Origin of the sequence: Collinsella aerofaciens, assembly GCF_039062315.1 — a bacterium.
GTDB lineage: Bacteria > Actinomycetota > Coriobacteriia > Coriobacteriales > Coriobacteriaceae > Collinsella > Collinsella aerofaciens_BG.
The window spans coordinates 114,991-230,333 of sequence record NZ_JBCJBG010000001.1; the positions used below are offsets into that span (position 1 = coordinate 114,991).

105 protein-coding genes and 1 riboswitch (2 of these 106 only partly in view) are annotated in these 115,343 nt (G+C 58.7%); of the genes, 31 read left to right on the forward strand and 74 right to left on the reverse strand.

Features of this window, described 5'->3' with window-relative positions; genetic code table 11:
• The 20 genes from murB to arcA (ABCP74_RS00620) form a co-directional block, all read right to left on the reverse strand.
• Positions 1-16, reverse strand: the 5' portion of a protein-coding gene (murB, locus tag ABCP74_RS00525) for a UDP-N-acetylmuramate dehydrogenase (protein ID WP_343000990.1). 896 nt of this gene lie to the left of the window's left edge; the window shows 16 of its 912 coding nt (coding positions 1-16); the start codon lies at positions 14-16; the stop codon falls past the left edge of the window.
• 5 nt (positions 17-21) lie between these two features.
• Entirely contained in the window at positions 22-1,440 is a 1,419-nt protein-coding gene (murC, locus tag ABCP74_RS00530) for a UDP-N-acetylmuramate--L-alanine ligase (RefSeq protein WP_118080345.1), read from the reverse strand.
• Positions 1,441-1,537: 97 nt separating this feature from the next.
• On the reverse strand, positions 1,538-2,653 hold the full coding sequence (murG, locus tag ABCP74_RS00535) for an undecaprenyldiphospho-muramoylpentapeptide beta-N-acetylglucosaminyltransferase (RefSeq protein WP_343000991.1): 1,116 nt from the start codon (positions 2,651-2,653) through the stop codon (positions 1,538-1,540).
• Positions 2,643-4,157, reverse strand: a complete 1,515-nt coding sequence (ftsW, locus tag ABCP74_RS00540; RefSeq protein WP_343000992.1) for a putative lipid II flippase FtsW — start codon at positions 4,155-4,157, stop codon at positions 2,643-2,645. Before ftsW ends, murG begins: the two co-directional genes overlap by 11 nt.
• Positions 4,158-4,166: 9 nt before the next feature.
• Entirely contained in the window at positions 4,167-5,573 is a 1,407-nt protein-coding gene (gene murD / locus ABCP74_RS00545; RefSeq protein WP_343000993.1) for a UDP-N-acetylmuramoyl-L-alanine--D-glutamate ligase, read from the reverse strand.
• A 9-nt stretch (positions 5,574-5,582) separates the two neighbouring features.
• The gene (gene mraY, locus ABCP74_RS00550) at positions 5,583-6,602 is read right to left on the reverse strand and encodes a phospho-N-acetylmuramoyl-pentapeptide-transferase (protein WP_118080337.1); all 1,020 of its coding nucleotides are present in this window, start codon (positions 6,600-6,602) and stop codon (positions 5,583-5,585) included.
• 3 nt (positions 6,603-6,605) lie between these two features.
• Positions 6,606-8,030: a UDP-N-acetylmuramoyl-tripeptide--D-alanyl-D-alanine ligase gene (locus tag ABCP74_RS00555; RefSeq protein WP_343000994.1), complete on the reverse strand. Its 1,425-nt coding sequence runs from the start codon at positions 8,028-8,030 to the stop codon at positions 6,606-6,608.
• A gap of 123 nt (positions 8,031-8,153) precedes the next feature.
• On the reverse strand, positions 8,154-9,776 hold the full coding sequence (locus ABCP74_RS00560) for a peptidoglycan D,D-transpeptidase FtsI family protein (protein ID WP_343000995.1): 1,623 nt from the start codon (positions 9,774-9,776) through the stop codon (positions 8,154-8,156).
• 260 nt (positions 9,777-10,036) lie between these two features.
• Complete coding sequence (locus ABCP74_RS00565) at positions 10,037-10,507, reverse strand: hypothetical protein (protein WP_343000996.1); 471 nt, start codon at positions 10,505-10,507, stop codon at positions 10,037-10,039.
• Between the two features lie 90 nt (positions 10,508-10,597).
• On the reverse strand, positions 10,598-11,563 hold the full coding sequence (gene rsmH, locus ABCP74_RS00570; RefSeq protein WP_343000997.1) for a 16S rRNA (cytosine(1402)-N(4))-methyltransferase RsmH: 966 nt from the start codon (positions 11,561-11,563) through the stop codon (positions 10,598-10,600).
• A 20-nt stretch (positions 11,564-11,583) separates the two neighbouring features.
• Entirely contained in the window at positions 11,584-12,018 is a 435-nt protein-coding gene (locus ABCP74_RS00575; protein ID WP_035137949.1) for a division/cell wall cluster transcriptional repressor MraZ, read from the reverse strand.
• A 463-nt stretch (positions 12,019-12,481) separates the two neighbouring features.
• A complete protein-coding gene (gene xerD / locus ABCP74_RS00580) occupies positions 12,482-13,423 on the reverse strand; it encodes a site-specific tyrosine recombinase XerD (RefSeq protein ID WP_343000998.1) in 942 nt (313 codons plus the stop codon).
• Between the two features lie 2 nt (positions 13,424-13,425).
• Positions 13,426-15,087: a CTP synthase gene (locus tag ABCP74_RS00585; RefSeq protein ID WP_343000999.1), complete on the reverse strand. Its 1,662-nt coding sequence runs from the start codon at positions 15,085-15,087 to the stop codon at positions 13,426-13,428.
• 176 nt (positions 15,088-15,263) lie between these two features.
• Positions 15,264-15,599, reverse strand: coding sequence for a helix-turn-helix domain-containing protein (locus ABCP74_RS00590; protein WP_118080324.1), 336 nt, complete (start codon positions 15,597-15,599; stop codon positions 15,264-15,266).
• Positions 15,600-15,855: 256 nt separating this feature from the next.
• The gene (locus ABCP74_RS00595; protein ID WP_022094206.1) at positions 15,856-17,337 is read right to left on the reverse strand and encodes a DUF1846 domain-containing protein; all 1,482 of its coding nucleotides are present in this window, start codon (positions 17,335-17,337) and stop codon (positions 15,856-15,858) included.
• 554 nt (positions 17,338-17,891) lie between these two features.
• Positions 17,892-19,379 carry a YfcC family protein gene (locus ABCP74_RS00600; RefSeq protein WP_425458512.1) on the reverse strand — a complete coding sequence of 496 codons (1,488 nt, stop codon included), beginning with the start codon at positions 19,377-19,379 and terminating at the stop codon, positions 17,892-17,894.
• Between the two features lie 138 nt (positions 19,380-19,517).
• Complete coding sequence (gene argF / locus ABCP74_RS00605) at positions 19,518-20,513, reverse strand: ornithine carbamoyltransferase (RefSeq protein ID WP_006234279.1); 996 nt, start codon at positions 20,511-20,513, stop codon at positions 19,518-19,520.
• Positions 20,514-20,619: 106 nt separating this feature from the next.
• Positions 20,620-21,861: an arginine deiminase gene (arcA, locus tag ABCP74_RS00610; protein ID WP_099431519.1), complete on the reverse strand. Its 1,242-nt coding sequence runs from the start codon at positions 21,859-21,861 to the stop codon at positions 20,620-20,622.
• Between the two features lie 573 nt (positions 21,862-22,434).
• Positions 22,435-23,559 (reverse strand): aminotransferase, encoded by a 1,125-nt coding sequence (locus tag ABCP74_RS00615; RefSeq protein WP_343102187.1) that lies wholly within the window; start codon positions 23,557-23,559, stop codon positions 22,435-22,437.
• Positions 23,560-23,817: 258 nt separating this feature from the next.
• Entirely contained in the window at positions 23,818-25,059 is a 1,242-nt protein-coding gene (arcA, locus tag ABCP74_RS00620; protein ID WP_099431519.1) for an arginine deiminase, read from the reverse strand.
• A gap of 555 nt (positions 25,060-25,614) precedes the next feature.
• Here arcA (ABCP74_RS00620) and ppk1 point away from each other — a divergent pair.
• The 5 genes from ppk1 (at position 25,615) to ABCP74_RS00645 (ending at position 31,829) form a co-directional block, all read left to right on the forward strand.
• Entirely contained in the window at positions 25,615-28,011 is a 2,397-nt protein-coding gene (ppk1, locus tag ABCP74_RS00625; protein ID WP_343001002.1) for a polyphosphate kinase 1, read from the forward strand.
• 86 nt (positions 28,012-28,097) lie between these two features.
• Complete coding sequence (gene rlmD, locus ABCP74_RS00630) at positions 28,098-29,426, forward strand: 23S rRNA (uracil(1939)-C(5))-methyltransferase RlmD (RefSeq protein ID WP_343001003.1); 1,329 nt, start codon at positions 28,098-28,100, stop codon at positions 29,424-29,426.
• Between the two features lie 179 nt (positions 29,427-29,605).
• On the forward strand, positions 29,606-30,148 hold the full coding sequence (locus ABCP74_RS00635; RefSeq protein ID WP_343001004.1) for a DJ-1 family glyoxalase III: 543 nt from the start codon (positions 29,606-29,608) through the stop codon (positions 30,146-30,148).
• Positions 30,145-30,726: a Maf family protein gene (locus tag ABCP74_RS00640; protein ID WP_343001005.1), complete on the forward strand. Its 582-nt coding sequence runs from the start codon at positions 30,145-30,147 to the stop codon at positions 30,724-30,726. Before ABCP74_RS00635 ends, ABCP74_RS00640 begins: the two co-directional genes overlap by 4 nt.
• 101 nt (positions 30,727-30,827) lie before the next feature.
• Positions 30,828-31,829 carry a P1 family peptidase gene (locus ABCP74_RS00645; RefSeq protein ID WP_343001006.1) on the forward strand — a complete coding sequence of 334 codons (1,002 nt, stop codon included), beginning with the start codon at positions 30,828-30,830 and terminating at the stop codon, positions 31,827-31,829.
• 360 nt (positions 31,830-32,189) lie between these two features.
• Here ABCP74_RS00645 and ABCP74_RS00650 read toward each other — a convergent pair whose 3' ends face one another.
• Both ABCP74_RS00650 and glf read right to left on the reverse strand, forming a co-directional pair.
• Positions 32,190-33,221: a glycosyltransferase family 2 protein gene (locus ABCP74_RS00650; protein ID WP_195361191.1), complete on the reverse strand. Its 1,032-nt coding sequence runs from the start codon at positions 33,219-33,221 to the stop codon at positions 32,190-32,192.
• Positions 33,214-34,416: a UDP-galactopyranose mutase gene (gene glf / locus ABCP74_RS00655; RefSeq protein WP_195444448.1), complete on the reverse strand. Its 1,203-nt coding sequence runs from the start codon at positions 34,414-34,416 to the stop codon at positions 33,214-33,216. Before glf ends, ABCP74_RS00650 begins: the two co-directional genes overlap by 8 nt.
• Before the next feature lie 231 nt (positions 34,417-34,647).
• On the opposite strand from glf, the gene pta reads away from it, so the two are divergent.
• Positions 34,648-35,628: a phosphate acetyltransferase gene (pta, locus tag ABCP74_RS00660; RefSeq protein WP_055309798.1), complete on the forward strand. Its 981-nt coding sequence runs from the start codon at positions 34,648-34,650 to the stop codon at positions 35,626-35,628.
• 348 nt (positions 35,629-35,976) lie between these two features.
• Here the strand turns inward: pta and ABCP74_RS00665 are convergent, their stop codons facing one another.
• The 9 genes from ABCP74_RS00665 to rnd all read right to left on the reverse strand — a co-directional run bounded on the left by ABCP74_RS00665 (position 35,977) and on the right by rnd (position 44,995).
• The gene (locus ABCP74_RS00665; RefSeq protein WP_343001007.1) at positions 35,977-37,155 is read right to left on the reverse strand and encodes an acetate/propionate family kinase; all 1,179 of its coding nucleotides are present in this window, start codon (positions 37,153-37,155) and stop codon (positions 35,977-35,979) included.
• 164 nt (positions 37,156-37,319) lie between these two features.
• Positions 37,320-38,498, reverse strand: a complete 1,179-nt coding sequence (locus tag ABCP74_RS00670) for an acetate/propionate family kinase (RefSeq protein WP_343001008.1) — start codon at positions 38,496-38,498, stop codon at positions 37,320-37,322.
• A 121-nt stretch (positions 38,499-38,619) separates the two neighbouring features.
• Positions 38,620-39,780, reverse strand: a complete 1,161-nt coding sequence (locus tag ABCP74_RS00675; RefSeq protein WP_343001009.1) for an MFS transporter — start codon at positions 39,778-39,780, stop codon at positions 38,620-38,622.
• A gap of 119 nt (positions 39,781-39,899) precedes the next feature.
• The gene (locus ABCP74_RS00680; RefSeq protein WP_195444453.1) at positions 39,900-40,790 is read right to left on the reverse strand and encodes a LysR family transcriptional regulator; all 891 of its coding nucleotides are present in this window, start codon (positions 40,788-40,790) and stop codon (positions 39,900-39,902) included.
• 41 nt (positions 40,791-40,831) lie between these two features.
• Positions 40,832-41,167, reverse strand: coding sequence for a histidine triad nucleotide-binding protein (locus ABCP74_RS00685; protein WP_035137921.1), 336 nt, complete (start codon positions 41,165-41,167; stop codon positions 40,832-40,834).
• A 49-nt stretch (positions 41,168-41,216) separates the two neighbouring features.
• Positions 41,217-41,483, reverse strand: a complete 267-nt coding sequence (gene xseB / locus ABCP74_RS00690) for an exodeoxyribonuclease VII small subunit (RefSeq protein WP_006234311.1) — start codon at positions 41,481-41,483, stop codon at positions 41,217-41,219.
• Between the two features lie 42 nt (positions 41,484-41,525).
• A complete protein-coding gene (gene xseA / locus ABCP74_RS00695) occupies positions 41,526-42,977 on the reverse strand; it encodes an exodeoxyribonuclease VII large subunit (protein ID WP_022094104.1) in 1,452 nt (483 codons plus the stop codon).
• Positions 42,978-43,092: 115 nt separating this feature from the next.
• A complete protein-coding gene (locus ABCP74_RS00700; protein WP_161159686.1) occupies positions 43,093-43,797 on the reverse strand; it encodes a zinc metallopeptidase in 705 nt (234 codons plus the stop codon).
• 64 nt (positions 43,798-43,861) lie between these two features.
• Positions 43,862-44,995: a ribonuclease D gene (gene rnd, locus ABCP74_RS00705; RefSeq protein WP_006234315.1), complete on the reverse strand. Its 1,134-nt coding sequence runs from the start codon at positions 44,993-44,995 to the stop codon at positions 43,862-43,864.
• A 98-nt stretch (positions 44,996-45,093) separates the two neighbouring features.
• Here rnd and ABCP74_RS00710 point away from each other — a divergent pair, with 98 nt between their 5' ends.
• The 5 genes from ABCP74_RS00710 (at position 45,094) to ABCP74_RS00730 (ending at position 51,908) form a co-directional block, all read left to right on the forward strand.
• Positions 45,094-46,011 carry a diacylglycerol/lipid kinase family protein gene (locus ABCP74_RS00710; RefSeq protein ID WP_343011751.1) on the forward strand — a complete coding sequence of 306 codons (918 nt, stop codon included), beginning with the start codon at positions 45,094-45,096 and terminating at the stop codon, positions 46,009-46,011.
• Between the two features lie 410 nt (positions 46,012-46,421).
• A complete protein-coding gene (locus tag ABCP74_RS00715; RefSeq protein ID WP_343001011.1) occupies positions 46,422-48,224 on the forward strand; it encodes a C69 family dipeptidase in 1,803 nt (600 codons plus the stop codon).
• A 407-nt stretch (positions 48,225-48,631) separates the two neighbouring features.
• Positions 48,632-49,204 carry a hypothetical protein gene (locus ABCP74_RS00720; protein WP_118260341.1) on the forward strand — a complete coding sequence of 191 codons (573 nt, stop codon included), beginning with the start codon at positions 48,632-48,634 and terminating at the stop codon, positions 49,202-49,204.
• A gap of 213 nt (positions 49,205-49,417) precedes the next feature.
• Entirely contained in the window at positions 49,418-51,169 is a 1,752-nt protein-coding gene (locus tag ABCP74_RS00725; protein WP_343001012.1) for an ABC transporter ATP-binding protein, read from the forward strand.
• Entirely contained in the window at positions 51,162-51,908 is a 747-nt protein-coding gene (locus ABCP74_RS00730) for an energy-coupling factor transporter transmembrane component T family protein (RefSeq protein ID WP_343001013.1), read from the forward strand. Before ABCP74_RS00725 ends, ABCP74_RS00730 begins: the two co-directional genes overlap by 8 nt.
• A gap of 125 nt (positions 51,909-52,033) precedes the next feature.
• Here the strand turns inward: ABCP74_RS00730 and ABCP74_RS00735 are convergent, their stop codons facing one another.
• Both ABCP74_RS00735 and ABCP74_RS00740 read right to left on the reverse strand, forming a co-directional pair.
• Positions 52,034-52,780 carry an aspartate/glutamate racemase family protein gene (locus tag ABCP74_RS00735; RefSeq protein ID WP_040358337.1) on the reverse strand — a complete coding sequence of 249 codons (747 nt, stop codon included), beginning with the start codon at positions 52,778-52,780 and terminating at the stop codon, positions 52,034-52,036.
• A gap of 84 nt (positions 52,781-52,864) precedes the next feature.
• A complete protein-coding gene (locus tag ABCP74_RS00740) occupies positions 52,865-54,121 on the reverse strand; it encodes a carboxylate--amine ligase (RefSeq protein WP_343001014.1) in 1,257 nt (418 codons plus the stop codon).
• A gap of 233 nt (positions 54,122-54,354) precedes the next feature.
• Here ABCP74_RS00740 and ABCP74_RS00745 point away from each other — a divergent pair, with 233 nt between their 5' ends.
• Complete coding sequence (locus ABCP74_RS00745) at positions 54,355-54,987, forward strand: MOSC domain-containing protein (RefSeq protein ID WP_343001015.1); 633 nt, start codon at positions 54,355-54,357, stop codon at positions 54,985-54,987.
• A gap of 234 nt (positions 54,988-55,221) precedes the next feature.
• Positions 55,222-56,355: a coiled-coil domain-containing protein gene (locus tag ABCP74_RS00750; RefSeq protein ID WP_343001016.1), complete on the forward strand. Its 1,134-nt coding sequence runs from the start codon at positions 55,222-55,224 to the stop codon at positions 56,353-56,355.
• Between the two features lie 37 nt (positions 56,356-56,392).
• On the opposite strand, the gene ABCP74_RS00755 is transcribed toward ABCP74_RS00750, so the two are convergent.
• The 8 genes from ABCP74_RS00755 to ABCP74_RS00790 form a co-directional block, all read right to left on the reverse strand.
• Entirely contained in the window at positions 56,393-57,772 is a 1,380-nt protein-coding gene (locus ABCP74_RS00755; protein WP_343001017.1) for a serine/threonine protein kinase, read from the reverse strand.
• Positions 57,773-57,870: 98 nt separating this feature from the next.
• Positions 57,871-58,293, reverse strand: coding sequence for an XRE family transcriptional regulator (locus ABCP74_RS00760; RefSeq protein ID WP_343001018.1), 423 nt, complete (start codon positions 58,291-58,293; stop codon positions 57,871-57,873).
• Positions 58,294-58,332: 39 nt separating this feature from the next.
• Positions 58,333-58,875 carry a DUF4352 domain-containing protein gene (locus ABCP74_RS00765; RefSeq protein WP_343001019.1) on the reverse strand — a complete coding sequence of 181 codons (543 nt, stop codon included), beginning with the start codon at positions 58,873-58,875 and terminating at the stop codon, positions 58,333-58,335.
• A gap of 186 nt (positions 58,876-59,061) precedes the next feature.
• A complete protein-coding gene (locus tag ABCP74_RS00770) occupies positions 59,062-59,529 on the reverse strand; it encodes a hypothetical protein (RefSeq protein ID WP_343001020.1) in 468 nt (155 codons plus the stop codon).
• A gap of 450 nt (positions 59,530-59,979) precedes the next feature.
• Positions 59,980-60,249: a hypothetical protein gene (locus ABCP74_RS00775; RefSeq protein ID WP_343001021.1), complete on the reverse strand. Its 270-nt coding sequence runs from the start codon at positions 60,247-60,249 to the stop codon at positions 59,980-59,982.
• A gap of 83 nt (positions 60,250-60,332) precedes the next feature.
• Positions 60,333-60,674, reverse strand: a complete 342-nt coding sequence (locus tag ABCP74_RS00780; RefSeq protein ID WP_343001022.1) for a HigA family addiction module antitoxin — start codon at positions 60,672-60,674, stop codon at positions 60,333-60,335.
• Positions 60,646-60,927: a type II toxin-antitoxin system RelE/ParE family toxin gene (locus ABCP74_RS00785; RefSeq protein ID WP_343001023.1), complete on the reverse strand. Its 282-nt coding sequence runs from the start codon at positions 60,925-60,927 to the stop codon at positions 60,646-60,648. The genes ABCP74_RS00780 and ABCP74_RS00785 overlap by 29 nt, the downstream gene beginning before the upstream one ends.
• Positions 60,928-61,029: 102 nt before the next feature.
• A complete protein-coding gene (locus tag ABCP74_RS00790; protein ID WP_343001024.1) occupies positions 61,030-62,217 on the reverse strand; it encodes an N-acetyldiaminopimelate deacetylase in 1,188 nt (395 codons plus the stop codon).
• A 144-nt stretch (positions 62,218-62,361) separates the two neighbouring features.
• Positions 62,362-62,530, forward strand: a riboswitch (Lysine riboswitch).
• A gap of 65 nt (positions 62,531-62,595) precedes the next feature.
• Between ABCP74_RS00790 and dapA the strand changes: the two genes are divergently transcribed.
• Genes dapA through dapD form a run of 3 tightly spaced genes read left to right on the forward strand, consistent with a single transcriptional unit; the run spans position 62,596 to position 66,397 of the window.
• Positions 62,596-64,905: a 4-hydroxy-tetrahydrodipicolinate synthase gene (gene dapA, locus ABCP74_RS00795; protein WP_343001025.1), complete on the forward strand. Its 2,310-nt coding sequence runs from the start codon at positions 62,596-62,598 to the stop codon at positions 64,903-64,905.
• On the forward strand, positions 64,898-65,638 hold the full coding sequence (gene dapB / locus ABCP74_RS00800; protein ID WP_172544914.1) for a 4-hydroxy-tetrahydrodipicolinate reductase: 741 nt from the start codon (positions 64,898-64,900) through the stop codon (positions 65,636-65,638). Before dapA ends, dapB begins: the two co-directional genes overlap by 8 nt.
• Before the next feature lie 39 nt (positions 65,639-65,677).
• On the forward strand, positions 65,678-66,397 hold the full coding sequence (gene dapD, locus ABCP74_RS00805) for a 2,3,4,5-tetrahydropyridine-2,6-dicarboxylate N-acetyltransferase (protein WP_217107736.1): 720 nt from the start codon (positions 65,678-65,680) through the stop codon (positions 66,395-66,397).
• 97 nt (positions 66,398-66,494) lie between these two features.
• Here dapD and ABCP74_RS00810 read toward each other — a convergent pair whose 3' ends face one another.
• The 7 genes from ABCP74_RS00810 to ABCP74_RS00840 all read right to left on the reverse strand — a co-directional run bounded on the left by ABCP74_RS00810 (position 66,495) and on the right by ABCP74_RS00840 (position 74,917).
• On the reverse strand, positions 66,495-67,499 hold the full coding sequence (locus tag ABCP74_RS00810) for a nucleoid-associated protein (RefSeq protein ID WP_022094136.1): 1,005 nt from the start codon (positions 67,497-67,499) through the stop codon (positions 66,495-66,497).
• A 111-nt stretch (positions 67,500-67,610) separates the two neighbouring features.
• On the reverse strand, positions 67,611-68,771 hold the full coding sequence (locus tag ABCP74_RS00815) for a DUF2974 domain-containing protein (protein WP_006234342.1): 1,161 nt from the start codon (positions 68,769-68,771) through the stop codon (positions 67,611-67,613).
• Between the two features lie 114 nt (positions 68,772-68,885).
• Positions 68,886-69,836, reverse strand: coding sequence for an L-lactate dehydrogenase (locus ABCP74_RS00820; RefSeq protein ID WP_117564413.1), 951 nt, complete (start codon positions 69,834-69,836; stop codon positions 68,886-68,888).
• A gap of 201 nt (positions 69,837-70,037) precedes the next feature.
• On the reverse strand, positions 70,038-71,201 hold the full coding sequence (locus tag ABCP74_RS00825) for a pyridoxal phosphate-dependent aminotransferase (RefSeq protein ID WP_343001026.1): 1,164 nt from the start codon (positions 71,199-71,201) through the stop codon (positions 70,038-70,040).
• A 118-nt stretch (positions 71,202-71,319) separates the two neighbouring features.
• Positions 71,320-73,320 carry an NAD(+) synthase gene (locus tag ABCP74_RS00830; RefSeq protein WP_343001027.1) on the reverse strand — a complete coding sequence of 667 codons (2,001 nt, stop codon included), beginning with the start codon at positions 73,318-73,320 and terminating at the stop codon, positions 71,320-71,322.
• Between the two features lie 153 nt (positions 73,321-73,473).
• On the reverse strand, positions 73,474-74,658 hold the full coding sequence (locus ABCP74_RS00835) for an MFS transporter (protein WP_343001028.1): 1,185 nt from the start codon (positions 74,656-74,658) through the stop codon (positions 73,474-73,476).
• Positions 74,636-74,917 (reverse strand): DUF2087 domain-containing protein, encoded by a 282-nt coding sequence (locus ABCP74_RS00840; protein ID WP_343001029.1) that lies wholly within the window; start codon positions 74,915-74,917, stop codon positions 74,636-74,638. The genes ABCP74_RS00835 and ABCP74_RS00840 overlap by 23 nt, the downstream gene beginning before the upstream one ends.
• 494 nt (positions 74,918-75,411) lie before the next feature.
• On the opposite strand from ABCP74_RS00840, the gene ABCP74_RS00845 reads away from it, so the two are divergent.
• Together ABCP74_RS00845 and ABCP74_RS00850 are read left to right on the forward strand one after the other, a co-directional pair.
• On the forward strand, positions 75,412-76,362 hold the full coding sequence (locus ABCP74_RS00845; protein ID WP_343001030.1) for a hypothetical protein: 951 nt from the start codon (positions 75,412-75,414) through the stop codon (positions 76,360-76,362).
• 136 nt (positions 76,363-76,498) lie between these two features.
• Complete coding sequence (locus ABCP74_RS00850; RefSeq protein WP_343001031.1) at positions 76,499-77,785, forward strand: hypothetical protein; 1,287 nt, start codon at positions 76,499-76,501, stop codon at positions 77,783-77,785.
• Positions 77,786-77,839: 54 nt separating this feature from the next.
• Here the strand turns inward: ABCP74_RS00850 and ABCP74_RS00855 are convergent, their stop codons facing one another.
• The 5 genes from ABCP74_RS00855 to ABCP74_RS00875 form a co-directional block, all read right to left on the reverse strand.
• On the reverse strand, positions 77,840-78,178 hold the full coding sequence (locus ABCP74_RS00855; RefSeq protein ID WP_196022586.1) for a hypothetical protein: 339 nt from the start codon (positions 78,176-78,178) through the stop codon (positions 77,840-77,842).
• Positions 78,179-78,209: 31 nt separating this feature from the next.
• Complete coding sequence (locus ABCP74_RS00860; RefSeq protein WP_148345610.1) at positions 78,210-79,337, reverse strand: hypothetical protein; 1,128 nt, start codon at positions 79,335-79,337, stop codon at positions 78,210-78,212.
• Between the two features lie 280 nt (positions 79,338-79,617).
• Positions 79,618-81,297 carry an energy-dependent translational throttle protein EttA gene (ettA, locus tag ABCP74_RS00865; protein ID WP_055251458.1) on the reverse strand — a complete coding sequence of 560 codons (1,680 nt, stop codon included), beginning with the start codon at positions 81,295-81,297 and terminating at the stop codon, positions 79,618-79,620.
• A gap of 184 nt (positions 81,298-81,481) precedes the next feature.
• The gene (locus ABCP74_RS00870) at positions 81,482-82,186 is read right to left on the reverse strand and encodes an SdpI family protein (RefSeq protein WP_343001032.1); all 705 of its coding nucleotides are present in this window, start codon (positions 82,184-82,186) and stop codon (positions 81,482-81,484) included.
• A complete protein-coding gene (locus tag ABCP74_RS00875; RefSeq protein ID WP_117794490.1) occupies positions 82,179-82,457 on the reverse strand; it encodes an autorepressor SdpR family transcription factor in 279 nt (92 codons plus the stop codon). Before ABCP74_RS00875 ends, ABCP74_RS00870 begins: the two co-directional genes overlap by 8 nt.
• Positions 82,458-82,636: 179 nt before the next feature.
• On the opposite strand from ABCP74_RS00875, the gene ABCP74_RS00880 reads away from it, so the two are divergent.
• Positions 82,637-83,434 carry a tRNA threonylcarbamoyladenosine dehydratase gene (locus tag ABCP74_RS00880; protein WP_343001033.1) on the forward strand — a complete coding sequence of 266 codons (798 nt, stop codon included), beginning with the start codon at positions 82,637-82,639 and terminating at the stop codon, positions 83,432-83,434.
• A gap of 14 nt (positions 83,435-83,448) precedes the next feature.
• Positions 83,449-84,231: a TatD family hydrolase gene (locus ABCP74_RS00885; protein WP_343001034.1), complete on the forward strand. Its 783-nt coding sequence runs from the start codon at positions 83,449-83,451 to the stop codon at positions 84,229-84,231.
• Between the two features lie 279 nt (positions 84,232-84,510).
• On the opposite strand, the gene ABCP74_RS00890 is transcribed toward ABCP74_RS00885, so the two are convergent.
• The 9 genes from ABCP74_RS00890 to deoC form a co-directional block, all read right to left on the reverse strand.
• Complete coding sequence (locus ABCP74_RS00890) at positions 84,511-85,374, reverse strand: PfkB family carbohydrate kinase (RefSeq protein ID WP_148332760.1); 864 nt, start codon at positions 85,372-85,374, stop codon at positions 84,511-84,513.
• A gap of 14 nt (positions 85,375-85,388) precedes the next feature.
• Complete coding sequence (locus ABCP74_RS00895) at positions 85,389-86,357, reverse strand: SIS domain-containing protein (RefSeq protein ID WP_022094440.1); 969 nt, start codon at positions 86,355-86,357, stop codon at positions 85,389-85,391.
• 62 nt (positions 86,358-86,419) lie between these two features.
• Positions 86,420-87,271 (reverse strand): sugar phosphate isomerase/epimerase family protein, encoded by an 852-nt coding sequence (locus ABCP74_RS00900; protein WP_343001035.1) that lies wholly within the window; start codon positions 87,269-87,271, stop codon positions 86,420-86,422.
• 1 nt (position 87,272) lies between these two features.
• Positions 87,273-88,856, reverse strand: coding sequence for an amidohydrolase (locus ABCP74_RS00905; protein WP_196032665.1), 1,584 nt, complete (start codon positions 88,854-88,856; stop codon positions 87,273-87,275).
• A 9-nt stretch (positions 88,857-88,865) separates the two neighbouring features.
• Positions 88,866-90,329: a YfcC family protein gene (locus ABCP74_RS00910; RefSeq protein ID WP_196032662.1), complete on the reverse strand. Its 1,464-nt coding sequence runs from the start codon at positions 90,327-90,329 to the stop codon at positions 88,866-88,868.
• Positions 90,330-90,547: 218 nt separating this feature from the next.
• Positions 90,548-91,291: a GntR family transcriptional regulator gene (locus ABCP74_RS00915; protein ID WP_271739977.1), complete on the reverse strand. Its 744-nt coding sequence runs from the start codon at positions 91,289-91,291 to the stop codon at positions 90,548-90,550.
• Positions 91,292-91,441: 150 nt separating this feature from the next.
• Positions 91,442-92,101, reverse strand: coding sequence for an HAD family hydrolase (locus ABCP74_RS00920; protein ID WP_343001036.1), 660 nt, complete (start codon positions 92,099-92,101; stop codon positions 91,442-91,444).
• 64 nt (positions 92,102-92,165) lie between these two features.
• Positions 92,166-93,008, reverse strand: coding sequence for a Cof-type HAD-IIB family hydrolase (locus ABCP74_RS00925; RefSeq protein WP_343001037.1), 843 nt, complete (start codon positions 93,006-93,008; stop codon positions 92,166-92,168).
• 149 nt (positions 93,009-93,157) lie between these two features.
• A complete protein-coding gene (deoC, locus tag ABCP74_RS00930) occupies positions 93,158-93,832 on the reverse strand; it encodes a deoxyribose-phosphate aldolase (protein ID WP_022094433.1) in 675 nt (224 codons plus the stop codon).
• A gap of 755 nt (positions 93,833-94,587) precedes the next feature.
• Here deoC and ABCP74_RS00935 point away from each other — a divergent pair.
• From ABCP74_RS00935 to ABCP74_RS00950, 4 genes are all read left to right on the forward strand, one after another.
• A complete protein-coding gene (locus tag ABCP74_RS00935) occupies positions 94,588-95,478 on the forward strand; it encodes a hypothetical protein (RefSeq protein ID WP_343001038.1) in 891 nt (296 codons plus the stop codon).
• Positions 95,479-95,544: 66 nt separating this feature from the next.
• On the forward strand, positions 95,545-96,162 hold the full coding sequence (locus ABCP74_RS00940; protein WP_195521236.1) for an ATP-dependent Clp protease proteolytic subunit: 618 nt from the start codon (positions 95,545-95,547) through the stop codon (positions 96,160-96,162).
• Complete coding sequence (locus ABCP74_RS00945) at positions 96,155-96,949, forward strand: type IV secretory system conjugative DNA transfer family protein (RefSeq protein WP_343001039.1); 795 nt, start codon at positions 96,155-96,157, stop codon at positions 96,947-96,949. The genes ABCP74_RS00940 and ABCP74_RS00945 overlap by 8 nt, the downstream gene beginning before the upstream one ends.
• The gene (locus ABCP74_RS00950; RefSeq protein ID WP_343001040.1) at positions 96,919-97,458 is read left to right on the forward strand and encodes a type IV secretory system conjugative DNA transfer family protein; all 540 of its coding nucleotides are present in this window, start codon (positions 96,919-96,921) and stop codon (positions 97,456-97,458) included. The genes ABCP74_RS00945 and ABCP74_RS00950 overlap by 31 nt, the downstream gene beginning before the upstream one ends.
• A 140-nt stretch (positions 97,459-97,598) precedes the next feature.
• Here ABCP74_RS00950 and pgi read toward each other — a convergent pair whose 3' ends face one another.
• Both pgi and ABCP74_RS00960 read right to left on the reverse strand, forming a co-directional pair.
• On the reverse strand, positions 97,599-99,293 hold the full coding sequence (pgi, locus tag ABCP74_RS00955; protein WP_343001041.1) for a glucose-6-phosphate isomerase: 1,695 nt from the start codon (positions 99,291-99,293) through the stop codon (positions 97,599-97,601).
• A 199-nt stretch (positions 99,294-99,492) separates the two neighbouring features.
• A complete protein-coding gene (locus ABCP74_RS00960; RefSeq protein WP_217107727.1) occupies positions 99,493-99,996 on the reverse strand; it encodes an iron-containing alcohol dehydrogenase in 504 nt (167 codons plus the stop codon).
• Between the two features lie 190 nt (positions 99,997-100,186).
• Between ABCP74_RS00960 and ABCP74_RS00965 the strand changes: the two genes are divergently transcribed.
• Both ABCP74_RS00965 and ABCP74_RS00970 read left to right on the forward strand, forming a co-directional pair.
• Positions 100,187-101,758 (forward strand): Y-family DNA polymerase, encoded by a 1,572-nt coding sequence (locus ABCP74_RS00965; RefSeq protein ID WP_217107726.1) that lies wholly within the window; start codon positions 100,187-100,189, stop codon positions 101,756-101,758.
• Positions 101,751-102,176 (forward strand): hypothetical protein, encoded by a 426-nt coding sequence (locus tag ABCP74_RS00970; protein WP_343001042.1) that lies wholly within the window; start codon positions 101,751-101,753, stop codon positions 102,174-102,176. Before ABCP74_RS00965 ends, ABCP74_RS00970 begins: the two co-directional genes overlap by 8 nt.
• 26 nt (positions 102,177-102,202) lie before the next feature.
• On the opposite strand, the gene ABCP74_RS00975 is transcribed toward ABCP74_RS00970, so the two are convergent.
• Positions 102,203-102,586, reverse strand: a complete 384-nt coding sequence (locus tag ABCP74_RS00975) for a heavy-metal-associated domain-containing protein (RefSeq protein ID WP_138112100.1) — start codon at positions 102,584-102,586, stop codon at positions 102,203-102,205.
• Between the two features lie 174 nt (positions 102,587-102,760).
• On the opposite strand from ABCP74_RS00975, the gene ABCP74_RS00980 reads away from it, so the two are divergent.
• Both ABCP74_RS00980 and ABCP74_RS00985 read left to right on the forward strand, forming a co-directional pair.
• Entirely contained in the window at positions 102,761-103,465 is a 705-nt protein-coding gene (locus ABCP74_RS00980; protein WP_343001043.1) for a DUF3793 family protein, read from the forward strand.
• A 46-nt stretch (positions 103,466-103,511) separates the two neighbouring features.
• Complete coding sequence (locus ABCP74_RS00985) at positions 103,512-103,931, forward strand: flavodoxin (protein WP_117840045.1); 420 nt, start codon at positions 103,512-103,514, stop codon at positions 103,929-103,931.
• Between the two features lie 117 nt (positions 103,932-104,048).
• On the opposite strand, the gene ABCP74_RS00990 is transcribed toward ABCP74_RS00985, so the two are convergent.
• From ABCP74_RS00990 to ABCP74_RS01015, 6 genes are all read right to left on the reverse strand, one after another.
• Entirely contained in the window at positions 104,049-104,801 is a 753-nt protein-coding gene (locus ABCP74_RS00990) for an amino acid ABC transporter ATP-binding protein (RefSeq protein ID WP_006234381.1), read from the reverse strand.
• A gap of 12 nt (positions 104,802-104,813) precedes the next feature.
• Positions 104,814-106,175 carry an ABC transporter permease subunit gene (locus ABCP74_RS00995; RefSeq protein WP_343001044.1) on the reverse strand — a complete coding sequence of 454 codons (1,362 nt, stop codon included), beginning with the start codon at positions 106,173-106,175 and terminating at the stop codon, positions 104,814-104,816.
• 118 nt (positions 106,176-106,293) lie between these two features.
• Positions 106,294-107,154 (reverse strand): ABC transporter substrate-binding protein, encoded by an 861-nt coding sequence (locus tag ABCP74_RS01000; protein WP_343001045.1) that lies wholly within the window; start codon positions 107,152-107,154, stop codon positions 106,294-106,296.
• A 147-nt stretch (positions 107,155-107,301) separates the two neighbouring features.
• Positions 107,302-108,168, reverse strand: coding sequence for a deoxyribonuclease IV (locus ABCP74_RS01005; protein ID WP_343001046.1), 867 nt, complete (start codon positions 108,166-108,168; stop codon positions 107,302-107,304).
• 172 nt (positions 108,169-108,340) lie between these two features.
• Positions 108,341-109,360: a Gfo/Idh/MocA family protein gene (locus ABCP74_RS01010; RefSeq protein WP_343001047.1), complete on the reverse strand. Its 1,020-nt coding sequence runs from the start codon at positions 109,358-109,360 to the stop codon at positions 108,341-108,343.
• Positions 109,361-109,453: 93 nt separating this feature from the next.
• Complete coding sequence (locus ABCP74_RS01015) at positions 109,454-110,641, reverse strand: aldo/keto reductase (RefSeq protein ID WP_343001048.1); 1,188 nt, start codon at positions 110,639-110,641, stop codon at positions 109,454-109,456.
• A 162-nt stretch (positions 110,642-110,803) separates the two neighbouring features.
• Between ABCP74_RS01015 and ABCP74_RS01020 the strand changes: the two genes are divergently transcribed.
• Both ABCP74_RS01020 and ABCP74_RS01025 read left to right on the forward strand, forming a co-directional pair.
• A complete protein-coding gene (locus tag ABCP74_RS01020; protein WP_343001049.1) occupies positions 110,804-110,998 on the forward strand; it encodes a cyclase family protein in 195 nt (64 codons plus the stop codon).
• 117 nt (positions 110,999-111,115) lie between these two features.
• Entirely contained in the window at positions 111,116-112,030 is a 915-nt protein-coding gene (locus ABCP74_RS01025; RefSeq protein ID WP_343001050.1) for a ketopantoate reductase family protein, read from the forward strand.
• A 90-nt stretch (positions 112,031-112,120) separates the two neighbouring features.
• Here ABCP74_RS01025 and ABCP74_RS01030 read toward each other — a convergent pair whose 3' ends face one another.
• The 3 genes from ABCP74_RS01030 to ABCP74_RS01040 all read right to left on the reverse strand — a co-directional run bounded on the left by ABCP74_RS01030 (position 112,121) and on the right by ABCP74_RS01040 (position 114,925).
• A complete protein-coding gene (locus ABCP74_RS01030; RefSeq protein ID WP_343001051.1) occupies positions 112,121-112,339 on the reverse strand; it encodes a hypothetical protein in 219 nt (72 codons plus the stop codon).
• A gap of 185 nt (positions 112,340-112,524) precedes the next feature.
• Positions 112,525-113,301: a hypothetical protein gene (locus tag ABCP74_RS01035; protein WP_343001052.1), complete on the reverse strand. Its 777-nt coding sequence runs from the start codon at positions 113,299-113,301 to the stop codon at positions 112,525-112,527.
• 313 nt (positions 113,302-113,614) lie between these two features.
• Complete coding sequence (locus tag ABCP74_RS01040) at positions 113,615-114,925, reverse strand: O-acetylhomoserine aminocarboxypropyltransferase/cysteine synthase family protein (protein WP_343001053.1); 1,311 nt, start codon at positions 114,923-114,925, stop codon at positions 113,615-113,617.
• Positions 114,926-115,198: 273 nt separating this feature from the next.
• Here ABCP74_RS01040 and ABCP74_RS01045 point away from each other — a divergent pair, with 273 nt between their 5' ends.
• A protein-coding gene (locus ABCP74_RS01045; protein ID WP_117640815.1) for a LysR family transcriptional regulator crosses the window boundary here: on the forward strand, positions 115,199-115,343 show its start. Its footprint extends 758 nt past the window's final position; 145 of the gene's 903 nt are visible here — the first part of the coding sequence; the start codon lies at positions 115,199-115,201; its stop codon lies beyond the right edge, outside the window.

Genomic DNA, 115,343 nt, shown 5'->3' on the forward strand with positions numbered 1-115,343 from the left:
CGTTAAACAGACCCATGGGGTTTAAGCGTCTTTCTTGGCAGTCAGATACTCGATGAACTCGGGGCCGACCGTCGTGACGTCGCCGGCGCCCATGGTAAGCAGCAAATCGCCCTCGCCCACCATCTTCTCGAGCTCCTCATTGAGCTCAAGACGGCTCGAGCAGTACACGACCTCCTTGCCGGGATGCTTGGCGCGCACGGTATCGGCAAGCATCTTGGACGTGACGCCCGGGATGGGCATCTCGCCGGCAGAGAACACGTCAATCAACAGCAGCTTGTCAGCATTGGCGAATGCGTCGGCAAAGTCGTCGCACAGAGCCTGCAGGCGCGAATAGCGGTGCGGCTGGAACACGACGTCGACATGTTTGTAGCCCAGCGAAGAGGCAGCAGCGAGCGTCGCCTTGATCTCGGTGGGATGATGGCCGTAATCGTCAACCACCGTGATGCCGTCGATATCGCCCACGTGGGTAAAGCGACGGCGGACGCCTTCAAAACTCGAAAGTGCCTTAGCGGCGGCGTCGATATCGAGGCCTAGGACATGGGCGACGGTCAAGACGGCCGTGGCGTTGAGCATGTTGTGACGACCGGGGTTGCTCTTAATCTCGACAGCGTGCTCGGTGCCGTCCTCAAAGCGAACGATAAAGTCGCTCTGGATCCCCTTGACATCCGGATGCACGCAGACGATGTCGTTGGTCTCGGCAAAGCCATAGGAAAGCACATGACGGCCCGTCGACTTGGCAAGCTCGACCAGATGCGGGTCCTCGCCACAGACGATGACCGTGCCGTCCTCGCCCACCAGACTCATAAACTTGGCGAAGGTGGCCTCGATCTCCTCGATACCCGAGTAATGATCGAGATGGTCGGCCTCGACGTTGGTCACGATGACCACATTGGGGTTAAGGAACAGGAAGGAGCTGTCGGACTCATCCGCCTCGGCGACAAAATAGTCGCCCGAGCCGTTTTTGCCGTTGGTATCGTAGCCCTCGACAATGCCACCGATCAGGAAGCTGGGGTCCAGACCCATGCGGTCGAGCATGGTGGCACACATCGAAGAGGTCGTGGTCTTGCCGTGAGTACCGGCGACGGCGACGGTGGTGTAGCCGTGGCCCAGAGCCGAGAGCATCTTGGCGCGAGGCCACACGGGAATACCCAGCTCGCGCGCACGGACGAGCTCGGGGTTGGACTCGGGAATAGCGGTAGAGACCACGACGACGTCGGGCTTGACCTCGTCGATGGTGGCGGCCTCATGGCCCACATGCACCTTCACGCCGGCGCGGGTAAGCTGGCGAATATAGCGCGACGTCTTAAGGTCGGAGCCAGTAACGACATAGCCGCGCTCGTGAAGGACGAGGGCGATGCCGCTCATGCCGGCGCCACCGATACCGATAAAATGGGCGCTCTTGAAATCGGGCGCGGAGGTTGCAGTCTGGGAATCAGCCATGTGCTCGTGTACTCCTTGCGTAAACACTGCCTGTAACCCGTCTACTGTACCGCACCTACCGCATCCGCGCGAGGGCGACCCGCGATATCCCGTCTAACTAACGCAATCCTTCTACCGCGTCTGCCAAAAGGACGGCAGCGCGGTCCTGGGCCAAACCGCGAGCCGCCTGACGCATGGCATCGCGCGCCTGCGCATCATCGATAAGATGCAGCAGCTCATCGGCAAACGCCTGGGTATCGATATCGGCATCGGCGCAGAGCACGCCAGCACCGGCATCGACCAGATAGCGGGCATTGGTGGTCTGATGATCGGCCGTCGCATGCGGATACGGCACCAGTACCGAAGGTGTGGCAAGGGCCGCGATTTCGGCAACGCTCGAAGCGCCCGAGCGCGAGAGGACCAAATCGGCCGCGGCCAGCATATCGCCCATATTGTCGATGTAGGGCTGGACGCGATACCGCTTCGCCTCCTCGGGCATCAGGGCAAGAGCACGCTCGGTGTCCTCGAAGCCATCGGCGCCCGTCGAATGCAAAACATAGAGATTATCGCGCGAGAGCAACTCGTTTTTAAGCGAAGCCACGCGCTCATTAAGATGTTGAGCACCAAGTGAGCCGCCAAAAACCAGCAGGAGTGTGGCGTCCTCAGGCACGTCGAGAGCCCTGCGACCGCGAACCCGATCCCCCTCGATCACAGAACGGCGCACGGGGTTGCCGGTCATGAGCACATGGTCAGGATCGCCCTCGCGCTCAAACGCGGAACGTGCTGCCGGCACCGAGATGCAAACGCGGGCGGCATGCGAACTCATCATCTTGTTAGCAAGGCCCGGAACGGAGTTCTGTTCATGCAGCAGATACGGAATGCCCACGTCTTTGCACCAGCCCAGAAGCGGGACCTCGACATAGGCGCCAAAACCTATAGCGACATCGGGCTTGCAGGCTTTAGAAAAATGGCTGCCGAGCGCGCGCTTCGCCTTATAGACACGCCACAGCGAGCTCAATGCCGTCCAAGGGCGAGAGCGGTCGAAGCCCGTAACCGTAATCGGCACAAAATCGAACCCTGCCTCGGGAACCAGACGACCCTCGAGCTTATGCGACTGACCCACAAACACAACGTGGTGGCCACGGTCACGTAGCTCCTCGGCCAAGGCGAGTGCGGGGTTGATATGTCCCGCCGTGCCGCCGGCTGCGATAGCAACGGTCATCTTATCGGTCATGGTAGTCCCTTCGTACGCGCGGCCCCTGGCCGTCGGTGCGCAAGCGCGCCGACGGGTCCGAATTCAAGTCGATCCGATTATATCCGCCACCCGTATTGCGCGGCGTCGGTCGTTGCGGGCGACTCTGCGGCACCGAGCGCGGACGGGCATCCGACTCCGAAGCAAAACCGTTCAAGACGGTAAAACCGCCACGCGACGAGCGCTCCCCACGCGTATGGGGAACACCGGCAGTGCTCTCGTCCATAACGGCAAAGCAATCGCGACGACGATCGTATTCATCGCGTCGAGCGCTCTCGTGCGAGACGCGTAAAATAAGCCCAGCGAGCATGAGCGACACGATAATCGACGAGCCGCCATAGCTGATAAACGGCAGCGGCTTACCCGTCATAGGAAACACGTTGAGAATACCCAGCGCGTTGATCAAAAACTGCACCGCGAGGATAACCGCAGAGCCCGAAGCCATGAGCGCCCCGCGACGATCGGCGGCCTGCTCGGCAATTCGAAACGCCGAGTAGATCAGCATCGCAAACACCAAGAAAAACAGCAGCGTCCCCAAAAAGCCAACCTCCTCGCCAATGATGGCCAGGATGTAGTCGTTGTGTGCCTCGGGCAAATACGAGTACTTCATGGTTGAGTTACCGATACCGCGGCCGAACAGTCCGCCCGAAGCAAACGCCATAATGGCGAGCGTTGCCTGATACCCGTCTCCATATTCATCTGCCCAAGGGTTCAAGAGAACCTGAATGCGCACCATACGGTACGGCTCGACGACAAGAGCGATCACGATAATGACGGCGCCAGCAAGAATCGCACCGATAATGAATTTTGGGTCAAGACCGGCAAAGAGCGCCATGCACATGATCGTCAACAGAATAATCAGGATGGTGCCGAAGTCGGGCTGAATAAAAATCAAGACGAGCGATATGCCCAAATATAAGCCCATGCCCTTAAGGAACTCATTGATGTTACCGCCGGGCGAAAACACGCGATCGAGCATGATAGCAGAATAGGCAATGGCAAACGGCTTGAGAAACTCCGATGGCTGAAACTGAATGCCGGCAATGCTCAGCCAACGCGTAGCGCCACGGCTGCCGCTACCAAAGAGGAACACCGCAAGCAGCAAGATCATCATAGCGATAAGGGCAAGTTTAAGCGCCCCTTCGCCAAACCAGCTATCGGGTGCAACGCGCGCGATGAACTCGAGGGCAGCAACACCGACGACAGTGAACATAAACTGCCGGAACAAAAAGTAGGTCGCGGAGTCGTTCTCGTGAAGCGCCTCGACTGAAGATGCCGAGTACACCATAAGCAGGCCAAAACAGACCAGCGAGAACAGGCAGGTCAAAAAGACCAGGCGGGGTCGCATGATACGTGCGGGGACGCCGGCGATATAACGTTCGCCGATGCCCTGCGTGCGACGACCGGCGCGCGGCGTGCTGCGCTGCGAGGAAGCACGGTCCGAGTCGGGCCTCCTCATATTCTGTCGGGGGCTCTCCTCTCTCACCGGCAACCCCTATTCCATTTGCGTATTGGACGCAGCTGCAAGCTGAGCCACATAGTCCTTAAACACGCGACCGCGCTCCTCGTAGCCCGAGAACTCATCGAACGAAGAGCAGGCGGGCGACAGTAAGATCACATCGCCGCGGCTCGAGAGCGAACGGGCAACGTCCACGGCATCGCGCAGGTCGTCGGCCTGGGCGATATCGACATCACCGTCGACATCCGCTTCGTCCATAGCGGCGGTAAAGCGCTCGCGCGCGTCGCCAAAGCAGACCACCGAGCGAACGTTATCCATCACAACGCGGGCAAAGGAATCGAGCGGCGTGCCCTTATCGTGACCGCCGAGCAGCAAGATCACATCGTCATCGGGAAACGCCGTCAGGGCCTTTTCGACCGCATCGGTGTTCGTTGCCTTGGAATCGTTGACATAGCGCACGCCATCGATCTCGCCACAGGGCTCAACGCGGTGCTCCAGCGGCTGGAACGAGACCAGGCCGCGACACACACCGTCAACATCGGCGCCGACCGTCAGGGCCGCCGTGGCAGCACACAGGGCATTGATTACATTGTGATGGCCCGAAATCTTAAGCTCGGACGTATCGACGAGCGGGGTCTCGACGCCCTTCAGGCGAACGACCATCTTGCCATCGCGCAAAAATGCGGCGTCCTCGCCCGTAGGCTCGTCAAAAGCAACCTTGCAGATGCGACGGCCCGGAACATGGATGTACTCATCGAACTCGTGGATACCGGCATCCTCGACGTCAACAATCACCAGGTCATCGTCGACCATATTCTCGAAGAGCTTAATCTTGGCGAGCGCATAGTTCTTATGGCTCTTATGCCAGCCCAGATGGTCGGGGGTAATGTTGAGCAGCACCGCCACACGGGGGTGAAGCTCCTGGGTCGTTGCGATCTGATAGCTCGAAAGCTCCGCCACAAACCACTCGTTATGCGCACGGCCATCGATCTCGTTCACCGGAGGCTCGCCAATGTTGCCGACAGCAACGCTCGCCTCGCCCGCTGCCTTAAGCAGGTAATCGGTCAGTGACGTGGTTGTCGTCTTGCCGTTGGTGCCCGTAATGGCAATCCAATTTTGGGGAGACAGACGGTAGGCAAACTCGGGCTCACCCATAATCTGGGCAGCGTGATCACGGCCAGCCTTAAAGAATGCCGAGAACTCCGAGATGCCCGGACACGTCACGCATACATCAAACGCACCCTCGACCTGCTCGGTTCCGTAGACAAACGATGCCCCGTGCGCCTCGAGCGAGCGCGTGGCATCGTTGGGCTCGGATGTGCCGCCACCGTAAACGGTAACGGCACTCACACGCTCGGGATGTGCAAGCGCCCAGCGAGCGACATCAAGACCGGACTTACCCTGGCCCAAAACGAGCAGGCTAAAGACATCAGCAAGAGGCATGAAAGACCACTATCCCAACTGGAAGAACAACGCGAGGCCCAGGGCTCCGAAGGCCGCGGCGACAATCCAAAAACGGATGACGACCTTGGTCTCGGCCCAGCCCTTCTTTTCGAAATGATGATGAATGGGCGCCATAAGGAAGACGCGCTTGTGCGTAAAGTGGAAATAGACAACCTGGATCATGACCGACAGGGTCTCGACGATAAACAGACCGCCGATGATGAGGGAAACGACTTCGGTGTTGGTCATGATGGAGGTGCAGGCAAAAGCGGCACCCAGGGCAAGCGAGCCGGTATCGCCCATAAAGATGCTCGCCGGATAGCAGTTGAACCACAAAAAGCCCAGGCAGGCGCCGGCGCACGCCGTGCAGAAGATGGACAGGTTCACATCGCCGTGCAAAAACGCCATGGCAGCCATGGCCAGCATGGCGATCATGGAGGTGCCGCCGGCAAGACCGTCCAAGCCGTCGGTGAGGTTTACGGCGTTGGAAAGGCCCGCGATCATCAGCCAGCAAAAGACAAGGTAGAGCCACGGAAAAGAGAGGCCGCAAATGGTGGTCGAGAGCACACCAAGGTCGATCGTCAGGCCACCGGGGAAACGAATCTCGGGGGCGACGCCGCACCAGTTGACAGCAAGCACGGTAAAGGTAACGCAGATGAGGGTAAGGCCAATCATCTTGGCGTGAGGCGTCAGGCCGAGCGAGCGGCCGTGCGTGACAGAAGTCAGGTCGTCGATGAGGCCAAGAACGCCGGTTGCCAGCGTGGCGAGCAGCACAAGCACGAGCTCGGTGGTGAGCTTTCCCATCAAAAGGCAGGTCAGCGAAACGGCAACCAGGATGATGACGCCACCCATGGTGGGCGTGCCCTGCTTAATCAGGTGACGCTTGGGGCCATCGGCGCGAACCTGCTGGCCGATGCCCTCGACCTTCAGGAGCTTAATCCACCACGGCATAAGCAGCATCGCGATGACGGCGGCGATGCCCAATCCCAAAAATGCCTGGTACGTAGGATACGAAGGATTGCCGAACATGGACTAGCACACACCTTCCACAAAGCGATCGAGCTCAACGAAGCGTGAGCCCTTGACCAGCACGACATCATGCTGCTCAAGAGCGCCGCCCATACGGTCGAGCACCTGCTGATAGTCGGAGAACACCTGAATGCGGTCCTCATCCATACCCATCATGCGCGCGGCCTCGGCCATACGCTGGGCAAGCTCACCGCCGACACATGCGAGCATATCGAGCTTCTTGGCCGCCGCATAGGCGCCCACCAGCTCATGCATGCGAGGAGCCTCGTCGCCCATCTCGCCCATCTCGCCCAGAACCGCCATGCGCGAACCCGTGCACGAAAGCGAACACAGCAGGTCGAGGCCGGCTGCCATCGATTCGGCACTGGCGTTATATGAGTCGTCGATGACGCGAGCGCCGCTCTTGGCGCGCTTGATTTCCTGGCGATGCCCGGTAATCGTAAGACCCCTAAAGGCGGCATCGATCTGCTCGGGCGTCACGCCAAGACGATAGGCAACCGCCGCGGCCTTGACGGCATTGGGAACGGACTGCGCGCCGGGAATGGCAAGCAGTGTGTCGATAGTCTCGCCCAAGCCAAAATCGAGCGTAAAGACCGGGCGTCCCTCGTCATCAATGCGAATGTCGCACGCACGGACCTCATCGTCGTCCGAGACGCCCGCAAGCATCACGTCGACGCCCGCAGGCGCGGCAAAGGCGTCGCGGATGAACGGAGTAAAGTCGTCCTCACCACCCAAAACCAGCAACGGGAGAAGGTCTCCGGCGGCGCACATGCCGCCAACAATCTCGGATTTGGCACGAGCGATATTCTCGCGACTGCCCAGAATACCGATATGGGAGGTGCCGATCTTGGTCACAATGGCAAGGTTGGGATTGGCGGACTGAGACATGCGCTCAATCTCGTGAAAATGGTTCATGCCCATCTCGAGCACCAGAACCTCGGTGTCGGCAGGGGCCGCCAGCACCGTGAGCGGCATACCGATCAGGTTGTTGTAGTTACCCTTGGTTGCCCAAACGCGATAGCGCTTGGCGAGCACCGCGGCGAGCACGTCCTTGGTCGTCGTCTTGCCGATAGAGCCGGTAATGCCAATTACCAGGCAGCCAAGCTCCAAACGATAAGCGTGAGCCAGGCGCAGCAAAAACTCCTCGGGGTCATCGGTATGCAGGATGGCGCAGCCCTTCTCATGGGCCAGCGAAAGCAGCTCGGCATCGGGCTCGCGCGTCATCACTACGGCGCCGGCACCCGACTCGATGGCACGGGAAGCAAAGTCGTTGCCGTCGACCTTTTCACCCGGGAAGGCGACGAATATCGTGCCCTCCTCAACCTGGCGCGAGTCGATAACGCAACCGCGGCATACCCGATCGGCTTCTCCCGTCACGGTTCGGGCCCCTGTTGCGGCCGCGAGATTGTTGACGGCGATCTCTATCATTGCAGCTCCCCTGTAAACCTAATAATGCTATCGGCGTATTGTATCCCAGCGCCGCCTACGCGTGGTGCAGGGCGTGTGAACAACCCGGATTAACCGACTGGCCATTTCATAGATAGTAACCCCCTACTTGGTGCGCGGGACACCCAACACGTCAAGCGCACTGGCCATAATGGACTGGAACGGCACTGCGGCGGCATCGGAGCCTGACGGGGTTCCGTCAAGGGTGATATAGCACAGGACCTTGGGCGACTGCGCCGGGGCAAACCCCATAAAAGACGACATGTAGTTCTCTTTGAGGTAGCCGCCGTTCTCATCGGCGCGCTCGGCCGTACCGGTCTTGCCCGCCACGTCGTAGCCGTCCACCGCGCCGCCAACGCCCGTTCCCTCGGCAACGACCGTCTGCATACACGATGTCACCTGCGAGGCGGCCTCCTCGGAAATCGCGCGATCCCCCTCGCCCCAATCCTTTTCATCGCCCTTGCTCGACTTATAGAAGTGCGGAGTCATCATCACGCCGCCGTTCGCGATGCCGCCCACGGCACGTGCGACCTCAATCGGCGAGACGGACAGCGCCTGGCCAAAGCTCATAGCACCCAAGGTGGCACCATCGTACTGGTCGCGCTCCTTGACGATGCCCAGACTCTCACCCGGAAAATCGACACCGGAGCTATGACCGATACCCCACTTGTCCACATAGGTGGCAAAATCATCGGCACCGATCTTGCGCCCCACCAGGACAAAACCGACATTGGACGAACGGCGCATCATCTCGCGTACGTCCATTGTCATGGTGTAGTCACGCTTGTCGGCATCGGTAACGGTATCGTCGCCCACCTTGATACTCGCGGGAACCTCAAACGATGTGCTCGGGCGCACAACGCCCAAATCAAATCCGGCGCCCGCAACCAGCGTCTTAAAGACCGAGCCGGGCTCGTAGGCATCCGTCACCAGACGAAGGTTCATGTCCTCGGTCTTGGCGTTTTCCAAATTGGTCTGGTCGTAGGTCGGATACGAGCAGGCGGCCAGGATCTCTCCAGTCGTCGGGTCGGTCACCAGGGCCGACCCGTTTTTGGCCTTCGTCTTCTCGACCGCCTCGGCCAAGGCATCTTCCGCGGCGCGCTGAATGTTGACGTCGATCGTCGTCACGATATCCACGCCATCGATCGCGGCAACCTTTTTATAGGCACCGCCCGCGATGTAGCCGCCATCTCTTGCGCGCTCGCGCACAAGAGAGCCATTCGTTCCGGTCAGAAGCTCATCGTATTGTTTTTCGAGTCCCGTCAGGCCAGCGTTGTCCACGTTCACGACGCCCAGCAGCTGAGAAGCCAGGTTTCCATACGGGTAAACCCGCTTCATCGCCTGCTCAAAGAGCACGCCGGGTAGATTCTTCTTTTCCAGGGCGGCAGCGTCATCCTCGTCGACCTGGCGCTTGATATACACCCAGGAACCATCAGACAGCACCAGCTTGCGGCAGGTCTTTTTATCAATACCGGTAGCCTTGACCAGCGCCGAGACCGTCTTGTCGACGTCCTCGACAAGCTGAGGGTTCACGGCGACATTGCGGCATTCGACCGACGATGTCAGCACGTTGCCGTTGCGGTCGTAGATAGTGCCACGTTTGGCATAGAGCGTCTGTGAAAGCAGACGACGCGCGTCCGCACGCTCGCGCAGCTTGTCAGCATTCACGATCTGGTATTCGGCAAGACGGAAGACGCCCGCGGCAAGGCCAACCCCGATACAGCCCATAACGACATCGCGGCGAGGCAGCGGCGCTCCCGTAACCCATTCAGACGACGACCCCTTGCGCGCGCCCGTATTGCGTACCCGAGGTCCGCCCGAGCCACGGAGACGCGACGCAGGGTCGTTGCCATAGGACGGCCTCGCGTTGTAAGATGGCCGACCCGTTCCTTGATAACCAGAACGTCCCCGCGATGAGGGACGTCCAGAACCGCGACCCCCGTCGGAGCCGCGGCGATAGTCATTTGTCATACTCAGCTACCGTCTTTTTACTGAGCGGTCGCGGTCGAGCTAGCGCCCGCGGCTGCATCCTGCGAAAAATCAAGTGTAACGCTCTCGCTGGGCTCCACCATGCCATAAGCGCCCGCAAGGTCGCGAATGCGCGTGTCGGCACCATAGACCGAATGCATGACCTCCAGGTCGGAGCTCTCGTCGGTCGCCTTCTCGAGCGTGTTGGTAAGCGCGGCGTTGCTGTTGAGCACCTGGGCCGTAACGCCGGCGAGCGCCACGCGGGCGACACCGATCGTCATGAAGATGGCCGCAATGATGCAAAACGTTTTAAGAACGCTCATGAAAACCGGGCTTACCGCCTGGTTTGCCTGACGGCCCGCGCCCGTGTAGACATCAAAGCGCGGTGTGCGCTGCTCGCGGGGAGCAGCGGGGGCCTGCGGTGCCTCACGATAGGCGGGCATGGCGTTCATATCATAGGCGAGTGCTGCGTTTGAGTTGTTGTAGCCCATGATATGCCGCCTCCCATCCCGAGTACGTTGGTAGTGTGTTTAAGCTTCGTTTGTGGTACGAGCGGGAGGTCCAATATCGCGCGGTCGCGTCTACAGACGCTGCGCCACGCGGATCTTGGCTGATCTCGCCCGAGGGTTGCGCGCAACCTCATCGGGTTGGGCAACCAGGGGTTTGCGGGTGATGACCTTGAGTATCGGCACGTTGCCGCACACGCACACCGGAATCTCCGGCGGACACGTGCACCCCTGGCTCATCTCCTTAAAGTGGTTCTTTACGATACGGTCCTCGAGCGAGTGATACGAGATGACGCAGATGCGTCCGCCCGGGTTGAGCCACCTTGTGGCGGCGTCAAGCCCTCGCTCGAGCACATCGAGTTCGTGATTGACCTCAATGCGAATGGCCTGGAAGCTCTTCTTGGCTGGGTGTCCGCCATGCCGACGAGCGGCAGCGGGGATACCAGCCTTGATGATCTCGACAAACTGACCGGTGGTTTCGATCGGCTCATGCTCGCGGCGGCGCACGATCTCACGCGCGATCTGCGAGGCGAACTTCTCTTCGCCGTAGACGCGTAGAATCCGGGCGAGGTCGTGTTCGTTATAGGTGTTGATGACCTCAGCTGCGTTTAAGGTGTTGTTACCCGGATCCATCCGCATGTCCAATGGGGCGTCCTCGTTGTACGAAAAGCCCCTGCCAGGGATATCGAGTTGCGGCGACGAAACGCCCAAGTCGAACAGGAAGCCGTCGACCCCGGGCACCTCGGCCGAGCAAAGCAGCTCGTCCAAGTCGCCGAAGTTGCCCTTCAGCAGCCGGTGCGGCACGCCGGGAACCTCGCGGTCCAGACGGGCGCCAGCGGCCTCGAGGGCCATGTCGTCCTGATCGACGCCGAACAAAAGGCCGGTCTCCCCCACCTGCGCGGCCATCTTTACCGAATGGCCGGCACCGCCAAGGGTGCAGTCGCAGACGACGGAGCCGCTCTTTAGCTGCAGCGACTCAAGCACTTCGCCGAGCATGACAGGTTCATGCCGATATTCTTGTGTCAAGATCCCACGCTCCATCCGTTACTCGTGCCTTGCCCTTACGAGAAGAAGAGGTCCAGCAGGGCCTCGTCATCATCGTCCTCATCGGCCGTAGCGCGGTCCCAAACCTCAAGGTGGTCGTAGTTGCCCACAACCGTGACCTCGCGGTCGAGGTTCGCCTGCTTGCGGAGAGACTCAGAAAGACCGATACGACCCGCGCTGTCCACATCCATCGACGTGGTGCGCTTGTTGATCGCCCTCATGAGCTTCTGGTCGTTGATGTCACGCGGGTTAAAACCCTCGTGGCCCTCACGACCCGCGAAGAGTCCTTCGACCCACTTATCGAAGGCCTCGGCAGAGAACACGTACAGAGCATCGACATCCAGGGCTTTGAACACGCGAACGTGCTCTCCAAGCTCCTCGCGAAGGGGTGCAGGCAGGGATAGACGACCTTTTGCATCGAGATTGCGCTCGTATGCACCCGTCATTCCCATGTGCGCCCTCCCCTCGGTTACTCAGATGGCACGTACGCGGGGAACCACCCCGCCTGTCGACGTCATCAATAATATGGGGAACCGCCCCATTTTTCAACACCTTTCCCCACTCCTTCCCCCACCCCACCCCACCACTCCACCCCCAATATGTTGTAAAACACCCCCGAGCATATGTTCGAAAACACAATATGTTGTGTTTGCAGCAAAGGCGGGATGCCACCTGTAGAACCACGCCCGCGAACCTCAACCTTCAAGTTGACCTTGAGGCGATTTTTTACGTCCCTTTACACACCGTTCACATCGCCCCCAAACTCCCCCACCCACGGCACACACGGCCCACCACCGCGTCGGTGTCTAGCGAAAAATGGGACGGGCCCCAGATTGCCCATGTGCGCAAAAGTGCGTCTCGGCAATCTGGGGCCCGTCCCCTTTAATATTTATAAATATGCAGGTCAGCGAGGTGCTAGCGATGTGCCAGCGGATGCGCCGCCAGATAGACCTCGGTCAGTTGCGTGCGGTCGACATGCGTGTAGACCTGCGTGGTCGAAATATCGGCATGGCCCAAAATCTCCTGCAGCACACGCAGGTCGGCACCGCCCGCGAGCATGTGGGTGGCAAAGGAGTGGCGCAGGGTGTGGGGATGGAGCCCAACCAGCCCCACCTGGCGCCCATACCGCTCGCATATCGCATGCACGGCCTGGCGCGACAGGCGACGTCCGTTCTTATTTAAAAAGACCGCCGAGGTCTCCGTCCCGTGAGCATGCGCGGCCAGGAGAGTGCGCCCGTCACCTATATAGTGTGTCAAGGCGCGAGCCGCGCTTCCCACCAACGGGGCCAGACGCTCCTTGGAGCCCTTACCGCGCACCAGGACAAACCCGTCATCAATATGGATATCGCCCACATCGAGCCCAACCAGCTCACTCACACGCAAACCGCATCCGTAGAGCACTTCCAAGATGGCATGATCGCGCAGCCCCATCTCGCCCTCGGGAAAGTCTTGATCGAGCAGTGCCGAGACATCCTCCACCGAAAGGTATTCCGGCAGGCGATCTGCCTTTTTGGGCAGGCGCAACGCCGCCGTCGGGTTTTGGGCCACGGCCCCATCGCGCACCAAAAAGGCATGCAGGCCCTTCACGGCAGCAAGCGCGCGCTCCACCGAGGCGTCGGAATAGCCTCCGTCGCGGCGATCGGCAACAAAGTCCTCCACGACCTGACGGGTCACCTCTTCAAAAGACACAATGCCCGCCCGCTCCAGATAGGCGCAGTACGTCGTCAGGTCACGACGATAGGCCGCAATCGTGTTGCGCGCCAAGCCCCGCTCGACCGCGAGGTAATCGAGATACTCCCCCGCCACCACAGCGAGCGACGAGGGAGTAGCTTCGGTATGTTCTTGGTTCTCCGGCACCCTTAGTCCGTAGCGAGGTTCTTGGGCGTCACCTGCAGACGGTCGACACCCTCGTGCTGGCCGATCGAGGCGCGCACGAACTCGCGGAACAGCGGCTGCGGGTTGGTCGGACGGCTCTTGAACTCGGGATGAGCCTGGGTGGCCACATACCACGGATGTACGTCGCGCGGCAGCTCGACCATCTCGACCAGGCGCTCGTCGGGCGAAAGACCCGAGATTACCAGACCGGCGTCCTCGAGCTGGTCGCGGAAGGCGTTGTTGAACTCAAAGCGGTGACGGTGACGCTCGTAGACGAGCTCCTCGCCATATGCCTCGCGCGCGAGGGTATCGGCGGCGAGCTTGCACGGATAGGCGCCCAGGCGCATGGTGCCGCCCTTCTCGGTCACGTCCTCCTGCGAGCTCATCAGGTCGATGACACTATACGGGCCGTCCGGATCGAACTCGGAAGAGCTGGCGCCGGCAAGGCCGACCACGTTGCGGGCGAACTCGCACACGGCAACCTGCATACCCAGGCAAATGCCCAGATACGGAATCTTGTGCTCGCGGGCGAACTCGGCCGCGAGAATCTTGCCCTCCAGGGCGCGCTTGCCAAAGCCGCCAGGGACCAAGATGCCCGAGGCGTCACCCAGGACCTCGGAGACGTTCTGCTCATCGAGACTCTCGCCGTCGACCAGTTGGACGTCCACATGGCGATCGTAGAAGACGCCCGCATGGTGCAGGGCCTCGATAACCGACAGGTACGCATCGGGCAGCTGCGTGTACTTGCCCACGACGGCGATCTTCACCTTGTCGGCGTGATGGTTGGCGTGATTCTGCTTGCGCAAGAACTCGTTCCACTCGCTCATGTCGCGCTCACGCGGGTCCAGACCCAGGCGCTCGCAAATGCGCAGGTCAAAGTCCTGCTCGGCGAGCAGCTGCGGAACATCGTAGATGCTCGCGCAGTCCTCGTTGGTAAAGACACAGTCGGTGTCGACGTCGCAGAAGCTTGCGATCTTGCCGCGGATGGCATCGTCGATATGGTGGTCGGAGCGCAGAACGATAATATCGGGCTGGATACCAAAGCTGCGAAGCTCCTTGACGGAGTGCTGTGTCGGCTTGGTCTTGACTTCGTGGGCGGCGGCGATATAGGGAACGAGCGACACGTGGATGTAGCAGACGTTCTCGGGGCCGGCCTCCTTGCGATACTGGCGAATGGCCTCGACAAACGGCTGCGACTCGATGTCGCCGATCGTGCCACCCAGCTCGGTAATGACAACGTCAGAGCCAGTCTGCTCCTCAATGCGGCGGAACTTATCTTTAATGGCATTGGTGACGTGCGGAATCACCTGGACAGTGCCGCCCAAAAAGTCACCGCGGCGCTCGCGGGCAATCAGGCTCTTGTAAATGGCGCCCGTCGTAAAGTTAGAATCGCGGGTCAGGTTCTCGTCAATAAAGCGCTCGTAGTGGCCCAGGTCCAGATCGGACTCGTAGCCGTCCTCGGTCACAAAGACCTCACCGTGCTGGAACGGGCTCATGGTACCGGGGTCGACGTTCAGATACGGGTCGGCCTTCTGCATCGTTACCTTGTAGCCGCGTGACTTGAGCAGACGGCCCAATGAGGCCGCGGTAATACCCTTGCCTAGGGACGAAACCACGCCACCGGTTACGAACACATGCTTGGTCATATTGAGTTACCTGCGCTTCCCGTAGAAGTTGTCATACACATCTTACGGGTCTTCATTGTAATACTCGAGAAAGAAGCAGTTCGCCATTTTTCACCAAAGTGCTTGCATTTCTCCATCTCGAAACAAAACGCCGCCCGGGACCCGAGCGGCGTAACAACATCTTAGGCGGCAGATCGTTACCGATCGGCAAGCTCGTCCCTGAGCATATCCCGAACGAGCATACCCGCGCGGATGCCTTTCAGATACCACCCGCCACGCTCGGTAAGGCAAATACCATTTGCAAGCTGGCCGCCATCCTCGCTATAACGCGAAACGACCTCGATCAAACCGTCAGAATCCAAGCGCTCAATTGCGGCGCGGGCTCGATACGGAGACACCCCAACGTGCTCCGCAAGCGTTTTGCGCGAGAAGCCATATGTCCCGCCACTTTCGGATTGCTGGGCAATCTCCATCAACACCAGCACTTCGACACGCTTCATATCGTTGACACTCGCACGACCCTTGCCCGCCATGGCAGCCTCCTCTAACCGAGCACGAGCATCCAGCGCGCCGTGCACGACCGACACACCTCACGATGGCAGGTAATATCCATCATGCGGCATCCCGCTAAGGATGAAACAGTTACGATTATTGTATACCGCCCAAATTGTTTTTAGGCAGGTAAACGGCTATTTTTCGCCGAAATAGACGCTTTATTGATCAAAAAGCCGTACCGGGCGCTAACCCGATACGGCCAAAATGCGATGCAATTACCGCGGTACTTCAAACTTAGCGATGGAAGAAACCACGACGCTCAAACTTGGGCTCGCAGCACACGTTGATGCCCAGTTTACGCAACACCGTCTCGTCCGTCGGCGAGATAATCACGCTAAAGAAGGCATCGCAACCGCGCAGCTGCTCCAGGCCCGAAAGGACACGAGCGGCCGTCTCGCTCGTAGCCGAGGTGATCGACAGCGCCATAAGCGTCTCGTCGGTGTGAAGGCGCGGGTTTTTGCTGCCCAGGAAGTGCGTCTTGAGCTTGCTGATGGGCTCGATCGCCTCGTCGCTGATGACTTCAAGCTCAAGGTCGACGCCCGAAACATGCTTGAGAGCGTTCATAATGAGCGAACTTGCGGCGCCCAGGCGCGTGGAGGTCTTACCGGTCACCACGGAACCGTCCGGCATGACCATGGCGCCCACGGGACCACCCGTCAGTTGCTCCCTGGTTAAGGCCGCCGAGCGCGCCGGTGAGTAGTTCTTATCGATGCCGGCCTTCTTCATAATAATCTTGAGACGGTCGACTTGCTCATCGCCCACGCCGGTACGGCGCACATTTTCGACCGCGGTAAAGTAGCGGCGGACGATCTCCATCTTGGAAGCGTCGCGGCAGGCATCGTCATCGGTGATGGCAAAGCCGACCATATTGACGCCCATGTCCGTGGGACTCTGGTAGGGGCTCTTGCCTAGGATCTTTTCCATCAGGGCACGGACCACCGGGAAGGCCTCGACGTCGCGGTTGTAGTTGACCGTGGTCTTGTTGTAGGCCTCAAGGTGAAAGGAATCGATGATGTTGGCATCGTCGAGGTCCGCCGTGGCGGCCTCGTAGGCAATATTGACCGGATGCGTCAGGGGAAGATTCCAGACCGGGAAGGTCTCAAACTTGGCATAACCGGCGGCGGTGCCGTGCTTATGCTCGTGATACAGCTGTGAGAGGCAGGTGGCGAGCTTGCCCGAGCCAGGGCCGGGCGCCGTCACGACAACGAGCGGACGCGTGGTCTCGACGAACTCGTTCTTGCCGTAGCCTTCGTCAGAAACGATCAGATCGACGTCGTGCGGATAGCCCTCAATGGGATAGTGCAGCTTGGCGGGAATGCCGAGTGCATTCAGACGATTGCGGAAGACGTCGGCAGCGGGCTGACCGGCATACTGCGTGATAACCACGGCCGCGACAGCAAAACCGTTGCCGCGGAACAGGTCGACCAGGCGCAAGACGTCCTCGTCATAGGTAATGCCCAGGTCGCCACGGGCCTTGTTCTTCTCGATATGGTTTGCATTGATTGCGATGATGACCTCGACGTCGTCGGCAATGCTCTTGAGCATGCGGAACTTGCTGTCCGGCTCAAACCCCGGCAGCACGCGACTCGCATGATAGTCGTCAAACAGCTTGCCGCCAAACTCCAAATAGAGCTTGCCACCAAACTGCGAGATACGCTCCTTAATATGAGCAGCCTGCAGCTCGATGTACTTCGCGTTGTCGAAACCCTGGCGCATGTGTGGCTCCCGTCCCGTTTCCATTTAATGTCCTAGGCGATTATAACGGAGCCCGCCCTCCCCGATACCCAGACCATCAACAGGCACCAACCAAACACGCTCACCACAACCACCGGGGACCCGGGATAGCCAATTTGGGACGGGAAACAAGTCACTCAGCACCAACAATGAAAACATCGCAGGCAGAGCTGAAGCCAGCGAACGGGCACCAGAGCGAGCAAGCTTCCCCCTGCGCCAACAAGGGGAACGTCGCAGGTGGAGCATAAGTCAGCGAAAGCCCGTCAGAGTGAGCAAGGTGACGTGAAAGAGGAGGGCATAGGCCTTGTGGCCATGCCCGACGATTGAACGTCAGATTGCCGCTCTGGCGGGTTTGCAGCGTCGACCGGTTCCGCGGTTTGGTAAAACCGCGGAACAAAAAAGCGCCCCCTCCCGCGCACGGAACGGGAGGGGGCTAAAGGTAGGAGTCTACCGGTGGGTTGACCCCACCGGACAGACGATGACCAGGTGATCCTTTACAGGATCGTCAAGGTTTCCGTGGGGTACCCGTTGGGTACTTAGAGCATCACGCAAGCGACGGTCAGGATGATGGCGCAGACGACGGAGAGAGCGACGATGAGCTTAAGGGCAAACTTGAGCCAGGTCGTCCACTCGATCTTGGCCAGGGCGAGACCGCCCATGATGGCGCCGGAGGTCGGGGTGAACAGGTTCACAACGCCGATGGCAGAGGAGAAGATCATGACCATGACCTCGGGCGAGAAGCCGAGCTTAACAGCCAGCGGTCCCATGATAGGCATGGAGACGGTAGCCATACCAGAGGTCGAGGGGATCAGGAAGGACAGGCCGAAGTAGACCAGGAAGCTCATGGGAGCGAAGATCACGCCGGACAGGCCAGCCAGAGCATTGGCGGCAGCGTCGAGGACGTAGACGTCGAGGCCGGTGTTAGCCATGAGGACGGAGATACCACGGGCGAGGGCGATGACGAGAACAACGGACATCATGTCGGCAGCGCCGGTGATGAAGGTGTTAACGATCTGCTTCTCGGACAGGCCACCGATGATACCGATCAGGACGGCCATGAGGAAGAACCAGGTGGAAGCCTCGTCGAAGTACCACTGACCAATGGGCAGGCCGGTGATCAGGGCAGACCAGCCCTGGACGACGGCGTTACCGTCGGCGTCGTAGACAGCGCCAGCGTCGAAGAAGTTGGCGACGCCCTCGTTGAGGTCGGCCAGCGGAATGAAGCCGACGATCATGACGACGAAGGTGAAGGCAAAGGCGATCAGAACACCCTTCTGACGACCGGTGAGCTTGACCTCATTGTGAACCTCGGAAGCAGCCTTGCCGTGAGCCTCTTCGGCGTCCTTGAGCTCCTGCATCGACAGGATGGTGGAACCCTTGTCAGCCTTGACCTTCTTGGCATAGCTCATGACGAAGAAGATGGACATGGCAGTGGTAACAATCCACAGGACGGCACCGAGGCCGATGATGATGGACTGGTTGACCTCAATGCCAACGCCGGTCAGAGCGTCGACGGCAGCGCCGACGGCGAACGGGTTAACCGTGGAGCCCAGGCAGCCGCAGCCAGCGCCGAGCAGGACGGTAGCGGCGCCGACCATCGGGTCGAAGCCAGCGGCCATCATGGTAGCGGCAAGCAGGGCGTAGAAGGGAACGGTCTCCTCGCACATACCATAGGTGGTACCACCGAGGGAGAAGATGAGCATCAGCACGGGAATGAGCATGATCTCGTTGCCCTTAAGCTTCTGCACCAGAACGGCAATGCCGTTGTCCAGGGCGCCGGTCTCGGTCATCATGCCGAGGAAGCCGCCCAGGATCATAACGAAGAGGCAGACGGGCAGAGCGTCAGCGAAGCCCTTAATCGGGGCGGTGCAGAAATCGCTCAGACGGGCGGCAGTAACCTCGCCGCCGGACGTGCCGGAGACGATAACGGTAACTACTGCAACAATTGCCAGCAGAGCAAGAAGAATGGTGAACGATGAAGGCATACCGCGCTTTTTCTTAGCGGTCTCAGTCATAGTTCTCATCCCCCCTTCATAAATCATTTACTGATCTCGCCCGAAGCGGCTCTTCCGTGCCGTGCCTGCCGCTCGATGCGAGATTTTTACCAGATAAAGCCGCTCGGGGTGTTCAACAATACACCCCGAGCGAGATGCTAGATGCACTTACTTGAGCGTGGCGTACATGACGGCCTTGATGGTGTGCATGCGGTTCTCGGCCTCGTCGAAGACCTTGGAAGCGGGGCTCTCGAAGACCTCGTCGGTGACCTCCTGCTCGGTGATGCCGAACTGCTCGCACTTCTCGGCGCCAATGGTGGTGTTGGTGTCGTGGAAGCTGGGCAGGCAGTGCAGGAAGATGGCACCCGGGTTGGCCATAGCCATGACCTCGGAGGTGACACGATACGGAGTGAGCTGAGCGATGCGCTCGGCCCAGACCTCGTCAGGCTCGCCCATGGAGACCCACACGTCGGTGTAGATAACGTCGGCACCGGTGACGCCGTCCTTGACGTCGGTGGTCAGCTTGATGGTGCAGCCGTTGGCCTCGGCGATGGGCTTGCAGGCCTCGATGACGTCGTCGGCGGGCATGCACTCCTCGGGGCCGCAGGCCACGAAGTTCATGCCGAGCTTGGAGCAGACAACCATGAGGGAGCGAGCAACGTTGTTCTTGCAGTCGCCCATGAAGACGAGGGTCTTGCCCTTGATGTCGTAGTTGAAGTTCTCCTGGACGGTCAGGATGTCGGCGAGCATCTGGGTGGGATGCCACTCAGTGGTCAGGCCGTTCCACACGGGCACGCCGGACTTAGCAGCGAGCTCCTCGACGTCGTCCTGGGCAAAGCCGCGGAACTCGATGCCGTCATACATGCGACCGAGAACGCGGGCGGTGTCCTCGATGGACTCCTTCTTGCCCATCTGCGACGAACCCGGATCGAGGTAGGTGACGCCCATGCCCAGATCCATGCCGCCGACCTCGAAGGCGCAGCGGGTACGAGTGGAGGTCTTCTGGAAAAGCAGAACGATGTTCTTGCCCTCGAGATAGCGGTGCGGAACGCCAGCGCGCTTCATATCCTTGAAGTTCTTGGAGAGCTTGAGCAGGTACTCGATCTCCTCGGTGGTGAGGTCGAGGAGCTTGAGGAAGCTACGGCCGGAGAGGTTAACACCCATGGTTCGTTTCCTTTCGAAGAAATGAATTACGTAAGTAATTAGTGTAGCCCGTTTGACGGGCGAAACCGGTGCGGTTGTAGGGGGACCGCACCGGAAACGGAAAGACTTAGAGGTCCTCGCGCCAGAAGGGCATGCTCATGCAGCGCGGGCCGCCGCGGCCGCGGGAGAGCTCGGCGGAGGGCACGACGAGCAGGTCCAGGCCCTCCTTGTACAGCACGTCGTTGGTGACGGTGTTGCGGGCGTAGACGCAGATCTTGCCGGGCTCGACGCACAGGGTGTTGGAGCCGTCGTTCCACTGCTCGCGGGAGGCCGCGATCGGGTCGCCGCCGCCGCAGGGGATCAGCTTGACCTGGTCGACGCCGGTGGCGTCCTCCAGGACGTGCTCGAGGGTGTCCTCGATCAGGCGGATGTTCACGTCGCCCGGGTTCTTGCCGGCGGTCAGCTCGTAGACGCGCAGGGTGCCCATGATGGCGGGGTGGATCGTGAACTTATCGACGTCGATCTGGGTGAAGACCGTGTCGAGGTGCATGAAGGCGCGCGAGACCGGGATGTCGAAGGCAAGGATGCGCTCGACCTTGGAGTCGGAGTTCCAGAAGATGTTCTGGGCCATGACGTCGATAGCGGCGGCCTGGGTGCGCTGGGAGATGCCGACGGCGAGGGTCTTCTCGTTGATGTTCAGCACGTCGCCGCCCTCGGTGTGGAACTGGCAGTCGCGGCGGAAGTACAGGGAGACGTCCTTGTAGTCGGGGTGGTACTTGAAGACGTACTTGCCGTACAGGGTCTCGCGGTTGCGGGTGACCGAGTACATGCGGTTGAGGTTGACGCCCTCGCCGACGACCGCGAACGGGTCGCGGGTGAAGTAGAGGTTGGGCATCGGGTCGATGATCAGGTCGGACTCGGACTCGGAGTTGACCAGGGAGTCGAGGGTCGTGGACGCCGTGAGGGGCATGTCGATCTCGGCCTTGGTCATGCCGGCCATGGTCTTCTTGACGAACTCGAGGTTGTCCTCGATGGAGTCCAGCTTCTCGCGGACGATCTGCGGCATGTGCTGGCCGCGGATGCCGGCCTCGGCGATGTACTGGTCGGTGAACTCGGCGCGGGCGCCGGGGACCTGGTCGAACACCTCGGCGACGAGGTTCTCGAGGTAGAGCACCTCGACGCCCTGGTCCCTCAGGATCTGGGCGAAGGTGTCGTGCTCCTGCTGCGCGACCTCCAGGAACGGGACGTCGTCGAACAGGAGTCGCTCGAGCTCGTCGGGCGGCAGGTTGAGGAGCTCGTCGCCGGGACGGTGCAGGCAGACCTTCCTGAGCTTGCCGATCTCGGAAGGCACGTGCAGACCTTTCGTCATGGCCTCCTACCTTTCTTTCGGGCCCCTGTCAGGGCCGATTCGTTAGCGCCCCTCCGTGTGAGGCGTTATTGCTGACGACATATTTATATCCAAAATCAATCCATACTTCCACCTTGCCCCCGAACGGTTTTTTATAGGGGGTGAACGGCATACACATATACTTCACGCATGGCACACTTTGATTTAATAAAGTTTATTTACGTGCTTAAACGCGTTTTCAATCCAAATAGCAAATGGAACTAAACTTTGTTAAACCACTCTCAAATTGCATATTTCTAATAAAGCTATGAATAGAATTAGTGATTCATACCGCGTCTCAACCATTTTCATTTTTATTCAGAAAAAAGTTTGTCCTATTCATTTTCTGATTACAAGTTACCGTTTACCAGATGCTTGGTACCGTTCACCGGAAGCTCAGTATAAGGCCCAGCTGATATCGGCTCGCCGTACTGCCTCATTTGTAACATCTTGACTTCTCGGTATAGAAAAACGGACCCGATCCCCTAGGGAAACAGATCCGTTTTCGATTATCGTCGGCCAATTTGAATACGACCTACGAAGGGCGTCGTGATCCTAGCGATCGAACTCCGCCAGGGCCTCGCCCAAAAGCCTTAAGCCCTCGCGAAGAACGTCCTCGCTCGCGCAGTAACCCAGGCGCGCGCCGCAGGGAAGTTCAAAGCGGCTACCGGGAACCAGCAGCACCCCCCTCTCGGCCAGCAGGCGCTTGCAGAATCCCTCGTCATCCTCGGGAATGTCCAGCTGGATAAACGAGGTAGACACGCCCTGCGGGACCGTCCAGGAGACACGGCGCTGCGCGTCGATCCAAGCCTGCGCGATATCGCGGTTGCCAAACACGATCTTGCGGTTGCGCTCGAGGATCTTATCCTTGTGCTCGAGCACATAGGTCGCCAGGGCGTCGTTGAACACGCCGCCGCAAATCATGGTGTAGTCGCGGTAAGTGCGAATGCGGTTAGAGACCTCTTCGTCTGCCACAACCCAGCCCACGCGGGCCGCAGGCGTCGAATAGGTCTTGGACACCGAGTTGGTGACGATGGCTTTCTCGTACACATCAGCCATCGACATAAAGTCCTCGGTGTTCTCAAGCGGTAGGTACACCTCGTCGCACAGCGCATAGGCGCCAACCGAGCGGGCGATCTCGGCAATCTGGTCGAGCGTGTCGGCATCGAGCACCGTTCCGATGGGGTTCGATGCGTTGTTGATGCAGATGAGCTTGGTATTGGGACGCACCAGACGCTTGAGCTCCTCGATATCGGGCCTCCAGCCAAGCTCCTCGCGAAGCTCCCAGTACTCAACCTCGGCACCCAGCGTACGCGGAATCTCGTAGAGCGGCGCGTAGGTGGGCCACTCGGCGATAACATGATCGCCAGGCTCGACCACGGCCATGATGGCGTTAAGGTTGGCGCCCGTGCAGCCGTTGGTCTGCAGAATGTGGTCGAGATTGACCTCGCGACGATACAGCTTGGCGACCTCCGCCTTAAAGTCGGGCGAGCCCTCGATCCAGCCGTAGTTCATCTTCTCGCGATCCAGACGCTCGTAGAACGTAGCGCCGTCCTGCTCGTCGAGCGCGCGAAGCTCGCCCATGGTCAGCGATGAGATCGTCGACTGGGCAATGTCCCACGTAGCGCTCTTCTCCCAAACGTTAAGCCATTCCTCAACGCCAATTGTCTTGATATCCATGACTAAGCTCCAATCGCTAGAACACGGGGATGATGCCGACAAAGGTCATGGGAATCGAGATGATGCCCAAAAGGCAAAGAAGCCGTCACCGTTGGGGTATCAACGTGACCGCCTCTAGACATAATGGACACCTTATCTGATGCTAATTTAGCTTATTAGACAAGAATGGGGCGGTGCGAAAACCCGCACCGCCCCATTTGGAGACATCTAATGGCAGCTAGATGTTTGTATTAAGACCCGTACGGATCTTTGAAAACCTTAGAGGTCCTCGCGCCAGAAGGGCATGCTCATGCAGCGCGGGCCGCCACGGCCGCGGGAGAGCTCGGCGGAGGGCACGACGAGCAGGTCCAGGCCCTCCTTGTACAGCACGTCGTTGGTGACGGTGTTGCGGGCGTAGACGCAGATCTTGCCGGGCTCGACGCACAGGGTGTTGGAGCCGTCGTTCCACTGCTCGCGGGAGGCCGCGATCGGGTCGCCGCCGCCGCAGGGGATCAGCTTGACCTGGTCGACGCCGGTGGCGTCCTCCAGGACGTGCTCGAGGGTGTCCTCGATCAGGCGGATGTTCACGTCGCCCGGGTTCTTGCCGGCGGTCAGCTCGTAGACGCGCAGGGTGCCCATGATGGCGGGGTGGATCGTGAACTTATCGACGTCGATCTGGGTGAAGACCGTGTCGAGGTGCATGAAGGCGCGCGAGACCGGGATGTCGAAGGCAAGGATGCGCTCGACCTTGGAGTCGGAGTTCCAGAAGATGTTCTGGGCCATGACGTCGATAGCGGCGGCCTGGGTGCGCTGGGAGATGCCGACGGCGAGGGTCTTCTCGTTGATGTTCAGCACGTCGCCGCCCTCGGTGTGGAACTGGCAGTCGCGGCGGAAGTACAGGGAGACGTCCTTGTAGTCGGGGTGGTACTTGAAGACGTACTTGCCGTACAGGGTCTCGCGGTTGCGGGTGACCGAGTACATGCGGTTGAGGTTGACGCCCTCGCCGACGACCGCGAACGGGTCGCGGGTGAAGTAGAGGTTGGGCATCGGGTCGATGATCAGGTCGGACTCGGACTCGGAGTTGACCAGGGAGTCGAGGGTCGTGGACGCCGTGAGGGGCATGTCGATCTCGGCCTTGGTCATGCCGGCCATGGTCTTCTTGACGAACTCGAGGTTGTCCTCGATGGAGTCCAGCTTCTCGCGGACGATCTGCGGCATGTGCTGGCCGCGGATGCCGGCCTCGGCGATGTACTGGTCGGTGAACTCGGCGCGGGCGCCGGGGACCTGGTCGAACACCTCGGCGACGAGGTTCTCGAGGTAGAGCACCTCGACGCCCTGGTCCCTCAGGATCTGGGCGAAGGTGTCGTGCTCCTGCTGCGCGACCTCCAGGAACGGGACGTCGTCGAACAGGAGTCGCTCGAGCTCGTCGGGCGGCAGGTTGAGGAGCTCGTCGCCGGGACGGTGCAGGCAGACCTTCCTGAGCTTGCCGATCTCGGAAGGCACGTGCAGACCTTTCGTCATGGCCTCCTACCTTTCTTTCGGGCCTTACTGACCGAATGTATCAGCGCCCCTCCATATGGGACGCTGCTTGCTGACAGCTCTAGTTATATCCAAATTCCATGCGTAATGCTACCTCGCCCCCGAACGGTCAACAAAGTGCGATGAACGGTATATCGCATATGATTCCCCATGATGCACTTCAGTTTCGTAAAGCAGATTTTCCTAGGTAAACGTTATTTTTCTAGGAAATCAAGCTTGAACATTCAAAGTTATCCATGATTCAATATTGCATAGTGAAAACGGTTTTCTGCATATAAATGACGCTTGCCCTCGATTCGACCTACATTCGATTATATTCAGCTTGCTATCATTCTTATTCATACATTCTCACCAGTTGAGTGAGGATATAGATTACTTGCGAACGAGCAGGGCGTCAGTCCTATGACTTGTCAGCGTAAGAAGTAGGTAAAGATACCGTTCACGCGATACGTCCGTGCCAGTGGTCGACTAAATTGAGACAATAGTGAATTAGAGTTAGGCTACCGTCCCCTGCGGGGACTGAACGGACAGATGCATATGCCGAGCAAAATCGAAAAGAAGCAAAAGGCCGCCAAGCTGCGCAAGCCGCCGCGCGACTTCTCGTACACGCAAAACCGAGAGCTTAGCTGGCTGCGCTTTGACAACCGCGTGCTTGACGAAGCCTTCGACGAGACCGTTCCGCTGTTCGAGCGTCTAAAGTTCGTGTCGATTTTCGAGTCCAACCTCGACGAATTCCTTATGGTGCGTGTGGGCGGCCTGTCCGATCTGGCAGAGCTCAAAAAACAGCCTGTCGACAACAAGAGCAATATGACCGCCTCCGAACAGGTCGATGCCGTCATGGAAGAGCTGCCCGGGCTCCTTACCCGTTGGGAGTCCATCTTTAAGAGCATCGAGGGCAAGCTCGACGCTCTGGGCGTTCACCGCGCCCGCATCGATTCGCTTACGCCCGAGGAGCGCACCTTCGTAACCCGCTACTTCCAAGCCTACGTGTCGCCGGTCATCTCGCCGTTGGTCATTGACCCGCGCCACCCCTTCCCCAACCTGCGCAACGGCGCACTCTATCTGGCTTGTGGCCTGGACGGCGTCACCGACGAGGAGAGCCTGCTGGGCCTTATCGAGATTCCCGCCTCGATGAACCGCGTGGTCGAGATCCCCTCGCCCACCGGCACCTACTCCTACATCTTGCTCGAGGACGTCATCCTCGCCTGCCTGGATAGCTGCTTTGGCTCCTATAAGCCTCTGGATCGCGCGCTGATCCGCGTCACCCGTAATGCCGATATCGACCCGGACGGCGAGGGCGTCGAGGAGGAAGAGGATTACCGCCAGCACATGAAGCGCATCCTCAAGAAGCGCTTGCGCCTGCAGCCGGTGGTGCTCGCCGTATCGGGCTCCCTCGAAAAGCCAACGCTCAAGACCATCCGCAAGGCGCTCGAGCTTTCTCGCCGCTCGGTCTTTACCTGCGATATCCCCCTTGACCTGAGCTACGTCTTTGGCATTGAGGGCAAGATTCCCGAGCATCTACGCAACGAGCTGCTCTTTACGCCGTTTAAGCCGCAGCCCAACCCCGCCATCGATATGTCCCGCTCCATTCGCGAGCAAGTGCTGCAGGGCGACAAGCTGCTCTTTTACCCTTACGAGGCCATGAACCCGTTCTTGGACCTGGTGCACGAAGCAGCCTACGACCCCGAGTGCATCTCGCTGCGCATCACGCTCTACCGCGTGGCCAAACAAAGCCGCCTGTGCGAGTCGCTCATCGATGCTGCCGAAAACGGCAAAGAGGTCACGGTGCTCATGGAGCTCCGCGCACGCTTTGACGAGCAGAACAACATCGAGTGGGCCGAGCGTCTGGAAGAGGCCGGCTGCACCGTTATCTACGGCTCCGAGGGCTTTAAGTGCCACTCCAAGATCTGCCAGCTCACCTATCGTGAGGGCATGGCGCTCACCCGTCTCACGCTGTTGGGCACCGGCAACTTTAACGAGAAGACGGCCAAGCTCTACAGTGACTTTATGCTCATGACCGCCCATCCCGGTATCGGCGAGGACGCCAACCTGTTCTTCCGCAACCTGTCGCTGGGCAACCTGCGCGGCGACTACCGCTTCCTGGGCGTGGCGCCCGCCGGACTGAAACCGCTCATCATGCGCGGCCTGGACCGCGAGATTCAGCGCGCCCTTGTCGGCGAGCCCGCCCGCGTGTTCTTTAAGCTCAACTCGCTTACCGACCGCGAGGTCATCGACAAGATTGCCGAGGCATCGTGTGCCGGCGTGCGCGTGGACATGATCATTCGCGGCATCTCGTGCCTCAAGCCCGGTGTTCCGGGCAAGACCGAGAACGTGCACGTGCGCTCCATCGTCGGACGCTTTTTGGAGCATGCGCGCGTCTATGCCTTTGGCGTGGACTCGGACATGATCTACCTGAGCTCGGCAGACATGATGACGCGCAACACCGAGCACCGCGTGGAGATCGCCTTCCCGGTGCTCGACCCCACCTGCCGCGCCCTGGTGCACGAGTACATGGGCATGCAGCTGCGCGACAACGTGAAGGCACGCAGCCTGACGAGTGACGGCACCTGGGTTCCGGTGGAGCGCAAAGAGGACGAGAAACCCTTCAACTCGCAAGAAGCTCTGCTGGAGCGCGCGTATCGCAACGCCGAAGCCGACGCCGAGGCAGAACCCGCGCTCGCATCCCAGCCTGAGCCCGAGCCGCAGCCGGCCGCTCCCGAGGTCCAGAAGGTCCGAGCGACCGTTATCGAGCCCGAACCTGCTCCCGCAGCCCAACCTCAGGCACCCACAACAACCCCCGAGAGCAACGTGCGTCACAAGAAGCCCGCTGGCAAAGCCAATGCCATCGAGCGCCATCGCCCCGGTCGCGTGCGCATGGGTCTGGGCCTGATCGGTCTGGGTCTTAAGACGCTCATTACTGGCAAGACGAAATAGTCGTTTGTAGAAGCGCCCCGTATTTGAGGAATGCCCCAGATACAGGGCGCTTTTCCCTGCTACCATGGTTGCGGACAATACCGCGAATGACAGGCAGGAACATGAAGCTCACCATAGAATCGATGACGTACGGCACCGACGGTCTGGCACATGCCGACAACGGCAAGGCCACATTTGTGCAAGGCGCCGTGGCGGGCGACACCGTCGAAGCCGAGGTCGTGCAGGACGGCAAGTCGTTTATGCGCGCCCGCACGACCGAGATTCTGGAGCCAAGCCCCGATCGCATTCAGCCCCCCTGCCCCTTCGTGGGCATCTGCGGCGGTTGTTCGTGGGGCAATCTCTCGCGCACCGCTCAGCTTGCCGCCAAAGAGCAAAACCTGCGCTCCACGCTCGAGCGCATTGGCAAGTTCACCCCCGACCAGGTCAACGAACTTGTCCAGCCTATCCGCCACACCAAGGACGACTGGGGCTACCGCAATAAAATTGAGTTGGAGCCCACCCTCGTTAACGGACGTGTGCGCCTTGGCATGCACGGCGTCGATCCCAGTAAGATCGTGACTGTCGATGCATGCCCGCTGTTCGATAAGCGTTTTCCCAAGGCACTCAAATCGGTCGTCGGCGCGCTCAACTATCTGAGCGGCAGCCACGACCTGGGTCTGGAGCGCGTGGGCATTCGCGCTTCGCGTCGCACCAAGGCGCTCGAGATCGCGCTTTGGACGCCCACAGGCTCCTTCCCGCGCTCACAGGTCTCGCGCGTGCTGGCAGACGCCGCACACCCCACGAGCGTCGTGCGCGTCATGAGCAAGGGCGAGAAGAAGGCCCGCCGCGTTTCCAAGGTGGAGATGCTCGCCGGTGAGGGCTCGTGGACCGAGAACATCGCTGACGGCCAGATGCGCTTGTCCGCCCCATCGTTTTTCCAGGTCAACACCAAGGGTGCCGAGATTTTGATCGAGCTCGTTATGGACGCACTCGATCCGCAGGAAGACGAGCTTGCCGTGGACCTGTACTGCGGCGCCGGCACCTTTACCCTGCCGCTCGCCCGCCGCTGCGACTTTGTTGCCGCCGTCGAGGCCTACGGTCCGGCCGTGCGCGACCTGCGCCGTAACCTCGAGATCAACAATCTCGACAACGTCGACGTCATCGGCGGCGATGCCGTACGCGAGTTCCCCGACCAGGATGCCGATGTCCTGGTGGTCGATCCGCCGCGTGCAGGTCTGGCGCCCGAGGCCATCGACCTCATCGCCAGCACGAGTGCGCGCGATGTCGCCTATGTGAGCTGCGACCCTGCCACCCTGGCACGCGACCTTAAGCGCTTTGTCGAGGAAGGCACCTTCTCCCCCGTCAAGATCACACCGGTCGACCTGTTCCCGCAAACCTTCCACTGCGAAACCGTCGTCCACCTCAAGCGCAACTAGATTGTTTGCCCGAGACCACGCCCGATGATTTTTCTGGGATGGAGATTAAATAATCAATTTGTACCGAATGATTATTTAATCTCCGTCCCTTTTTAAACATTGGGAAATCGAGCGTGGCAAGCGCATGTCTTCGGGGTATAAGACGGCTAATTGTATGCCGCCTTACGAAAGGAACTCTCATGCCCAGCGTTGCAGTTCTCGCCGCCGATGGCTTTGAAACGATTGAATGCCTGACCATGGTCGATGTCATGCGGCGCGGCGGCGTGCGCGCCACGCTCGTCTCGATCATGCCCACGCGCGAGGTCGTGAGCTCGCTGCAGATTCCCGTGACCTGCGATGCGCTCTTTGACGAAATCAACTTTGACGAGTACGACTGCGTCGTGCTGCCCGGCGGCCTGCCCGGAGCCACCAACCTGCGCGCCGACCAGCGCGTCTGCGACGTAGTCTGCGAGTTCGCCGCGACCAAGCACGTTGCCGCCATCTGCGCCGCCCCGTTTATCCTGGGCGAGCTTGGCCTGCTCGAGGGACGCCGCGCCACGTGCTTCCCCGGCTTTGAGAAGAGCTTCCCCGAGGGAGCTTATACCGGCGAGAAGGTCACGCAAGACGGCAATATCATCACTGCCAGCGGCATGGCACAGTCACTCCCCTTTGCCTTGGAGCTGCTGCGCACGCTCGCCGGCGAGAAGGCCATCGAGAAGGTCGCCGAGGGCATCCAACTATGATTTTGGCTTCGCAATCGCCGCGCCGCATAGAGCTGATGCGCGAGGCGGGCTATAACATTCGCGTAATTCCCGCAGATATCGATGAAACGCCTTTTGATGGCGAAGCTCCGCTTACGCTCGTCGAGCGCTTGGCGCGTGCCAAAGCTGCTGCCGTCGCCGCCGAGCATGCCGAGCCCAATGAGTTGACCGTCGCGGCCGATACCATCGTCACCTTCGATGGCAAGATTTTGGGCAAGCCGGCAAACGAGGACGAGGCGCGCACCATGCTCCGCGAGCTTTCGGGCCGCACGCACCAGGTGGCGACCGGCGTCTGCATCGTTAAAGCCGGCGACGCTACAGCTCCGCATGCCGCCGAGAGCCTGTCCTTTGTCGATGTGACCGACGTGACGTTCTATGAGCTTACCGAGGAGCAGATCGAGCGCTATGTCGCCTCCGGCGAGCCCATGGACAAGGCCGGAGCCTACGGCATCCAGGGCACAGGCGGCCGCATGCTCGTGCACGACATTTCGGGTGACTTCTACAACGTGGTGGGCTTGCCCATCGCTCGCGTCGCACGCGCGATTCAAAAACTCTCGTAATTGCATCTGGCGCTGGGTATCCCCCGGCGCCTACAATTTTGCCGTACCGTACGGATCCCGACCGGGCACAAGGCGCGGCGGAAAACCGATAGGAGTTAAACATGGATACACTGCTCGAGGCCATTGACGTCTGCGATGTCGATGGCTTTTGCTATGGCAACTATACGGACGAGGAGGCCGGCACCGGTTGCACCGTAATCGTGGCACCCGAGGGCGCCACCGGCGGCGTTGACGTTCGCGGCGGTGCTCCAGCATCGCGCGAAACCGACCTGCTGCGACCCGAGAACACCGTCGACAAGGTCCACGCCGTCTGCCTTTCGGGTGGATCGGCCTTTGGCCTCGAAGCTGCAAGCGGCGTCGCTCGCGAGCTTGAGAGCCGCGGCATCGGCCTTCCCGTCGGCCCCACGCAGGTGCCTATCGTGTGCTCCAGCTGTATCTTCGACCTTGCCTTTGGTAACCCCACCGTGCGCCCCGACATTGAGGCCGGCATCGCCGCCGTGCGCGAAGCACTCGACCACACCCCCACCAAGCTCGAACAGGGCAACGTAGGCGCCGGCACGGGCGCTACCGTGGGTAAGCTCATGGGGCCTGCCACCTGCATGAAGGCCGGCCTTGGAGCTGCCGCCGTGGCACTCGGCCCCATCAAGGTGGGCGCCGTGGTCTCGGTCAACGCCTGCGGCAACGTTGTCGACCCCTTCACCGGCGAGTGGGTCGCCGGCATGCGCGCCGCCGCCGATAGCGACCAGATCGTCGACACGGAACTCGCAGCCTTTGCCGCCGCCGGATCCATGCAGATGCCGCTCGACCGCACCAACACCACCATCAGCTGCATCGTCACCAACGTGGAACTCACTAAGGCACAAGCCACCAAGGTCTCCCAGATGGCCGCAGACGCCTACGCACACGCCATCCGTCCCACGCACACCACCAACGACGGCGACACCATCTACACCCTCGCCAGCGGCAAACTGGGCGCCCAGGCAAGCGCCGCCGTTCCCCTAGACCTGCTGGGCATGCTCGCAGTAAGGGCCCTGGAAACTGCCATCGTAAACGGAGCCAAAACCGCCAAAACCTCCCACGGCATCCCCGGCGCCGCGAAGTAACCTAACCTGACCGGTTGCCCGGTGGGGCTTGGTTATGTTTGCTGCTCTACAGTCCTGGCTCGCACGAAGAGCACATTAAGTGCTCTTCGGCTCGTGCGGAACTCGCGACAAACATAACCAAGCCCCACCGGGCAACCTACCAACCAAGTCTTTTCAGCCCAGGCCCCTGTGTACCGCGCGTCGAAGATCTTCAAATTCAGCTTGCTGGCATAATGCGGGACATAGCAGAGGACCCCTGGTCCTTAACTTGATACGAGTTCCGCACGCAAAGGAGGCGCCAGTGGCGCCTCCGTCTTGCGCAGGACTGTTCGAAGTAGCAAGTTAAGGACCAGGGGTCCCCGTTACCCGGGCGTTTATGCACTAGTTGAATTTGAAGATCTTTGAGGCAAGACGGTATAGGCCGAGTGTGGTTTTGTCTCCGGCCCGTCCGCGCAGATTGGTGAAGAACCCGACCACGCCGTAGCGGGCACGACGATACATGCGCTCGTCGTAGGCCTTCAAATCATTCCACAGCGTCTTTAGGCGCTCGTCGGCGCAATCTTCCTCGGAAAGCTTGGTAAGCACCGAGCAGATCGCCATCATCATGGTGAAGTAGCCCATCATGTACGAACGCAGGCGCGACGACTCAACATCGCTGTACAGGTGGTACGACTCCATCATGATACGCGTAACACGGAACTGCTGGTCCAGACGCTTGACCATCGTTGCCTCGTTGACGCTCTGACCTTCGCGGCCGATAAAGTAGCGGTAGAGGTCGATGTCGGCGTAGTACATGGTCTTGCAACGCGGCAGTGGCACGTAGGCGTAGATGTTGTCCACATAGAACGTGTGCGGCGGCATGGGAAGGTTGGACTCGCGCAGCACATCCGTGCGATAGCACAGGCTGTGCATGAGTAGGTTCTGGTCCAGGCGGAAATGACCGATCTGATCCCAGGAAAAGATCTTTTTGCGCGGCAGGGCAAATTTGTAGCCAATAGCGGTATGCGTGCCCTCGTAAACCTTCTCGTACACGTAGTTCGAGATAAACAGGTCAACGCGCTGATCGCGCTCTTCAAAGCCACGCAGAATCGACAGCATAGTCGAAAGAGCCGCAGCGTCGAGCCAGTCATCCGAGTCGACAACCTTGTAGTAGGTGCCCTGCGCCTCGCGCAGACCCGAAAGGACGGCAATACCGTGACCGCCATTCTCCTGGTGCACCGCGCGGATGATTCCAGGATAACGGGCCTCCCACTCGTCGGCCTTGGCGGCCGTCTCGTCCTTGGAGCCGTCGTCCACCACGATAATCTCGATATCGGTGGCGTAATTGCTCCCCTCCAAGATGGAGGTGATGCAATGGTCCATGTCCTTGGCGGCGTTATACGAGGGAATACCGAATGTTATGACTTTATGCATGGCAGGCGATAATCTCATCCGAAAGATCGAGGGCGGAATTGGTCACAGCGTCCATATCGTAGTAACGATACTCGGCCAGACGACCCACCGGGTGGAAGTTCGTCAGGTTCTGGACGCGCTCAAGATAGCGCTCATAGAGCTCACGGTTCTCGGGCTCAAGAATGGCGTAGTACGGCGTCTCGTCCGAGCCGGGCGTATAGGCCTTAGAGTACTCCTTCATGATGGTGGTCTTGCCGGGCAGGACCTGACCGGTCATGTTCTTGAACTCGGTGATACGCGTGTAGTCCTCGCTCGTGGTGTAGTTGACGGTGCCCACGGGCTGGAACTGGTCCATATCGAGCGTCTCGAACTTCATATCGAGCGTGCGGTACGGCAACGCACCCAAGTCGAGGTTGAACAGCTCATCGAGCGGACCGGTATAGACAATCTCGCCGCCGTAGACCTTGCCGTCGATCTTGACGGTAGTCTCGTCGATTTCAAAGAGGTCACGGGCGTCCACGTCGCAGAACACGTCGATCAGGTCGTGGTCGAGCATGTGCTCAAAGAGCGCCGTGTAGCCCTCCTGCGGCATGCCCTGGAAGGGAGCTTGCGGGAAGTAGCGGTCATCATCGCCCACAAAGACGGGAACGCGGCCGGTGATCGAGGGATCGATCTGATCGGGCGTCTGGCCCCACTGCTTCATGGTGTAATGCAAAAAGACGTTCTCGTAGACGTAATCGGCGACCTCGGCCAAGTCGGGGTCGTTCTTCTTACGCAGCTCCATAATGGGCACCTTGACATCCTTGCCAAAGGTCTCCACGAGCTTCTGATACAGCTCCTCGCCGCGCTCGTCACCAAAGGCGAGCTTGAGACTCGCATGGTTGAAGGGCACGGGCATAAGGGTACCGTTGATGTTGGCGAGCACCTTGTGCTGATAATCCGTCCACTTGGTAAAGCGCGACAGGAAATTGTGCACGCGCTCGTTAAAGGTGTGATAGATATGCGGACCGTACTCGTGGATCAGGATTCCGGCCTCGTCAGTGCAGTCATAGGCATTGCCCGCAATGTGGCTACGGCGCTCCAAAACGGCAACACGATAGCCGATGGTCTCGGCAAGACGGCGGGCGCAAACGGCACCGGCATATCCAGCACCGACGACAATCATGTCGTACGCGCCGGCGTTAAAGCCTTCAGGCAGGCCTGAGGTAATCTGCATCGATACTCCTTGTCAAAAGCCACGGGCTCGTTAGCTGGGCTTTTCTCGAACATTCTTCGAGACATATTTATCAGAGCGATTATAGCGCTAATGCGTCCTATAATGAGCTTGCCACACAAGGAAAGCTCAAGCATCGCGGCGTACATAATTGAAAGGTAAACCCGCTAGCAGCGGGTTTATTCGTGAACAGCCGGGCGCCTGGAGCTTAGCGAAACGCTTGTAAGGAGTAACATGAGCGATTTCCTTAACCGTATGAAGTCTGCCGCCAAGGCCGACCTTAAGACGATCGTCCTGCCCGAGGGCGAGGATCCGCGCACCATCGTCGCGGCCACCAAGATCATCGAGGAGGGCCTGGCAAAGATCGTCATCCTGGGCAACCCCGACGAGATCGACGTTCCCGGCGCCACCGTCATCGACCCGCGCAATGCCGAGAAGCACGAGGAGTACGCGCAGAAGTTTGCCGAGCTCCGCGCCAAGAAGGGCGTTACCATCGAGCAGGCTCGCGCCCAGGTGATGGACGCCACCTACTTTGGCACCATGATGGTCAAGATGGGCGATGCCGACGGCCTGGTCTCCGGCGCCTGCCACTCCACCGCCGACACCCTGCGCCCTGCGCTTCAGATCCTCAAGACCGCCCCGGGCACCAAGCTGGTCTCGGCCTTCTTCGTGATGTGCACCGACACCCCGCAGTTCGGTACCGACGGCACGCTGATCTTCGCCGACTGCGGCCTCAACATCAACCCGTCCTCCGACGAGCTCTCCGAGATCGCCATCGCCTCGGCCCACTCCTGGTCCACCTTCATGGGCAACGTTGAGCCGCACGTGGCCATGCTCTCCTACTCCACCATGGGCTCCGCCGGTGGCGAGGTCGCAAAGAAGGTCCAGGAGGCCGTGAAGTTCTGCAAGGAGAAGGCTCCCGAGCTCGCCATCGACGGCGACCTGCAGCTCGACGCCGCCATCGTCCCCACCGTCGCCCAGCTCAAGGCCCCCGGCTCCTCCGTCGCCGGTAAGGCCAACGTGCTCGTGTTCCCCGACCTCGAGGCCGGCAACATCGGCTACAAGCTGGTCCAGCGCTTCGCCGGTGCTGACGCCTACGGCCCCATCCTGCAGGGCATCGCCAAGCCGGTTAACGACCTGTCGCGCGGCTGCTCTGCCGACGACATCGTGGGTGTCGTGGCCATCACCGCCGTCCAGGCTCAGATGGCTGAGTAGCGAACATATCCCCTCGGGACCCTACAGGGTAAAGCTCTGAAAACGTCCTCGGACATGTCGGAAGCCCCCGCTGCGCACTACGTGCGGCGGGGGCTTCCTCCGTCCTGTGGAATATTTTCAGAGCTTTACCCTGTAGGGTCCCTGCCGTCACGTGGCAGTCAGGGTATCTGGAGTGGACGGCGGCTTGGCTACGAGCTGAGGCTGAAGATCTGGATGGCCGGGTGCCGTTGCTGGGAGTGCAGGCGTTACTGGCGATGGTCACTTTGGGACTGGTATTTCCGCCTGCTAGCAAAAAGGCCTCCGGAGCTGTTGCTCTGGAGGCCTTTCGTTTACTTGCAAATGCGCGCGTTAGTTGTTCTTGGTCAGGCGCTCGACGTCGTGGGCGATCATGTATTCCTCGTCGGTGGGGATGACCATGACCGTAACGGCTGAACCGGCGGCGCTGATGACCTGCGGGCCGTTGCCCACGGCCTCGCGGTTCTTATTGTTGTCGATGCGTACGCCCAGCCACTCAAAGCAGTCGCAGAAGGCCTTGCGGATCGACCAGTCGTTCTCGCCGATGCCGGCGGTAAAGGTGATGGTGTCCACGCCCGCCATGGAAGCGATCATGGAGCCAGCCTGCTGCATGGCCTTGTAGGCGAACATATCGAAGGCGAGCAGGCAGCGCTCGTCGCCCTCGGAGGCGCGTGTACGGATGTCGCGGGCGTCGTTGGAGATGCCCGAGATGGCAAGCAGACCAGACTGCTTGTTCATCATGTCATCGACTTCCTGATAGCTGTAGCCGCCCTCGCGCTGGAGGTAGCACACGGTGGCCGGATCAATGGAACCGCAGCGAGTGCCCATCATCAGGCCGTCGAGCGGCGTGAGGCCCATCGTGGTGTCGCGGCACACGCCGTCCTCGATAGCAGCGAGCGAAGCACCGTTACCCAAGTGGCACGAAAGCAGACGGTGGCAGCGCGAACCCAGGATCTCCTTGGCCATCATCCACTCATAGCGGTGGCTCGTGCCGTGGGCGCCGTACTTGCGCACGTGGTACTTGTCGCACACGTCCTTGGGCAGCGCGTAGGTATAGGCGACCTCGGGCATGGTCATATGGAACGAGGTATCGAAGACCGCCACGTTGGGCAGCTTCGGATACTTCTCACGGCAATACTCAATCGCCGCGGCCTCGCCGTAGTTGTGCAGCGGGGCGAGCGGGGCCACCTCGAGAATCTTGGCCATAACCTCGTCGTCGACAACTGCGGAATCATCGAAGTGCCAGCCGCCCTGAACGATACGATGACCAATGCCATCAATCGTAAAGTCGGTCTTCTCGAGCTCCTCGAGCACACGAGCGATAGCAGAGCGATGATCGGGGAAAGGGACCTCCTCGGTCTGCTTGGCGCCACCGTTCTCGGAGTGGCCAAAGATGCCCATGTCCGAACCGATACGTTCGCAGTTGCCCTTGGCGAAAACCTCGCGGGTATCGGTATCCAAAAGCTGATATTTAAGGCTTGAGCTGCCGGCGTTGACAACAAGTACGTTCATGAGACTCCTTTGCAGTGCAATACGGTCGACGCAGACCCCTTAAGGCGGCCGCATTTTAATAAGAAGTTATCACAACTTGATAAATAGCTATCAAGCATATCGCCCAACGAGCACAAAAGAGGGGCCGAACGGCGCTCGGTCGTCCAGCCCCTCCCCTCTTGCAATTACTTGCCGTTGACGATGCGCTCGACGTCGGAAGCGATCATGAACTCCTCGTCCGTGGGGATGACGAAAATCTTGACCTTGGAATCCTTGGCGGACAGGCACCAAGCGCCGTCGCCGCGCAGGGCGTTGCGGGCATGGTCCATCTTGACGCCCATAAAGGCCAGACGGTCGGCCACGCCAGCGCGGACAGCCGGAGCGTGCTCGCCGATGCCGGCGGTAAAGACCAGGGTGTCCATGCCGCACATGGAAGCAGCCATCTCGGCAGCCTTGGCGGCAATCTTGTAGACAAACATGTCGAAGGCGAGCTGAGCATCGGGGTCACCAGCGGCGGCGAGCTCCTCGACGTTGCGGCAGTCGTTGGTCTTGCCGCCGGTCACAGCCAAAAGGCCGGACTTCTTGTTCATCATCTCGTCGACCTCGTCGAAGGTGTAGCCACCCTCGCGCTGCAGGTAGCACACGGTAGCCGGGTCGATGGAGCCGCAGCGGGTGCCCATCATGACGCCATCGAGCGGGGTGAGGCCCATGGTGGTGTCCATGCACTTGCCGTCCTCGATAGCGCACAGGGAAGCGCCGGAGCCGATATGGCACACGACGACCTTGCGGGCCTCGCCGTTGGTCATCTCGGCGACCTTCTTGGAGATGTAACGGTAGCTGGTGCCGTGGGCGCCGTACTTACGGATGTGCAGCTTGTCGCAAACGTCCTTGGGTAGAGCGTAAGTCTTGGCGACCTCGGGCATGTTGAAGTGGAAAGCGGTGTCATAGACCGTGACGTTGGGCAGGTCGGGATACTGCTCCAGGCAGAACTCGATAACGTTGGCCTCGGGGTTGTTGTGGAGCGGCGCCAGCGGGGCGACCTCGCGGATCTTAGCGAGAACGTCCTCGTCGACGAGGGAGGAATCGCCAAAGTACCAACCGCCCTGAACGATGCGATGGCCGATGCCCTCGATCTTGACGCCGTTGGCCTCGAGGTCCTTCAGGACGACCTCGATGGCGACCTTGTGGTCGGGGAACTCGATGTTCTCGGTCACCTTCTTGGAACCGTTAGCAGCGTGGGTGAAGGTACCGCCGGTAAAGCAGACGCGCTCGCAGGAGCCCTTTGCGGACACCTTGTGGGACTTGGTGTCGATGACCTGATACTTAAGGGTCGAAGATCCCGCGTTGACGACCAGAACGTTCATGTGTCTCCCTACTAACAGGCGGTGTGGCGCCGCCAGGTTACATACGCTTCAATAATAAACCCAAACGCCCTCGCGCTCGGGTTTATTGGCGTTGATATATAAGTTATCGGTGTCTAAATACTCATGTCCTTTGGCTTGTAAGACGAAATAGCGCGGGGATATACACCAAAGAAGAAATCCCGAGCGCGACAAGCAATACGACTCGAATGCCCGCAGCGCTGCTCAACACAGCGTTGAGCAGATAGAAAAGAACAGCACCCACCGCCACCATCTGGCTTTGAACCGAAATCAATGAACAGCGCATCGAAGAATCAGCAGCATTTTGAAAAATTGAGTATTTAATTGGAGCAAACAACGAGTACGCAACCGTCTGCAGCACATAGAACACGGGCAGCAAATTAGCCGGAGTAAGGGGGATCAAAAACAAAGCTGTCAATACTAAGCGAATGATGCCGCAAATACGCGCAAAACGGCCCTTGTCGACATGAGCAATCACACTGGGCACAATAAGCCCCATGGAGGCCGAGGCAAGGAGCTGGACCGCAATGGTCACACCCGAAGCGACGGAATTCATTCCGCGGCCCGCAAGCAGCAGTGAGAAAAAGTCTTCCAGGGCGACAAAAGCAAATGCCTGAGAACAGTCCATGATGAACGCTGAACGAAGAATGCCATTACACGCAATAGCGGCACCGATCATCTTCGGGCTAATTCCACGCTCAGGTGCCCCCGCAGTGCCCCCTCTTCGCATCTCAGGAATGCAGACAACGACAACCAACGTCAACACCATTGCGATGATATCTGCCGAAAGACCAATGAGATATGCACCGACAGACGAAATGAAACCACCCACGCAAGCGGAGATGGCATAAGAGGCATAGAAAACAAATCGCTCAACGACATTAAGTCTTACGAGCTGGTCCTGAGAGACGCTGTCAATGTAAATCGCTTCTATGGATCCGCTCAGACATGCAACGGCAAAACCTTTGAGAGCGAACGCACCGATTAAAAGCAGAGGGAAACGGACGAGAAGCAGGGCAGCGTAGTATCCAAGCATCCCCACGACGCCAACGAGACCGCTTGTCTTTCGTCCAAACCTATCAGCAATATAGCCAGTGGGAACTTCGAGGATGAACTTGCTCACTTGATATGCAATCATCATGCTAGAAATCGCCACTATCGAGAATCCGACGAATTCAAGGTAAACCGTCAGAAAATACAAAATGGTGCTGAAGTTCGACAGAAAAACGAACGTCATATAAAGCAAAACCGTACGGTTTTTCATGCTCCGCCCTCCAAGAGTCAACAATCTGAATCGGAATCTTGGAAAAGCATGAGGGCAAAGCCGTCAGTCATGTGTTACAAGGCGTCAACATTCACTTGACAACACGAGGCCAAATGGCCTCACGAAGCAAGATGACGCAATAGGTGAAGAAATACCGTCTGGTGTCGATCGGTCCAGGCATTTTGTCGATAGCAAAAGTAGATGGGCAAGGCTACGTCATGCGAGCCTTCAATAGAGCACTCGCTCACTTCCAATCCATCTGATGCGAGAGAAGAGCCAGAAAAACTCAATATCAATCCCCCGGCTTGAAGAAACTCAGCCTGCGCCCTGCTTCCGTATTCGACATCGCGAAAGCGGAAATTAACCAGCTGAGCTTCGGGACATTGATTGATTGCATTGAGACAGGGTGACAAATTAATGGGAACAGCGAGCCTGCCGCCCAGTAACTCACGAATGGTCATAGCGTCAACAGATTGATGACCAGCTGGGCATGAAAGAACCCTGAGCTCCTTTTCACCCATATATTTTGAAGAAAGGACGCTGTCCCGTGGTTCCTCAAACGAGATAGCCGCGTCCGAAATTCCAAGTATAAGTGATTCAAAGCATGTTGCCGTTGGCTGATGCCACACATCAAGATGAATCTGAGGGTGCGAGCTTTCAAACGAGTCGTACCAGTTTTCGGAAAAAAGGAGCCCCCGCCCGTGAAGACAGGGGGCGTAAAGACGGAAATGGCCGTCGGGCGAAACGCCGCCGTTCCCCGATTGAGCGTACTTTTTGAGATCGTCGACTTGCGCCAGGATCACGCGTGCACGACGCGCAAATTCTCTGCCCGCCGGAGACAAAACAGCCTCCCCCGCCGATCGGTCGAGCAAAACAATCTGATACTCAGATTCCAACTTTTTTATTGCCGACGAAACGGCCTGCGGACTCACGTGAACGGCGCGAGCTGCTTTGCGCACGCCGCCATAGTTCGCTACAGCTTGAAGGTATTCGAGTTGAGAGAGCTGCATAGATTACTCCAAAGGCAGCCAAGTCGACGGCCTACGCGCCCTCAGATGAGGTTCTCGCCCAGGTTCTTGCCACCGAGAACGTGCATGTGGAAGTGCATGACGGTCTGGCCGGCGTTGACGCCCTTGTTGGAGATGACGCGGAAACCGTCCTCCAAGCCCTTGGCCTTAGCGACCTCCTGGATGGCGTGAGCCATGGCGCCCATGGTCTCGGCAGGTACGTTGTCGGCGATGTCACTGTAATGCTTCTTGGGGATCACGAGCGTATGGACCGGCGCCTGGGGATTGAGGTCGTCGAAGGCGATGACCTGGTCATCCTCATAGACAACGGTCGAGGGGATCTCGTGGTTGGCAATTTTGCAGAAGATACAATCGCACATAGTTGGTTCCTTTCTCACAGACCAAGGTAATTATATTTGGTCGGGATGGCTAGAACGAGAGGTTGTCGTCGGTGTTGGCGGCTTCGCCGTCGGCGAGCACGTCGTTGCCGTCGACGTCCTTAAGAAGCACCGAGACCTTCTGCTCGGCATCGGACAGGCGGGTGCGCAGGCTCTTGAGGAGCTCGACGCCGCGGGTATAGCTCTCGAGCGATTCCTCGAGCTCCATATCGCCCGACTCCAAGCTGCGAATGATGAGCTCCAACTCCTGCGAGGCCTGCTTGTACGTAAGCTGCTCGACCGGGGTTTTCTCTGCCATATCTGTTTCCTTTCCTAAAGGTTTATCGCTATGAAACGCGGTCTACTCGACCGTATCGACCGTTGCCGCAACGTTACCGTCTGCCATGCGCACGCGGATGGCGTCGCCGGGCTTAAAGGTCTTGGCGCTCGTGGCCACCCCATCATCGCTGTACGCGATGGAATAGCCGCGGGCAAGCACCTTGAGCGGCGACAGGGCATCAAGCGACGCGGCAGCTCGGCCCAGGTCGGACGCGGGCTTGCTGAGCATCGAACGTCCCTGATGCTCCAGACGGGAACTCGCAAGCGTGAGCGCATGGCGCTTGCCATCGAGCCCCGAGGTGCTTGTAACCAGACGCTCGGGCAAGCGCTCAAAGTTGGAGCGGAATGTCCCGACCGAGCGTACTATGGCGCCCGACAGGCGATCAGCAGTCAGCGCAAGCTCCGATTCGCGACGCTCAACCATAAATGTGGGGTCGTTGAGGCACGGGCGGCACGCAGCCGCATCGAGTGCATCGCCCAAGCGAGCCGAATAGGTATCCCAGGCACGGCGACCACGCTGATCGAGCATCTCCAGGTCGACCTGGGCCGACCCAATCATCGATGCCATCGCGGCACCCAGGCGCTGATGGCGCGCCTCGAGTACATCGGCCAACTCCGTCATAGCCGGCGCCACCGATTCTGCCGCCGCCGTGGGCGTGGAGGCGCGGCGGTCGCTCACCATGTCGCAAATCGAGGTATCGGGCTCATGGCCAATGCCGGTCACCACGGGCACAGGACAAGCCGCCACCGCACGGGCAAGCTCCTCGTCGTTGAAGGTCATGAGGTCCTCGAAGGAGCCGCCGCCGCGCACCAGCAAGATGCAGTCGGGCGCTGGCGTGATGGCGGCGGCACGGCGCAGGCCCTCAATAAGCTCGGCCGGCGCACCCTCGCCTTGAACCTTAGCGCCCACGCAGACGAGCTCGACGAGCGGGTTGCGACGACGCAATGTGCGCTTGACGTCGTCGATTACGGCACCCGAAAGCGAGGTAACGACCGCCACGCGGGAGCAAAACACCGGGATGCGGCGCTTACGCGCTTCGTCCATCAGGCCCTCGCGGCGTAGCTTTTCGGCCAGTTGCGCCACTTGTTGACGCAGCAGACCCTCCCCCGCCAGCGAAAACGAGCGAGCGACAAAGCTCATGCGGCCCGTGGCCTTATAGAGATTGAAGCTGCCCTTAAAGCTCACCTGCATGCCGTCGCGCAGATCGAACGTGCGCTTGAGATAGGCGCCCTTCCAGATGATGCAGTCGACGGCCGCCGAGTCGTCCTTGATCTGAAAGTAGCAGTGGCCGCTTCGGGCGTTGGGACCACGAAAACCCGTGACCTCGCCCAAAACGCTCAGCTGCGGAATGGCATCGAGCGCGCCGGCGGCGATCTCCACCGCCTGGCTCACGCTGAGCTCCTTGCGCTCCTGATCGTCCGAACCGTCGAACTCGGCGGAAACGGCATTGCCGGTTAGATTCCAGCCCGCCACGCAGCCTCCTTTCGTCATCGTGCACATGGGCTCCGGCCCTGCGCAAATTCAAGTCCAACACATAGTACAGCGCCGCGGGGACACGAATCCCCGCGGCGCCTGCCTGTCCCATTTGTTATCGGTTGGAGTTTCTGTTGTAGCGAGCCATAAGATAGAGCAGCTGAATAATCGAGGTGAGCGCCGCAGCCACATAGGTAAGCGCGGCGGCCGTCAGCACCTTCTTGGCACCGTTGACCTGCTTGGAGCTCATACCCGACTGCTCAATATACGCCACGGCACGCCGGCTGGCATCAATCTCAACCGGCAGCGTAACCAGTTGGAACAGCACGCTAAACGAGAAGAAGATCAGTGCGAGGGTCGTGAGTCCCGCGATGTTCATAAACAGGCCCAAGAGCAACACGATGGTCCAGGTGTTCTGGGTAAAGTTGACGACCGGCACGAGGGCGGTGCGAACCTTCATCATGGCGTAACCGCTTTGACGCTGGGCGGCATGGCCCGCCTCGTGGCAGGCGACGGCAACGCTTGCGACCGACCCGCCCGAACGGTTGGCATCCGAGAGATACAGGTTATTGTCCTGCGGGTTGTAATGGTCGGTGAGCTCGCCGGCGACACCCTTGATACCCACGGCGTTGCAGCCGTTGGCGTCGAGCATGCGGCGAGCGACCGTGGCGCCCGTGTCGCCGTCCGAGCGAACCTTGGACCAGGTTTTGTACGTCGAGTTGATATAGTTCTGTGCGGCAAGACCAATCACCGTGCAGACAAGAACAACCAGCAGGTACAGCGGGTCGATGCCAAAGCCGTATCCATAGTAATAAGGCATGCGAATTCCTCCGAATCGAGTTACACGTTGGAGGCATTCTACCCACTCAAGCGGCTAGGCTTCCTTACAGCAATTCAATTTTGCCATCTTTGACCGTCAACCCCATGTTGCCCGAGAGCAGATCGTCCAGGCGCGAGCCCACAAGCTCAAAGCGCCAGCCTTCGCGCAAGGGGCTCTGCTCGGGATGCTCAATGTAGTCGGCCAGGTCATCGCGCGAGGCAATGACCGAGGTCGCCACTCCCGAGCGTTCGGCAACCAGGCGGATGAGCGCGTACATGAGATCCGTCACGCTCTCCAACTCCGGAGAGATCTGGCGATGCCCGCGCACCATGAGCGGCAGGCGATCGTGCGGGCAGCTTGCGCCGCGCTTGATGGCCATGAGCGCACCGTCCACGTCGCGCTCCCCCAACTGATCGGTACCGCGAATGCTGCGGAACTCCTCAACGCGCACGGGATTGCGTTTAACGAGCGCAAGCAGCGTGTCGTCGGACATGACCCATTTGCGCGGGATGTTGCGGCGCTCGGCGCGGTCCTCGCGCCAGGCGGCGAGCTCGCGCGCGATACCCAGCTGGTGACGACTGCACGAGTTGATGCGTTTGACCTTGCGGAACGCCTCGTGGCGATCGGCGCGATAGTGCGACTCGTCAGCCAGCGGGCGCAGCTCGTCGAGCACCCAGTCCACGCGGCCCAGCTCGCGCAGGCGGCTCATCATCTCGGTATAGGCCACGATCAGATACTTGACGTCATCGATCGCGTACTCAATCTGCTTATCGGTCAGCGGGCGACGCGACCAGTCGGTCAGTGACTCGGTCTTGGGCAATGAGACGCCGCAAAACGTCTGCACGAGCGCGCCGTAGGAAATCTGCTGACGCTCGCCCAAAAAGGCGGCGGCCACCTGCGTGTCAAAAATCGGACGCGGCAGCACGCCTACGGTATGGAGCATGACCTCCATATCCTGCGAGCAGGCGTGGAAGACCTTGGTCACGCTCTCGTCGGCCATAAGCTCGGCCAGCGGCGATAGGTCGTCGATTACCAGGGGATCGACCGCTACGCTCTCGGCAGGGGTGGCAATCTGAACCAAACACAGACGCGGATGGAACGTGCGCTCGCGCAAAAACTCGGTATCGACGGCAATCGCGTCGAACTCACGGGCGCGCTGGCAAAAGTCGAGTAGAGCCTGATGTGTGGAAATGTACATATCAACCCATCGAATAAGGTTAGGCCCGAAAAACACGGGTAGGATATCGGCATTGCCTTACAACTATACTCGGTTAGTCACAGAACGGGAACGTAAGTATGCGCTGCCTTATCATCCACAACCCGGCATCGGGCCCCAGCTCAGATGAAATCTACGCATTCACGTACGCCCTCGCGCAGGGCGGCGACGAGGTCGTGATGCGTTTTATCGGCGATGGTATGGAACCCGAGGATGCCGTGGCGGACGTGCGCGAATTCGATCGCGTGGTCGTTTCGGGCGGCGACGGCACCGTCTCCAACGTGCTCGACCAGATGCGCGGGTGCGGTGTCCCCACGCTCGTCTTCCCCTCCGGCACGGCCTGCCTGTTCTTCAACAACATTGGCAACGCCCCCGAAGCCGCGGCGCTCGCCAAGGCCTGCCGCGCCGGTCGCACGGTCAAAGTGGACATGGGCGAGCTCTTTTGGCTCGACGAGGACGGCAACGAGAAGCGCCACGGCTTTATCATCATCGCCGGCTCGGGCTTCGACGCCGAGATCATGATGAAGGCCGCCCCCACCAAAAACGACATCGGCGAGATCGCCTACTTCCTCTCCGCGCTCGCCACGCCCAACCCCACGGTGGCGCACTTTACGATTGAGCACGACGGCATTGTCGAGGAGCTCGACGGCATTTGCTGCATGGCCGGCAACACCTCGGTCATCCAAAACGACATCAACCTGTTCCCCGACTGCCGCATGAACGATGGCATGGTCGACATTGCGGTCATCGAACCCGTAAAAACTGTGCAGCTTCTACCGACTGTGATCACCGCCGCACTCGACCCCGCCGGCAAGGTACTCGGGCGCCCGCAGTTCAAGATCATCCAGACCAAGGAAGCCAAGATCACCTGCACCCCGTCGCTGGGCATGCAGTTCGATGGCGAGATCATCTCCAGCAACTCAGGCGTCTTTGGTGCCCGCGCACTTCCGCAATGCCTCGACCTCATCGTCGATGAATTCTCACCGCTTGGTAAATAGGAGGACCCCATGAACGACAATCCCCTGATCGGCTTTATTGTCATCGTCTTGGCCATGCTCGTCGGTTACGCCATCAACGTGATTCACCGCCGAAAGAAGTAATTCCACATTGGTCTGATATTCATCCAATTATCGTCTCTCCCGTTGTTTATGCAAATCCTAAACAGCGGGAGAGTTTTCTTTTTGACCGCCGTCTAATGCTTTATTCAGCTACAGTAAATGCAGGGTGTCTTTATTTAACTAAAGCCATAAAATGAGTATTATTATCCGTTCATCGTATATTTCTTCACGCTCATCGAGTAAAAGCTGTTGTCGAATGAATACTCTTTACACTTCCTTTAGGCTAATAGATGTATTTATTAGCTGAAATCCTGCACGGTTCCGCGGGGTTTCAACGGTTGGGAGGGATTATGAGGTTTACTCATCCTGTCAACACGCTCAAAAAGCTCGGCTGCGGCCTTGCGTTTGGAGCAGCGGCCATCATGGCCATGCCGACTTCGGCACTCGCCTGCACCCAGATCTACATGGGCAGCAAGCTCACGGCAGACGGCAACACGTACTACGGCCGTTCCGAGGACTTCGGTCCGCGCTATGTCAAGCACTTTGGCATTGAGCCCGCACACAAGGACGGCAACGAGTACACCTCGGTCGAGTCCGGTTTTGAGTACAAGTCCAAGGGCGCAACCTACCGCTACACCTTCGTTCGCGACAACCCCTCACAGTGGGAAGATCGCTACGACGCATATTCCGAGGCAGGCATCAACGAGAAGGGCGTCTCCTGCTCTGCCACGTTGAGCACCTCCTATAACGAGAAGGCCGAAGAGGCCGACCCCATCACCGAGGAGACTGGCATTGGCGAGTACAGCTATGCCAGCGTCATCCTGGGCGAGAGTGCCACGGCCCGCGAGGGCGTCGAGCTCATCGGCAGCCTGATTGACGAGCAGGGCGTCTGCTCCAACGACCAGATCATCATCGCCGACAGCACCGAGACCTGGCTGTTCGCCGCGCTTTCCGGCCATCAGTGGATTGCCATGAAGCTCGCCGATGATATCGCCTCGCTCAACCCCAACATCGGCAACCTCACCTATAACGTCGACCTCGATGACACCGAGAACTGTCTCCATTCCGAGGGCATTGAGTCCATGCCTAAGGAGAAGGGCTTTGCCGAGTACACCGACGGCAAGTTCGACGTCGCCAAGACCTACGGCGAGGAGATCAGCGAGGCTGGTATGCACCAGTGGTCGCGCTATATCCAGGGTCGCGATTACTTCATGGCTCCGCTTGCCGAGGGCACCGACTACGAGATCGTCAAGGACGAGCGCGAAGACGCTCGCGCGACGACCGGCGCCCTGGTCCACGAGATGCAGCCGCTGTTCTTCCAGCCCGGCAAGTCCGACTGGAACACCTTTGAGATGATTCGTTCCTTCGCCGCTCGCGGCGAGAATGTCGCCGGCCTCAACGCCAACACCGACGGCGCCTATGCCATCGGCTCCAACCGCAACACCGAGATCCACACCTTCCAGATCCGTCACGGCATGGATCCCGAGATCGCGACCATTCAGTGGGAGATGCTCTCCAACGCCGAGTTCTCCGTCGCCATCCCTCTCTACTCCGCACTGCTCACCGAGGTCAGCCCCTACTTCAGCGATCAGGATGTCTCCTTCGATCACTGCGAAGAGGAAGACGTCGTGAACAACGAGGAGCCCAAGAACTCCATCAACTACGTCCTCATGGACATCAACACGCTCGCCTATGAGAACCGCGACCACTGCGCCACCGGCGTCCGCGCCTATCTCGATGCCCTGCAGAAGGAACTCATCGAGCAGAACCTGACCGTCGACGAGGCCATGCAGGCCGAAGAAGGCACCGAAGCCCGCACCGCCCTGGCCAACAAGGCCGGCAAGGCTGCAACCAAGAACACCTATGTTAAGTGCAAGGCCATGCTCGAGGAGATGCGCGACTACCTCAAGGAGGGCGATTTCTCCGAGGAGTTCGTCCCGAGCGACTACGATGCTGACAACGACTGCCTGGTCGAGTCCATCACCTACGCCGACGAGGCCCTTTCCGATGAGGACGTGGCCGAGCCCGAGGCCGAAGAGGAAGAGGTCACCGAGGAGAAGTCCGAGGGCAACAACATGGCCGCCATGGCCGTTGGCGCCGTCGTCATCATCGGTGTCTGCGCCTACGTGATCTATCGTCGCAAGAAGGCCTAAGGCCCTCATGTCCTAGCTGAGCGGGCAAGGCAGCAATGGCAGGCTCGCCCGCTTAACCCGCCTTTTGACCGACGGGAAACCCGCCTGAAATCTTTTCAAAAAAGATTTCCCCGCACACACTTTGCTGTGCTATAGTGCAGCGCAACAGCAACTAGGTGCGACCGTACCATGGCATCACGAAAGGAGCCACCGACATGAAGAACGCGATGAAGTCTCTCAACAACTGGTGGTGGCGTGATGCGAATACGATCGGTCGACGGTGAGTCCCTCACGCCTGTTTTTGCGCTCTAGGTGATTGGAAGGCCTCCGGTTTCGACCGGGGGCCTTTTTCTATCTCGAGCCCGATCGCATTCGCATCACGCGCCTCCGCTTTTCTCTTGCACTCCCATTCCGAAAGGATTTTCACCATGTCTCAGAACACCACCGCCACCCAGCCCCGCACCGTCCAGACCGCCGACCGTGGCAAACTCGATGTCCGCGCCCTCGTCCTGCTTGCCATCCTGCTCGCCGCCGGCTTCATCCTCAACTTCACCGTCGGCAAGGCCATCTCAGGCATCTCGGGCGGCATGATCAGCCCCGAGTTCATCATCTCGGCCTTCTGCCTCACCATCCTGGTCGTTCGCCCCAACATCGGCCAGGCGCTCGTCATTGGCCTCATCTCGGCTGCCGTGATCCAGATCACCACCACTTCGCCGTTCGTTGATTTTGCCGCCGAGGGCATCGCCGCCATGCTCATGGCCGGCATCGTCAATGCCGCCGGCAAGAACGGTCAGGTCAAGCCCGCGATCGCCATTGTCGCAACCTTCCTGACCACCTTTGTCTCCGGCGTCATCTTCATGGTCATCAAGATGGCCATGCTCGGCGTGGTCGGCGAGCTCGCCGCCGCTATGCTGCCCGTCGTCGCCATGACCGCCGTCTTTAACGCCATTCTGGTCGGCGCCCTCTACTTGCCCATCCAGAAGGCCCTTAGGCTCAACTAACCCGTTCGGCTTTACGAGCCACCCCATCTTGGCGTTCATTCGTCGCTCGCGTGCCCAAGTACGCTTCGTTCCTCTTTCGCGCCAACCTGGGGCCCCTCGTAAAGCCGTCTCCGTGCTTCACCACCAAAGACCGTCCCAAACAACGAGCTTTTTTGGGACGGTCTTAAACAACTGGTCATTTAAGACTGTCCCCAATGACTATGAAAGGTATCCATGGAAACGATCATCAACGTCGACGATGTCTCGTTCTCCTATGGCACGCAGACCGATCAGGCGCTCAGCCACATCTCGCTCAGCGTGAACAAGGGAGATTTCATCGGCATCATCGGGCCCTCGGGTGCCGGCAAGTCCACGCTTACCGCCTGCCTGTCGGGTGCCGTGCCCCACCACTACACCGGCACGTTCTTTGGGTCCGTCATGGTTGACGGCCACGACACCTGCGAGGTCTCGCTCACCGACGTGTCGCAAATCGTCGGCAGTGTGCTGCAGGATATCGACACGCAGATGGTCGCTTCGGTCGTCGAGGACGAGATGCTCTTTGGCCTCGAGAACTTTGGCGTTCCCCACGACCAGATCGAGCAGCGCGTGAGCGAAACGCTCGAGACCGTCGGCATCAGCGACCTGCGCGACCGCGAGATCGCCACCCTCTCGGGCGGACAGAAGCAAAAAGTGGCCATCGCCGCCATTCTCGCCATGCGTCCGCGCGTCTTGGTTCTCGACGAGCCCACCGCGGCACTCGACCCCGCCAGCTCCACGCTGGTTTTCGAGACCCTGCGTGAGGCCAACCGTGCACTCGGCATCACCATCGTCGTCGTTGAGCAAAAGGTCGCCCTGCTTTCGGAGTACTGCAACCGCGTGCTCGTGCTCAACCATGGCGAAATCGCGCTGCAGGGCGAGCCACACGAGGTCTTCGCGCATACCGACGAGCTCCGTGCCATCGGCGTCGACTGCCCTCGCGTCACGCGCATCTTCAATAGCCTCGAGGCCGATGGCCTGGTAAGCGGTACCCCTTGCTTGGATGTCGATGAGGCCGAGCGCCTGATTTCGGGCATCGTCGACCCCGCACACGCGGCCATCGAAGCCCAGACGCCCACCGGTTCCCCGCATGCACCGTCGCTGCGTCCGCATGCCAAGGACGCCGAACCCGTACTCACCTTCGACCATGTCGAGTTTGCCTATCCCAATGGCGGCGCCGCCGTCCACGACCTCAACCTGACCCTCTATCCCGGCGAGCTCGTGGGCATCGTCGGCCAGAACGGTGCCGGCAAGACCACGCTCACCAAGCTGCTCACAGGCCTGCTTAAGCCCGCCTCGGGCAGCGTGCGCGTCACGGGACTGGATACCGCAGCCGTTCCCACGAGCCGCATCGCCCGCGAAGTCGCAACCCTCTTCCAAAACCCCGACCGCCAGATCTGCAAGGACACCGTACTCGACGAGGTGGCTTTTGGCCTGGAGCTTGCCGGCATCGACCGTGCCGAGGCACTGCGTCGCGCCCAGCTCGTCATCGACCGCTTTGGCCTGCCTGCCGATGAGGCGCCTTTCTCGCTTTCGCGCGGTCAGCGCCAGATGGTGGCACTCGCCTCTGTCGTGGTCGTAGAGCCCAAGATCGTCGTGCTCGACGAGCCCACGAGCGGCCTTGATTACCGCGAGTGCATGACCGTCATGGAAACGGTGCGCACCATGGCCGAGCGTGGTTGCGCCGTTATCATGGTCTGCCACGATATGGAAGTCGTCTCGGATTTTGCCGAGCGCATCGTGGTGATGGCCGACGGTCGCATCCTCGACCGCGGCCGCACGCACGAGCTATTCTCGAACATCGATCTCATGCGGCGTGCCTACGTGGAGCCTCCCCAGGTTATTGAACTCTCGCGCCGTCTGGCATCTTCCGTCTCGCCCGCTTTTGCGCAGGTGAGCGAGGTCACCGATGTCGTTCGAATTACCAAGGAGATGGTCCACCGTGGTTAACGTCATCGACTACATGCCGGGCGATACGCTACTGCATCGCCTGAACCCCGTCGTCAAACTGGGCCTCGCCGCCGCCATCATCGTCGGCATCTTCTTGTCCGACACCTACGTGGCGCTGCTGGGCTTTTTGGCACTCACCCTTGCGCTGGGCGCCTATGCCGGCGTCGTCGACCGTCTGTTCTCGCTGCTCAAGTTGCTGATCCCGCTCGCGCTTATCATGCTGGTGCTCCAGCTGGCCTTTATGCGCGATGGCAACGTGGTGTGGGGCTTTATCACCGACACGGGCCTCATCACAGGATCGAAGGCCTGTCTGCGCCTACTGGGTGTGGCGTTACCACTCATCCTCATGCTCATGGTGACCAAGCTCAACGACCTTGCCAACGCCTGCGTCGAGGTGCTGCACGTACCGTATCGCTATGCCTTCACCTTTACCACGGCGCTGCGCTTTGTGCCGGTGTTTGGTCAGGAGATGAACGCCATCATGGAGGCGCAGACCGCACGCGGCGTCGAGTACGACACCAAGAACCCCATCAAGAAGCTTAAGCTCATGCTGCCACTGTGCGTGCCACTGCTCATCTCGAGCGTGGGCAAGACCGATGCCACAGCCTTGGCGGCAGAACAGCGCGGCTTCTATCTGCGTACGCGCGCCAGCTCGTACAAGCGCTACCCCATCAAGGGCCTGGACATCGCCGTGCTCATCGTCAGCATCGCCCCCATCGCCATCGGCTTCCTGTTCTAGTTCACCACCGACAGCAACCGCCCAACGCAAAAGGCCTCGGCTCGCACCAAACGAGCCGAGGCCTTTACTGTTTCACCAGATAAAACCTACCAAAATTAACCTGTCCCTTTTTGGCGGGTCGGAAGCTAGAGGCGGTAGGGGGCGCCGCTGCGGATGATGGATTCGCGCACCAGGACATCCATGGCGTCGAGGGTGATCTCGGGCATCTCTCGGTACTTTTGCAGCACCGAGAGCTCGGTGCAGGCCAGAATGACGCGGTCGCAGCCGCTACGGGCGAACTCCCACATCACGCGGTCGAACTTATCCATATCGGGCTCACGTCCGGCCTTCACATCATCGTAGATAAGCGACATCACATCGTTCTGACGTTTCTCGCTGGGATAGACAACCTCAACACCCGCAGCCTTACATTCGCGGCCGTAGACGCCCGCGCCCACGGTTCCGTCGGTGCCCATGATGCCAATCTTGTGCACCGGCTCGGCCGGCATACTCAGGTTGGGGTCGAACTCGCACTCCCCCATCACCGCACCGGCCAGAGCATAGCGCACCGACTCACGCGGCATGTGGATAATCGGCACCTTCGTAAACGACTGGATCTGGTCGTAGAAGTAGTGTGACGTGTTGCAGGGAATAGCAATGTGCGCACAGCCCAGCGACTCGAGTGCCTGGGCACACTCTTTCATGGTCGCCAGCAGCTTGGCATGCTCGCCGGTCTTAATGGCCAGCGTGCGGTCGGGCATGGTCGACTTGGAGAGCACCACCATGTCGATATGTTCCTGATCGCAGGCAGCAGCCGTATGACGCACCACCTGGTCGTAGTAATACGACGTGGCCTCGGCGCCCATGCCGCCGATAACTCCCAGCTTTTCCATCGCCGCCTCCTTGGTGACGCTTGCGCAATTGCGCGTATCATACCCGCGCCCGCCCGATGCAAACCGGACGGGCGCCGCGCTCATCTACTTGTAATACGTCTTGAACAGCTTAAAGTGGCGCAGCTTGGTGTGCCACATGCGCAGCCAGCGGTTAAAGACAAAGTCGCCCTTCATAAACGAAGGGTCGGCGCCCTTGCCTTCCTTGTCCAGGCGATGCACCTTAGCGCGCAGCTCGGGATCCTTGACGTACTTGTCGACGACGCCCATGGGGACGACCATCCACAGGGCCTCGTCCTGAGCCGTCACAAACTCCGGCTCAAATGGACGGTTGAACACATACTCGTCCACCACATACTTGGCAACGTTAAAGCCACTGTTAGTGACGTAGTAGTTACTGCGGCCCTGGCGCGTGTTGAAATCGAAGAACTTAAACGAGCCGTCGCGCTCGTCGTACTTAACGTCAAAGTTGGAATAGCCCACAAAGTGAAGGTCCTCGAGCAGCTTGCGCACGCCGCCCATGAGCTCGTCGTTGGGCTCGGTAATGATACAGGCATGGTTGCCAACGCCATGGGGCTGATGCTCCTCGAGCAGTACGTGGCCCAGGCACATCATGCGCACCTTGCCGTTGCGGTCGGAATAGCTGGTGAGCACGTGCATGTACTCGTCGTTGCCGGGCACGCGGTCCTGCAAGATCAGGTCGTCGGTGTAGCCGCTGGCATACGAGTCGCGAATGACCTGTTCCAGCTCGGCACGGTCGGCAATCTCATAGGCCTTTTTCTGGCCCTCGAACTCATGCTGCCACCACATGATGCCGTCAGAAGGCTTCAGAATCATCGGGTAAGGAAAATCGATCTGGTCGAGCACTTCGGCAGGCGCCTCACCCTGGGCATTGAGCATCGCCTTGGTAAAGGTAAACGTGTGCGGATAGGGCACGCCATGCTTCTCGCACAGCTCGTAGAAGATCTCCTTCTTCTGGCACTGCTCGAGCATGCTATAGGGAGCGTAAGGCGCGACGATGTTATCCGCCAACTCATGGGCATCCTTGGCCTGAGCCACGAGGGCGACATAGTTGTCGCCACAGCCCACAAGGACAATCGTCTTATCGGCATGCGCTTGGGCAATGCCGTTGACGGTTTTGAGCATCACGGGCATGGTATCGATATCCACGTTGGGCGTGTAGTCGATAATCTGGCTGCGGTACGCAGGACCCGTCTGATACTTGCCAAAGACCAGACTCTTGACCTGGTACTCCTCGTAGAAGGCGCGCGCCACCGAATAGGCGTTGATGTCGCCACCGAGCAGCACGGGAATGAACTCGCGCTCTGTAAATTGCAATGCCATGGAAACTTCCTATCATGAACTGCCCACACAACGGGCGGTCTTTGCGCAACTGAATTATTCTAGCGTGCCAAGCTGCCGGCGCCCAAAGCTCCACCGTATCTATGGCAATCGACGTAATCGTCCAGCACGAAGGCCAGCACGAAGACGACGCTCACTGCGTATGACAATAGGAAATGAACCTACCATTGTTGTAGGATTCAGCGTATTGACATCCTCGAGCGAAAGGCGCACACGTGCCCCAAGACCATCCGACCGATAATCCCATCCTCAATGCTGCGAAGCGCGAGCTGGCGGAACGTGCGAAAGCGACCGCTCCCCTGTGCACGGCAAACGACGCCTACGAAGGACCCGCCCGCTTCGTCTCGATCAACACGTCGGCACACAAGGGCACACGCAAGTCGCCCGTCGCCGATGGACACGACACCGTTATAGAGCAATTTGGTCTCGCCACCGATGCACACGCCGGACATTGGCACCGCCAGGTCTCTTTTTTAGCCGCGGAGTCCATCCAGACGGCGCAGGCACGCGGGCTCGACGTACACGAGGGTGACTTTGGAGAGAACTTCACAACCCGGGGCATCAACCTGCTCTCGCTCCCCTTGGGCACACAGCTCAAGCTTGGAAGCGACGTGCTCGTCGAAATCAGCCAAATCGGCAAGGTCTGCCACACCCGTTGCGCCATCTACTATCTCGCCGGCGACTGCATCTTTCCCCACGAGGGCATTTTTGGCGTGGTCCTAAAGGGCGGAGAGGTCCATATCGGCGACGATATCCAGGTAGTCAAACTCGGCGACGGCTCCTGTTCGTTCACCCCCGCCGAGGCGCTCGAAGAGATTGAGCAGGCTCGTCAGGAGGGCACGTTGTAGTTGTAAAACCCCACGTTGAGATAGCTTTTACAGCCCTAAACTTCTCTCAAACAGGCCCCCGTAACGTTAAAGTTGAACTCTATGGTTTCTCAACAATTCATCATAACTGCAGGTCAAAGCCAAAGCCTCAAGTTCAACTTGACCCTTTGGAACCTTTAAGGTTCAAGTTGAGGTCGAAAGCAGTAGTAGAATACCGTTCGAACCATAACCTACGATTGATTGCAGAGGGACTGGATGCAGCATTCGAATCATCGCACCGCAGCGCTCATTGCGTCGAAGCCGGCTCGTATCATCACGAGCGCCGTGCTCGCCGTTGCGCTGACGGCCACGCCGATGCTCTCCCCCGTTGCGGCGTATGCCGCCTCGCAGGCAACGCAGGACCAGCTTTCCGCAGCCCAGCAGAAGATCGAAGCCGCCACGAGCGCCTACAACGACGCCCGCACCAAACTCGATGACCTGCAAAAGCAGATTGACTCCAATGAGGCAAGCATCGAGGAAATCGAGGCTAAGCTTCCCGAGCAGCAGGCCAAGGCAAGCTCTGCCATGCGCGATCTGTACAAGTATCAGAAGGGCACCAATCCCATCGTGAGCTTCCTGGTCAACGCGCAGAGCCTGGGTGAGTTCATCACGACCTGTAAATACACCAACCAGATCACGAGCTCGAGCGTCGACGAGATCGAACAGCTCAATAACATGCAAACCGAACTCGAGCAGAACAAGGCCGAGCTCCAGCAGGCCAAGTCTCAGCTTGAGGCAGAGCAGAAAAACGCCGAGGATGCGCTGGCGCAGGCCCAGCAGCTCCGCAGCGAGGCGCAGGCAAAAGCCGAGCAGGAAAATGCCGCTGAGCTTGCCAAGCTTGAGGCCGATAAGGCCGCTGCCGCCGAGAAGCTCTCGGGCGAGGGCGTAAGCGGCAGCAATTCCAGCAGTCAGGCCACCAACACCAACACCACCATCGACACCACGGTGAACAACGCCAATACCGGTAGCTCCGATTACGATTCGTTCATTAATGAGTGGACGAGCCGCATCGACAATTATCTCGCCGGCTCCCCCATGGCAGGCCAGGGCTATAACTTTGCCGTCGCCGCTTGGAATACCGGTGTCGACCCCCGTTGGTCCCCCGCCATCGCCTGCATCGAGAGCACCAAGGGTGCTTATTGCGCCAATTCTTACAACGCCTGGGGCTGGAGCGCCCGTGGCGGCGGTTGGCGCAGCTTTGGCAGCTGGAGCGAGGGCATCTCCGCTCACGTTGCCTATCTGGGCGCCAACTACGGCTCCACCCTTACCCCGGCAGCGGCCAAAAAGTACTGCCCGCCCACGTGGCAGGACTGGTACAACAAAGTCGCCGCTCAGATGAACCGCATCTAAGTGCAACTGCAAAGGGCCCCAATGGGGCCCTTTTCTTTTAGGTAGCGGAGGTATCGACGACGCCGGTCGCATTGGCAACCGCGACTATGACGATCATGCATAGGAGCAGCACACCCAATGCCTTGAGCCAGAGTTTCGCGAGCTTCTTGCCGCGATAGCTGTCGAGCAATGCGAATCGCCGACGAAGACGGCGCTTATCGAGCAGCGCAAAATGCATAAGCACCATAAGGCCATCGACAAAGAAAAAATACTCGATTATGAGAAGCCACGTCGGGTAGCTTTGGTTTGCTCCGGTGGGATGAAAGACGGCAAAGTGACTACCGGCAAAGAACACAAGCAGCGAGAAGCAGACGAGCATATTCCAAATGCGCCCCAGAGACTCCGGAACGCGAGAGAGCAGACCGCATGCAGCGGAGGCGGCAGGGCCAGGAAGCCCTGCGGGGTTCTGGAGCCCTTGGGGCGTCAACACCGTCTCCGAGGCCGGAGTACGGACAGGCGCAGGCGCAGAAGGCCGCACGGGGCGACTCAGATCGTATGCCGCGCGCGTCGCCCGTCCCAATGCTTCCGCACTCGCAAAACGCTTGGCCGGGTCGAGCGCCATCGACATGCAGACGACATCGGCAAGTGGAGTGGAAATGCTGCGCGTCTCGCATTGCTCACGCATGTCGAGCCCTGGTTTAGGGTCGACTCCCGTCAAGCAGAAGAACAACAGGGCGCCAAGTGCGTAGACGTCGCTGCGCACACTCGTCTGCCCAAACCCATACTGCTCGGGCGGCGCATAGGGTCGCGTGCCAAACTTGACGGTATCGGCATCGGCGCCATCGCGCCATGCGCGGGCGATCCCCAAGTCGATAATCACCAGCGATGAAAATGTCAGGCCGTCATCAGGCGTATAGTTGGCACCTGTCACGATGATATTCGACGGCTTGAGGTCGCGATGGATCACCGGCGCCGACGTCTCCCCCGCTATTGCAAAACCGGCGTGGAGCTCGCCCACGGCATCGCATAGGGCAGGATACAATTCACGCGCATAATCGGGGGTGGCTCCCAGACGGTCCACCAGCGCCCCGAGCGTCTCCCCTTCGATGTATTCCATAACCACGTTGAGCTCGTCGCCCACACGACGACAATCGACGATTCTGGGCAGGTGCTCAAAACGCCTGCCTGCCCGCTGAGCGGCAAACAGGCGCTCGTATGCCCCGCCGATTTGAGCCGAAGCATCGATGCGTTTACGGACAAAGGGGCCGAGCGAACCACCGCCGGTTCCTTCAAAGTACACGAGCTCGGTTGTTTCAACGGACGAGTGCTTAAGTACACGCTCCACACGATAGCTGTCGTCGCGATCGAGCGACGCCAGGTGCTCGGCAAGCGCTGCGGTCAGCTCGTCATCGGAATATGTTGGGGTCTGAGTATCCATAGCCTCCATCATAGCGCAGGGCGCAGACACCCCATGGCATCCGCGCCCCGTTCGCTTGCATCGTTGTTCGACAGCTCCGCCGGCTCAGATATCAGCCGCTAACTCACCGTCTCCTCGCCAAAGCGATACAGCTCCTCGTTGACCTTTTGGAGGCTGCACCCGCGATCGATACAGAAGATGATGATCGCATCGCGACGGTCCTTACAATTGAGGATGTTGGCACCCGCCGCCGTCAAGGCGCGGTTGGTCTCCTTGAGCGTTAGCGCCATGGCGAAGGCAATCTGCAGCACCTTATTGCGACTCGGATGACGCGCACCGGTAAAGATCTGATAGCCAAAGGTCTCATTGAGATCGGCCATACGAACCACGCGCGAGCGCTCCAAGCCCTTTTCCTGCAGCAGCTGCTGCAGGTAGTCCGAAAGCGACGGGGTGGCAAAGTCGTGCTCCTTGATATAGCCATCGATGTTTGGCGCGTCGAGAAGCTCATTGAGTAACTCGTCAGTCAACTTTTGATCGGGCATACGACCTCACCTCCCATACGGCGCAACGGTAGCGACATGCTAGGCCAACACCCAGCTTGCAGTGGCAGACTTATCAAACATGTTGGCAAAATACAGTGCCTTCTTGATATCGCCATCAAAGTAGATATTGCCCGCCACGGAGCCACCGGCGGAAAGGGTACCAGACTGCAGCTCATCGGAGCCCTCGCTGTAGTAACCCTGGTTCTGTTGAGCGCCGTTGGCGTCCTCGCCCTTCCAGTCGTAGATGTTGTAATCTGCGCCCTCATCGCCATTGTTGACGTACGTGACGTGAATGCCCGTCATGGTCGAACCGTCATAATTTGTGAGGCCGGGCTGGACGGAATCGACAACGACGGAAAGACCGGCAGGCGTGGTCACCGTCGCACCAACCGCCAGGTCAGTCGTAGACTGCTCTTCCTTCTTCGCCTCTTCCTTCTCGTCGCCATCGCCAGCGTCCTCGGTGACGGTCGCCTTATCGCTACCACAACCGGCAAGAAGACCGGCAGTCCCCAAGGCGACGGTGGCGAATGCGCCAAGTGCAGCGCGACGGCTCAGCAGCACTTCATTTTCGAGCTTTTTCATTATGCATCCTTCCTACGATCCGGCTACCGCGCCGGCACACAGCACATCGTAGGAAGGATTAAACTTGAATTCATTAGCTGAGAGCTAAGGTTGCCGCATAGAAGAGCATGAAGCGCGTGTCCATCGCCGATGACACCTCGAGGCCTGCCAACATCGTTCTCAATTTTAAAACTGGAATTGTTACACTTAAAACAGCGGAATTTCACCGTCATAGTTTTCCGCTTTTTCCAATAGCGGTCCTTTAGCCCCCATCGTAAACGCGATGTCGCTGCTGCGGATAGAGAGCAGCTCCATTCCGGGTCTCACCTTCAAAAAGTCCATCATTTTCTTCGTAAGAAGAATTTGCCCCTCCTGTGAAATCTCTATCCAGCAGTAGGAACGCCCCTTGTATTTAATAAATTCGCCAGAACCTGCTGAGTAGTCAAGCAACGGTGGAGTATCGTCCAAAATGTGACCAAGCTTTGACGGATGCAAAAGGCCTTTCCGGGTGACGCAGAAGCCACCGGTAATCTTACTTCCGGTAAAAAGATATACTTTTCCTTCATCTGCAATGCGATATTCTTCCATTGCCTGTGGCGGAATCCGCAATGTTCCATCCGTCCGAATGAGTGATTTCCCGAAAATAAATTTTCCTCCCTTATTCATTTGTGGCATAAAAACACCTCCTGAAATACCGATTTTCCAACAATACAAGCAGGAATTTTTTTATCATCTGTATTTTTTTCTTTTTCTTATGAGTCGAACCCAAGCAAAGAAATGAAGAGCCAAGACATAACCATGCTATAGCCATAGAACTTTCATTTCCACTCGTAAAGCCAATAGCTGACGCTATGAAAAACAGAACTGATGCAATGTAAAAAATCGAGCGAGCCTACAAACTCGAGCAGGAAATGGCCGTGGTCGAGCGCGACGTTGACACGCTTTTGCGATGAGCTGGCATGGGGCTGGCGATCGCGGCCTGCATCCCCGTGTTGCTGGCGGCGGCACTCTCACGCCAAACGCTTGCGCATTCGGATTGCTACACAACGAATGAAACATATTGACGTGGAGCGCTGTTCATTCAGAGTCCGCCCCTCGCCTCATCCTCAAGAGGCTCATCGAAGCCTACCCCACCGTGACGGATTCCCCGGTAAAGGTGCTCACAAGTAACAGGATAAAGAAGGCCAAATAACTGATGCTCAATAGGTAGGCGACGACCAAAAAGATAGTCCATCCAACATTGGTTTTACCGTCGGCACGACGTTGCTCGCGGCAACGATAGAGCCAAATCGTCACACCAATAGCAGCAATCAGCAACACGAGTGCCGCCGCGGCCAGTCCAGCAAGCGCAAACATCACGCCAATGCTCACAGCGATGACCGGAAGTAGCAGCAAACCGCACCCGCATCCACCCGGACTATATACGGCAGGCTGTCGGCGTCGCCTCATCGTCACTCCAACCTCAACGTCTTTGAACACTACAATGCGATAACCTGCTGGACAGGAACGATCTTATCCAGTTCCGGTTCGATCCGCCTTTTCTCGGCCTCAAGGTCAAACGCCACCTGAGCGCGCAGCCAATAACCATCCGTCAGGCCAAAATAACGGCAAAGACGGAGGTCGGTGTCGGCCGTCACGCGACGTTTTCCCAAGACAATCTGCCCGATACGCTGAGCCGGAATCCCGGTCTCTTTCGCAAGGCGATATTGAGAAATGCCCATGGGAACAAGAAACTCCTCTTTGAGAAGCTCACCAGGAGTCACTGGCGACAGCAAATCGGACGAGGTCTCATCACTTGTAATAATCGACGATTTCGACATTCCAAGCCATCTCCTGTCTCCACTCAAAACAGACCCGATAGCGCTCGTTAACACGGATGCTATATTGACCGGCACGATCGCCCTTCAAAGCTTCCAGGCGGTTGCCCGGCGGAACGCGAAGATCATCAAGCGAAGCACAAACCTGCAGTTGGCGAATCTTCCTCAGCGCAACGCGCTCAAAGGGCACGAACCTCCTGACCCGCACACCCATGGCAAAGCGTTCGGTATCCTCATCTTTATACGATGCAATCATAGTATCGCCTTACGTTAGTAACGTCAAACGTTTCTATAGACTTACATCTCTATTATATCGTACGTTTGTTCGTGTTTTCTAGAACAAATAGTCCTTCACGCCTTAGTCAAGCGAAAGTAATCGTTTGTAGACATCGAAGCCTTTGAGAAGAATCTCCTCGTCGAAGAGCATGCTATCAGTATGCAGAGCGCTTGTGGCATAAGCGGGGCAGCCATCCGAATCACTCGGGTTGTCTTGGTCCTCTGGCATACCCGTGCCCAGCAGGAAAAACACGCCCGGCAGATGGCGCTGATAGAACGCGAAATCCTCGGCGATCAGCAGCGGCTCGTCCACAAGTTGCAGCTCGGGCAAGGCAGGCGCAATGTGGGCAAACAACTCGGGGTCGTTATCGACTGGCGGATAGCCCTCGGCAAAGTCGAGATCGTACGTACAGTCCGTTGCGGTGCACGCCTCGTCGAGCGCACGGCGTACGCCCTCGCGCGCACGGTCGAACATGGCGTCCGTAAACACACGCAAGCTACCGGCAACATGGGCCTCCCCCGCCACCGCATTGCAGACGGTGCCTGCCTGCAGCAGGCCGAACTTGCCAATGCAGGGCTCATCGGCACCCAACTCGTCCATGAGCTCGCGCTCGGAAACTAAGAACTTGGCCGCTGCCAGCGCGGCATCGTGCGATTCCTCGACTGGAACGCCGTAGGTCTTGGCGATATGGATACTCGTGCCATGGATATGAATGTGCGTCTCGCTTGAGCGCGCCAGCAGCGGACCGGGGCAGCTCGCCAACGTGCCGGCGGGCAGATCGGGCCACACATGAAAGCCAAAAATGCGGTCGGCCCCGTAGCGCTCGAACACGCCGCTCTCGCATACCGTCTTGGCACCACCGGTCGTTTCCTCGGCCGGCTGGAACACAAAGAGAACGTTGCGCCTAATGGCGCCTGGCTGATCGCGAATCGTACGGTCGACATACGTCGCGGCGGCAAGCGCCATGGCCATGTGTCCGTCATGTCCGCAAGCGTGCATCTTGCCGGGATGGGTCGAGGCAAAGGCCGCTCCCGTCGCCTCCGCGATGGGCAGCGCATCCATATCGGCGCGAATCGCCGTGGCATGCGCGGCATCAACGCCGGCGTCGAAGAAAGCACAGACGCAGCTGGGGCACGGATGGGTCACTTCGCAGGTGAGCGGTGCCAGCACGCCCTCGATATAGGCAATGGTTTGCGGAAGATCGAAATCGAGCTCCGGAATGCGATGGAGATCGCGGCGATAGCGACGGAGTTCTTGGAGCTCGGTCATAGAGGATCCCTTCGTGAGGCACATCTGTTGCAACTTATTGTGATACAGGATTGTGGCGCACATGTTTCTAGCATATCCCTGCATTTTTTAAACGTTATATACGAATACTCTTGTTTGGTAAAGTGCAACGTGGTAGGGTCGTTACCACTTGATAGAGGCGCGGGCACGAAGAACCGCGGGCGAGCCGGCAGGCTTTGACCCCGTGGGGAGGCGAAACCCGCCGAACTGGGCTTTTCGGGCACGAACAACCTGGTGGGCCTGCGGGGAACACCCACAGGACTGTCTGCAGCAATGCGGGAGCGCTATCCGGACATGGGGTCCACGCTATGCGGATTCGATGCGCAGATGGCGCCGTCTGGATAGCGAGGTTTACGGGACATGGCATTGACCCCCAACGAGGCGTATGCGGCCAAGCAGCCGTTTGTGGACAAGGAGACGCTCGAGCATATCGTCGAGCAGTTCCCCACGCCGTTTCATCTATACGACGAGGCGGGCATCCGCCGCAACATGCAAGAGGTGCGCGACGCCTTCGCATGGAACCCGGGCTTTAAGGAATACTTTGCCGTCAAGGCCAATCCCAACCCGGCGCTCATCTCCATCCTCAACGAATACGGCTGCGGCTGCGATTGTTCGAGCTATACCGAGCTCATGATCGCCCGCTCGCTGGGCATCACGGGACACGACATCATGTTCTCGTCCAACGACACGCCAGCTGCCGACTTTGAGCTCGCCGAGAAGTTGGGTGCCATCGTCAACTTTGACGACATCAGCCATATCGAGTTCTTTGAGCGCGTTGCGGGGCCCATCCCCAAGACGGTCAGCTGCCGCTTTAATCCAGGCGGCCTGTTCCAGCTCTCCAACGGCATCATGGATAACCCCGGCGACTCCAAATACGGCATGACCACAGAGCAGCTCTTCGAGGCCTTCCGCACGCTCAAGGCCAAGGGCGCCGAGGACTTTGGCATCCACGCATTCCTTGCCAGCAACACCGTCACCAACGACTACTACCCCAAGCTCGCGCGCATCCTTTTTGAGCTTGCCGTGCGCCTGGAGCGCGAGACCGGCGCACATATCGCCTTCATCAATCTGTCCGGCGGCGTCGGCATCCCCTATCTGCCCGAGCAGCAGGCCAACGACATTCACGCCATCGGCGAGGGGGTGCACGCGGCCTACGACGAGATCCTGGTTCCCGCCGGCATGGGCGATGTGGCCATCTGCACCGAGATGGGCCGCTTCATGATGGGCCCCTATGGCTGCCTGGTCACCAAGGCCATCCACGAGAAGCAGATCTACAAGGACTATATCGGTGTGGACGCAAGCGCCGTCGATCTGATCCGCCCTGCCATGTATGGCGCCTACCACCACATTACAGTAATGGGTCAGCCGGGTGGCGACGACAAGACCACAGCGCCCGTCACGGACACCTACGACATCACGGGCAATCTGTGCGAGAACAATGACAAGTTCGCCATCGATCGCGAGCTGCCGCATATCGACATGGGTGATGTGCTCGTGATCCACGATACCGGCGCGCATGGCTACTCCATGGGCTACAACTACAACGGACGTCTGCGCTCCGCCGAGGTCCTGCTGCGCCCCGATGGCGCGGCCGACCTCATCCGCCGCGCCGAGCGCCCGGGCGATTACTTTTCCACGCTCGACGTGCTGCCGTGCGGCCGAGAGCTGCTGGCCAAGTCGCGCGCCGAAAGCGCCCGCCGTCGCGCCCAAGACGAGCGCCTGGCAGTCGCAGCTCAATGGAACAAACGCATCCAGATCGCGGAGGCGAAGGAGAAGAACATGGACATCCGCAATCTCGAGGGCTCAATCGTCGCCCTGGTTACGCCGTTTAAAAAGGACGGCAGTGTCGACTTTGACGCGCTCGAGCGCCTTATCGATTTCCACTTGCAAAATGGCACCGACGCCATTCTCACCCTGGGCACCACCGGCGAGAGCGCCACGATGACCGATGACGAGGACAACTCCGTCGTCGCCGCCGTGGTCAAGCATGTTGCAGGACGCGTCCCCGTCATCGCCGGCTCAGGCTCCAACTCCACGCAGACCATGCTCACCAAGTCGCTTACTTACCAGGGCTTGGGAGCCGACGGCCTGCTGCTCATTACCCCCTACTACAACAAGTCCAACGAAGAGGGTATCTATCAGCACTTTAAGACCGTCGCCGATGCCGTTGACATCCCCTGCATCCTGTACAACATCCCCGGCCGCTGCGGCTGCGGTATCAGCGAGCGCAACGTAGAGCGCCTAGCCGCGCACCCCAACATCATGGGCATCAAGGAGGCCTCGGGCAACGTCGCCTACGCGGCCAGGATCGCCCACCTGCTGTCCGACGATTTCCGCATGTACTCGGGCGAGGATGCACTCACAGTGCCGCTCATGAGCCTGGGCGCTTCGGGCACCATCAGCGTGTGGGCCGACGTGCAGCCGCAGCTTGTACACGACATGTGCCGCGCTTATCTGGACGGCGACGTAGCGCGCGCCCGCGATATCCAGATTGCCGGCCAGCCGCTCATCAACGCCCTCTTTAGCGAGGTCAACCCCATCCCCGTCAAGGAAGCGCTCGCCCAGATGGGCATGATCGAGGCAAACTACCGTATGCCGCTGTGCCCCATGGCAGACGACACGCGAGCCGCACTTACCGATGCTCTGAAGGGAGCTGGTCTACTTGATTAAGACCGTCATTATGGGAACGGGCCGCATGGGCTCGCTCATCCGCACTACCGCCGAAGGCATTGTCGACGCCGCCGGGCAGCCCGTTTTTGATATCGTGGCCCAGATTGGCTTCGATTTGAGCGAGCTCGAGAACGCACCGGCTGCCGACGTCATCATCGACTTCTCGAACGTCGCGACCTTCGACGCCGTCGTCGCCTATGTCGAGCGCACGGGCGCGGCGTTGGTCTCAGGCACCACAGGCTACACCCCCGAGCAGATGGACCGCCTGCGTGAACTGGGCCAGAACACCCGCGTTATGCACTCGGGCAATTACTCCATCGGTATCGCAGCCCTGCGCCATCTGGTAGCGCAGGCTACACGCGAGCTGCCCGGCTTTGACTGCGAAATCGTCGAGACGCACCACAACCAAAAGGTCGACGCCCCCAGCGGCACTGCCAAGCTACTGCTCGACGCCGTCGTCGAAGCCGAGCCCGAGGCAGGCTACCACCCCGTCTATGGCCGCGAGGGCATGTGCGGAGCACGCGATCCCAAGGAAATCGGTATGCACTCGCTGCGCGGCGGCACCGTCGCCGGCGTGCACGAGGTGAGCTTCTTTGGCCAGGACGAGGAGGTCACGCTCACCCACCGCGCCACGAGCCGTCAGATCTTTGTCAACGGCGCCTTGGCAGCCGCGCAGAAGCTCGTCACCCGCGAACCCGGCTTCTATACGTTCGACAAGGTCATGTTTGCCTAACCAGGTATCAACCGAATCCACCCAAAGGAGAGATAGCAAATGAGCAACGCAGCCGAGATGGATGCACAGGAGATTATCAACTACATCGCCACCGCGCCCAAAAAGACGCCCGTCAAGCTGTACGTGCGCGAGAAGCCGGGCATGAAGGTTGCCTGGGGCGACGCACATGTCTACGGCGGCCGTCGCGGCAAGACCGTCTTTGGCGACTGGGACGAGCTCAAGACCATCCTGGACGCCAATGCCGATTCCATCGATTACTACGACGTTGAAAACGATTGCCGCAACTCCGCCGTGCCCATGCTCGACCTTAAGGGCATCAACGCCCGCATCGAGCCGGGCGCGATCATCCGCGACCGCGTCGAGATTGGCGACCGTGCCGTCATCATGATGGGCGCCATCATCAACATCGGCTCCGTTATCGGCGAGGGTTCCATGATCGATATGGGCGCCGTGCTGGGCGGTCGCGCCACCGTGGGCAAGAACTGCCACATCGGCGCCGGCACCGTGCTGGCAGGCGTTGTGGAGCCCGCCAGCGCCACGCCCGTCATCATCGAGGACGATGTCATGATCGGCGCAAACGCCGTGGTCCTGGAAGGCGTGCACGTGGGCAAGGGTGCTGTAGTTGCCGCCGGCGCCGTGTGCGTCGAGGACGTCCCCGCCGGCGCCGTCGTGGCCGGTGTCCCCGCCCGCGCCATCAAGATGCGCGACGAGAAGACCGACAGCAAGACCGGTCTCGAGGAAGGCTTACGCCGGCTCTAGAGGCGTGTCAACCTGCAAGGAAATGCAGTTCTAAGCAAAAAGGCCGAAGCTCCATTGGGGCTTCGGCCTTTGTTTTTCTGCAGCGTCCAAGCGCAGTTTATCGATTCTCAATTGACCCGATGTTCTTGAGCTCGATGGAGATGAGGCCGTTGGGCTCGTTGACAAACTCGATGTACTCAGAGTTCGAACCCATCTCGGCCGGGAAGCTGATCTCGATGCCCGTGTCGGTACGGATCTTGTGGTTGCGCACCGCCGCGCGTTCGACCTGCTTGCGCTCCACGGGCACACGCTCAGGCACCTTCTCCTCAGTCAGTGCCGCGCGCACGCTCTCCTTGATAACCGGCTCGTCCTCAAAGACCTCATCGACGATATCCCAAGGGGGCAGTTCCTCGTCATCCTCAACTTTCTCGGCAACAGCAGCCTTAACCTTGGCGAGTGCTACAGCCGTGTTGGCACCGTGCTCCTCGGCGACTTCCTCGACCACACGCGTCACGGTGTCGATGACCTCCTTGCCCGATACCCCCGTGTCGCACTGCAGCAGGCCATCGGGAATGAGCATGCGATCCTCGCCGGCAATCTTGCGCTTCTTATCCACATAGCCGATCTCCATGGTGCTTGCACGCACGATTGCATAGCTCGGCACCTTTTGCGAGGGATTCGGCAGAATGGCGTAGTGGCGCGCAATGTCGTTGCGCACCTCGCCCTCTTCGCGACCCACCTCGTGCATAAAAGCCTGCTTGGAGCCCAGCAGCATCACGGCAAACCAGCGGGCATCCTCATCGTCATCAAAGTCCGCCACAAGCACGTCAGTGGACTCGGCTTTCTCGGCCTTGGTAAGTTCGGAAGAGATGAACTCCGCAATCTGCTGAGACAGATCCACGAACTCACGCTCACCAAAGAAATAGCCCTTGAGCTCGCCGCCGAATGCGGAGTTCTCGGCAAACGTGGCACGCTTGTTATCAGCCGAGGTACGAGCGCGCCGCAGGTGCGTGGTTACGAAATTACGCACGGTACGACTTTCGATATCGAGCTCGCGCTGGCTCATGACGTTGACGGCAGAGTCAAAGTCCAGGATATGCAGAATCGCGTGATTGATTTTCATATACGGCATTCCGTTCTAGATCGATCTCGGCACGAACCAGTATAGCGGTCGATCCCGCCCCAGGCGCATCGAAGATTGGTGCATCGGGGACAGGTTGCTTTGCACCAATGGTTAGCGCAGGAGCTCGGACTGCCAAGCCTCGAGCTGTTCTGCCAAGCTCTTGCCGGCAGCGGGCATGTCGATCTGGGGACGTTTGGGCAGAAGCGCACACTTAAGAATCGCAACGATAGTCTGCGAGACAAAGCGTCGCGTATCCTTGTCAAAGCCTTGCGCAGCCTGGAGCATCACGGGCAGGCTCTCGCGCAGATTCCCAGCGATATCCGCAAACCGCTCAGCACCCGTAGCCTCAAGCACGGAGAACAACGCATCTACAAAACGCTCGCGCTCGTTAGGCGACACCGCAAGCAGCATCTCGCGAATGGAGCCATCAACGTATCGAGCACCGGCGGACAGGCGCTCACAGTACACGAAGTCGCGACCATCAACCACCCAGCTAAAGGGATTATGCTGAAGCAGGCTGAACTCGGTGCTCTCAACGATGGCATAGTCCTCCTGTGTCTCGAACATCATGCCAAAGATCGACGACCGAGGTAGCGTCTTGTCGATTCGACCGGATAGATCGGCGAAGGCGTTGCCGCTCAGAAACTCCTCGACGAAGCCCGGACCATCATGGGAATACGCCCGTTCGATTCGCTCACGGGCGACATCGGGGCACATCGCCGCACCGTACACCGCAAGGTTTCCACCCTTGGAATGACCTCCGCACAAAAGCGGCCCGTCAATCGCATCCGCCGCCTCGTCTACATAACGCGCCGCGGATTCCTGGGCCGGCACAGGACACCGGAACGCCATGTTAAAGTCCTCTTTCCAGCCCACAATCGTGCTGTCGGTCCCCCGGAAGGCAAGATAGCTAAACCCCGCCGGAAATCGGAACGTCATGGCCGCAAACTGCTCCGTTGTCTCGGCATCACTCACGCTACGATAGCCGCAAACACGAACGCCACGGTAGCGAGGGCTTGCTGCCACAGCCTCCAACAGGGCACGACTCCCCTCCGGATCCCACAGGTCGCCAATCATGTCTTGGTAGCACTCGGCGCGCAGCAGCTCGCGTACGTCTAGGCCCTGCCAGTTCGTCAGCTCCGCCATATCACCCGGCAAACGCAAATAGGACAACCACGCAAAGACCAGGCTGTCCACCGCGCAGAACGGCCGCTCCTCAAACGGATCAAACGCCGTCTGAGCATAGGTCAAAAAATTAGGCGAATCCGACATGGCCCTCCCGTCAGCTGTGGTGCATTGGGGTCAGGTTACTTTGCACCAAAAAGGCGCCCGAGCCGTGTGGACCCGGACGCCTTCATTGTAGCTTTTCGCTCTAGCAAGCTTGATTTAGCAGGAGAAGTCGACGCTGTCGATGATGTCCTTGAGGGCCTTGGCGGAGGCGGTGAGCTCATGCTGCTCGTCATCGTCCAGCGGGACGGGGACGCGGCAGACAACGCCGTCGCGGCCAACGACAGTCGGCATAGAGATGGCAAGATCAGACAGGCCATACTCGCCCACCATGAGCGAGGAGACGGGCAGAACGGTCTGCTCATCGCGCATGACGGCGGTGCAGATACGCTTGACGGCCATGGCGACGCCATAGTAGGTGGCGTGCTTCTTCTCAATGATGGTGTAGGCGGAATTCTTGACGTCCTCGGCGATGCGCTTCTCGGCGGCTTCGTGCTCCAGGTGGCCGTGAAGCTCGCAGAAGGTGTTCAGCGGAACGCCGGCAACCTGAGCGCTGGACCAAGCGACAAACTCGGAGTCGCCGTGCTCGCCCATGACATAGGCCTGGACATCGCGCGGGTCAACCTCGACGTGGGCACCAAGCATCTGCTGCAGACGGCCGGTGTCGAGCACGGTGCCGGAGCCGATAACATGGCCCTCGGGCAGGCCGGACATCTTGATGGCAGCATAGGTCAGAACATCAACCGGGTTGGAGACGATTAGCAGAATGCCGTCAAAGCCAGACTTCTTAATCTCGGGGATAATGGACTTAAAGATGCTGACGTTCTTGTTGACCAGGTCCAGGCGGGTCTCACCTGGCTTCTGGGCAGCGCCAGCGGTGACAACGATCATGGCGGCGTCGGCGACATCGGAATAATCGCCGGCGTAGATCTTCATCGGCTCGGCAAACGTCATGCCGTGCGCGATATCCAGGGCCTCACCCTCGGCACGGTTTTTGTCCACGTCAATGAGGACCATCTCGGAGAACAGACCGCTCTGCATCAGAGCGAACGCCGAAGACGAACCGACGAAACCGCAGCCGACAATAGCGACCTTCTTCTCGTTAACCATTAGAAACTCCCATCTCTCTCCACAAACAAGCCGCCCGGGAACGACCCGAGCGGCTTGCCGTAATCCCAATACATCCAATCGGGACTTTGATTATGCCCCTATTCGCAGCCAAAAATCGACCGTTTACCGAAATTGTTTGCAGTATTCGTAAAATAACTGCACGAAATCGGTTTCGAGCTATTGACGAGTCGAAATTACTTTCTAATACAGGCCCGCCTCGCGAATGGCCTCGACAGCCAAAGCAATCTGGTCGGGCGGCAGGACCAGCGCCATGCGCACGTGTCCCTCGCCCGAAGGACCAAAGCTCGCGCCCGGCGTCACCACAACGCCGGCCTTCTCCATGAGCTCCTCGCAAAACGCCATGGAATCGGTGCGACCACCGGGAAGCTTGGCCCACACAAACATAGAGCCATGCGCGTTGGGACGCTCCCAGCCCAGGCCCTCAAGACCGTCGCACAGGGCATCGCGGCGCTCCTGGTACTTCAGACGCTGCGCCTCGACCTCATCGCGCGGACCGTTCAGGCAGGCGATGGCGGCCTTCTGAATCGGGAAGAACATACCAAAGTCGATCTGGCTGCGCAGCTTGGCAAAGGCAGAGACCACGTCCTCTCGGCCGACCAAAAAGCCGATACGCGCACCGGTGACGTTAAACGACTTGGAGAGCGAGAAGAACTCAACGCCCACCTCGAGCGCGCCGGGATACTGCAAGAAGCTGCCGCCCGGCTCGCCGTCGAACACGATGTCGGAGTATGCGTTGTCATGGACGATGAGCAGGTCGTGCTCGCGGGCGAAAGCGATAATCTCCTCGTAGACCTCGGGCGTACCCACCGAGCCGACCGGGTTCGCGGGCAGCGACACGATCATATATTTGGCACGATCGGCCACCTCGGGATCGATGCCCGCCACATAGGGCAGGTAATTATGCTCGGCAACCAGCGGATAGTATTCGAGCTTGGCATCGGCGATCTTGGCACCCGCCTCAAAGACCGGGTAGCACGGATCGGGAACCAGAATGGTGTCACCCGGATTGAGCAGGGCCAGGCCCAAATGGCCCACGCCCTCCTGCGTGCCGTTGCACGACTGCACCATAGACGGCGTAATGCCCGAAACGCCAAAGCGACGCTCATAGTAATCGCACACGGCTTGCTTGAGTTCGGGCAGGTCGCGCAGGGCATACTTCCACATCTCGGGATCTTGGGCTGCCTGCGTGAGCGCCTCGACCACGTGGTCGTACGGCTTAAAGTCGGGCGTGCCCACACTCATGTTGTAAATGGTCTTGCCCTGAGCCTTCAGCGCGAGAAGCTTGTTGTTGAGCGAGGCGAAGACCTCCGCGCCAAAGCGGTCGAGACGCTGCGATGCCTGCATGGTGCCACCTTTCGATATGAAAAACGCGGCGCTCCGACAAGAGCGCCGCGTGATACGGGCCATCAGATTGCAAAAGTGTAACGCTTGCAACCCCCGTATTGGTTCAATTTAGCCAACCTTAGTCAACTGGATTGAGCGCGTCGATCTGCGCAAGCCACAGACGCGAGCTGGCGTCACTCGGCATACGCCAATCGCCGCGCGGGCTGAGCGTCACCGAGCCCACCTTGGGACCATCGGGCAGGCAGCTGCGCTTAAACTGCTGGGCAAAGAAGCGGCGGTAGAACGTACGTAGCCACGTGTGGACGGTCTTGACATCGTAGACGCCCTCAAAGCTCTTGAGCGCCATGCGGTAGATCTTGCCCGGCTCAAAGCCAAAACGTAGCAGGTAGTAGAGGAAGTAGTCGTGCAGCTCGTACGGGCCCACCAAATCCTCGGTCTTCTGCGCAATCTCGCCGTCGCCCGTGGGCGGCAGAAGCTCGGGGGACACCGGCGTATCGAGGATATCGAGCAAGACCTCGGCAATGCGCCCGCCAAAGACATCGGCGGCATAGCGCACCAGATGGCGCACAAGCGTCTTGGGCACGCTCGCGTTGACGACGTACATGCTCATGTGGTCGCCGTTATAGGTAGCCCAGCCGAGCGCCAGCTCCGACAGGTCGCCCGTGCCAATGACAAAACCGCCAGCCTGGTTGGCCAGATCCATCAGGATCTGCGTACGCTCGCGGGCCTGGCTGTTCTCGTAGGTCACGTCTTGGACGGCCGGATCGTGCTCAATGTCCTTGAAGTGCTGCTCCACAGCCGCATGGATCGAAACCTCGCGAAAGCTCACACCCAAGTCACGAGCGAGCGACTCGGCATTGGACTTAGTGCGGTGCGTCGTGCCAAAGCCGGGCATGGAAACCGCCGTGATACCCGTGCGCGACAGCCCCAGTGCATCGAAGGCACGCACGGTCACAAGCAGCGCTAGCGTGGAGTCCAAGCCGCCCGAAAGGCCGATGACCGCAACCTTGGTACCTGTGTGGGCGAGGCGGGTCTTGAGGCCCGCAGTCTGCAGACCGAGGATCGTCTCGCAGCGCTCGGCCAAGTCGCCGTGGTCGGCCGGCACAAAGGGCGCGCGCGGGAAAACGCGGTCGATATCGCAGGCATCGCGCAGGACGGGAGCCTCGGAGAGCGTGCCCTCAAAAGAGAACTCAATGGTCGTGGCCTCCGGCGCATCGTCCGCGCGCGTCCACGTCGTCGAGCGACGGCGCTCGGCAACCAGACGGTCAAGATCGACGTCGGCCACCGCCATATCGCAGGTGAGGAGCTTCGTGGCGGCGAGCTTGGAGCCGTTTTCGTAGACGAGGTTCTCGCCCGCAAAGACCATGTCGGTCGTGGACTCGCCCTCGCTCGCGTCCGCGTAGGCATAGGCGCAGTACAGGCGCGCGCTCTGGTTGGAGATTAGGCTGCGGCGGTAATCCGCCTTACCGATAATCTCGTCCGAAGCCGACGGATTGAGGATCACCGTCGCACCGGCAAGCGCCATCTCGGTCGAAGGGGGCGCCGGCACCCACAGGTCCTCGCAGACCTCAACGCCCAGCACCATATCCTCGGCACCTTCATCACAGCAGCGGTAGACAAGCCCCGAACCCAGCGGAACCGGACCCTGACCGGCAAACTCGACCCACACGGGATCCGCAGGCGATGGAGCAAACCAGCGACGCTCATAGAACTCACCATAGTTGGGCAGATACTTCTTGGCCGTAAGACCCAAAAGCTCGCCCGCGCAGCACACGGCAGCGCAGTTGTAGATATTCTCGGCAACTGCAACGGGAAGACCGATGGTAAAGACAATCGGCAGATCGCGGGTTTCATCGAGAATGTGCACAAGTGCCGCCTCGCAGGCATGCAGCAGTGTGCGGTTATGGAACAGATCAGCCGCGGTATAGCCAGTCAGATTAAGCTCGGGCAACACCAGCGCGCGAACGCCGCGCTCGGCAGCATCGCGAACAGCCGCCAGCGCAACCTCGGCATTGCCCTCGACATCGGCCACGCGAATCCGCGGCGACGCCGCCGCCACACGCAAAAAGCCATCGTTCTTATTAGCCGAAACGCAGCATTGCCTTGTTGATCTGGACACTGGAGGCCCCTTCTACCCTGAGATTCAGTCTAACGGACGTTCACATATCTCTAACTAGCCAAAGCAACCTCCCAGTTTACTGAGACGCCAGCCTGTGCTAAGAGCATGTATTTCAAAATTAAGGCATATCAACGTCACATCTGCATATCAGCGTCACATCTTTCGCAAATAATTCAATTGAAACACAACTACCATCATAATTGAAAATACACCAAGTCCTGTAACGAGAATTGAGAACATCGCGATGCTCGTGAACAGCGAAACAAGGAGTGTTGAAATAACAACAGCAACCGATTGCAAAGACTCCCTAATTGAAAACAGGCCTATCGATTCAGATCCGTCTCTCGCCAAATCCTGCAGCGATGTTATGAGAAGCACATCTTGAATGGCGTTTCCGGCACCGACGATAAAAAGGAAAATAAACGATATCCCAGACGCATAGCGATAGCCAAACGCCAGATACGCACCGAGCGCAAGATACGTCACAAAACAATATGATTTAACGCAATCGGAACCACTGATTAAACGACCATATATTGTATTTCCGAACAACAGTCCGATTGTAAGACTACTCTGAAGGAATCCGTATTGTATCGATGACGAGTCAAATTGCAATTGCGCTATAGCTGGCAAAAGAGAATTCAGAGAGCCGAATGCCACGCCACTAGAAATATCGATTAATAGGAAACCAATTGCCAAGTGCTTCGCGCTAAGATCGCTAAATGCAGTCCTGTATTTTTCATTTTTGCTTATCCCCTCTTTATCATTAACCTCGATAACCGACGGAACATCTCGCAGCAACCAGAACGACACGGCAAAAGAAAGCGCGTCTAATGCAAGAACAGCCTCCGCCCCAAATTGAGCGACAACAAAACCGCCGGCAACTGGCCCCAGAACCATCATCAAATTCTGCAGAAACCCAAACGAATTATTAATTACGTCGCGATTGATACTATTCGTATTGGCTCTTAACAACGAGTAAAAGCAGGGCATTTCAACCGTTCGGCAAAGCGATACCGCGCACGTAATAGCAAACATACTCCATTTACTATCAACAAAAATATAGCAAACGAATAATCCCGCGCGAATTAAGTCTGCCAATCTCATGGCCTGCAGTGTCCCGATACCCATCTTCTGAGGCAGCTGCGCGAGCGCAACTGAAAACAGAGAGGGGGCAAATCTGCAGCAGACCATCAAAGCAGTTGCAGAAACATCGTGAGTTACCTCGTAAATCAGCATTGGCAAAGCAATATTCGCACACCAATTGCCTATTTCGCTTATCCCTCTAGCAATATATAGGACCCGAATCGGATGGCTAGCTCTCAATACCGTGAACATCACGATTAACCTCGTATTTCAGGCCTCGTTCATCCCTTAATAGGAATCCATAATCAACCAAGTACCGCCTCAACACGGCATAATCAGGATAGAGCTGTGACAGCACACGATTAACCTGAAGCTCCGTATAACTTGAATTTAATTCAAAGAAAGAGACGGCCCATAGCAGCATGATTCTTTTATAGCTTTCCTTTTTTGGAATTGAAACCAGCTCGCCATTCTTGAGAAATCGTTTTTTAAAGTCTATTAGCTCATCCATTCACATCCTCCATTTCATACGCATCTAATACTAAAAATGCATACGCTTTAGGTCATCGCATTCAGCTTCTTTATTCGAACTAAACTCGAACTAATCTAAATTATTTGCTCAAACACTCTTCGAAAGCTCGTTTTTCACTCTGAGTAAAATGCCCTTCCCAGTCAGTCCACGAACAGGAAGGCAACTCACAACGAGCGGAGTCGAAGCCCTCTGCCGTCGGTCGCTCAAAATGTACGATAACCTTTTCGATATCGCCATCTGTAATCAGGTCAGAATGAATGACCTCGGTACCGTCTTCGAATGTCATATACGGGTACATCACGTAAACCACCTTGCAATCGTAAGTCCAGTTTAGCATCAAGCTATTTCGCCAAAGACAGCAAGCCCCCCTTGATGAGTTGATGGTATCTGTTAAATGTCACGTACGATTCACATCTGGTGGGTACCCTGATGGCTGCATGAAACGAAGCAGATTTACACCGGGAGGACCCCGTATGACAACCAAGTACACCGACGCGCCGCGCACGCGCGTCATGACACCGGCATCGCTCAACAACGGCGTTCACGAAAACCATTCCATCGGACAGACCATGGCCATCGCGCCCAAAAAGGGCCTGTTCGATGACATTTCCATTCCTCAGATCATTGCCGGCGCCGCAGCCGCCGCCACGAGCGTGGCGCTTGCCTCCAAGATTGGTATCGCTGGTTCAGTAATTGGTGCTGCCGTGAGCTCGGTCATCACCGTTGTGTCCTCGCAGGTCTACCGCCACTTTATCTCTGCCAGCGCCAAAGCCCTCAAAGGTACGCACGCCGCCGTCGACTACCCTGCCGGCGCCTACGAGCCCGTTGAGTTTAATGCCGAGGAGCACCTAGGCGGCGCCGCGACCACGCAGGAAATGCGCCAGGTTGCGGGACGCGCGACCACGGCACGCGTCGCCCCTAACAGCCTGCGCGCCAAAGCCGCGGCAGAGCGCAGCCAGACGCAAAAGAAGGTCATCATCTTCTCGATCGCCATCGCCATCGTCGCGGTCATCGCCTGCGCCGGCGCCATCCTTATCACCACCGCCGGTGAGGGTCTGGGCGAGCGCCCCGAGCCAATCCTTTCGTCGCGCACGACCGAGAGCGATGCAAATGGCAACACCCAGTCGCAAGATCAGCAGGCACAGGCGGACGGCACGCAAGACAGTTCTACCTCTACCGATTCGTCCTCGAACACCCAAAACCAATCGCAGGGCACCGATTCCTCTACGGCCAACAGTGGCACGCCGTCCGGCACGACCGACTCAAGCCAAACGACTGACGGTTCACAGCCGAGCACGGGCGGCCAGACGAGCGGCACCACTTCGGGAACGGGCACAGCAGACAGCAACAACAGCAATTCGAGTGGCACCACATCGGGCACGACATCTGACAGTTCAAGCCAAGGCACGACATCGGGCAACTAGGCGCTGCATCCCCAGATAGGCAACCTGTACAACGGGCGCGAATCGATAGCGGTTCGCGCCCGTTTGCCTTGGGTGCCGCCATGGCGAACGCTATGCGATGGTAAGATGCTTTACGTGTGTAAAGAGGAGATTTGCCATGAGCAAGACAATAGTTAGGCCCACGCTATCGCTGGGCAACCACATCTATCTGTATCGTCTGCTGCGCGATGCGATTGGATGCGGCAAGCAAACGTTTATGACGCAGGTCGAAGAGGCGCTTGCCGCAGGCGACATGACTGCTTATGACCTGGGCTTTGAGTCCACGCGCGAGCTGCTCGAGGAGCTCGACGACTGCATTAAGCTGACCGTCTTTAAGGGCGGTCGCCTGTATGCCACCGTCATCGCCAACGATGCCTGGGATGCCGCCCTTGCCAAGGGCGAAGACAAGCTCAAGGCCACCAAGGGCGCCAAGCAGTCCTACAAAAAGAAGAAGCGCGGCGAGAAGGACCTGAAGGCCGTGCGCCCCAAGCACGTTAAGCGTCCCGAGCCCGCAGTTGAAGCTGTGCCCGAGCCCGAGCCCGAGATCGAAGTCGCTATTGAGGTAACGGCAGAAGCCGAAACCGAAATCGCCGCCACGACCGATCCCGAAGTCATATCCGAGCAGGAAGTCACTGCTGAGCTCAACGAAGCTCCCAAGTCGACAACCGAAGAAGCCGCTAACCAACCCGAGACGTCTGCGTTCCAAAACAGCGATGTCTTTGGCGACGAGGCCGAGGACGATCAGCCCGCCGATCAAGGCGCTTCCGAGTCGACGCCGGAGCCCGAGACGCCGCAGCCCGCCATCTCGCTCACGGTCGTCTATGACCCCGAGAACGCCAACGCCGGCATCACCACCATGGCATCCACGCCCATCGAGGCAAAGTCGAGCGTCGAGAATGAGAGCGCGACGCAGGTTGAGGTTAAAACTGCAGCCGCAGACGCGCCCGTCACCGTGGAGCCCGCAGATTCCGCGATCAAGCCGGATTCGACGCCGGAGCCCGCACCCGTCATCGAATCCGTGCCCGCCGCTGCTTGCGACCAAATTCCCGCACCGGCACCGTCTCCGGCCCCCGCTGCAGCACCGGCCCCCGCACCCGCAGCACCGACCATCCCCGAGGACTTCCCCGTCGATTTCGCAACCGAGGTCTTCTGCCCCGGCCCGCTTCTGCACCAGTTGTCGACCTATCTCCCCTACGGCGCCGATACCCTCGGCATCGTCGGCGAGTACTACTGGATCGCCCGCGAGCGCGGTACCATCGAGGCCGCGCGAAACCGCGCAAACTTCCCCCTGCGCTACACGCAGGCCGGCGAGCGCCACGAGGTTACCGTGCGCATCCGCCGCAACACCACCGGCGGTCTCGGAGCCGCCTGGACCATCGACAAGGTCGAAGCCCCGGTCGAGTAAAAAACGGCCTCGGATAGCCAATTGACCATCCGAGGCCGTTTGAATTCAGGCCTTTTAGTTGTCATCGGTGCATATAGACACCAGAGAAGCAAGCTCATCCTCAAGTTGCGGAGCAAAGTATCTAAAAGAAACCTGCGCTCCAGTCGGTATCGACTCAATCATATTCGCAGCATTATCTGAAACTCGGTACGATGCAGTTTCACCTGTCTTCAAATCCTCTATTGAGCAGACAGCGTCTTCAGCATCAATCGACCTAAGCACGCCTTTTCCTTGTAACATCACATCGGCATGCCCGCCAGCTATTTCTAATGAACCTGAGTCTGTCGCAGTCACTTCTCCGGAACCTCCGCGCGATATCTCTTCCTTTGTTGAACAGCCCACCAATGAAGCCATCAGCACCAAAGACAGAGCTAGACGAATCGCCCTACTTCGAAAAAGTCGTTCCATAAGTCCACGCATAATAGCTCTGATCATACTTCAGGAAGGATAAAGATGAATTCCAGCCGTCCGCTATGCCAATCATCTGCCTTGTCTCTCCAGTTTTCTTACCAGTAAGTGTGGCGTAAGCCTCCGCTGTTACAGAATGGGCTGATCCGTTGTACAAACTCGCATGTAAAACATTCGGTCTATTAGAGTTAATCTCATTTTGGATGCTCGCGATAGCCGGAGAGGAGACAGTGCGGGCGATAAGAGTACTTCCTCTGCTTGCGCAGTAATTTGTAAACCCCGTTGCACAGGTTGATATCGGCGTTCCACCCAAAACAACGCCGGGAACAGTCTGTTCTTCATCGGAAAGAGCATGGGTATTGGTGTAATTCCATATCTGCATATATTGCGAAGGGTCGCTATATAAATTGGCAATGCCATACAGTTCCGCAACGTTCGAAAAAGCTGTCACCATACAAGCATAGTGGGCGGTAAGCCTCTTAATCTCGCTTTCATCATATGACATAAACTGAGAAATGGAACGAAATCCAGATACTGTGTAATCCTGCATTTGAGTTGCGTAAATTACAACATCGTTCCAGCTTGAAGGTTTATTCGATAAAACGACAGGCCGTCCTTCTATGGAAACAGCCGGGATTGTTCTTCCGCAATTTGTTGTTATTGAACCGTCCAAAGATTGCACGCCGAATTCGAATGGATTGATCATTACGACTGGGTTATTGAACGAATAAGACTCGACACCAAGATCTCCTCCCCGATCCATAGGGCTGACTAAGCCGTCTCCAAAACGATATCCCGTAAGTATTTCATCATCTGAAGCATCTAAAACCAAATAGCCCGCGGCTCTATTGGATGTCACAACCGGAACAATGTAACCAAGCGGGGACCCATCAACATCTACAAAAGGAATAGGGTCAGAAGGCGTATACGAATAGCCGAGGAGTCCCTTTATATATTTATCGGCAAGCTCTTGCGCAATTTCAGAAGTAAATTGTATCTGCTCACCATCAATATTGCCCGTCGAAGCAAAAACCTCTTTCGGACGTGCGGCTAAGGCGACAATTGAAGACGCGACAAGTTGCAGAAAACGACGACGCGAAAGCATATGTTCTTCTTTCTAGAGAAGCGACTAATAAGGTACTCCTATTCTATAATCTTTTTTGTAACGTTACAGCACTGGTTATATTTCAATTCGATTTGCTTATGTCCTTGCAACCCAATGCGGCTTTACGTTTTAAACGGAATTAGAAAATCACTCATAGCAAAAACGGGCTTTAATCCCAAAGAGATGACTTTGATTATGAATCAAACCAGCAGCTAGGGCATAGCTGCAGTGCAATTGCTACAAGAAAGGCCGCCCTTGGTGGCGGCCTTTCTACTTGCTACTAGTCACGCGTCAGCTTGCGGTGAATACGATGCGGCTGGGCTGCGTCCTCGCCCAGGCGCTCGATGCGGTTGGCCTGATAGGCCTCGAAGTTACCCTCGAACCAATACCAGTTGCCCGGATTCTCGTCGGTGCCCTCCCACGCCAGAATGTGCGTGGCGACGCGGTCCAGGAACATACGATCGTGGCTAATGACCACCGAGCAGCCCGGGAACTCGAGCAGCGCCGCTTCGAGCGAGGACAGCGTTTCGACGTCGAGGTCGTTCGTGGGCTCGTCGAGAAGCAGCAGGTTGCCGCCCTGCTTGAGCGTAAGCGCCAGGTTCAGACGGTTGCGCTCGCCACCGGAAAGTACGCCAGCGCGCTTCTGCTGGTCCTGGCCCTTAAAGCCAAAGCTCGCCACGTACGCGCGGCTCGGAACCTCGGTCTCGCCGACCATCATGTGGTCCAGGCCGTCCGAGACGACCTCCCACAGGTTCTTATCGGGGTCGATGCCGGAACGGTTCTGGTCGACGTAAGAAATCTTGACGGTCTCGCCCACCTCGAGCTCGCCCGAAGTCAGCGGCTCCAGACCCACAATCGTCTTGAACAGCGTGGTCTTACCGACACCGTTGGGGCCGATGACGCCCACGATGCCGTTGCGCGGCAGGGTGAACGAAAGGTCATCGATGAGCACACGACCGTCGAACTCCTTGTGCAGGTGATGGGCCTCGAGCACCTTGTTGCCCAGACGCGGGCCCACGGGGATGCGGATGTCGGTCCAGTCGAGCTTCTGGCTTGCGCGGGCCTCGGCCTCCATCTCCTCGTAGCGAGCCAGACGGGCCTTGTTCTTGGCCTGGCGGGCCTTGGGCGAGCTGCGCACCCACTCGAGCTCGGCCTCCATGCGCTTGGCGAGCTTGGCGTCGCGGTTGCCCTGCGCCTCGATACGGGCGGCCTTGGTCTCCAGATACGTGGAATAGTTGCCCTTGTAGGGATAAAGGTGGCCGCGGTCGACCTCGCAAATCCACTCGGCAACGTTATCCAAGAAGTAGCGGTCGTGCGTAACGGCCAGCACTGCACCCTGGTAGTTGTGCAGGAAATGCTCGAGCCACAGGATCGACTCGGCGTCCAGGTGGTTCGTGGGCTCGTCGAGCAACAGCAGGTCGGGAGCCTCGAGCAGCAGCTTGCACAGGGCCACGCGACGGCGCTCGCCGCCGGAAAGTACGTTGACCGGCATGTCGGAATCGGGCAGCTGCAGGGCGTCCATGGCCTGGCCGAGCTTGGAATCGATATCCCAGCCGTCGGCGGCGTCGATCTCGTCCTGGAGCTTGCCCATCTCGGCCATGAGGGCATCCATGTCGCAGTCCGGGTCGCACATCTCCTCGCCGATCTTGTTGAAGCGATCGACCTTGGCGATCATGTCGCCAAATGCCATGCGCACGTTCTCGATGACGGTCTTGTCGTCGTCGAGCGGCGGCTCCTGCTGCAGGATGCCCACGGTGTAGCCGGGGGTGAGCCTGGCATCGCCGTTGGAGACCTCCTCGATGCCGGCCATGATCTTGAGCAGGGTCGACTTGCCCATGCCGTTGGGACCCACAACGCCGATCTTGGCACCGGGGTAGAAGCTCAGGGTCACGTCGTCAAGGATTACCTTGTCGCCATGGGCCTTGCGAGCCTGATACATCTGGTAGATAAACTCCGCCATATGCCTGTTCTATCCTTTCTACCTGCTGTTTCCCTATTCTTGATTCGCTTTAGCGGAAACGAAATGAGGAAACCAGCTCTGAAACTTAACGAAAAAGGGGCATGGTTGCCCACGCCCCCTAATACTACCTGGGAAAAGTCCCCCTTAACACACTATGAACTGCGTACGCTAGTTTTCCGCAACCTTAGCGAACGGCTCGCTGCGATTTGCGCCACAGCAGATACGAGTAGACGTAGACGGCTCCGACCGAACCAAACGCCAGAACCGCAATCACCGCGGCGACGACTTCACTCGAAAGCACCGCACCCGCCACGCCCATCACAATCAGGCCAACACCCAGCACCATAAAGCAGGCACCGCCAAAGCGCTGCGTACGGCGCCAGTTCTCAGGATCGGCAAGTGCCCAGGGCGTCTTGATACCGAGCGTATAGTTCTGCTTCACACGCGGCAAGTAGTTGCCTACGCCGATGAACAGCAAACCGATAGCACCGGAAATCAGCACGTTGACCGAACCGACCGCCGGCACCACGCCCCAGACCGTAAGCTCACCCAACCAGCTTATGGCACACATGAACAAGGTGAAGGCGATTACGAAGCCCTGGTAGAACTTGCCCGAGGTTCGATATGCCTCACCTTTGGGATCGATGCGCGGCACCACGCAGAACATTGCAAGAAGTGCCAGAGGCAGCACGCCGAGCGCGGAGGCCATCCAGCTAGGGCCCCAACCGTCGACGGCGCCGTTCGCTCCCCAGTGCGTGGGAATCTGCGCAGGCAAGCTCGGCATCACCATGAGGTGCGCTACGACATTGGCGACGCACAGAGCGACCAGCGCAATCCACACGCGCGACGATACCCCCGTGGGGTGAATGCCCTTGTTTTCGTTATTCATCCTTATCACCTTCCGTGTTTGTAAAGCCCATAAACCAGCCAATTAAATCCTGCATGACGGTGGTGTTTAAGCTGTATACGATGTTTTGGCCATGGCGCTCGTCGGTCACCAACCCGGCGTTTTTGAGCGTCGCCAAGTGATGGCTCAGCGACGGCTTACTGATATCGAAATGCTCGGCAAGCTCCCCCGCTGTGCAATTGCCCTCGCGCAGCAGTTCCAAAATGTGACGCCGTGTAGGATCGGCAAGCGCCTTAAAACCCTCTCCCGGCATAAGACCACCTCTCATCATCTCTCATGACGTGCATACTATACTCGATATTTAGATGTTTGTCTAACTATCTAACCGCAATGCTTCAAACCACATCAAAGCAAACGCCATCGCAGCCTATGGGCGATTACCTATAATGGCGATAGCTAGAACACGATTCACTTCCCCATCGGAGGATGTCTATGGCAGAAACCGCAGCCGCAACTCCCATCGAGACACGCGACACCAAGCTCGAAATCATCATGGGCCGCGAGGCGCTCGACAAACTCGCCGATGCTACGGTGCTGGTGCTCGGCTGCGGAGGCGTGGGCTCCAATTGCTGCGAGGCACTTGCCCGCGGCGGCATTGGTCATTTTGTAATTCTGGACAAGGACATCATCGCGCCCAGCAATATCAATCGCCAGGCCATCGCCTTTCACAGCACCGTCGGCAAGCGCAAGGTGGACGTGATGGAAGCCATGATTCGCGATATCAATCCCACCGCCACCGTTATCAAACGCACCGAATACCTGCTGAGCAACAACATCGACGAGTTCTTCGCGAGCGTTTTGGAGCAGACGGACGGCAAGCTCGACTACGTCGTCGACGCCATCGACACCATCTCGGCCAAGCTCACCATTGCCAAATATGCTCAGGACCACGACATTCGTTTGGTTAGCTCCATGGGCGGGGCCAACAAGCTCCATCCCGAGTGCCTCCGCTTTGCCGACATTTTCGATACGGTACGTGACCCCATGAGCCGCATTATGCGCAAAGAATGCAAGAAGCGCGGAATCAAGAGCCTACACGTACTGTTTAGCTGCGAGGAATCGGTTAAGACACAGCCCCGCGACCCTTCCAACATCCACGAGCGCACCGAGTTGGGCACCGCCAGCTTTATGCCGCCCATCATGGGCCAGATGATCGCCGGCGAGGTTATCCGCCAGATCAGTGGCCGCGGCACCGAGCGCGTGCGCGCCGATGGCCAGCGCCTGGACTAGCAGGATGCCCTACGATGGAACCGCGATTCTTTGACGCGCATTGTCACCTTGACTTGATGCTCAGCCCCGATGCTGCAGCCAGTGAGTCGGCGGCATTGGGTCTGGGGCTCTTTGACTGCGGCGTCAATCCACGCGACTTTTCGGCCGCTAACGAGCGCGCCCGTCGCCAACCAGGCATCATCGCCGGCATTGGGCTCCATCCCTGGTGGCTCGCCGACGGCCGCTGCGGTCCTGCCGAAGTCAATCTGCTTTGTGAAGTTGCTGCCCAAGAGCGCTATATCGGCGAGGTCGGGCTCGACTTTTCCGCGCGTTTTGCCGGAAGTGAGCCGCTACAAATACAGGCATTTGACCGGCTCTGCGATACACTCGTGCAGCATCCTCTTACTGGGCGCGTGATATCAATTCACGCCGTTCGTTCAGCAGGAGCCGTACTGGACGTCCTCGAATCGCATGGACCACTCATCCCAAACTCCGACTCCCCCGTTATCATCTTCCACTGGTTTAGCGGCACTTCGGACGAACTCGTCCGCGCGCGTAATGCGGGCTGCTATTTTTCCGTCAACGAACGCATGCTCGCCACCAAGCGCGGTCGCGAATATGCCCGACAGATTCCACTCGACCGTCTACTGCTCGAGACCGATGCGCCAGCCGAACCAAACACAGAAACAAGCGCGCAGTCGCTCATCAGATCACTCACAAGGACCTCAGAACGCATCGCCTCGCTCAAAAACTGCGACGCAAAGCGCATCGAGTCGGCAGTTTTAGCAAATTCACGCTCTGTTTTTAGCCTTCGCTGACCCCTGTGGTCAAAAAATGTCAAATATGAGTACTGTTACCGAAATGGATACATTACTTTGAGCTTTCCGACCACCAGAATGATCTACGATTGTCCATTAACTAACACTTTTACAGTCATTCCTCCTACATTTTCGCAAGTTTAAACCCCTCCAAACGCTTAAATCACGTCTGAAGGGGTCAATTATGCTGCGACTAAATTAGTCACAGTACTCATATTTGGCATTTTTTGACCACCGAGTCACAGGGAGGCACTAATGCAGCTCCCTGAGCCCGCTCGGCTATTCGGAAATCGGCGCCCCGTGGCCCCAAGAGCCTTCCATGCCGCATACGGTCGAGGCAAACCTGGCCGCGAAGTCAAGCGCCCGCTCAATAGCCTCAGAACCATCCTCACCGCGCTTGGCGGAATCGAGATAGCACATCAAAAACGAGGTGAGGAACGAGTCGCCCGCCCCCATGGTGTCCTTCATGTCCGTTACCGGTTTAGCCAGCTGGCGGTAATAACGCTCGCCGTCGTAAGCAATGCAGCCCTCGGCGCCCGCCGTAGCCGACACAAAACGCGGACCCAGGCCCTTCACCCATGCCAGACGCTCGCGAATCTCGTCCTCACTCGCGGCATCCGCCGCACTAAAGAAAGCGAAATCGACGTAGGGCGCAATCTGCTCGTAGTACTCGTCGGTGGAGTCGTCCGAAAAGTCAAAAGAGACCGTGACGCCCGCAGCCTTCAGCTTGGGCAGCTCGCGCTCGGTAAAGCAATAGTTGCCCGAATGAACCACATCGAACTGCTTCATGTACGAAAGGTCAAAGCGATCGAGGACATAACGCGCATCGCCACGGATACCGCCCTCGTTGGAGCCGAGGAAGACACGGTCACCGTCAACGACGGTCACGCGAGCCGCTCCGTTCTCGCCAATCATCTGCTCGCACTTGTCAAGCTCGATACCCTCATCCTCGAGGCTTGCAATGACATGCTCGGCAGCGGCATCATTGCCAAAAATGCCCATGTATGCGGAGCGTGCGGCACCGCATTTCTTGGCATAAACGGCGAAGTTCACCGCATTGCCGCCGGGATACATGGTGTGGATATGCTCGTAGCGATCGACGACGTTGTCGCCAAATCCGAGCGCGTTAACGTTAAATGCCATGGCCTTTGCTCCTTCTAGTACTCGACAACACCCATATAGCGACGGAAATCGGGATCGTGATCAAACACCTTGCCGCGTGCGGCACGCAGCTCGCAGTTCATGGCGTAGAACAGCACCGGGTCCAGATAGGCACGGACGCTCGCCGGCACGGCTTCCATACCGTACTCCTTGGCATCGAGCACCATCAGCGTATCGGTATGCGTCTTAAGGAACGCCAGGGCGCGCTCGTCCATAGCACGGCACTCGCTGGAGCCCATCTGCAGGAAGTAAAAAACGCCATCCTGAGTAGCCTCGAAGGGGCCGTGGAAGTACTCGGCAGAGTGGATGTAGCTGCAGTGCTGCCACTGCATCTCCATAAGAGAGCAGATAGCGAAACCGTAGGTCTGGCTAAAGTTGGGACCGCTGCCCAGAATATAGAAGAACTCGTGCTCCTGGCAAAGCTTGGCAAAGCGATCGCCCAGCTCGGCATTTACCTTCTCGCGTGCCGGGGGAAGAATCTTATCCATCTCGGCGATACCGGCATACATATCGGCAAGATCGGCGTAGCCCTCCTGCTGATCGAGCAGCTCGGCCGCAAGCGACAGCGAAATGCCAGCGGGGACCTCAGCCTGCGGCACGCCCTCGCCCCACGGGTAGACCCACGTGGTCCACTTGCCGGAGTCGATCTTGGATCCAGCGTTGTCGGTCTGGGCGATCACCGTAGCGCCGGCAGCAAGGGCAATCTCGCAGCCCTCGACGACCTCAGGGGTGTTGCCACTGTGGCTACAAGCGATGACCAGGGACTTCTCGCCCAGACGACGCGGACGCATGATATCGAACTCGCGAGCCGTATAGATATACGAAGTGAAGGTGGTTGCCTCGCGCTGCAGAAGCTCATGGGCCGGGATCAAATCGATCATGGAGCCACCGCAAGCAATCCAGTAGACGCTGTCGAACTTGCCCTTCTCGGCAATTGCCTCTTTGATCAGATCGTGTGCGTTCATATCCAGTTCCTTTCTTATTTGGCCCGCAATCAATGACGTTGGTTGCGTGGCCGATGGTTGTTTTAGTCAATCAGATATTTCTCGAATGCGGCCATGTTCTTGGCATCTGCCGCCGCCGGGTCATCGTAGTAACGACCGTCCGTGATTTCCTGGCCCAGCATGCCGTCGAAACCATGGGCGTTGAGTGTGGCGACGAAGGCGTCCATATCGTGCTTGCCATCGCCCCACACCAGATGACCATACGGATCACCGTCGATAAAGTGCATCTCGTGAATTGCCCCATCACCAAAGGCGACAAACCAGTCCTCGAGCGTCTCGCCTGCAACGCCCATCGCGGTTGTATCAACCATGGGCTGTAAGTACGGGCTCACGACCTCGTCAATCATGCGCTTCGCATCGGAAACCGTCGTCACAAGGTTGCTCTCCTCGGGACGCAGGCTTTCCATCGTAAGCACCAAACCGTGCTCGCCGGCATACTCCGCCAGAATGGACAAGTGCTCGCGGCTGCGCTTCCAAGCTTCCTCGCGGTCCTCGTCCCAGTCGCCCCAGCCCGAGTTGACGGACATACGGTCGCACCCAAGTACCTCGGCAAGCTCAATGCCGTGCTTAAAGTACGCCAGGCTGCGCTGCTCATGCAGCGGTTTGCGTGCGCAATACTGCCAAGGATAGACAACATTCTCGGGGCACAGAGTACGATACCTAAGCCCACGGTCTGCAGCCTTTTTCGCCAGGACCTCAGCCTCAAAGTAGCCCGTGTGGTCGAGCGTCACATGCGGCTCTGCACACCACAGCTCAATGGACTCAAAGCCCAAGCGCTGCTGCACATCAAGGAAGTAATCGAGCGACCACATGATGTAGTGGATATTCATGCCCGCAATCTGCTCGCGGTGCAGCGTCGGTTTGGATTCAGACATCTTATGCCTCCTTATTTCGATCGAACACGATTTGTCCATCCGACATCGTCATATCAACCGCAAGATCGCGTGCGTCGCGATAATCGAGGTCAAACACATCCCGATCGAGCACGCAGATATCGGCAAGCTTGCCAACCTCAAGCGTACCCAGCTCGTCTTCGCGCATCAGATCGTACGCGCCCCCGGCAGTCCAAGCCCGCAAGAGCTCGACAAGCGTCAGCGTGTTGACCTCATTCACGGGCAGTCCGTCGGCGAAGAATCCGCCGCACGCGCTGTAGATTGACTCGCCCAGGCTCGGAATCAGCAGCGGCAAATCCGTTCCACAGCACACTGTGCATCCGGAATCTTCCATGCCGCGGCGATTCCAGCTGTGTAAAAGTCGCGTCTCGCCAATTTGTCGACGCATCATCGACAGGCAATCCTCGCGCCGGTCCAGCGTCAGAATCTGCGGATAGACCTCGCAAATTCCACCTAACTTGCCAAACTCGACAAGATCGGTCGGGTCAGAGTTCTCGAGATCGGTAATCGCATGGCGGCGAAGCATCCGTCCATGCTCGTCTCGAGGCAGCGAGGCATAGAGCGCCACGGTGCGACGAACGGCGCCATCGCCCTGGCAATGCAAGGAATATCGGAAGCCGTCAGCATCAATTGCACGCAGCTCGCTCTCAATCAGATCCCACTCTGGCTCCTCGACGACCGTCTTGCCGGCAGCGCCCGCATCGGCCGAGTCCTCATAGGGGTCTATCATCTCTGCAAGCCCCGCCCATACGCCGCGATCGGTCATACGGTTGAAGCCAGAAAAACGAACGAACGGTCCCCGGAAGCGCTCTCGTGCCTCGCGGGCATATGCCAGATTTGCACCGGCGCCCACCGGCTGCGACATCATAGAGACGCGAACCGTCAGCTCACCAGATTCCTCACGGCGAGCCATTTCGTCGGCAAAGCCATAGTAGTCATCAAACGCCATTTCCTTGATGGCGGTAACGCCACGCTCGTTAAGCATGCTCATGTAGTCCGAATACCCGGCACGCACCTCGGTCAGCGCAAGGAAATCACTCATCATGCGCCAGATCTTCTCGGCATAGCACGCCTGGGGTGTAAAGCCGTATCGCGCACTGGCGGCAGCATTGAGAACGCAGGTCTCCGCACCCGGTGTAAAGCAGACGACAGGGATATCGCCAAAACAATCGTCAAACACAGCTGCCGTATTTGCGTTCTCGGCATCCGATGCCAACGTTTCGGGTAGGTTGTGGCCAAAAGCCGCCGCGCAATCCGGATGATCTTCTTTCCATGCACGCAAGAGCGACACAGCCTCTTTGGCATCAGCGATGCCGGACAGATCAGACCCCAACGTCCGCAGCGCCCAACCTGTATAAAAGGTATGCACATCGATCAGGCCAGGCATGACAGTGCGGTCGCCCAGGTCAACTACATCGTCCGCCTGGGTCAAATACGAAGTTACCTCACACTTGGTGCCAACAGCCTCAATTCGATTGCCACGGACCGCTACGAAACCTTCAAACGGCAGGTCCCCCGTACCGGTAAAGACGCTCTTAGACGTCAGGACCGTCAAACGATCAGACATCACAACCACCTACACCGGAAGCATGCCAGAGATTGCCGTTACGATCAGGCCAAAGACGACCATGAAAATGAAGAACTTCCAAATGGTCTTCCACCATTGGCCAAACGAAATCCTAGCCACGGCAAGACCGGCGACCGTCATGCCCGCCACGGGGCTGATGGTGTTGATGGTCTGGTTGGCAAACTGGAGCGCGGTGACGGCCGCCTCGGGATTGAGGCCCATGAGCTCGGTCAGGGGGCCCATAACGGGCATGGTGAGAGCCGCCAGGCCAGAACTCGAGGGAACCAGCAAAGAGAGCAGACCAAGGACGACATACATAAACGTGGTGTAGACGGCGGCGGGTGCACCGGCGAGCGCGGTAGCGAGCGCCTGGAGGATGGTGTCGATGATCATGCCGCCCTCGGCGATGACCAGAATACCGCGAGCGATACCGATAACGACGGCAGCGTACGCAAAGTCGGCGAGACCCTTAACGAACTCCTCTGCGATCGTCTGCTGGTCAAGGCCGCCCAGGATACCGGCAAGCAAGCCCATGCCAAGGAACACGGCGGAAATCTGATTCATGTACCAGCCCTGGGTAACAAGACCCCAGACGATAATGCCCATACCGCAAGCAAAATCGATAAGCACGAGCTTCTGACGGATAGTGAACTCTTCCTCGATGGAGGCATCGGTCACGGAAAATTCAATACGCTTGAGCTTATCGTCCTCGTACACAATGGACGACTCGGGGTTTTTCTTGACGCGCATGGCGTAGCGCATGGCCCATGCGATACCGACGGCAGTGAAGATGACCCAAGAAACGGCACGCAGCCACAGTTGCGGATTACCCTCGATGCCAATGATGCCTTGGGCGATCAAAACATTAAACGGGTCGATGGTCGAAGCACAATATCCCAGGTTAGGACCAAGGAAGCAGATGATGAATGCCGTCATCGAGTCATAACCGATACCCATCATGATGGGAATGAAGATGGCATAGAACGGCAGGGCTTCCTCAGACATACCAAACGTAGTGCCACAAATGGACAGCAACGTCATCGTGATGGGAATGATGAGGATGTCCTTGTTCTTGAGCTTTTTAATCACACGGCTCATGCCGGCATTCAAAGCGTTGGTCTTGGTGATGATCGCGAACGATCCGCCAATCAATAAGACGAACGCAACGACGTCGGCAGCCTCTTGGATACCCTTGGTGGGCGCTTGCAGAACCGCGAAGATATCCTGACCCAGATTGATGGTCTCGCCGGTCTCGGAATCGGTGTAGTTCTTATCGACCTGCTCATAGGTTCCAGCAACGGCGACTTCACGCTCGCCCGCCGCTGTCGAAATCGTCTTGCGCTGATACTGACCAGAGGGAACGATCCAAGTCAGGACCGCAAAGACAACTATCAGCAAGAACATGATCGTATAGACATGCGGTAATTTGAACTTAAAACGTCTGTTTGTCTTCTTCGCCTTCGTATCTGACATAGATACCTCCAAAGAACTCGAGACTGCATCGCATCTCGCTTCAACGTTTGCACAATGCAAACGTTCTATGACGTTCCATAGATTACCAGCAGCTTTTCCCGTCATCAAGATAATTTCAAACTGATTGCCGCAACGCGGTTGAACGGTCGCGTTCGCGCCGTGAACGGTATGGAAGCGCCCGGTGAGATGATCCACCGGGCGTTTCCATTCGCAATGTCCTAGATGTCAAAAACGTAGCGAGACCCAACGATCCGCTGACGACCGATGATAAACGGCCGCCGTTGCTCATCGAAAAAGAAGGCTTCCATATAAAACAAGGGTTCGCCAACGGGAACCGCCAGCAACCGAGCGACCTCGGGCGATGCGCACGCGATCTCGAGCGTGCACGGGTCGGTAAACGCGGGCATGCGGCCAGTCTGGTTGCGCACGAACTCAAAAATGGATTGGTTAGATAGAGGCGCCGTTGATAGATAGGCGTTGTCCTCGTAAACGTATATGTTGTTCTCAAGCATGACGGGGACGCCATCGGCAGTACGCACGCGCTCAACGCAAATCAAGTCAGTTCCAACGGGAACACCAAAGAAATGTGCTTCGGTGGAATCCGCCGGCAGTATCTTTCTCGAAATGACACACGCCCCCGGTTCCATTCCGTTAACGCGGCATGCGTCCGAAAAACTCTGAACGTCATCCTTCTGGCGAATCTTGCGCTTGAGCTTGGGGGCATTGACAAACGTGCCTTTCCCCTGTCGCTTCGTTAGATAGCCCTGCTGGACGAGCTCCTCAATAGCACGTCGCACGGTAACGCGGCCAACTTTATAGCTCTCAGCCAATTCGAATTCGTTGGGTATCCGCGCGCCTGCCTTGTAGGCGCCGGAGTTGATTTCGTTTTTAATGATATCGATAACCTGTTGGTACAGCGGTATCGCTGCTTTACCGTCAGTTAGCCCTTCAGTCGGTGGCATATACCCTCTCCAAGCACGATTAAGTCTAAAGCGGGCTCAGGGGCATTCAACAAGCCCTTAAGCCCGCATTAGCTTAAAGTATGCTAGGTGTCGCACCAAAATGTTGGCTATTTACTCATCAGACCCGAAAAACGCGCAACTACCGCGCTCCTAAGAAAGCGTGAGCAGCTCCGGCAGCTGGTCGATAATCTTGTCCGCGGCATCCTGGCTAAAGCCAAAGCGTTCCTCGCGCTTGGCAATGACTGTCAGGCCGGCTCGCTTGCCAGCGGTGATGCCGGGCACCGAATCCTCAACGCAGCAGCAGCGATTCGCGGGCAGCCCCAGCAGGTCCAGCGCATGCAGGTAGATGTCGGGCTCGGGTTTGCTCTCCTTAAACTGCTCGCCGCTCACCACATACTCAAAGGCATCAGACAGCCCGCATGCGTTGAGCACTTCCTCGATGCTAACCATGGGAGACGAGCTGGCAAGCGCCACGCGAACGCCACGGCGCGACAGCTCTCGAATCGTATCCACGGCGCCTGGGTTAATCAAAGCCTGATAGTCACGCGGACGCTTATGCGCCCACTCGTCCCAACGGGCCAACGCCTCCTCGCCAGTGAAGTGTCCCTTACCGGCGCGCTCAAACCAATCGACCAGCATATGCAGGAAGAACTGATGCGAGGTACCGACCTGCCCATTCAACTCCTCTTGAGTCAGATTAAGTCCAAGCTCCTTGGCAAACGCGGCAGTCTCGCCCAAGTAGTAATACTCGGTATCGACAATGACGCCGTCCATGTCAAAGATAACGGCGTCGAACGGAAATGCGGACACGGCACCCTCCCTAGCAAAAGGACGCCCGCAAGCAGGCGCCCGAGCCATGCATTAATCGGCGATTCTAACCCAGCAGCTTATCCAGCGCCACCGCAATGCCATCTTCGTTGTTATCGGCGGTCACCATCTGGGCTACAGCCTTAACCTCTTCGACGGCGTTACCCATGGCAACACCGGTGCCGGCCCACTCAATCATGGACTTGTCGTTCTGGCCGTCGCCAAACGATACGACCTCACTGGCATCGATGCCGAGCTTGGGCAGGGCACCCTCGAGTGCGCGGGCCTTGTCGATACCGGGCGCCGTGTACTCAAAGTACCAGTCGGCCGTAAACATGCCCGAAAGCGTCTGCTTAAAGGGCGCATACATCTCCTCGTAATGCGCCTGCAGGTAGGCCGGATCGCCCGCCGTCAGCAGCTTGTCCACGGGATAAGCATCAGCGACCTCATGCAGGCTCTCCACCTCGCGAATCTTAAGATCGCACGCATCGCGCTCGTATTTGACGATGTTTTTCTGCGAGCCGTCAGGCAGCGTGATCATGCAGTGATACGAATCCACGACATGCAAATCGCGACCGAGCGAAATCATAGGGATCACGTCAAAATTACGCAGGTGATCAATCAGACGGTGCAGCTCGTCAGCCGGCATAGCCTGGTCAAAAAGGACCTCATCGGTCTGAGCGTCGACCACATGCGCGCCATTAAAGGCAACCAGCAGACCGTCATGGTTTTGAAGGTCGAGCTCCTGCGCCAAGGCGTGCAGTCCCCATGCGGGACGGCCCGAAGCCAAGATGAGCTTAATGTCCGACTCCTGCGCCGCGAGCAGCTTCTCGCGCGTACGCGGGCTAATCACTTTCTGATCGTTGGTGAGCGTACCGTCGATATCCATCGCGATGGCTTTGATTGCCATATATGCCTCCCTGTCATTGAACAACCTTGTCTGAGCCATCATACAGAACACCCATCGCGACTCCGTTTACAACGGGCAAAAAGTCATATTGTCTCGAACATGAACGGCGTGTGGTCGTGAAGCTTTATCGCTCAGGTCAAATACGTCTGCTAGCGACGCTCATCCGTCGGTGCGCCCTCGACGATCGCGATGCCCGCCGATGCGCCTAACGCGCTGGCGCCGGCCTCGATGAATGCGCAAGCCTCTTCGTAATTATGGATACCGCCCGCCGCCTTGATTGCCACGGCATCGCCGAGCACCTCGTGCATCAGCCGCACGTCCTCGAGCTTAGCACCGCCAAAGCTTCTGCCGGTCGATGTCTTAAGGAATCCCGGCTTGGCCTCCAGCGCGATCTCGCATACACGGCGCTTGGCGGCGTCGTCGCCGTCCAGCTTGCACATCTCGACGATTACCTTGTCAGTGATGCCATGCGCGCGACAAAAATCAGCAATGGTAGTCATCTCGCGCTCGATGGCATCAAAATCGCGGTTCTCGATCGACCCCTGATTCAAAACGTAGTCAATCTCGGTAAAGCCACACGCAGCGTATTCCTCAAACCTCGCAAGCTTCTCCTCAAGCGTCATAGTGCCCTGGGGAAAGTCGATGGCGCCGGCAAGGATGATGTCAGAGCCCTCGAGCATGGCGCGGCCCGTCTCGTACTCCTGAAGGTTCGCGAATACGCAGCGAAAGTTGTACTTTAACGCCTTCTCGACATACTGCTCAAACGTGTCCTCGGGGGCATCGATATAGTCGATGTATTTATTGATGGGTTTGGCAAGTGTCATGCTGGGCCTCCTTGTTCAGGACTGACAACCGATTCGTGGTTTCACGCGAAATACCACGTTCAATGTACGCCCGACATACAAGGACAGCGTCCGCATTCCGACAAGTGGTATGAAATTAGCTGTAAACGTATATTTACAGACAGCGAATGGCACCGCACGCGGATGCCGACAGCAAGACATCCCCCCTCAATACACCCTCATGCCCCTTTACTGTTTGCGGCCAGAAATGATGAGCTGCACAACGTCGTTAGCGGTCGAATTCGACCTCTGACGACGTCACGCGACTCATCGTATCCGACCGACAACAGAAAAGGGGCACGTTCGCATAGCGTGGCGCTTGACGGTTGCAAAACCACCCCATTTGAAACAAACGCAAAAAAGTACTTGCAAAGACGCGTTCCGACATATAAGTTGATAAAAGACCGCCGTTGCGGTTTTAAGTAGATCGAGCATATGAAGTTTGAGTTTTAGCGTGTAAGAGAAGGAAGATCGGCAAAGTACAACCCCAAACGCAATGACAACTTAATGAGGTAACTGCCACATGTGAGGCACCCAGGGCATTGCTGTCTCGATTTTGAGCACGATGCCTTCCGCCTTGCACGGGCCGTTCCATCCCGCCCCTGCAGCAACTGCCTCACGGGCTCATTGAAAACCGCATAGCACCCCAACGTCAGCACATCACCCACGGCAAGCACATCACTCACGACAACCGACACATCAACAAACAGCACGAACATCAACCGATTGGAGAAGCTATGACAAACCACCACGCTGAAGACGGCGATAAGAAAAGCATTCTGGATGCCCGCATTGAGCGAGCATATGCAAACGAATATGACGCCGCCTTTGCCGCCGCGACCATCAAGAACTACGCGTCGCTACCGCTCGCGACAATCTTGGCCGACCACCCTCAACTGCTGAAGCGCTGCACAAAGATCATGGGCGACCCCGACATTCGCAAGCTGACGGACCCCTATGCCCCAAAACGCGACAACGATTCGTACGTTCTTACCGTAGGCTGCCTAGCCCATATGCTTACGGCGCTCGACACGAAACTCAAGCTCGAATGGGAACCCGACGAGCGTCATGAACTCGAAAGCAAGCGGAACACCCTGCGCACCGCACTGTTCCTTCCGTTGGACGGCCTCAAGCGCTGCAACGTCGAGCTCAATACACAGGCGCGGCAAAAGCCCGGGACCACAGGGCAGAAAACTCCAAGACCCCATGCGGCCATCGTCGACCGCAACCGATATAACCGCATGACCGCGCACTTTTCCGCCGAGGGAGCAGCCATAAGGACACTGATCGACCTGCTGTGCCTCCTGAGCATCAACGAGCTATTTGAGGGCTATCTCGCCCTTGTTCCCGCGACGGCACCCAAGTCGGTAGCAAAGATCATCGAGACCTGCAGACGCCAGTTTGAGCGCCATCGCAATGGCAACGAGATGAACGCCAGCATCGCGCAGTACTACGCGGCTCATTACAAAAATGACGGATGTGCCCCTGTCGAGCATCAGCTGCGGCTCGCCTACACCACGCCCGCCGCAACGCTCTATCGCTTTGGAGCCCTTGGCGCTTGCGAGCCGCACGAACAGGCAGCCTGCCCCACAACCGAGCTCGATCTCAGGCTCGGACGAACCCTGTAGCCTGCCAGCCCCTCCGCGGGCAACAATCCTATTCTTCCACAACACAACCAACAGAAAGGAATCCTCATGGACACCAATCATTCCCCCATCATCAGCCCCCTCACCATGCGTGAATCCGCCCGAGGCATCACGCTCACCAGCATTTACGATGAGATGCTCGCCCGTCGCGAGCTCTCCGTCATGGGAAACATCGAAACCCCGATGGCCCACGACCTATGCCAGCAGATCCGCCTGCTCGATGCCACCGACCCCAGCCGCCCCATCACCATATTTGTCGCCAGCGCCGGCGGAAGCGTGCGATCGGGTCTTGCGATCTATGACGCCATGCGCCTCGCATCGTGCCCCATCCGCACCGTCTGCCTGGAATTTGCCGCGTCCATGGGCGCCGTGATCTTTATGGGCGGCGACGATCGCCGTATGGCGCCCCATGCAGAGCTCATGATTCACGACCCGCTGATCCCCCAGGGGGCAGGCGGCTCGGCACTTGCGCTGCAGGAAACCAGCCGGCGTCTCATGCAGACCCGCAAGACCCTCACGCAAATCCTCTCGGACCGCAGCGGCCTCACGCTCAAGCGCATCCAGTCCCTCACTGCAAAAGACACCTACCTTTCGGCCGAGCGCGCCGTCGAGCTCGGCTTTGCCCACGAAATCCTCTCGACCACCAAGGAGGTCGCCCATGTCTAACCTCGCCAGCCGCCTCGCCGCATCTAAGTCCGCATCGTCCACCATCCTCGCCAAGGATCGAACGCTTTCCTGCGACACCCGCCAAACGGGGCTCAACAACAACGCACTTGTGATCGGCCCCTCGGGAGCCGGCAAGACCCGAAACGTCCTCAAGCCCAACCTGCTGCAAATGAACGCAAGCTACATCGTGCTCGACACCAAAGGCACGCTCTGTCGCGAAGTGGGACCCGTGCTGGCAGCCCACGGTTACCGCGTACAATGTCTCAACTTCGCCGACCTCAACACCGTCCCGGCCCTTGCGCCCGGCATCGAGCGCTGCGGCTACAACCCCCTAAGGCACATTCGCCGCAAGGCGGACGGCAGGCCCAACCAGCAGGACATCCTCTCGGTGGCAAAGGCCATCTGCCCCATCGAGGACAACAACCAGCCTTTTTGGGATCATGCGGCGGCAAACCTGCTGTCGTGTCTTATCGCCTACGTCACCGAACAGCTACCCGCCGACGAGCAGACGATCAGCTCGGTCATCAAGCTGATCGAGCACCTGCAGGACGGTGCCACGGGTCGATTGTTTGACGACCTGATCACGACCGACCCCCAAAGCTATGCCCTCTCGCTATGGCGGCGCTACGCCATTACGCAAAATGCCGAGCGCATGCACGCGAGCATCGTCGGCATCCTTGCCGAAAGGTCATGTGTCTGGGATTCGACGGTGCGGCACAGCTCTATCGTGAGTGCCATCAGGTGGACTTCGCTTCCATGGGGCATGTCCCCTGCGCCCTGTTTGTAACCGTGAGCGATATCGACCGCAATCTCGATCCGCTGACCGGCCTCTTTATTACGCAGGCGTTTATGGGCCTCATTCGCGAGGCCGATAGGCAGCCCGACGGCAGCCTGCCTGTGCCTGTGCGCTTTATGCTCGATGACTTCGCAAATCTGCAGATCCCCCAGATCGACAACGTGCTCTCGATTATCCGAAGCCGCAACATCTGGGCAACGCTGCTGTTGCAGTCGACCAATCAACTCGATGCGCTCTATGGCGAGGCACGCGCACGCTCCATCATGGGCAACTGCGACACGCATCTGGTGCTGGCGTTCCAGGATCCCGAGAGTGCCCGGGTGTTTTCCGACCGCGCCGACGCGCTGCCCAGCACGCTCATGGCGACGCCGATTGATCGCTCGTGGCTCTTTGTACGCGGTCGCGCTCCCGAACAGGTCGAGCGCTTTAAGCTCGAAGACCACCCGCTCTACGGTGAGCTGCCCGAGGCGCAGCGAGGCCATGCGGAGGTCGAGCTCTAGGCGCAGGGCCTCGCAGCGCGCGGCGCCCCGGCGAAGATCCATAAAGGCCGTGCACCCCGGGGCCACGGCAAAGCAAAGGGGCCCGCATCCAATGGGATACGGGCCCCTGACTATAAGGCGCGATGTGTCAACAGCAGCGACTACTTGCGGTGGGCGCGGTAGAACTCGATGAGCGCCTGGGTCGAAGCGTCCTGCTCGGCCTTGGCGGCATCATCGTGGAAGGCAGGGGTGATCTGCTTGGCAAGCTGCTTGCCCAACTCGACGCCCCACTGGTCGTAAGAGTCGATGCCCCAGACCGTACCCTCGACAAATACGATGTGCTCGTACAGGGCGATGAGCTCGCCGAGCGCGAACGGGGTCAGCGTGTCGCCGAAGATCGAGGTCGTCGGACGGTTGCCCTCAAAGCAACGGGCCGGGACGATCTGCTCGGGCGTGCCCTCGGCGCGCACCTCGTCGGCCGTCTTACCAAAGGCGAGTGCCTTGGTCTGGGCCAGGAAGTTGCCCAGGAACAACTCGTGGACATCCTGGCCGCTGTCGGTTGCGGGGTTGGTAGTGTTTGCGAAAGCGATAAAGTCGGCCGGAACCACCACGGTGCCCTGATGCAGCAGCTGGTAGAAGGCATGCTGGCCGTTGGTGCCGGGCTCGCCCCAGAAGATCTCACCGGTATCGGAGGTCACAGCGCTGCCGTCCCAGCGGACGTGCTTGCCGTTGGACTCCATGGTGAGCTGCTGCAGGTAGGCCGGGAAACGGTGCAGGTACTGGCAGTACGGCAGCACGGCGTGGCTCTTGGAACCGAAGAAGTTGACGTACCAGACGTTGAGCAGGCCCATCAGCGCGACGGCGTTGTTCTCGAGCGGGGTGTTGCAGAAGTACTCGTCGATGGCGTGGAAGCCCTCGAGGAACTGCTGGAAGCGCTCGGGGCCGAGCACGACGATCAGCGACAGGCCCACAGCGGAGTCAACAGAATAGCGGCCGCCAACCCAGTTCCAGAAACCGAAGGCGTTGGCAGGGTCGATGCCGAAGGCCTCGACCTTCTCGAGTGCGGTGGAAACGGCGACGAAGTGCTTTGCCACAGCCTCGGCGTTCTGCTCATCGGAGCCGTCGATGGCGCCCTGAGCCTTGAGCTGCTCGAGCATCCAGGTCTTGACCTCGCGAGCGTTGGTGAGGGTCTCAAGTGTGGTGAAGGTCTTGGAGACGATGATCACGAGCGTGGTCTCGGGATCCAAGCCCTTGAGCTTCTCAGCCTGGTCGTTGGGGTCGATGTTGGAGATGTAGCGGCAGTCGATACCGGCGTCGGCATAGGGACGCAGAGCCTCGTAAGCCATGACCGGGCCCAGATCGGAGCCGCCGATGCCGATGGACACCAGATGCTCGATCTTCTTGCCGGTAACGCCCTTCCACTCACCGGAGCGCACGCGCTCGGCGAAGGCATACATGCGGTCGAGGACCTCGTGCACGTCGGCGACGACATCCTGGCCGTCAACGATGAGCTGGCCCTTCTCGCTTGCCGGGCGGCGAAGCGCGGTGTGCAGGACGGCGCGGTCCTCGGTGGTGTTAATGTGCTCGCCGGAGAACATGGCGTCGCGGCGCTCCTCGAGCTTTACCTCGCGGGCAAGATCGCACAGCAGCTTGACGGTCTCATCGGTCACCAGGTTCTTCGACAGATCGAAGTGCAGGTCACCGGCGTCAAAGCTCAGCTTGTTCACGCGGTCGGCGTCAGCAGCGAACCAGGCCTTGAGGTCGATACCTTCGGCCTCGAGCTTCTCCTGATGAGCCTCGAGCGCCTTCCAAGCGGCAGTCGACGTAGCATCGATAGGTGCGGCAACAGTTGCCATAGAGTCCTCCTCAGCATACGGGCGCACGCCTCCATGCGCCCGGACATTCAGATGCCACTATTCTAGCGCAGGTCAAGACTACAATCAGCGAGCGTTGCCAATCGGCCCCCAAACGGCAACCGATTAAAAAGGGACAGGCTTATTTTGGCAGGTCAAACGCTTTACCAACCAAAAACAACCCGTCCTTTTATGGCAAATATTAGGCCGCGGCGCAGATGCTACCGAGCAACTCACGCAGAGGAGACCCGATGCCCTCCAGCAGTTCGGGCGCGATAATGGCAAAAACGGGAACCTCACCGATGCCCACGACAGCAGGCGCCTTGCCCTCCGAGACAATGCATCCATAAGGGACAAAACCGTCTTCGCCGGCATCGAGCGCCGCCATGCGACGCGCGAGCTCGCGCGCAAAGCCAGCAGTATCGGCATCGCCAATCGCCAGGACAAAGTCCACGCCTTCGTCGGTCGCCAGGGCCACGGCTTCGTCGATCAGCTCGTCTCCCCCGTCGCCCTCAAACGAGCCGCAGCGAAAAAGCACGCGCTCGAGCAGGGCTCGATCAAGCGAGCCAAGTGCCGCCGAGACAAGCTCATCGCGCGTATGCTTGTCACCGCCCAACACGACCAGCGCCTTGGTGCCACCGTAGTGAGCGACCAATCGTCCGCACCAGCGAGCCACGTCTCCATCCGCAACAAGGCGCGTCGGCATACCAAACCCATAATTGACCATCTTTCCCACAACCCTTCCGTGCGCATAGGCGGTATCAATCGTTAGGCTCATGCTACGAAGCGAGGTTTTCCGAGCTGTTTCGCACTCTTTAGAGCTGCGTTAAAACCCAATCCAACCGCACGACCATACCTACCAAAACAAACCAGTCCCTTTTTGACAGGTTTTGACGATGTCCGGACGAGCGGGTATTATCGAACAGATATTCGATAAGAACATGTGTTTGATGGGAGGACGCGTGGGGCACGAGCGTCACACCTATATCTGCATCGACCTCAAGACGTTTTACGCTAGCGTCGAGTGCGTCGACCGCGGACTCAACCCGCTCACCACCAACCTGGTCGTTGCCGACGAATCGCGCGGGCGCACGACCATCTGCCTCGCCATCACACAGGCCATGAAGGACTTAGGGATTCACAATCGCTGCCGTCTGTTTGAGATTCCCGACGGCATCGACTACATCAAAGCCGCACCGCGCATGCAGCACTACATGGAAGTGTCGGCGCAAATCTACGGCATCTATCTGGAATACGTGAGCCCGCAAGACATTCACGTCTATTCAATCGACGAATGCTTTATCGACGTGACGCCCTATCTAGACCTCTACCATACCAATGCCAAAGGCTTTGCCTGCATGTTGCGCGATGAGGTCCTCGCGCGCACCGGCATCACGGCGACGGTCGGCATCGGCCCCAACCTATTCCAGGCCAAGGTAGCGCTCGATATCACCGCCAAGCACGTACTCAGCCGCATCGGCATACTCGACGACGAGACCTTTCGCAAAGAGATCTGGCCCCATCGTCCCATCACCGATATCTGGGGCATCGGCCCCGGCGTGGCAGCACGACTCGAAAAGTATGGCGTCTACGACCTGATGGGTGTCGCCGCACTCGACGAGAACCTGCTCTACGACGAGCTCGGCGTCAATGCCGAATATCTCATCGACCATGCCTTCGGGCGCGAGCCGACAACCATCGCCGATATCCAAGCCTATCGCCCGCAAGCAACTTCGACCACCACAGGACAGGTGCTCTCGAAGGGTTATGCCTACGAACAGGCCTATACCGTCTTGCGCGAGATGGTCGACAACGCCGTTTTAGACTTGGTCGATAAGCACGTGGTCTGCGACAGCATCTCGCTCTTTGTGGGCTACGCGAGCGAACGCGCCGACATACGCCGCCTCGACGCCAGCGGTACAGCGCAGTATGTGGACGGATGCGGGCACCTGCGCTCGAGCACATCGAGTATCGAACCCACCGCAACCGCCGACCCCGAGCTCGCGCCCCGTGCGCCCAAGCCCGTCCAGCGCGATGACGAACGGCGTCGCCTGGTGCGCGAAGCGCAGGCAATCGATGGCATCTTTGTGGGAGAGCATGGCGGCAAACCGCGCGGTGGCTATGCCGCACTCTTTGCGCACTCTAACGCCTCGCGAAAGCTGAGCGAGCGTACCAATTCGTTTAAGAAGATCATGGGCTATTTCGATGAGCTCTGGGCGCATACTGTCGATCCCAAACGACCGGTCAAGCGCATCAACCTGGGATTTGGCAACCTCATGCCCGAGGAATTTGCCACCATCGATCTATTCAGCGATATCGAGGCCGATGAGCGCGAGCGCGACCTGGCGCGCACCGTCCTGGCCGTGAAAGGCAAGTACGGCAAGAACGCGCTCGTCAAGGGATTAAGCTTTACCGCCGGCGCCACCGCGCGCGAACGCAACGAACAAGTTGGAGGACACCGTGCCTAAACCCAAACAACAGCCCGTGCGCCCGCCGACCGCCTTCGAGCGCTTGGCGGACCCCGAGGGCAGACGCCGCGCCGCCGACCCCAACCTCACTGCCAACGGTGCCGTGCGCGCCAACCGCGCCGCACAGTTTATGCCCTTTGCCGCCCTCACGGGATACTACGAACTCGTGCGCAAGCAGGAAATCACCATCGAGCCAAAACGTGAGCTCACGGAAGAAAAAGCCCTCGTGCTTTCTAAAAAACTCGAGGGTCTCAAACGTGGCGACTTGGTTCGTGTCACCTATTACGATACATACGGCTATCGCAGCCGCACCGGCATCCTCGACGAGGCGCTCCCCGCCTTCAAGCTCCTCAAGCTCCGAGACATCGCCATCGACTTCGACGGCATCCAAGACATCGAACTGCGCGGACGAGCCTAGCCAAGGAAGCGCATCCAGAGCGACGCCTACAGCGTCATGACGTAGTAGCCCGCGTCTTTCACGGCCGTCTCGAGGACATCACGATCAACCGGCTGCTTAGAGCGCACGCGTGCCGTGTGGTCCGCATACGTCACCGTTGCCCACACGCCATCCAGTGCATTGAGGGCATTGGCTACGTTCTGAGCGCAGCCGTCACAGCTCATGCCGCCGATGAGCAGCTCATCGCTATAGGGATAGTGTGACGCATCGGTATCCACCACAACAACCTTTTTGGCCTTCTTGCCGCTCGCACCATCGCTGCAACAACTCTTCCCATGTGTCGAAGCGGCAATGCGACGCAGTCCAAAAAACATGCCGACGGCAATGACGGCCAGCACGATGAGATTCGCAGGGCTGAGCAAGTCACTCATGCGTTCCCCTTTCAAGTAGCCCTATCTAGATACCCCCATGGGGTGTCCCCATCTTAACCCAAAATCATGTCTGTTCGGTCAATTAGTTTCCCTCTTCAAACTTTTTTGTTGACCATGGCTTACTTTCGTGTATAAGTTTTCCTAGGCTAACAGTTTAGATCCGTAAGGAGCACCGTGACTCGAACCATAGACATCCCAACGTTTCAGGCAGCAGTCGTGCGCAACTGCTCCCCCACGCTCGCGGGAATCAAGCCGGCATCGCTCTTTACCTATCCCGGCGTTTACGCCAACCAAAACGGAAAACCCAGCGCCACCCATATCGAAGAGCGACGCTCTCGCCTGCTCGCCGTCATAGCCCAATGCAACCGCGAGCTCCAGCCACTCGGGATCCATATGAGCGTTTTGGTCTGGCGCCCCTGCGGAGCGCTCATCTATGTGTACCGCCCTGCAGACCTCATGCGATACCTCTCCGACCCCCGCGCCACGACGGCGCTTGCCGCCGAAGGTTACGATGTCCACAACCTGCCCGCGTCCCTGGTGCATCTCGCCGCGCGCATCACGCTGGCAAGCAGCAATGCCGCAGAGAGCGCCTATAACGGCAGCGTCTGCGCGCTCGCGCGAAATAGGCACTGCGATACGGGGTGCATGTGCGAGTTCCCCCACGAAATTGGCTATTTTTTGGGCTATCCCTACGAAGATGTCCATCAGTTTATCGTCCAGCACGGCGAAAACTATAAGGTCTTTGGCGCATGGAAGGTATACACAAACGTTGAGCAGGCGCTCACGACCTTCGATTCCTATCGCGCATGCACGCAATACCTTACCTACATCTATCAACAGGGCTGCACCCTGGGACAACTTGTCCAGGCAACCCGATAGAGCATACAAAACGCGGCCGCACGCCGCACAACCGAAAGGAAGACATATGAGCAAGATCGCCGTCGTCTACTGGAGCGGTACAGGCAACACCGAGGCCATGGCAAACCTCGTCGCCGAAGGCGCCACGTCCGCGGGCGCCGAGACTGAGGTCATCCCCTGCGCCGACTTCTCTGCCGACAAGGCCACCGAATATGATGCCTTCGCCTTCGGCTGCCCCGCCATGGGCTCCGAGGAACTCGAGTACGATGAGTTCCAGCCGATGTGGGACGAGGTCAAGGAGACTCTCGGCGACAAGAAGGTCGTCCTCTTTGGCTCCTATTCGTGGGCCGAGGGCGAGTGGATGGACAACTGGAAGGCCGACGCCGACGAGGCCGGCGTCAACGTCGTGGACTCCACCATCTGCTACGACGCGCCCGACGACGAGGGCGAGACCGCTTGCAAGGCCCTCGGAGCCGAGCTCGCATAACGAACCCAGGACCTCCAAAAGAGCCTGCATCAAAGCGCATCCCCATCCCTACAAAAGAGCGGGGGCTGGATTCAAGTCCAGCCCCCGCTCTTTAATAACGGCAGTTACATCAACCGGCTACGAGATATTGCCCAAAAACGCCTTGGTGCGTTCGCTCTTGGGGTGGTCGAAGACCTCGCTCGGCGTACCCTCTTCTACAATGACGCCTCCGTCCATAAAGACGACGCGGTCGGCGACATCGCGGGCAAAGCCCATCTCGTGCGTCACGACGATCATGGTCATACCGTCGTGCGCCAGGTCGCGCATGACGCCAAGGACGTCGCGGACAAGCTCGGGATCAAGCGCCGACGTGGCCTCATCAAAGAGCATCACATGCGGATTCATCGACAGGGCGCGGGCGATGGCAACGCGCTGCTGCTGGCCGCCCGAGAGTTGGCTCGGCATAAAGTCGATACGCTCGGCAAGACCGACCTTGGTCAGCTCCTCGACGGCAATCTTCTCGGCCTCTTCCTTGCTGCGCTTGAGTACCTTCTGCTGCGCGAGCATGACGTTCTTTTTGACTGACAGGTGCGGGAACAAATTGAACTGCTGGAACACCATACCCAGATGCGTACGTACCTTGTTAAGGTCGACGCCCTTGGCGCACACGTCCACGCCCTCAACGACAATCGAGCCGCTCGTGGGATGCTCCAGACGATTGATGCAGCGAAGCATCGTCGACTTGCCCGAGCCCGAGGGGCCCAAGACCACAACGACCTCACCCTTGTGAACATCCAGATCGATATCGCGCAGGACCACGTTGTCGCCAAAGGCCTTCTGGAGGTTCTTGATACTGACGACGACCTCGTTCGAGTTATTGGTTTCGCTCATGATAGGACCTCCTTACAGACCGGCGATGTGATCGGCAGGCGTCGCGACAACCTGTCCGGCGCTCTTGGCGGGACGCTTCTTCTTGGTCTCGGCCGTGCCCAAAAGCCTCGCCTCAAGACCGCTCACCAAGCGAGCGAGCGGCAGGGTGATGACCAGATAGAACAGGGCGGCAACCACATACGGCGTGATGGAGCCCGTCGTGGCCACGATGGTACGGGCGTTCATGACGATCTCGACCACACCCACGGCCGCAAGCAGCGACGTATCCTTGTAAAGCAAGATAAACTCGCTGGTCAGCGTAGGCAAAACATTGCGGAACGTCTGCGGAATCATAACGTAGAGCAGTGTCTGGAAGGCATTCATGCCCAGAGAGCGAGCAGCCTCGTTTTGACCCTTGGGGATCGATTGAATACCGGCACGGAAGATCTCACACAGATAGGCAGACGAATTCATGGCCATGACGATGACGCCGAGCACATAGTCATCAACCTTGACGCCGGCCAACGGCAGACCGAAGAACGCGATATAGATCTGCAGGAACGCCGGCGTACCGCGAATGATATTCACGTAGATACCGGCAAGGCAGCGCAGGATGCGCGACTTGGAAATGCGCATGAGCGATAGGGCGAAACCGAAGGGAATTGCCAGCGGAAACGCCACAAGCACGATCGAGAGCGACATAAGGAAGCCCTTAAAGACGATCGGCAGGCTCTGAACCAAAATGACCGGGTTCAAGAACAGGCGAAGGAACATGTTGGAATTCCATGCCTCGACCCACGGCTGCTCCTTAAGGTCGGCCAGGAAGTTATCGAATGCCGTCACGCCCTTGATCTCGACGGAAGGAATCTTGGAAATCTTCTTGGTCGAACCGTCGGCGAGCGTATAGGTGCCGCTAAAGGCCTCATCGCCGCCCTCGACGGGAAACGTCACGCCGTAAACCTCGACACGGAAATAGCCGCCGGCAGGCGCCGTCTCGCCAAAGTCGATCTTGAGCGTCTGGCCGTCAGCCTTGCACGTGGGCTTCATGGGCGTACGATCCATGAGGTCCTCACCCGAGAGCATCGTCAATCGCGTGTCATCGGTACCAAACGTCGTGCCGTCGACAAACGTCAGCGAAAGACCGCTCAGCTCCTCGTCAGCATCGGCCTGAACTTCCCAGGTGATGCGCGTCTCGGTGCCGCCGACCACAGCGCTGCCCGAACCGGTGTTGGGTCGGGCGGTAATCTTTGCGGTCTCAAGCGCCTGGGCGGTCGTGGGCGCATATGCCCCCGCGCACACCAGCGCGAGCGCCACGGCCATGACGCAGGCTAGCTTTTGGAGCAAGGCGGGCAGTGAAAAACGCTGCTCCGCGGCCCCTTTGTTCAGTCGAGACAAGGTGGCTCCTATCGTAGAAGTTGCCGGCAAAACGAGACGGAAACGCTCTCCGTCAAGAGAAGCGCAAAGGCCCTCTCCGCCAAAACGGAAAGGGCCCGCGCGCAATCAAGTAGCTATTTTACTTGATATTGTACTTAGCCATGAGGGCGTCGACGGTACCGTCGTCGGTCAGGTCCTTGATGGCCTGGTTGATGTCGTCCTTGAGCTTGGTGTTGCCCTGGTTGATGGCGATGGCGTACTCCTCGCCGGTGCTGATCTGCTTGATGGTCTGGCAGGTGTTGAACTGCTCGGCGGTCAGCTGGCTGGCAACGGAGCGGTTGGTGACTACGGCGTCACCCTTATCGGACTGCAGGGCGCTAAAGCACTCGGTGGCGTCCTTGTAGGGGACGATCTTGGCCTTGGGGAAGTTCTCCTGGGCAAAGGCCTCGGCGGTCGAGCCAGACTGGACGATGATGGTAGCGTCGGCGCTGTTGAGCTTATCGCTGTAGTTGTCGGCCGTGATGTCGGTGTTATCGACCTTGGTCACGATAGCCTGATCGTCCATGTAGTAGGAATCGGAGAAAGTGACTTCCTTCTCACGCTCGGGCGTGTCAGTGATAGCCGCGATGGCGACGTCGTACTTGGCGCCCGAAGCAACGCCGGGGACGAGCGTGTCGAAGTCGTTGTTGACGTACTCGACATCCAGGCCCAGCTTGTCGCCAATAGCCTTGATGAGCTCAAGGTCAAAGCCCTGATAATCGCCGTTGTCATCCTTGTACTCAAACGGAGCGTACTCGGCAGAGGTGCCGACGGTCAGCGTACCGTCCTTGACGAGCGCATACTCCTTGGAGCCGTCGACCTTCTCGACCTTAGCGTCGTCAGAGCTGCTGGAACCGGCATCAGAACCAGAGGTGGCGTTGGACGAGCCGCAGCCCGTCAGTGCGAGGGCGAGCGCCATGGCGCCCGTGGCGGCAAATGCGCCAAGCTTCTTGAGCTTCATAATCAGTCTCCTTCCAATGACCCCACGTGATTCAGGGGCCTGCAAAAACTGAGGGCTATTATGCACCCGCATGGAAGAATCCGCAATTAGAAAACTGATTGAAACAAACCCATAACGTGAATGGAGCACTCCACTTTATGACAGTCATTACTGCTGCAACGACCTTAACAGTTTGATTTCAGCCGCATAACCTGCAAGTTCGTTCGGTGTCTCCAAAATGAATGGCAATGCGCGCAAGCGGCTATTCGATACAATATTCTGCATAACCTGCATACCACCGCCAAACTCTTCACTACCCAGATAGCCCTTACCGATGCATTCGTGGCGGTCCTTATGGGCGCCGCAGGGATTCTTGGAGTCATTAATATGCACGGCGCGCAAGCGCTCGATACCCACCACACGATCGAACTCGTCGAGTACGCCGTCCAGATCGTGGACGATGTCATAGCCGGCGTCATTCACATGGCAGGTGTCTAGGCAAACGCCCAGCTTGGCCGACAGCTCGGGGCGCGCGGCAGCAACGCCCTCGATGATGCGCGCCAGTTCCTCAAAGCTGCGGCCCACCTCGGTGCCCTTGCCGGCCATGGTCTCGAGCAGCACCGTCGTCTGCTGGCCCTCAGACATCACCTGACACAGGGTGTCGACGATCATCTGAATGCCGGCGTCGGAGCCCTGCCCCACATGCGCACCGGGATGGAAGTTGTAGTAGTTGCCGGGCAGCGCTTCCATGCGACGCAGGTCCTCTGCCATGGCCTCCAGGGCAAACTCGCGCGCCCGCTCTTTGGCCGAGCAGGGGTTATAGGTATACGGGGCATGAGCCACGAGCGGGCCAAAGTCGTTTTGCTCCATAAGCTCGCGCAGGGCCGCCACGTCATCCATGTCAAGGTCTTTCGCCTTGCCCCCGCGCGGGTTGCGCGTAAAGAATGCAAAGGTATTGGCGCCAATGGATAGCGCCGTCTCCCCCATCGCCCGATAGCCCTTCGTCGTCGAAAGATGACACCCAATCGTCAGCATCTCCAGCTCCCCCTCATCAGTTGCGGTGAAATAGTTCCTGTTTGGCCCCTATTCTGCCGCAAACAGGAACTATTCCACCGCAACTTATAAAAGGGGCATCAGAGATGCGGGCCGCCAAGCGCTACGGCTACGGGCGCCAACGCCATAATCCCCTATGCGTCAGCACCAAGCCCTAGAGGGCTAGACGGATTGCATCGATAATGCGTGCGCAGCGCTGTGTGGCGGCAAGGGGCATGACGGGACTCTCGAGTTTCCCCGCCCGGATGAGCTGGGTCGCATGCTGAATTTCGCCGCAGAAATCATCGACCTCAAACGGGGCATTTATTTCGAGCACTCGTCCGTCGGAGCACTTCACATGGGCGAGCTCGGGGCGATGGAGGCGCTCGATTTCCAACGAGCCCCGCTCGCAGGCAATCGTTAAGCGGCTTTCATATGCTGCTTTGCCGTCGCACGCCATATGAATGGGTATGCCGCCGACGCTCATATGGATATCATCGGCCCAATCCACGTGACCGCCCGATACGTCACGCCAGCGAACTTCACGAGACGAAACATCGCACGCACCCGCAAGCAGATCCTCAAACCACCCGACCGCATAGCAGCCCATGTCATATAGACAGCCACCCTGCAACGGATCGAGCAGATAACTCGAAGGGGACTCACCATAATCGAGTTTTTGCACGCTTTCGATCGAAACGATACGGCCGAGCTCGCCTGACGCAAGCAAGCCCTTCACGCGAGTATGCATCGGACAAAACCGATTTTTCATCGCCTCCATAAACAGCACGCCGTGCTCGCGAGAGGCGGAGGCAATCGAGAGAGCCTCTTCTTCATTCAAAACGGCCGGCTTTTCGCACAGCACGGCCTTTCCGGCGCGCAGCGCGCGACAGGCCCAACGCGTATGCATGCCATGTGGAAGAGCCAAGTAGATTGCGTCGACATCGGGGTCGGCAATCAGCGCATCATAAGCCGCATCGCCGCTATCGTCAGCCGTGGCATAACTGTGCGCGGCATCAATCGAAAACGCCCTGCAAAACTCCTCAACATGCGAAGGAGTGCGACCGGCGGCAGCCACAAGCCGTGCCCCGTCCACCTCCTTGAGCGACGATGCAAATCGATGCGAAATGCGCCCAGCGCCCAAAACGCCCCAACGAACCTCACGCAAATCATCACATGAATCCCGATGGCCCACGACAGCCCCCTTCAGTTGCGGTGGAATAGTTCCTGTTTGGCCCCTATTCTGCCGCAAACAGGAACTATTCCACCGCAAGTTATAAAAGGGGCATCAGGAGCGCGTTTTGCAAAAGGCTTTAAGCGCGGCCGTTACGGGGCCAGGCTGGAAACGTCGGCGCACATCGTCGAGACGCTCGGGAATATCGATGTGCTGCGGGCAGTGACGTGCGCATTTGCCGCACTTGACGCAATTGCTCACCAGCTTGGGCTCGTTCGTCCGCACCGCGCTCGCCGTAAAGTATTGAGACAGCCCCGTAAACCAACTATGCGCGTAGCTCGCATTGTAGGCGCCAAAGCAACCGGGAATATTGATGCCCTTGGGGCACGGCATGCAGTAGCCGCATCCCGTGCAGGGCACGCGATTCGATTTCTCAAACTCTCCCAGCACACGTGCAATGGTATCGAGCTGCTCTGTCGTCATCGAATCCGGCAGCGCACGATCCGCCAATGCCGCGTTCTCGTCCACCTGCGCGGTATCGGTCATACCCGAAAGCAGCATCGTGACTTGAGGATGGTTCCACACCCACGAAAGGCCCCAAGCAGCCGGCGTCTTCAGGTACGGATCGCGTACGTCATCGAGCACGGCGCGGGCCCGCGGAGGCAGTTTGCCCGCCAGGCGTCCACCCAAAAGCGGTTCCATCACAAACACCGCGAGTCCGCGCTCGGCGGCTGCCATGAGTCCCGCCGTTCCCGCTTGGTAGCGCTCTCCGGCATAGTTGTACTGGATCTGGCAAAAGTCCCAGTCATACGTGTCAAGCATCATGAGGAAATCCGCCGCACTGCCGTGGTACGAAAAACCTATCTGGCGAATACGCCCCGCAGCCTTTTGGTGCGAAATCCAGTCCTCGATACCCAACGCTACCACGCGCTCCCACTGCACGGGCGAGGTGATGTTGTGCATAAGGTAATAGTCGATATGGTCGGTTCGCAGGCGACGCAGTTGCTCGTCGAAGAACCGGTCGAAATCCTCTGCGCACCTGCACGAAGCGTGCGGCAACTTAGTCGCCAGCAACACCCGGTCACGCAGCCCCAAGCGCTCAAGCGAGGCGCCCACGCACACCTCGTTACCGGGATAAAGATACGCGGTATCCAGATAATTAATCCCCTGCTCCACCGCACGGGAGATGATGACATCGGCCGTCTTCGCATCGGGGTGTCCCGGCGCACCGGGAAACCTCATGCAGCCCAGTCCCAGCGCCGAGATACGGTTGCCGCTTTTGGGGTCAACGCGATATTGCACTGCCCCTCCTCTCCCCTCGAAGCCTTAATGAGGCGAAACACAACGGCCGCGCCATCGAAACACATTGGAATCGCAATCGAGAACGTATCGTAACGCAGCAGAAATCGAGCCGTCACGACACCGCTTTAACATCAGCAAAAAGCCCGATGAAAGGAGGCGACCGTGATCACACGTGAGGATGTCTACCCCTATCCCGGCGAGCAGTACATCCTCTCGGTCGACCGCTATCAGATCGAGGTCATGGACCATCTGGACGAACTTCCCGCCACAGGCGCCGTCATCTTCTGCACCTTCCCCAAGGTGCGCGATGGCGTTGGATATCCCGCACGCGTTTTCGCGGTCTGCCCCGCAGCGTAAGCTCCGCGCGTCCATTCATTTAAAAATCGCCGCCCTGCATGCACAAGGTGCGCTGGCGGCATACAATCCATCAGGCGCCCCTTACGCGGGCGCCTTTTATATGGGGAGATGATTCGCATGCAGATCAACAAGGTCACCTTTATCGGCAAGGGCGGCGTCGGGCTACTCTACGGCAGTATGATCGCCCAGGCACTCGGCAACGATGCCGTCGAATACGTCATGGACGACGCTCGCTTTGAGCGCCATGCGAACGACGCGCTCACCGTCAACGGCAAGCCCTGCGTACTCAAGTCCGTCCGCGCCAGCGAGGCGACACCCGCCGATCTGGTCATTCTCACGGTCAAGACGACTGGACTCAACCAAGCACTCAAGACCATGGAGCGCGTCGTGGGACCCAACACGCTCATCGCCTCGCTGTGTAACGGCATTACGAGCGAGCAGAAGATTGCCGAGCGCTTTGACTGGAAGCACACCGTCCTGGGTATCTGCCAGGGCATGGACGCCGTATTCCTCGACGGCGCGCTCACCTTTACCAATGCGGGCGAAATCCGCTTTGGCGCAGCGGCCGATACGGATCCCGCAACCATCACCGCAATCGACGAGCTCTACACGCGCTGCGGCATCGCCCATACCGTCGAGAGCGACATTGTGCACCGCATGTGGGCCAAACTCATGCTCAACGACGGCATCAACCAGACCTGCATGGCCTACGGCGGGACCTACGGAAGCGCCACGGAGCCGGGCTCCGAGCAGCGTCGCTGCTTTGTTTCTGCCATGCGAGAGACGCTTGCGGTCGCCAACGCCGAGGGCATTGAGCTGACCGAGGCAGACCTGACGCAGATGGTGCACCTCATCGAGGGAATCGACCCCACCGGTATGCCCTCGATGGCGCAGGACCGCATCGCGCAACGAAGAACCGAAGTCGAGGAGTTCGCGGGCACCATTTGCCGCCTCGCAGCCAAACACGATATCCAAGTGCCGCAAAACGATTGGCTCTACCAGAGGATTCGCGAAATAGAAAGCAGCTGGTAGCCTCGGCCGCATCGCGACGCGCGCAATACAAGCAGACAGGCCTTCGCGAGGATTCCGTCTTCGCGAAGGCCTGTCGCATTTGGCTCGAGGCTAAAACTGAGGTCTATTTTGCGATTCCGGAACCTCATCCTCGTCATCGCGGCAAAGTAGCACGCCGGCGCTTCCCAGCAGCGCCGCTGCAATCAAGGCGCCCACAACCACAGGAGCGGCGCCCATAGCGGACTGCAAGCCGGCAGTTAACGCCGCCGTCGGACCAAGACATCCGATCAAAAGGGCAACGACGGCAATAGCGACATCTCGAGCGTTCATGGGACCACTTCCTCCACGAGAAAGACTTTGTTTCTCGGGACTTAGTGTGCCCAGCGCCCATATGCGCGGCGTACTGCCACGGTAAGCGCTCTGTTAACCCAAATGCAAATAAAAACGGACGCCCTTACGTTGCCCTAAAACTCGGTAAAGGCGCCCGTCCATCATGTGCAATCGATGTCGGCAGATTACCAACCGGTATAGTAGTCGGTAGTTCCGGCTGCGCAACCCGAATCGTAGACCTTGCACTCGCCCTTAGAGCCCGTAAAAGTGGAGCCCTGGGACTTATCGCTCGCTGCCACAACATAGTAGCCGTCGGCATCGCGCCAGAAACCCTCGGAATCCTGAGTCCACTCGCCCGTGCGGTGATGGTAGAGCACGTTGCTGCTGTAATAGGTCTCACGACGACCGTTATAGTTATTGACGCCGCTCGAGCGCGTCAGGCCCGAGCCGTTCGCGTAATACGCAGCAGACGCGTAAGACGAGCCGGAGCCGGCGTTGTAATACAAAGCCTGAACGGCCTCAGCGGCCTCGGCTTCGGCGGCCGCAGCCTCGAGCGCCTCACGCTTGGCATCCTCAAGCGTCGTGCGCAGCTCATCGAGCTCGGTCGATTTGGCGTCGACCTCCTCCATCGTCAAAAGACCGCCCGCACCATCGATACAACCTTGCAGTACAGCGCGCTCGTCATCGGTGGCATAGTCACCGTACATGTTCATGATGATCTGGGCGCGGACCTCCAGGGAATCGCGCTTGGCCCCCATAGAGGCGTTCCACTCCTGCATGGAGCCAAAGCCGTCGCCGCGATAGTCGACGGGCTGCATCAGCGTCGCCTCGGACGGCGTGGATCCGACCGTGTCGGACAGTGTTGCCGCGTGGGCATCGGTTGCGCCGGCGCCCGCCAAAAGTGCCACAGTCAGAGCGGCGGAAAGGGCGGCGGCTTTCGGTTTTCGTGAATCGATCCTCATGTAGCTGGAAACCTCCGTAGTGAGTTTTTGCTGCGATTAAGCTGCGTGTGATTCGATCGCGCTGCATAGTACCCCGAGCAAATCGCGACCTGCGGTTTTTCTCAAAAGGTGCACGTCATTTGCGTAAAACTCACATCCTCTCAACAGGAGTTTTCCACATCTCGATTGCATAAAGCATGTCAAAAACCCTGTAATAGCGCCCTCCCTATGCAAAAAAAGGCGCCTACGCAACCATTGCTTGCGCAGGCGCCTTGAGCAGGCATTTTATGCAGTTATACCTATCGAGTCGCAAGGGGTCCTTGCACAAGTCGCCCTACTCGTCCAGTGCGGCAAAGGCCTGCTTCAGGTCCCAAATGATATCCTCGGCGTTCTCGGTACCGATGGAAAGACGAATCGTGGAGGGCGTGATGTTCTGCTCGGCGAGCTCCTCGGCAGAGAGCTGGGAGTGCGTGGTGGTAGCCGGGTGCACGACGAGCGACTTGACGTCGGCCACGTTGGCGAGCAGCGAGAACACCTGCAGATGATCGATGAACTTCCAAGCTGCCTCCTGACCACCCTTAATCTCAAAGGTAAAGATCGAGGCGCCGCCACGGGGGAAGTACTTCTGATAGAGCTCGTGATCGGGGTGCTCAGGCAGGCTCGGGTGGTTCACCTTGGCGACGTGGCTGTCACCAGCCAGGAACTCAACGACCTTCTTGGTGTTCTCAACATGACGGTCAACGCGCAACGACAGGGTCTCGGTGCCCTGGAGCAAGACCCAGGCGTTGAACGGGCTGATGCAGGCGCCCTCGTCACGCAGCAGGATAGCGCGGACATAGGTTGCGAAGGCGGCGGGACCGGCAGCCTCGGCAAATGAGACGCCATGGTAGGAGGGATTGGGCTCGGCGATCTGCGCATACTTGCCGCTCGCCTTCCAGTCAAAGTTGCCGCCATCGACAATCACGCCGCCCAGCGAGGTACCGTGACCGCCAATGAACTTGGTCGCGGAGTGGACGACGATATTGGCGCCATGCTCCAGCGGACGGAACAGATACGGGGTGCCGAAGGTGTTATCGACAACAACCGGCAGGCCATGCTTCTTGGCAATCTCGGAGATGGCGTCGATGTTGGGGATGTCGGAGTTGGGGTTGCCGAGCGTCTCGAGATAGATGACCGTGGTGTTGTCCTTGATGGCACCCTCGACCTCGCCCAGGTTGTGGGCGTCGACAAAGGTGGTCTCGACACCAAACTGGGAGAGCGTGTGCTCCAGCAGGTTGTAGGAGCCACCGTAGATGGTCTTCTGAGCCACCACGTGGTCACCGGCTTGGGCAAGAGCCTGCAGGGTATAGGTGATGGCAGCAGCACCGGAGGCGACGGCAAGACCTGCCACACCACCCTCGAGTGCGGCAATACGGTCCTCAAAGACGCCCTGGGTGGAGTTGGTCAGACGGCCGTAGATGTTACCGGCGTCGGCAAGACCAAAGCGGTCGGCGGCGTGCTGGGAGTTGCGGAACACATAGCTCGTGGTCTGGTAGATAGGCACGGCACGGGAGTCGGATGCAGGATCGGCGCTCTCCTGGCCAACGTGCAGCTGCAGGGTATCGAAACCAAAGGTGTGCTCGGGGTTGTTGATAAACTGGCTCATGATGATCTCCTTGATCGAACGAAAGTAAATAAAAAGAGAGAAATAAGTCGCTGTCTCCTGATCACGCCGACGGGCGCAAGCAGGAGCCCGGCATTCGTCTTGGTAAGCAATTCATATGCGGGCCTCCTTTCGCATCCCGGTTCCGTGGTCGGCTTAATTACCTACCGCCTTTGTGTGTTTTGAATAGTACGAGCATTGTTTCGCTCGGTCAATCACTTAAAAGCGCTAACCTGTTATCGGTTTTTTAGATAGCTATCGAAAGGACGGGCGTCGATGACCCTCCAGCAGCTTCGTTTTCTGATTGCCGTGGCAGAGTCCGGCTCAATCAACGCCGCAGCTCAGCGCCTCTATACCGCTCAGTCCAACATCTCAAACGCCGTCAAAAGCCTCGAGCAGGAGCTCCATCTGGAAATCTTTA

Coding starts and splice junctions, on each gene's coding strand:
- ABCP74_RS00895 (WP_022094440.1), bottom strand. CDS start 86,357: ATGAACGCACACGATCTGATCAAAGAGGCAATTGCCGAGAAGGGCAAG.
- pgi (WP_343001041.1), bottom strand. CDS start 99,293: ATGGCAACTGTTGCCGCACCTATCGATGCTACGTCGACTGCCGCTTGG.
- ABCP74_RS00560 (WP_343000995.1), bottom strand. CDS start 9,776: ATGGGCTGTATCGGGGTTGGCCTTGCCGCGGGCGTCTTCCGTCTTGCC.
- ABCP74_RS00565 (WP_343000996.1), bottom strand. CDS start 10,507: ATGGGCTACAACAACTCAAACGCAGCACTCGCCTATGATATGAACGCC.
- rnd (WP_006234315.1), bottom strand. CDS start 44,995: ATGTACATTTCCACACATCAGGCTCTACTCGACTTTTGCCAGCGCGCC.
- ABCP74_RS00880 (WP_343001033.1), top strand. CDS start 82,637: ATGGCAGAAACCGCAGCCGCAACTCCCATCGAGACACGCGACACCAAG.
- ABCP74_RS00925 (WP_343001037.1), bottom strand. CDS start 93,008: ATGGCAATCAAAGCCATCGCGATGGATATCGACGGTACGCTCACCAAC.
- ABCP74_RS00760 (WP_343001018.1), bottom strand. CDS start 58,293: ATGCCCGATCAAAAGTTGACTGACGAGTTACTCAATGAGCTTCTCGAC.
- ettA (WP_055251458.1), bottom strand. CDS start 81,297: ATGGCGGAGTTTATCTACCAGATGTATCAGGCTCGCAAGGCCCATGGC.
- ABCP74_RS00860 (WP_148345610.1), bottom strand. CDS start 79,337: ATGCTTTCGCGTCGTCGTTTTCTGCAACTTGTCGCGTCTTCAATTGTC.
- ABCP74_RS00750 (WP_343001016.1), top strand. CDS start 55,222: ATGCAGCATTCGAATCATCGCACCGCAGCGCTCATTGCGTCGAAGCCG.
- ABCP74_RS00940 (WP_195521236.1), top strand. CDS start 95,545: ATGGACACCAATCATTCCCCCATCATCAGCCCCCTCACCATGCGTGAA.
- ABCP74_RS00815 (WP_006234342.1), bottom strand. CDS start 68,771: ATGTCGGATTCGCCTAATTTTTTGACCTATGCTCAGACGGCGTTTGAT.
- ABCP74_RS00635 (WP_343001004.1), top strand. CDS start 29,606: ATGCCCAGCGTTGCAGTTCTCGCCGCCGATGGCTTTGAAACGATTGAA.
- ABCP74_RS00755 (WP_343001017.1), bottom strand. CDS start 57,772: ATGGATACTCAGACCCCAACATATTCCGATGACGAGCTGACCGCAGCG.
- ABCP74_RS00945 (WP_343001039.1), top strand. CDS start 96,155: ATGTCTAACCTCGCCAGCCGCCTCGCCGCATCTAAGTCCGCATCGTCC.
- ABCP74_RS00710 (WP_343011751.1), top strand. CDS start 45,094: ATGCGCTGCCTTATCATCCACAACCCGGCATCGGGCCCCAGCTCAGAT.
- ABCP74_RS00740 (WP_343001014.1), bottom strand. CDS start 54,121: ATGGCATTGCAATTTACAGAGCGCGAGTTCATTCCCGTGCTGCTCGGT.
- ABCP74_RS00790 (WP_343001024.1), bottom strand. CDS start 62,217: ATGACCGAGCTCCAAGAACTCCGTCGCTATCGCCGCGATCTCCATCGC.
- ABCP74_RS00845 (WP_343001030.1), top strand. CDS start 75,412: ATGACAACCAAGTACACCGACGCGCCGCGCACGCGCGTCATGACACCG.
- ABCP74_RS00700 (WP_161159686.1), bottom strand. CDS start 43,797: ATGCCTTATTACTATGGATACGGCTTTGGCATCGACCCGCTGTACCTG.
- ABCP74_RS00905 (WP_196032665.1), bottom strand. CDS start 88,856: ATGTCTGATCGTTTGACGGTCCTGACGTCTAAGAGCGTCTTTACCGGT.
- dapA (WP_343001025.1), top strand. CDS start 62,596: ATGGCATTGACCCCCAACGAGGCGTATGCGGCCAAGCAGCCGTTTGTG.
- arcA (WP_099431519.1), bottom strand. CDS start 25,059: ATGACGAAAGGTCTGCACGTGCCTTCCGAGATCGGCAAGCTCAGGAAG.
- ABCP74_RS00990 (WP_006234381.1), bottom strand. CDS start 104,801: ATGAGCGAAACCAATAACTCGAACGAGGTCGTCGTCAGTATCAAGAAC.
- ABCP74_RS00680 (WP_195444453.1), bottom strand. CDS start 40,790: ATGCAGCTCTCTCAACTCGAATACCTTCAAGCTGTAGCGAACTATGGC.
- ABCP74_RS00825 (WP_343001026.1), bottom strand. CDS start 71,201: ATGCAGGCATCGCAGCGTCTCGACCGCTTTGGCGCGGAGGTCTTCGCC.
- ABCP74_RS00840 (WP_343001029.1), bottom strand. CDS start 74,917: ATGGATGAGCTAATAGACTTTAAAAAACGATTTCTCAAGAATGGCGAG.
- ABCP74_RS01005 (WP_343001046.1), bottom strand. CDS start 108,168: ATGCTGACGATTGGGTGTCATCTTTCGACGACGAAGGGCTATCGGGCG.
- ABCP74_RS00820 (WP_117564413.1), bottom strand. CDS start 69,836: ATGGTTAACGAGAAGAAGGTCGCTATTGTCGGCTGCGGTTTCGTCGGT.
- ABCP74_RS00600 (WP_425458512.1), bottom strand. CDS start 19,379: ATGAGAACTATGACTGAGACCGCTAAGAAAAAGCGCGGTATGCCTTCA.
- ABCP74_RS00765 (WP_343001019.1), bottom strand. CDS start 58,875: ATGAAAAAGCTCGAAAATGAAGTGCTGCTGAGCCGTCGCGCTGCACTT.
- ABCP74_RS00890 (WP_148332760.1), bottom strand. CDS start 85,374: ATGGCATTTAACGTTAACGCGCTCGGATTTGGCGACAACGTCGTCGAT.
- ABCP74_RS00870 (WP_343001032.1), bottom strand. CDS start 82,186: ATGAATAACGAAAACAAGGGCATTCACCCCACGGGGGTATCGTCGCGC.
- ABCP74_RS00720 (WP_118260341.1), top strand. CDS start 48,632: ATGTCTCAGAACACCACCGCCACCCAGCCCCGCACCGTCCAGACCGCC.
- ABCP74_RS00985 (WP_117840045.1), top strand. CDS start 103,512: ATGAGCAAGATCGCCGTCGTCTACTGGAGCGGTACAGGCAACACCGAG.
- ABCP74_RS00575 (WP_035137949.1), bottom strand. CDS start 12,018: ATGGGAATGACGGGTGCATACGAGCGCAATCTCGATGCAAAAGGTCGT.
- dapD (WP_217107736.1), top strand. CDS start 65,678: ATGAGCAACGCAGCCGAGATGGATGCACAGGAGATTATCAACTACATC.
- ABCP74_RS00915 (WP_271739977.1), bottom strand. CDS start 91,291: ATGCCACCGACTGAAGGGCTAACTGACGGTAAAGCAGCGATACCGCTG.
- ABCP74_RS00770 (WP_343001020.1), bottom strand. CDS start 59,529: ATGCCACAAATGAATAAGGGAGGAAAATTTATTTTCGGGAAATCACTC.
- ABCP74_RS00645 (WP_343001006.1), top strand. CDS start 30,828: ATGGATACACTGCTCGAGGCCATTGACGTCTGCGATGTCGATGGCTTT.
- arcA (WP_099431519.1), bottom strand. CDS start 21,861: ATGACGAAAGGTCTGCACGTGCCTTCCGAGATCGGCAAGCTCAGGAAG.
- ABCP74_RS00590 (WP_118080324.1), bottom strand. CDS start 15,599: ATGGCGGGCAAGGGTCGTGCGAGTGTCAACGATATGAAGCGTGTCGAA.
- ABCP74_RS00685 (WP_035137921.1), bottom strand. CDS start 41,167: ATGTGCGATTGTATCTTCTGCAAAATTGCCAACCACGAGATCCCCTCG.
- ABCP74_RS00875 (WP_117794490.1), bottom strand. CDS start 82,457: ATGCCGGGAGAGGGTTTTAAGGCGCTTGCCGATCCTACACGGCGTCAC.
- argF (WP_006234279.1), bottom strand. CDS start 20,513: ATGGGTGTTAACCTCTCCGGCCGTAGCTTCCTCAAGCTCCTCGACCTC.
- ABCP74_RS00835 (WP_343001028.1), bottom strand. CDS start 74,658: ATGTTCACGGTATTGAGAGCTAGCCATCCGATTCGGGTCCTATATATT.
- deoC (WP_022094433.1), bottom strand. CDS start 93,832: ATGACACTTGCCAAACCCATCAATAAATACATCGACTATATCGATGCC.
- ABCP74_RS00780 (WP_343001022.1), bottom strand. CDS start 60,674: ATGTCGAAATCGTCGATTATTACAAGTGATGAGACCTCGTCCGATTTG.
- ABCP74_RS00665 (WP_343001007.1), bottom strand. CDS start 37,155: ATGAACGTACTTGTTGTCAACGCCGGCAGCTCAAGCCTTAAATATCAG.
- xseB (WP_006234311.1), bottom strand. CDS start 41,483: ATGGCAGAGAAAACCCCGGTCGAGCAGCTTACGTACAAGCAGGCCTCG.
- ABCP74_RS00950 (WP_343001040.1), top strand. CDS start 96,919: ATGGGGCATGTCCCCTGCGCCCTGTTTGTAACCGTGAGCGATATCGAC.
- ABCP74_RS00785 (WP_343001023.1), bottom strand. CDS start 60,927: ATGATTGCATCGTATAAAGATGAGGATACCGAACGCTTTGCCATGGGT.
- ABCP74_RS00725 (WP_343001012.1), top strand. CDS start 49,418: ATGGAAACGATCATCAACGTCGACGATGTCTCGTTCTCCTATGGCACG.
- murC (WP_118080345.1), bottom strand. CDS start 1,440: ATGGCTGATTCCCAGACTGCAACCTCCGCGCCCGATTTCAAGAGCGCC.
- ABCP74_RS00850 (WP_343001031.1), top strand. CDS start 76,499: ATGAGCAAGACAATAGTTAGGCCCACGCTATCGCTGGGCAACCACATC.
- ABCP74_RS01035 (WP_343001052.1), bottom strand. CDS start 113,301: ATGAGGATCGATTCACGAAAACCGAAAGCCGCCGCCCTTTCCGCCGCT.
- ABCP74_RS00855 (WP_196022586.1), bottom strand. CDS start 78,178: ATGGCTTCATTGGTGGGCTGTTCAACAAAGGAAGAGATATCGCGCGGA.
- ABCP74_RS00640 (WP_343001005.1), top strand. CDS start 30,145: ATGATTTTGGCTTCGCAATCGCCGCGCCGCATAGAGCTGATGCGCGAG.
- ABCP74_RS01040 (WP_343001053.1), bottom strand. CDS start 114,925: ATGAGCCAGTTTATCAACAACCCCGAGCACACCTTTGGTTTCGATACC.
- ABCP74_RS00935 (WP_343001038.1), top strand. CDS start 94,588: ATGACAAACCACCACGCTGAAGACGGCGATAAGAAAAGCATTCTGGAT.
- ABCP74_RS01030 (WP_343001051.1), bottom strand. CDS start 112,339: ATGAACGCTCGAGATGTCGCTATTGCCGTCGTTGCCCTTTTGATCGGA.
- ABCP74_RS00960 (WP_217107727.1), bottom strand. CDS start 99,996: ATGCCGACGCGCCTTGTTGCGGATGGAGACGTGGCTCGCTGGTGCGGA.
- ABCP74_RS00615 (WP_343102187.1), bottom strand. CDS start 23,559: ATGGATATCAAGACAATTGGCGTTGAGGAATGGCTTAACGTTTGGGAG.
- glf (WP_195444448.1), bottom strand. CDS start 34,416: ATGCAGATTACCTCAGGCCTGCCTGAAGGCTTTAACGCCGGCGCGTAC.
- pta (WP_055309798.1), top strand. CDS start 34,648: ATGAGCGATTTCCTTAACCGTATGAAGTCTGCCGCCAAGGCCGACCTT.
- ABCP74_RS01000 (WP_343001045.1), bottom strand. CDS start 107,154: ATGAAGCTCAAGAAGCTTGGCGCATTTGCCGCCACGGGCGCCATGGCG.
- rlmD (WP_343001003.1), top strand. CDS start 28,098: ATGACAGGCAGGAACATGAAGCTCACCATAGAATCGATGACGTACGGC.
- ppk1 (WP_343001002.1), top strand. CDS start 25,615: ATGCCGAGCAAAATCGAAAAGAAGCAAAAGGCCGCCAAGCTGCGCAAG.
- ABCP74_RS00885 (WP_343001034.1), top strand. CDS start 83,449: ATGGAACCGCGATTCTTTGACGCGCATTGTCACCTTGACTTGATGCTC.
- ABCP74_RS00910 (WP_196032662.1), bottom strand. CDS start 90,329: ATGTCAGATACGAAGGCGAAGAAGACAAACAGACGTTTTAAGTTCAAA.
- ABCP74_RS00585 (WP_343000999.1), bottom strand. CDS start 15,087: ATGACCAAGCATGTGTTCGTAACCGGTGGCGTGGTTTCGTCCCTAGGC.
- mraY (WP_118080337.1), bottom strand. CDS start 6,602: ATGTTCGGCAATCCTTCGTATCCTACGTACCAGGCATTTTTGGGATTG.
- ABCP74_RS00670 (WP_343001008.1), bottom strand. CDS start 38,498: ATGAACGTTCTGGTCGTCAACGCGGGATCTTCGACCCTTAAGTATCAG.
- ABCP74_RS00650 (WP_195361191.1), bottom strand. CDS start 33,221: ATGCATAAAGTCATAACATTCGGTATTCCCTCGTATAACGCCGCCAAG.
- rsmH (WP_343000997.1), bottom strand. CDS start 11,563: ATGGAGCGTGGGATCTTGACACAAGAATATCGGCATGAACCTGTCATG.
- ABCP74_RS00555 (WP_343000994.1), bottom strand. CDS start 8,030: ATGATAGAGATCGCCGTCAACAATCTCGCGGCCGCAACAGGGGCCCGA.
- ABCP74_RS00675 (WP_343001009.1), bottom strand. CDS start 39,780: ATGAAAAACCGTACGGTTTTGCTTTATATGACGTTCGTTTTTCTGTCG.
- ABCP74_RS00595 (WP_022094206.1), bottom strand. CDS start 17,337: ATGCGCCAGGGTTTCGACAACGCGAAGTACATCGAGCTGCAGGCTGCT.
- ABCP74_RS00810 (WP_022094136.1), bottom strand. CDS start 67,499: ATGAAAATCAATCACGCGATTCTGCATATCCTGGACTTTGACTCTGCC.
- ABCP74_RS00735 (WP_040358337.1), bottom strand. CDS start 52,780: ATGGAAAAGCTGGGAGTTATCGGCGGCATGGGCGCCGAGGCCACGTCG.
- ABCP74_RS00975 (WP_138112100.1), bottom strand. CDS start 102,586: ATGAGTGACTTGCTCAGCCCTGCGAATCTCATCGTGCTGGCCGTCATT.
- ABCP74_RS00715 (WP_343001011.1), top strand. CDS start 46,422: ATGAGGTTTACTCATCCTGTCAACACGCTCAAAAAGCTCGGCTGCGGC.
- murD (WP_343000993.1), bottom strand. CDS start 5,573: ATGCCTCTTGCTGATGTCTTTAGCCTGCTCGTTTTGGGCCAGGGTAAG.
- ABCP74_RS00965 (WP_217107726.1), top strand. CDS start 100,187: ATGTCCGGACGAGCGGGTATTATCGAACAGATATTCGATAAGAACATG.
- murG (WP_343000991.1), bottom strand. CDS start 2,653: ATGACCGATAAGATGACCGTTGCTATCGCAGCCGGCGGCACGGCGGGA.
- ABCP74_RS01025 (WP_343001050.1), top strand. CDS start 111,116: ATGCAGATCAACAAGGTCACCTTTATCGGCAAGGGCGGCGTCGGGCTA.
- ABCP74_RS00900 (WP_343001035.1), bottom strand. CDS start 87,271: ATGTCTGAATCCAAACCGACGCTGCACCGCGAGCAGATTGCGGGCATG.